Source organism: Pseudomonas sp. FP2309 (assembly GCF_030687575.1).
GTDB lineage: Bacteria > Pseudomonadota > Gammaproteobacteria > Pseudomonadales > Pseudomonadaceae > Aquipseudomonas.
This window is the reverse complement of record NZ_CP117439.1, coordinates 2152045-2267387: the sequence shown is the minus strand read 5'-3', so window position 1 is coordinate 2267387 and position 115343 is coordinate 2152045. Positions and strand designations below refer to the sequence as shown.

General features: G+C 62.4%; 94 protein-coding genes and 4 pseudogenes (2 of these 98 only partly in view). 50 read left to right on the top strand and 48 right to left on the bottom strand.

Annotated elements, in window-relative coordinates; translation table 11 throughout:
- Window positions 1–324 carry the final stretch of an undecaprenyl-diphosphate phosphatase gene (locus PSH59_RS10500; protein ID WP_305394979.1) on the top strand. It extends 552 nt beyond the left edge of the window, so 324 of the gene's 876 nt are visible here — the last part of the coding sequence; the start codon falls outside the window, past its left edge; the stop codon is at window positions 322–324.
- A 69-nt stretch (window positions 325–393) separates the two neighbouring features.
- Here the strand turns inward: PSH59_RS10500 and yghU are convergent, their stop codons facing one another.
- Both yghU and PSH59_RS10490 read right to left on the bottom strand, forming a co-directional pair.
- Window positions 394–1227, bottom strand: a complete 834-nt coding sequence (gene yghU, locus PSH59_RS10495) for a glutathione-dependent disulfide-bond oxidoreductase (RefSeq protein ID WP_248083547.1) — start codon at window positions 1225–1227, stop codon at window positions 394–396.
- 44 nt (window positions 1228–1271) lie between these two features.
- A complete protein-coding gene (locus PSH59_RS10490; protein WP_305394978.1) occupies window positions 1272–2507 on the bottom strand; it encodes an MFS transporter in 1236 nt (411 codons plus the stop codon).
- A 61-nt stretch (window positions 2508–2568) separates the two neighbouring features.
- Here PSH59_RS10490 and PSH59_RS10485 point away from each other — a divergent pair, with 61 nt between their 5' ends.
- On the top strand, window positions 2569–3570 hold the full coding sequence (locus PSH59_RS10485) for an AraC family transcriptional regulator (protein WP_305394977.1): 1002 nt from the start codon (window positions 2569–2571) through the stop codon (window positions 3568–3570).
- Window positions 3571–3650: 80 nt separating this feature from the next.
- Entirely contained in the window at window positions 3651–4253 is a 603-nt protein-coding gene (locus PSH59_RS10480; protein WP_305394976.1) for a glutathione S-transferase family protein, read from the top strand.
- A 63-nt stretch (window positions 4254–4316) separates the two neighbouring features.
- Here the strand turns inward: PSH59_RS10480 and PSH59_RS10475 are convergent, their stop codons facing one another.
- Window positions 4317–5084: an SDR family NAD(P)-dependent oxidoreductase gene (locus tag PSH59_RS10475; RefSeq protein WP_248083543.1), complete on the bottom strand. Its 768-nt coding sequence runs from the start codon at window positions 5082–5084 to the stop codon at window positions 4317–4319.
- 136 nt (window positions 5085–5220) lie between these two features.
- On the opposite strand from PSH59_RS10475, the gene PSH59_RS10470 reads away from it, so the two are divergent.
- Window positions 5221–6369: an aldose epimerase family protein gene (locus PSH59_RS10470; protein WP_248083542.1), complete on the top strand. Its 1149-nt coding sequence runs from the start codon at window positions 5221–5223 to the stop codon at window positions 6367–6369.
- 54 nt (window positions 6370–6423) lie between these two features.
- On the opposite strand, the gene araH is transcribed toward PSH59_RS10470, so the two are convergent.
- Genes araH through PSH59_RS10435 form a run of 7 tightly spaced genes read right to left on the bottom strand, consistent with a single transcriptional unit; the run spans window position 6424 to window position 14729 of the window.
- Window positions 6424–7392 carry an L-arabinose ABC transporter permease AraH gene (gene araH, locus PSH59_RS10465; protein ID WP_305393462.1) on the bottom strand — a complete coding sequence of 323 codons (969 nt, stop codon included), beginning with the start codon at window positions 7390–7392 and terminating at the stop codon, window positions 6424–6426.
- A gap of 9 nt (window positions 7393–7401) precedes the next feature.
- Entirely contained in the window at window positions 7402–8904 is a 1503-nt protein-coding gene (gene araG / locus PSH59_RS10460; RefSeq protein ID WP_248083946.1) for an L-arabinose ABC transporter ATP-binding protein AraG, read from the bottom strand.
- The gene (locus PSH59_RS10455) at window positions 8901–9887 is read right to left on the bottom strand and encodes a substrate-binding domain-containing protein (RefSeq protein ID WP_305394975.1); all 987 of its coding nucleotides are present in this window, start codon (window positions 9885–9887) and stop codon (window positions 8901–8903) included. The genes araG and PSH59_RS10455 overlap by 4 nt, the downstream gene beginning before the upstream one ends.
- Before the next feature lie 39 nt (window positions 9888–9926).
- Window positions 9927–10790 (bottom strand): SMP-30/gluconolactonase/LRE family protein, encoded by an 864-nt coding sequence (locus PSH59_RS10450; protein WP_305394974.1) that lies wholly within the window; start codon window positions 10788–10790, stop codon window positions 9927–9929.
- Window positions 10791–10806: 16 nt separating this feature from the next.
- The gene (locus PSH59_RS10445; protein WP_248081552.1) at window positions 10807–12387 is read right to left on the bottom strand and encodes an aldehyde dehydrogenase (NADP(+)); all 1581 of its coding nucleotides are present in this window, start codon (window positions 12385–12387) and stop codon (window positions 10807–10809) included.
- A 10-nt stretch (window positions 12388–12397) separates the two neighbouring features.
- Entirely contained in the window at window positions 12398–13390 is a 993-nt protein-coding gene (araD1, locus tag PSH59_RS10440) for an AraD1 family protein (RefSeq protein ID WP_248081550.1), read from the bottom strand.
- Window positions 13391–13406: 16 nt separating this feature from the next.
- Window positions 13407–14729 (bottom strand): MFS transporter, encoded by a 1323-nt coding sequence (locus PSH59_RS10435; RefSeq protein ID WP_305394973.1) that lies wholly within the window; start codon window positions 14727–14729, stop codon window positions 13407–13409.
- Window positions 14730–14921: 192 nt separating this feature from the next.
- On the opposite strand from PSH59_RS10435, the gene PSH59_RS10430 reads away from it, so the two are divergent.
- A complete protein-coding gene (locus PSH59_RS10430) occupies window positions 14922–16658 on the top strand; it encodes an IlvD/Edd family dehydratase (RefSeq protein ID WP_065877889.1) in 1737 nt (578 codons plus the stop codon).
- Between the two features lie 48 nt (window positions 16659–16706).
- A complete protein-coding gene (locus PSH59_RS10425; RefSeq protein WP_248081546.1) occupies window positions 16707–17429 on the top strand; it encodes a FadR/GntR family transcriptional regulator in 723 nt (240 codons plus the stop codon).
- Between the two features lie 33 nt (window positions 17430–17462).
- On the opposite strand, the gene PSH59_RS10420 is transcribed toward PSH59_RS10425, so the two are convergent.
- Complete coding sequence (locus tag PSH59_RS10420) at window positions 17463–17948, bottom strand: hypothetical protein (RefSeq protein ID WP_248081544.1); 486 nt, start codon at window positions 17946–17948, stop codon at window positions 17463–17465.
- A 161-nt stretch (window positions 17949–18109) separates the two neighbouring features.
- On the opposite strand from PSH59_RS10420, the gene PSH59_RS10415 reads away from it, so the two are divergent.
- On the top strand, window positions 18110–19150 hold the full coding sequence (locus PSH59_RS10415; RefSeq protein ID WP_305394972.1) for a hypothetical protein: 1041 nt from the start codon (window positions 18110–18112) through the stop codon (window positions 19148–19150).
- 66 nt (window positions 19151–19216) lie between these two features.
- Here PSH59_RS10415 and PSH59_RS10410 read toward each other — a convergent pair whose 3' ends face one another.
- Together PSH59_RS10410 and PSH59_RS10405 are read right to left on the bottom strand one after the other, a co-directional pair.
- Entirely contained in the window at window positions 19217–21352 is a 2136-nt protein-coding gene (locus tag PSH59_RS10410; protein WP_305394971.1) for a TonB-dependent siderophore receptor, read from the bottom strand.
- A gap of 199 nt (window positions 21353–21551) precedes the next feature.
- A complete protein-coding gene (locus PSH59_RS10405; protein WP_248081539.1) occupies window positions 21552–22643 on the bottom strand; it encodes an NADH:flavin oxidoreductase/NADH oxidase in 1092 nt (363 codons plus the stop codon).
- A 91-nt stretch (window positions 22644–22734) separates the two neighbouring features.
- On the opposite strand from PSH59_RS10405, the gene PSH59_RS10400 reads away from it, so the two are divergent.
- On the top strand, window positions 22735–23034 hold the full coding sequence (locus PSH59_RS10400) for a helix-turn-helix transcriptional regulator (RefSeq protein WP_305394970.1): 300 nt from the start codon (window positions 22735–22737) through the stop codon (window positions 23032–23034).
- Here the strand turns inward: PSH59_RS10400 and PSH59_RS10395 are convergent.
- Window positions 23021–24049 carry a GGDEF domain-containing protein gene (locus tag PSH59_RS10395; protein ID WP_305394969.1) on the bottom strand — a complete coding sequence of 343 codons (1029 nt, stop codon included), beginning with the start codon at window positions 24047–24049 and terminating at the stop codon, window positions 23021–23023. The genes PSH59_RS10400 and PSH59_RS10395 overlap by 14 nt on opposite strands.
- 26 nt (window positions 24050–24075) lie before the next feature.
- Entirely contained in the window at window positions 24076–24861 is a 786-nt protein-coding gene (locus tag PSH59_RS10390; protein WP_348983820.1) for a hypothetical protein, read from the bottom strand.
- 354 nt (window positions 24862–25215) lie between these two features.
- Between PSH59_RS10390 and PSH59_RS10385 the strand changes: the two genes are divergently transcribed.
- The 4 genes and pseudogenes from PSH59_RS10385 (at window position 25216) to PSH59_RS10375 (ending at window position 30807) form a co-directional block, all read left to right on the top strand.
- Window positions 25216–26106 carry a bestrophin family protein gene (locus tag PSH59_RS10385; protein WP_248081532.1) on the top strand — a complete coding sequence of 297 codons (891 nt, stop codon included), beginning with the start codon at window positions 25216–25218 and terminating at the stop codon, window positions 26104–26106.
- 143 nt (window positions 26107–26249) lie between these two features.
- Window positions 26250–27281 (top strand): annotated as a pseudogene (locus PSH59_RS26290) (cache domain-containing protein); the annotation flags it as partial.
- Between the two features lie 375 nt (window positions 27282–27656).
- Window positions 27657–28193, top strand: a pseudogene (locus tag PSH59_RS26285) (methyl-accepting chemotaxis protein); the annotation flags it as partial.
- Between the two features lie 196 nt (window positions 28194–28389).
- Window positions 28390–30807, top strand: a complete 2418-nt coding sequence (locus PSH59_RS10375) for a glucose/quinate/shikimate family membrane-bound PQQ-dependent dehydrogenase (protein ID WP_305394968.1) — start codon at window positions 28390–28392, stop codon at window positions 30805–30807.
- Window positions 30808–30843: 36 nt separating this feature from the next.
- On the opposite strand, the gene PSH59_RS10370 is transcribed toward PSH59_RS10375, so the two are convergent.
- On the bottom strand, window positions 30844–32025 hold the full coding sequence (locus PSH59_RS10370; RefSeq protein WP_248081526.1) for a XylR family transcriptional regulator: 1182 nt from the start codon (window positions 32023–32025) through the stop codon (window positions 30844–30846).
- 662 nt (window positions 32026–32687) lie between these two features.
- A complete protein-coding gene (locus PSH59_RS10365) occupies window positions 32688–32921 on the bottom strand; it encodes a hypothetical protein (RefSeq protein ID WP_248081524.1) in 234 nt (77 codons plus the stop codon).
- 217 nt (window positions 32922–33138) lie between these two features.
- On the opposite strand from PSH59_RS10365, the gene xylA reads away from it, so the two are divergent.
- The 5 genes and pseudogenes from xylA to PSH59_RS10340 all read left to right on the top strand — a co-directional run bounded on the left by xylA (window position 33139) and on the right by PSH59_RS10340 (window position 38951).
- Window positions 33139–34455, top strand: a complete 1317-nt coding sequence (gene xylA, locus PSH59_RS10360) for a xylose isomerase (protein ID WP_305394967.1) — start codon at window positions 33139–33141, stop codon at window positions 34453–34455.
- A gap of 103 nt (window positions 34456–34558) precedes the next feature.
- Window positions 34559–35560, top strand: a complete 1002-nt coding sequence (gene xylF, locus PSH59_RS10355; protein WP_248081520.1) for a D-xylose ABC transporter substrate-binding protein — start codon at window positions 34559–34561, stop codon at window positions 35558–35560.
- Between the two features lie 5 nt (window positions 35561–35565).
- Window positions 35566–37113: a D-xylose ABC transporter ATP-binding protein gene (gene xylG, locus PSH59_RS10350; protein WP_248081518.1), complete on the top strand. Its 1548-nt coding sequence runs from the start codon at window positions 35566–35568 to the stop codon at window positions 37111–37113.
- Window positions 37114–38250 (top strand): sugar ABC transporter permease, encoded by a 1137-nt coding sequence (locus tag PSH59_RS10345; RefSeq protein ID WP_305394966.1) that lies wholly within the window; start codon window positions 37114–37116, stop codon window positions 38248–38250. It begins immediately after the preceding gene.
- Between the two features lie 401 nt (window positions 38251–38651).
- Window positions 38652–38951: pseudogene (locus PSH59_RS10340) on the top strand (hypothetical protein).
- A 78-nt stretch (window positions 38952–39029) separates the two neighbouring features.
- Here the strand turns inward: PSH59_RS10340 and PSH59_RS10335 are convergent.
- The 5 genes and pseudogenes from PSH59_RS10335 to PSH59_RS10320 form a co-directional block, all read right to left on the bottom strand.
- On the bottom strand, window positions 39030–39950 hold the full coding sequence (locus PSH59_RS10335) for a substrate-binding domain-containing protein (protein ID WP_248081513.1): 921 nt from the start codon (window positions 39948–39950) through the stop codon (window positions 39030–39032).
- Between the two features lie 17 nt (window positions 39951–39967).
- Window positions 39968–40672, bottom strand: coding sequence for a methyl-accepting chemotaxis protein (locus tag PSH59_RS26280; RefSeq protein WP_370694417.1), 705 nt, complete (start codon window positions 40670–40672; stop codon window positions 39968–39970).
- Between the two features lie 201 nt (window positions 40673–40873).
- Window positions 40874–41245 (bottom strand): annotated as a pseudogene (locus PSH59_RS26275) (methyl-accepting chemotaxis protein); the annotation flags it as partial.
- Window positions 41246–42260: 1015 nt separating this feature from the next.
- Window positions 42261–43511 carry a glycoside hydrolase family 68 protein gene (locus PSH59_RS10325; RefSeq protein WP_248081509.1) on the bottom strand — a complete coding sequence of 417 codons (1251 nt, stop codon included), beginning with the start codon at window positions 43509–43511 and terminating at the stop codon, window positions 42261–42263.
- Between the two features lie 212 nt (window positions 43512–43723).
- Complete coding sequence (locus PSH59_RS10320) at window positions 43724–45223, bottom strand: CoA-acylating methylmalonate-semialdehyde dehydrogenase (RefSeq protein ID WP_248081507.1); 1500 nt, start codon at window positions 45221–45223, stop codon at window positions 43724–43726.
- Window positions 45224–45331: 108 nt separating this feature from the next.
- Here PSH59_RS10320 and PSH59_RS10315 point away from each other — a divergent pair, with 108 nt between their 5' ends.
- The 4 genes from PSH59_RS10315 (at window position 45332) to PSH59_RS10300 (ending at window position 52014) form a co-directional block, all read left to right on the top strand.
- Window positions 45332–46270, top strand: a complete 939-nt coding sequence (locus PSH59_RS10315; RefSeq protein ID WP_305394965.1) for a LysR family transcriptional regulator — start codon at window positions 45332–45334, stop codon at window positions 46268–46270.
- A gap of 206 nt (window positions 46271–46476) precedes the next feature.
- On the top strand, window positions 46477–48603 hold the full coding sequence (locus PSH59_RS10310) for a multicopper oxidase family protein (RefSeq protein ID WP_305394964.1): 2127 nt from the start codon (window positions 46477–46479) through the stop codon (window positions 48601–48603).
- 16 nt (window positions 48604–48619) lie between these two features.
- Window positions 48620–50140: a tyrosinase family protein gene (locus PSH59_RS10305; protein ID WP_305394963.1), complete on the top strand. Its 1521-nt coding sequence runs from the start codon at window positions 48620–48622 to the stop codon at window positions 50138–50140.
- Window positions 50141–50331: 191 nt separating this feature from the next.
- Window positions 50332–52014 carry an AMP-binding protein gene (locus PSH59_RS10300; RefSeq protein WP_248081500.1) on the top strand — a complete coding sequence of 561 codons (1683 nt, stop codon included), beginning with the start codon at window positions 50332–50334 and terminating at the stop codon, window positions 52012–52014.
- A 24-nt stretch (window positions 52015–52038) separates the two neighbouring features.
- Here PSH59_RS10300 and PSH59_RS10295 read toward each other — a convergent pair whose 3' ends face one another.
- From PSH59_RS10295 to PSH59_RS10275, 5 genes are all read right to left on the bottom strand, one after another.
- Window positions 52039–52401: a hypothetical protein gene (locus PSH59_RS10295; RefSeq protein ID WP_305394962.1), complete on the bottom strand. Its 363-nt coding sequence runs from the start codon at window positions 52399–52401 to the stop codon at window positions 52039–52041.
- 34 nt (window positions 52402–52435) lie between these two features.
- Window positions 52436–52798 (bottom strand): hypothetical protein, encoded by a 363-nt coding sequence (locus PSH59_RS10290; protein WP_248081498.1) that lies wholly within the window; start codon window positions 52796–52798, stop codon window positions 52436–52438.
- A 2-nt stretch (window positions 52799–52800) separates the two neighbouring features.
- A complete protein-coding gene (locus tag PSH59_RS10285) occupies window positions 52801–53790 on the bottom strand; it encodes a hypothetical protein (RefSeq protein ID WP_305394961.1) in 990 nt (329 codons plus the stop codon).
- 184 nt (window positions 53791–53974) lie between these two features.
- Window positions 53975–55249: a glucarate dehydratase family protein gene (locus PSH59_RS10280; protein WP_248081496.1), complete on the bottom strand. Its 1275-nt coding sequence runs from the start codon at window positions 55247–55249 to the stop codon at window positions 53975–53977.
- Window positions 55246–56613: an MFS transporter gene (locus PSH59_RS10275; RefSeq protein ID WP_248081495.1), complete on the bottom strand. Its 1368-nt coding sequence runs from the start codon at window positions 56611–56613 to the stop codon at window positions 55246–55248. The genes PSH59_RS10280 and PSH59_RS10275 overlap by 4 nt, the downstream gene beginning before the upstream one ends.
- A gap of 107 nt (window positions 56614–56720) precedes the next feature.
- Here PSH59_RS10275 and PSH59_RS10270 point away from each other — a divergent pair, with 107 nt between their 5' ends.
- The 5 genes from PSH59_RS10270 (at window position 56721) to PSH59_RS10250 (ending at window position 62679) form a co-directional block, all read left to right on the top strand.
- Window positions 56721–57620, top strand: a complete 900-nt coding sequence (locus tag PSH59_RS10270) for a LysR substrate-binding domain-containing protein (RefSeq protein ID WP_305394960.1) — start codon at window positions 56721–56723, stop codon at window positions 57618–57620.
- A gap of 357 nt (window positions 57621–57977) precedes the next feature.
- Entirely contained in the window at window positions 57978–58286 is a 309-nt protein-coding gene (locus PSH59_RS10265) for a hypothetical protein (protein ID WP_305394959.1), read from the top strand.
- A gap of 349 nt (window positions 58287–58635) precedes the next feature.
- Window positions 58636–59094: a (2Fe-2S)-binding protein gene (locus tag PSH59_RS10260; protein ID WP_248081489.1), complete on the top strand. Its 459-nt coding sequence runs from the start codon at window positions 58636–58638 to the stop codon at window positions 59092–59094.
- Complete coding sequence (locus PSH59_RS10255) at window positions 59094–61325, top strand: molybdopterin cofactor-binding domain-containing protein (protein WP_305394958.1); 2232 nt, start codon at window positions 59094–59096, stop codon at window positions 61323–61325. Before PSH59_RS10260 ends, PSH59_RS10255 begins: the two co-directional genes overlap by 1 nt.
- A gap of 16 nt (window positions 61326–61341) precedes the next feature.
- Window positions 61342–62679: a cytochrome c gene (locus tag PSH59_RS10250; RefSeq protein WP_305394957.1), complete on the top strand. Its 1338-nt coding sequence runs from the start codon at window positions 61342–61344 to the stop codon at window positions 62677–62679.
- Between the two features lie 3 nt (window positions 62680–62682).
- On the opposite strand, the gene PSH59_RS10245 is transcribed toward PSH59_RS10250, so the two are convergent.
- The gene (locus PSH59_RS10245) at window positions 62683–63252 is read right to left on the bottom strand and encodes a TetR/AcrR family transcriptional regulator (protein WP_305394956.1); all 570 of its coding nucleotides are present in this window, start codon (window positions 63250–63252) and stop codon (window positions 62683–62685) included.
- 165 nt (window positions 63253–63417) lie between these two features.
- Between PSH59_RS10245 and PSH59_RS10240 the strand changes: the two genes are divergently transcribed.
- The 4 genes from PSH59_RS10240 (at window position 63418) to PSH59_RS10225 (ending at window position 67918) form a co-directional block, all read left to right on the top strand.
- Window positions 63418–64206: an SDR family oxidoreductase gene (locus tag PSH59_RS10240; protein ID WP_305394955.1), complete on the top strand. Its 789-nt coding sequence runs from the start codon at window positions 63418–63420 to the stop codon at window positions 64204–64206.
- Window positions 64207–64248: 42 nt separating this feature from the next.
- Entirely contained in the window at window positions 64249–65247 is a 999-nt protein-coding gene (locus PSH59_RS10235; RefSeq protein ID WP_305394954.1) for an NADP-dependent oxidoreductase, read from the top strand.
- Window positions 65248–65385: 138 nt separating this feature from the next.
- Window positions 65386–65775, top strand: coding sequence for a DUF2946 family protein (locus PSH59_RS10230; protein ID WP_305394953.1), 390 nt, complete (start codon window positions 65386–65388; stop codon window positions 65773–65775).
- Window positions 65776–65860: 85 nt separating this feature from the next.
- The gene (locus PSH59_RS10225) at window positions 65861–67918 is read left to right on the top strand and encodes a TonB-dependent receptor (RefSeq protein ID WP_305394952.1); all 2058 of its coding nucleotides are present in this window, start codon (window positions 65861–65863) and stop codon (window positions 67916–67918) included.
- A 90-nt stretch (window positions 67919–68008) separates the two neighbouring features.
- Here the strand turns inward: PSH59_RS10225 and PSH59_RS10220 are convergent, their stop codons facing one another.
- Both PSH59_RS10220 and PSH59_RS10215 read right to left on the bottom strand, forming a co-directional pair.
- The gene (locus PSH59_RS10220) at window positions 68009–69292 is read right to left on the bottom strand and encodes a Zn-dependent hydrolase (protein WP_305394951.1); all 1284 of its coding nucleotides are present in this window, start codon (window positions 69290–69292) and stop codon (window positions 68009–68011) included.
- Window positions 69293–69316: 24 nt separating this feature from the next.
- A complete protein-coding gene (locus PSH59_RS10215; RefSeq protein WP_305394950.1) occupies window positions 69317–70804 on the bottom strand; it encodes an NCS1 family nucleobase:cation symporter-1 in 1488 nt (495 codons plus the stop codon).
- Between the two features lie 590 nt (window positions 70805–71394).
- Between PSH59_RS10215 and hydA the strand changes: the two genes are divergently transcribed.
- The 3 genes from hydA (at window position 71395) to preA (ending at window position 75550) form a co-directional block, all read left to right on the top strand.
- Window positions 71395–72834 carry a dihydropyrimidinase gene (gene hydA / locus PSH59_RS10210; RefSeq protein WP_248081465.1) on the top strand — a complete coding sequence of 480 codons (1440 nt, stop codon included), beginning with the start codon at window positions 71395–71397 and terminating at the stop codon, window positions 72832–72834.
- A 74-nt stretch (window positions 72835–72908) separates the two neighbouring features.
- Window positions 72909–74276 (top strand): NAD(P)-dependent oxidoreductase, encoded by a 1368-nt coding sequence (locus tag PSH59_RS10205; RefSeq protein WP_305394949.1) that lies wholly within the window; start codon window positions 72909–72911, stop codon window positions 74274–74276.
- A complete protein-coding gene (preA, locus tag PSH59_RS10200) occupies window positions 74276–75550 on the top strand; it encodes an NAD-dependent dihydropyrimidine dehydrogenase subunit PreA (RefSeq protein ID WP_248081459.1) in 1275 nt (424 codons plus the stop codon). Before PSH59_RS10205 ends, preA begins: the two co-directional genes overlap by 1 nt.
- A 42-nt stretch (window positions 75551–75592) precedes the next feature.
- On the opposite strand, the gene PSH59_RS10195 is transcribed toward preA, so the two are convergent.
- Complete coding sequence (locus PSH59_RS10195; protein WP_248081456.1) at window positions 75593–76213, bottom strand: TetR/AcrR family transcriptional regulator; 621 nt, start codon at window positions 76211–76213, stop codon at window positions 75593–75595.
- A gap of 116 nt (window positions 76214–76329) precedes the next feature.
- On the opposite strand from PSH59_RS10195, the gene copC reads away from it, so the two are divergent.
- The 9 genes from copC to PSH59_RS10150 all read left to right on the top strand — a co-directional run bounded on the left by copC (window position 76330) and on the right by PSH59_RS10150 (window position 84758).
- Window positions 76330–76695, top strand: coding sequence for a copper homeostasis periplasmic binding protein CopC (gene copC, locus PSH59_RS10190; RefSeq protein WP_248081454.1), 366 nt, complete (start codon window positions 76330–76332; stop codon window positions 76693–76695).
- A 3-nt stretch (window positions 76696–76698) separates the two neighbouring features.
- On the top strand, window positions 76699–77556 hold the full coding sequence (copD, locus tag PSH59_RS10185) for a copper homeostasis membrane protein CopD (protein WP_305394948.1): 858 nt from the start codon (window positions 76699–76701) through the stop codon (window positions 77554–77556).
- 187 nt (window positions 77557–77743) lie between these two features.
- Window positions 77744–79006: an OprD family porin gene (locus tag PSH59_RS10180; protein WP_248081451.1), complete on the top strand. Its 1263-nt coding sequence runs from the start codon at window positions 77744–77746 to the stop codon at window positions 79004–79006.
- Window positions 79007–79291: 285 nt separating this feature from the next.
- A complete protein-coding gene (locus tag PSH59_RS10175) occupies window positions 79292–80110 on the top strand; it encodes an NAD(P)-dependent oxidoreductase (protein ID WP_248081448.1) in 819 nt (272 codons plus the stop codon).
- A 24-nt stretch (window positions 80111–80134) separates the two neighbouring features.
- Window positions 80135–81010 carry an SMP-30/gluconolactonase/LRE family protein gene (locus PSH59_RS10170; RefSeq protein WP_248081446.1) on the top strand — a complete coding sequence of 292 codons (876 nt, stop codon included), beginning with the start codon at window positions 80135–80137 and terminating at the stop codon, window positions 81008–81010.
- Between the two features lie 51 nt (window positions 81011–81061).
- Window positions 81062–82033: a TRAP transporter substrate-binding protein gene (locus tag PSH59_RS10165; RefSeq protein ID WP_248081443.1), complete on the top strand. Its 972-nt coding sequence runs from the start codon at window positions 81062–81064 to the stop codon at window positions 82031–82033.
- Window positions 82034–82097: 64 nt separating this feature from the next.
- The gene (locus PSH59_RS10160) at window positions 82098–82625 is read left to right on the top strand and encodes a TRAP transporter small permease (RefSeq protein ID WP_248081441.1); all 528 of its coding nucleotides are present in this window, start codon (window positions 82098–82100) and stop codon (window positions 82623–82625) included.
- A 1-nt stretch (window position 82626) separates the two neighbouring features.
- Window positions 82627–83907, top strand: coding sequence for a TRAP transporter large permease (locus PSH59_RS10155; protein ID WP_248081439.1), 1281 nt, complete (start codon window positions 82627–82629; stop codon window positions 83905–83907).
- Window positions 83907–84758, top strand: coding sequence for an aldose 1-epimerase (locus tag PSH59_RS10150; protein ID WP_305394947.1), 852 nt, complete (start codon window positions 83907–83909; stop codon window positions 84756–84758). Before PSH59_RS10155 ends, PSH59_RS10150 begins: the two co-directional genes overlap by 1 nt.
- A 15-nt stretch (window positions 84759–84773) precedes the next feature.
- Here the strand turns inward: PSH59_RS10150 and PSH59_RS10145 are convergent, their stop codons facing one another.
- The 13 genes from PSH59_RS10145 to pedF form a co-directional block, all read right to left on the bottom strand.
- Window positions 84774–85919 carry an HlyD family secretion protein gene (locus PSH59_RS10145; RefSeq protein WP_305394946.1) on the bottom strand — a complete coding sequence of 382 codons (1146 nt, stop codon included), beginning with the start codon at window positions 85917–85919 and terminating at the stop codon, window positions 84774–84776.
- A complete protein-coding gene (locus PSH59_RS10140) occupies window positions 85916–87559 on the bottom strand; it encodes an MFS transporter (RefSeq protein ID WP_305394945.1) in 1644 nt (547 codons plus the stop codon). The genes PSH59_RS10145 and PSH59_RS10140 overlap by 4 nt, the downstream gene beginning before the upstream one ends.
- A 1493-nt stretch (window positions 87560–89052) precedes the next feature.
- Window positions 89053–90531 (bottom strand): DASS family sodium-coupled anion symporter, encoded by a 1479-nt coding sequence (locus PSH59_RS10135; RefSeq protein ID WP_305394944.1) that lies wholly within the window; start codon window positions 90529–90531, stop codon window positions 89053–89055.
- A gap of 69 nt (window positions 90532–90600) precedes the next feature.
- On the bottom strand, window positions 90601–91905 hold the full coding sequence (locus tag PSH59_RS10130; protein ID WP_305394943.1) for an amidase: 1305 nt from the start codon (window positions 91903–91905) through the stop codon (window positions 90601–90603).
- Between the two features lie 156 nt (window positions 91906–92061).
- Window positions 92062–93432: a hybrid sensor histidine kinase/response regulator gene (locus PSH59_RS10125; RefSeq protein ID WP_248081427.1), complete on the bottom strand. Its 1371-nt coding sequence runs from the start codon at window positions 93430–93432 to the stop codon at window positions 92062–92064.
- The gene (gene ercA, locus PSH59_RS10120; protein WP_248081424.1) at window positions 93416–94579 is read right to left on the bottom strand and encodes an alcohol dehydrogenase-like regulatory protein ErcA; all 1164 of its coding nucleotides are present in this window, start codon (window positions 94577–94579) and stop codon (window positions 93416–93418) included. The genes PSH59_RS10125 and ercA overlap by 17 nt, the downstream gene beginning before the upstream one ends.
- 126 nt (window positions 94580–94705) lie before the next feature.
- On the bottom strand, window positions 94706–94777 hold the full coding sequence (gene pqqA, locus PSH59_RS10115; RefSeq protein ID WP_010209364.1) for a pyrroloquinoline quinone precursor peptide PqqA: 72 nt from the start codon (window positions 94775–94777) through the stop codon (window positions 94706–94708).
- Window positions 94778–95000: 223 nt separating this feature from the next.
- Window positions 95001–96521 carry an aldehyde dehydrogenase family protein gene (locus PSH59_RS10110; RefSeq protein ID WP_305394942.1) on the bottom strand — a complete coding sequence of 507 codons (1521 nt, stop codon included), beginning with the start codon at window positions 96519–96521 and terminating at the stop codon, window positions 95001–95003.
- A gap of 121 nt (window positions 96522–96642) precedes the next feature.
- On the bottom strand, window positions 96643–98418 hold the full coding sequence (locus tag PSH59_RS10105) for a PQQ-dependent methanol/ethanol family dehydrogenase (protein WP_305394941.1): 1776 nt from the start codon (window positions 98416–98418) through the stop codon (window positions 96643–96645).
- Window positions 98419–98532: 114 nt separating this feature from the next.
- On the bottom strand, window positions 98533–99465 hold the full coding sequence (locus tag PSH59_RS10100; RefSeq protein WP_305394940.1) for a quinoprotein relay system zinc metallohydrolase 1: 933 nt from the start codon (window positions 99463–99465) through the stop codon (window positions 98533–98535).
- A 16-nt stretch (window positions 99466–99481) separates the two neighbouring features.
- On the bottom strand, window positions 99482–100243 hold the full coding sequence (locus PSH59_RS10095; RefSeq protein WP_305394939.1) for a quinoprotein dehydrogenase-associated SoxYZ-like carrier: 762 nt from the start codon (window positions 100241–100243) through the stop codon (window positions 99482–99484).
- Window positions 100244–100252: 9 nt separating this feature from the next.
- On the bottom strand, window positions 100253–101128 hold the full coding sequence (locus PSH59_RS10090) for an ABC transporter substrate-binding protein (RefSeq protein WP_305394938.1): 876 nt from the start codon (window positions 101126–101128) through the stop codon (window positions 100253–100255).
- A gap of 3 nt (window positions 101129–101131) precedes the next feature.
- The gene (gene pedF, locus PSH59_RS10085; protein WP_248081408.1) at window positions 101132–101593 is read right to left on the bottom strand and encodes a cytochrome c-550 PedF; all 462 of its coding nucleotides are present in this window, start codon (window positions 101591–101593) and stop codon (window positions 101132–101134) included.
- 255 nt (window positions 101594–101848) lie between these two features.
- On the opposite strand from pedF, the gene exaA reads away from it, so the two are divergent.
- Both exaA and PSH59_RS10075 read left to right on the top strand, forming a co-directional pair.
- Window positions 101849–103744: a quinoprotein ethanol dehydrogenase gene (exaA, locus tag PSH59_RS10080; protein ID WP_370694401.1), complete on the top strand. Its 1896-nt coding sequence runs from the start codon at window positions 101849–101851 to the stop codon at window positions 103742–103744.
- A gap of 172 nt (window positions 103745–103916) precedes the next feature.
- Window positions 103917–104564, top strand: coding sequence for a pentapeptide repeat-containing protein (locus PSH59_RS10075; RefSeq protein WP_305394937.1), 648 nt, complete (start codon window positions 103917–103919; stop codon window positions 104562–104564).
- A gap of 887 nt (window positions 104565–105451) precedes the next feature.
- Here PSH59_RS10075 and PSH59_RS10070 read toward each other — a convergent pair.
- Together PSH59_RS10070 and PSH59_RS10065 are read right to left on the bottom strand one after the other, a co-directional pair.
- Window positions 105452–106078 carry a response regulator transcription factor gene (locus PSH59_RS10070; RefSeq protein WP_305394936.1) on the bottom strand — a complete coding sequence of 209 codons (627 nt, stop codon included), beginning with the start codon at window positions 106076–106078 and terminating at the stop codon, window positions 105452–105454.
- Window positions 106075–107337, bottom strand: a complete 1263-nt coding sequence (locus tag PSH59_RS10065; protein WP_305395288.1) for a sensor histidine kinase — start codon at window positions 107335–107337, stop codon at window positions 106075–106077. Before PSH59_RS10065 ends, PSH59_RS10070 begins: the two co-directional genes overlap by 4 nt.
- A gap of 166 nt (window positions 107338–107503) precedes the next feature.
- On the opposite strand from PSH59_RS10065, the gene PSH59_RS10060 reads away from it, so the two are divergent.
- The 6 genes from PSH59_RS10060 (at window position 107504) to PSH59_RS10035 (ending at window position 112539) form a co-directional block, all read left to right on the top strand.
- Window positions 107504–108685 (top strand): ABC transporter substrate-binding protein, encoded by a 1182-nt coding sequence (locus PSH59_RS10060; protein WP_305394935.1) that lies wholly within the window; start codon window positions 107504–107506, stop codon window positions 108683–108685.
- A gap of 29 nt (window positions 108686–108714) precedes the next feature.
- Complete coding sequence (locus PSH59_RS10055) at window positions 108715–109674, top strand: YVTN family beta-propeller repeat protein (RefSeq protein ID WP_248081399.1); 960 nt, start codon at window positions 108715–108717, stop codon at window positions 109672–109674.
- Window positions 109671–110411, top strand: a complete 741-nt coding sequence (locus PSH59_RS10050) for an ABC transporter ATP-binding protein (RefSeq protein WP_248081396.1) — start codon at window positions 109671–109673, stop codon at window positions 110409–110411. The genes PSH59_RS10055 and PSH59_RS10050 overlap by 4 nt, the downstream gene beginning before the upstream one ends.
- Window positions 110408–111199 carry an ABC transporter permease gene (locus tag PSH59_RS10045; RefSeq protein ID WP_248081393.1) on the top strand — a complete coding sequence of 264 codons (792 nt, stop codon included), beginning with the start codon at window positions 110408–110410 and terminating at the stop codon, window positions 111197–111199. The genes PSH59_RS10050 and PSH59_RS10045 overlap by 4 nt, the downstream gene beginning before the upstream one ends.
- A 107-nt stretch (window positions 111200–111306) precedes the next feature.
- Window positions 111307–111846 carry a PQQ-dependent catabolism-associated CXXCW motif protein gene (locus PSH59_RS10040; RefSeq protein WP_305394934.1) on the top strand — a complete coding sequence of 180 codons (540 nt, stop codon included), beginning with the start codon at window positions 111307–111309 and terminating at the stop codon, window positions 111844–111846.
- A gap of 27 nt (window positions 111847–111873) precedes the next feature.
- Complete coding sequence (locus tag PSH59_RS10035; RefSeq protein ID WP_305394933.1) at window positions 111874–112539, top strand: response regulator transcription factor; 666 nt, start codon at window positions 111874–111876, stop codon at window positions 112537–112539.
- A gap of 89 nt (window positions 112540–112628) precedes the next feature.
- Here PSH59_RS10035 and PSH59_RS10030 read toward each other — a convergent pair whose 3' ends face one another.
- Both PSH59_RS10030 and nosP read right to left on the bottom strand, forming a co-directional pair.
- A complete protein-coding gene (locus PSH59_RS10030) occupies window positions 112629–114569 on the bottom strand; it encodes a NahK/ErcS family hybrid sensor histidine kinase/response regulator (RefSeq protein WP_370694400.1) in 1941 nt (646 codons plus the stop codon).
- Window positions 114511–115343, bottom strand: the 3' portion of a protein-coding gene (gene nosP, locus PSH59_RS10025; protein ID WP_248081385.1) for a nitric oxide-sensing protein NosP. 313 nt of this gene lie beyond the right edge of the window; only the last 833 of its 1146 coding nucleotides appear in the window; the start codon falls outside the window, past its right edge; it ends in the stop codon at window positions 114511–114513. The genes PSH59_RS10030 and nosP overlap by 59 nt, the downstream gene beginning before the upstream one ends.

Genomic DNA, 115343 nt, shown 5'->3' with positions numbered 1-115343 from the left:
CGCTCGGGCTCCACCCTCACCGCGGCGTTGTTCCTCAATTTCAAACGCGAAGAGGCTGCGCGCTTTTCCTTCCTCCTGGGCCTGCCGGCCATCGCCCTGGCCGGTTTGAAAGAGCTGTGGGTGTTACTGCGCGCCGACCTGCCGGCCCACGCCTGGCCGCACCTGCTGTTCGGCCTGGTGGTAGCGAGCATCTCGGCGTTCTTTGCGATCTGGGGCCTGATGAAGTTTCTGGAGCGATTCTCCACCTGGCCGTTCGTGATCTATCGTGCGCTGTTGGGGGTGTTCCTGATTGTGGCGGTCAGCAGCGGTTTGCTGCCTGGGTAGTGATTGGGATGAGGGATGGCCGCGCAGCGGCCCCCAACAGCCAGCACACATGTTGACCGCGCCAGACAGTCAATCCAGATCACTTGCGTCATGCCGCTCAGCCAACTGCTCATGAGGCTCGCCCGACACCCGATTCACCCGCCGCCCACGCTGCACCGCCGGCCGTGCGTCAATCGCCTCCGCCCAGCGCTGCACATGCTTGTACTCATGCACCGACAAAAACTCCGCCGCGCCGTACAAACGGCCTTTGACCAGGCCGCCATACCACGGCCAGATGGCGATATCGGCGATGGTGTATTCATCCCCGGCGATGTACTCGCTCACCGCCAGGCGCTTATCGAGCACGTCCAACTGCCGTTTGGTCTCCATGGCAAAGCGGTTGATCGGGTATTCCATCTTGCTCGGCGCATACGCATAGAAGTGCCCGAAACCGCCGCCCAGGTAAGGCGCGCTGCCCATCTGCCAGAACAACCACGACAGGCATTCGGCGCGGGCCGCAGGCTCGGTGGGGAAGAACGCGCCGAACTTCTCGGCCAGGTATTGCAGGATCGCGCCGGACTCGAACACACGAATCGGCGTGGCGCCGCTGTGGTCCATGAGGGCCGGGATCTTGGAGTTCGGGTTGACCTCGACAAAGCCGCTGCCGAACTGGTCGCCGTCGCCGATCTTGATCAGCCAGGCGTCGTACTCCGCGCCGCTGTGCCCCAGGGCCAGCAGTTCTTCGAGCAGGATGGTGACCTTCTGCCCGTTGGGCGTGGCCAGGGAATACAGCTGCAGCGGATGCTTGCCGACCGGCAACGCTTTATCGTGGGTGGCGCCGGCAATAGGTCGGTTGATGCTGGCGAAGGTGCCGCCGCTTTCGGCGTCCCAGGTCCAGACTTTCGGGGGTACGTAATCGGTCATGCTTATGGCTCCAGAGGCGTTTGCGATCAGCTGAGCGCTCGAGACTAAACCAAAGACGGGTGGTGCGTCACACTCCCTGCCTCGCTATTGCGGGGCACCTGCACACGCAGCGCGATCAACACTGCCGCCAACAGCATCAAGCAACCCGCGCCCAGAAAGACACCGTCGATGCCAGTGACACTGAACATCGCGCCCCCGCCAGCGGCACCCGCCGCAATTGCCGATTGCACTGAAGCCACCACCATGCCCCCGGCACTTTCCGCCTGATCCGGCACTGCACGGGCGACCCAGTTCGACCATGCCACCGGCACCCCGCCGAAAGCCATGCCCCATAGCGCCAGGAGCAACGCCTGGCCAGGCAGCGATGCCGGCAGCAGCACCAGTGCCAACGCGGCGACGCCCACCAAAGCCGGCATCAGCACCAGGGTTCCACGGGGGTTACGCACCAGCAACCATCCGGCCAGCAGCGTGCCGACAAAATTCGCCGCGCCAAACCCCAGCAGCATCAACGCCAACCCTTGGGTACCGACCCCGGTGCTGCTTTCCAGAAACGGGCGAATGTAGGTAAACAGCGCGAAGTGCCCGGTGTGCACCAGCACGCAGCCGAACATGCCGATGGCAATGCCGGGGCGCAGCAGTACATCCAGCACGGTGCGCAGGCGCGCAGTACCGCTGGGTGCCAGGCGCGGCAGCGTGAACAGCTGGAACGCCAGGGTCGCCCCGCCAACAGCGGCGGCCGCAACAAATGCACTGCGCCAACCGTACAGACCGCCGAGGTAGCTGCCCAATGGCACCGCGACGACCGTGCCCACCGCAATGCCACTGAAGATGATCGACAGCGCACGCGGCAGCGACGCCGCCGGTACCAGGCGCATCGCAACCGCCGCCGCCATGCTCCAGAAACCGCCGAGGGCAATGCCCAGCAGGATGCGCATCAACAACAGCACCAGGAGGCTGGACGAGAACGCCACCAGCAGGTTGGACGCAATCATCAGCGTGGAAAACCCCAACAACACAAGGCGCCGGTCGATGCCGCGCGTCAGGCCAGGCACCAGCAAACCGGCGAACAAGGCCACCACCGCGGTCACCGTTACGGCTTGCCCGGCCAACGCTTCCGACACGCCAAGGTCCAGGGCCATCGGCGTCAACAGGCTGGCCGGCAGGTACTCCGCCGTGAGCAGGCCGAACACGCCCATCGCCAGGGAAAACACCGCCATCCAGGCCGGCGCGGTCGGTTCTGCCCTGCCATCGACAGGGGCATGGGACACACAATCATTCATCACAAGACATCCTCAAGCATTAGCGTGACGGCCAGTCTAGGTTTCGTCGCCAGGATGATCTATGATTCAAAACCTTGATTTTTTGACCGAAACCCCGACGATGACAGCCCACAGCGCGTTCACCCTGTCCTCCGAGCTGATTAACGAGCTGCTGCGCAGCATGCGCCTGCGCGGTGTGCAGTACCGGCGCATCCAGGCCGGGCCGATATTCGGCATCAGCTTCGCGGCCAAGCCTGGCCATGCGTATTTCCATTTCCTGGCCGCCGGCTGCGCGACCCTGCGCCTGCACGACGGCAGCCTCTTTGAGCTGTCCGCCGGTAATGCGGTGTTTATCGCCCACGGTGGCGCCCATGCGCTGTTATCCCAACCGGACGCCCCCGTGCAGGACATCGCCCACTTCGAGGCCGCACCGCTGGGCGATACCGTGTGTGCCGTGAACGCCTCGCCCTGTGATGCTCCCAGCACCCTGCTGTTCAGCGCCTGCATGGAGTTCGAGCTCGACAGTATCCAGGGGCTCGGCAACCTGATGCCGGCCTTGATGCTGATCGACACCGGGGGCCAGCGTTACCCCGGCTTGATGCCGATCCTGGCGGTGATGGAGCGCGAAGTCTCCAGCGCCCGCATCGGTTATGCCGGCATCCTCGCGCGCCTGGCCGACGTGGTGGCGGCGATGATCGTGCGAGGCTGGGTCGAATGCGCCTGCGCCAACGCGTCAGGCCTGGCAGCCGCATTGCGCGATACCCGGCTGGCGGGCGCCCTGCTCGCCCTGCACCAGGAGCCGGGCCGCGACTGGAGCGTGGCCGAACTGGCGGCGCACTGTCATACCTCACGCTCGGTGTTCGCAGAGCGTTTCCAGGCCACCCTGGGGGTTGCGCCGCTGCGTTATGTGACCGAACTGCGCATGCGCCTGGCCAGCCAGTGGCTGACCCTGGAGCGCCTGCCCATCGAAGAGGTGGCGTACCGCCTCGGCTATACCTCTCAGGCAGCCTTCAGTCGCGCCTACAAACGCATCACCGGACAACCGCCGGGCGCCAGCCGCCAAGGCTTCAGGCCCCCGGCATAACGGGCGTCCCGGCAATTGCGCAGGTCGCCCGAGTGCCCTTAATCTCTTGAGCTCATCACCCTGATAGCAATGGAGGCTTCATGAAACTGATCGGCATGCTGGACTCGCCTTACGTGCGTCGCGTGGCAATTTCCCTGGATTTGTACGGGGTGGATTTTGTGCATGAGCCCTTGTCCGTGTTCCGCACCTTCACCGAGTTTTCGCGGATCAACCCGGTGGTCAAGGCCCCTACACTGGTGCTGGATGACGGCACGGTGCTGATGGATTCGAGCCTGATCCTCGATTACCTGGAAGCCCTGGCCCCCGCCGACAAAAAACTGTTGCCACAGGCATTAAACGCACGCGCACGCGACCTGCAACTGCTCGGACTGGCCCTGGCGGCCTGTGAGAAAAGCGTGCAGATCGTCTATGAGCACAACCTGCGCCCGGCCGAAAAACTGCATGCACCGTGGCTCGAGCGCGTCACCGGCCAGTTGCTGGCGGCCTTCTCGCGGCTCGATGAACAGCTCGCCCGTGGCGATGACGCCGACTTGAACCAAGCCTCACTGACGGCAGCGGTGGCCTGGTCGTTCAGCCAGTTCACGGTCGCATCCGTGGTAAAGGCGGCCGACTTCCCGCACCTGCAACGCCTCGCCGAACGCCTGGAACAGCACCCGGCCTTCAAGAAATACCCCATCGAATAAGGTCGCTGTTCACGTGTGGGAGCAGGGATTTTCCCTGCCCCACATGGGCCTGCGCAGACCGACTCAGACCCAGCCACCGTCCACGATAAAGTTCTGCGCCGAACACATCGCCGAGGCATCCGAGGCCAGGAACAACGCCATGTTGGCGATATGCTCCGGCATCACACTGCCGGGCATGCATTGGCTGCGGGCGATCAGGTCCCTGGCCGCATCGTCGACCCACATGGCCAGTTGTTTTTCGGTCATCACCCAACCGGGCACGAGCGTATTGACGCGGATATGGTGAGGCCCCAGCTCCCGTGCCAGGCCGCGGGTCATACCGTGCGCGGCGGCCTTACTGGCGGCGTACACCGGGTAACCGGCGGAGGCCATCATCCAGCCGACCGAACCGAGGTTGATGATCGAGCCGCCGCCGGCGCCTTTCATCATGGGCACTACTGCCTTGGCGGCGAAAAACGCGTGTTTGAGGTTGACCGCGATCAACCGGTCGAACATCTCCGAGTCGATTTCTTCCAGGGTATGGCGTACGTCGTTGGCGGCGTTGTTCACCAGCACCGTAATCGGCCCCAGCGACTGCTCAAACCGCGTGATTGCCGCCCGAAAGCCGATCTCGTCGGTAATGTCGCAACACACGAACTCCACCGTATGCCCCTGGGAGCTCAACAGCGCCGCCAAGCGTTCACCCTGGCTTTGTGCACGATCCACAAAAGCCACCTTGGCGCCTTGCGCGGCAAAGGCGCGCACCATGAATTCGCCGATACCCGAGGCGCCCCCGGAGATCAGTACGGTCTTGCCTTCAAGGTCGGGATAAACAGCCTGTGCAGTACTCATATAACGGTGCCTCGATCAATTAGTCTTATTTTATTTTACGAAATAGGCTTTAAAGGCTATAAATTCGCTGTCACACCAACAAAATATCGCTATTAGTAGAACTATTCCACTCAAAACAACAAAAGGAAGTTCGACCATGAAGCACCCTCGATACCTGCTCTCGGGCCTCGCCATGTCCATGCTGGTCGCCAGCGGCGGCGCCCAGGCGGCGGGGCTCACCAGCGAGCACAAAGCTTTCGGTAAAACCAATGACGGCACCGCCGTCGAACAGTACATCCTGCGCAACAGCCATGGCATGCAAGCCACGGTCATCACCTACGGCGGTGTCTTGCAGTCGCTCAAAGTGCCGGACAAACACGGCAAGGTCGAGGACGTGGTGCTTGGCTTTGACGATGTGCAGGGCTACCAGGCCGGTACGGCGTTTTTCGGCGCGACCATCGGGCGCTTCGGCAATCGCCTGGCTGGCGGCGCCTTTGAGCTCGACGGCAAACGCTTCCAGGTGCCGCTCAACGACGGCCCCAACGCATTGCATGGCGGCGCGCAGGGCTTCGACAAGCATGTATGGAAAGCCGAGCCGGTCAAGGGCAAGGACTCGGTTGGGGTCACCCTCACCTACCTGTCCAAGGACGGTGAGATGGGCTTCCCCGGCAACTTGAAAACCGAGGTCACCTACAGCCTCAACGACAAGAACGAACTGCACATCGACTACAAGGCCACCACCGACAAACCCACGGTGCTCAACCTGACCAACCACAGCTACTTCAACCTGGCCGGCGCGGGCAATGGCGACATCCTCAAACAGGTCGCCACTTTGCATGCCAGCCACTACACGCCGGTCAATGCGACGCTGATTCCTACCGGCGAACTCGCCCCAGTCAAGGGCACGCCGATGGACTTCCTCAAGCCCACGCCGATCGGCCAGCACATCAAGGACGATCATCCGCAGCTCAAATTCGCCGAACCGAAGCAAGGCGGGTTTGACTTCAACTGGGCGCTGGACACCAAGGGCGACGTGAAAAAGCTGGCCGCCGAAGTGCATGACCCGGAGTCTGGCCGGCGCTTGCAGCTCTACACCAGCGAACCGGGGGTGCAGTTCTATACCAGCAACTTCCTCGATGGTTCGGTGAAGGGCAAAGCAGGCAAGACTTACCTGCACTGGAGTGGGTTTACGCTGGAGACCCAGCACTATCCGGATGCGCCTAACCAGCCCAGCTTTGCATCAACTCGTTTGAACCCAGGGCAGACCTACACGCAGAACACCGTCTTCAAGTTCAGCGCCGAGTAAAACGGTGGGAGGGGGCTTGCTCCCTCCCACCGTTGCCCCTCCCAGGGCTTTTGATCAGCGTTGCTTCATACGGTCGATGACCACCGCCAGCAGCAGGATCGAGCCGCGGATCACGTATTGGTAAAACGTGTCGATGTTCTTCAGGTTCATCGCATTCTCGATGATCGCCAGAATCAGCACCCCGGCAATCACATGGCGGATCATGCCGATCCCGCCGCTCAACGACACCCCACCCAGTACGCACGCCGAGATCACCGTCAGCTCGAAGCCCTGGCCGATCATCGGCTGGCCCGAGGTCATGCGCGAGGCAAGGATCACCCCGGCCAGTGCGCCGATCAAACCGTGCACGGCGAAGATCAGGATCTTGGTGCGGTCCACGTTCACACCTGCCAGCAGCGCCGCTTCCGGGTTGCCGCCGATGGCCATGGTGTTGCGCCCGTAGGTGGTGTAGTTGAGCAGCCAGCCGAAGAACAGGAAGCACACAATGGTGATCAGGATCGGCACCGGTACGCCGAACAACTGGCCGTTGCCGAAGACAAAAAACTGCTCCTGGGACACGCCCACCGCCTTGCCGTCGGCAAAGATGTAGGCCAGACCGCGCACGATCTGCATGGTCGCCAGGGTGGTGATCAGCGCGTTGACCCGCAACTTGGCGATGACGATGCCGTTGATCAATCCGACGATCAGCCCCATCCCCAGCGCCGCGCCGATGCCCAGCATGACGCTGTCGGTGTCGCGCATCACAATCGCCGCGACCACGCCGGCGCAGGCGATGACCGAGCCCACCGACAAGTCAAAATGCCCCGACGCCAGGCAGAACAGCATGGTGCACGCGGCGATGCCCACCGTGGAAATCGCCAGGCCCAGGCCGCGCATGTTCAGCGGCGAGAGGAAGTTATCGATCAGCAAGGCACACAGGACAAAAATCCCCACCGCCGCCAGCAGCATCGCCCAGTTGTCGAGCAGCGCACGGATATCGAGGGGTTTGCGTGCAGTGGGCAACGCGTTGTTTTGAGTGGTCATGGTTTTCTCTCAGTTCGTCACGCGGCGCGGCAAGGCCAGCTGCAGCAGGTTGGATTCAGTCGCGTGTTCACGGGTTTGTTCGCCGCGCAGGGCGCCTTCGCACAGCACCAGGATGCGGTCGGAAATGCCCATGACTTCCATCAGGTCGCTGGACACCACGATCACCGCAATGCCCTGGGCCGCAAGGTTGTGGATGATCTGGTAGATCTCCGACTTGGCGCCGATGTCGATGCCTCGGGTCGGCTCGTCCAGCAGCAACACCTTCATCGGCATCGACAGCCAGCGGCCGAGAATGGCTTTTTGCTGATTGCCGCCGGACAGGTAGAGGATTTTCTGTTCGGCGTTGGGCGTCTTCACCTTCATCGCCTGGATCTGCCGGTCGGCGTTGCCTTTCTCCCATTTGTCGCGCAACAGCCAGCCAAACGCGGAATGGGCGCCACGGGCACTGATGTTGATGTTCTCGGCCACGCTCGACAGTGGAATGATGCCCTCCTTCTTGCGGTCCTCGGGGCACAGCAACACGCCGGCGGCGATGGCGTCGCGCGGCGAGCGCAAGGGCAGCGGCGCGCCGCACAGTTCCAGGCTGCCGGCGCTGGCGCGTTCCAGGCCGCTGAGCAGGCGCAACAGCTCGGTGCGCCCGGCCCCCACCAGCCCGAACAGGCCCAGGATCTCGCCCTTGCGCACCTTGAAGCTGAGCGGCTCGCGCAGGCCCGGCCCCAGCAGGCCATCGACCTTGAGCGCCACCTCGCCGTGTTCGCGCGGGCGGTAGTCGTAGATGTCCTGGATGTCGCGACCGACCATGCAGGTCACCAACTGGTCGTGGCTCAGCGTGCTCATGTCGTCAAAGGTGCGCACGTAGCGGCCGTCCTTGAACACGGTGACGGCGTCGCAGATGCGGAACACCTCCTCCATGCGGTGCGACACGTAGAGCACCACTTTGCCCTCCTCGCGCAGGCGCGCAATGATCGCCATCAAGCGGTCGATCTCCCGCGCCGAAAGGCTGCTGGTCGGCTCGTCGAAGGCAATCACATGGGCGCCACGGGACAACGCCTTGGCGATTTCCACCAGTTGGCGCTGGCCCAGGGACAGGCGCCCGAGCTTTTCGTCCGGGTCGATTTCATCGGCCAGGCCCTTGAGGCAGGCCAGGGCCTGCTTGCGCAGCAGGCCCCGGTTGACCACGCCGAAACGCGTCGGCAAATGCCCCAAAAACAGGTTTTCGGCGACGCTCATTTCCGGCACCAGGTGCAGCTCCTGGTGGATCACCGCGACGCCGCTGGCAATGCTGTCGGCCGCGCATTTGAAGGCCATGGTCTGCTCGCCGATCTGCACCGTGCCGCTGCTGGGAATATAGGCACCGCCCAGAATCTTCAGCAGCGTCGACTTGCCGGCGCCGTTCTCGCCCATCAAGGCGTGCACTTGCCCCGGGTGGGCGGTGAAGCAGATGCCGTCCAGCGCCTTGACCCCGGGAAAGGTTTTGCCGATACCGTCAAACCGCAGGGCCGCAGCGGTCATTTCCACAGCCCGATTTTGGTCAGCTCTTCCTTGAAGTTCTCGCGGGTGATCAGGGTCACTTCGTCCATCGCGGTGTACTTGGGCGGCTCGGTGCCTTTGGTCACCCACTCGTACATCATCAGGGCGGTGTTGTAGCCCTCGATGTGCGGGCTGGGCAGCATGGAACCGAAGAAGCCGCTGTTGGCCTTTTTCAGCTCGCCAATGGCGTCGGTGCCGTTGATGCCGATCCCGATCACGTTGGCCGCGGCAAAGCCGGCGCTTTCGGTGGCGCGCACGCCGCCGAGCACGGTGTTGTCGTTCATGCCGCCGATGATCAGGTTTTTCGCGCCGCTGGGCAGCTTGACCAGCGCCGAGTTGGTGGCGTCCATGCTGCCGGGCACGTCGAGGGTTTTCAGCGCGGCGGTGAGGATATGGTCCTTGGGAATCCCGGCTTCTTCGAGGGATTTGATTGAGCCGTCGGTGCGTTTTTTACCGGTGTCGAGTTCGTTGAAGGTGTTGATCACCGCGTAGGTGTCCTTCCAGTCCCAACCGCGTTTTTTCGCTTCGGCAGCCATGGCCGCGCCCTGCTTCTGGCCCACTTCAAACGCGGCCATGCCCAGGTACGGCACGTCCTCCATAAAGGCGCCCTTGGCGTCGACGAAACGGTCATCCACCGCCATAACCTTCAAGTCATTGACCTTGGCCTTGGCCACGATGGCCGGGCCCAGGGACACGTCCGGCGGGCAGATCACAAAGCCCTTGGCGCCGTTGGCCGCCAGGCTGTCGATGGCCGAGAGGGTCTTCTCGCCGTCGGGCACGGCGATCTTGATCACGGTGAAGCCATGTTCCTTGCCGGCTTTTTCGGCAAAGGCCCATTCGGTCTGGAACCAGGGTTCTTCGGCCTGTTTGACCAGAAAGCCGATTTTGACTTCTTCAGCAGAGACCAAGCCGCTGAGGCTGCTTAACGCAACGGCGGCAGCGAGGACGCGGAGAGTCTTTTTCATGAACGACACCTCTTGTTGTTGTTTTTAAGTTTTGGGGTTTTAACCGGCAAAGCGATGGCAGGGTCTGCCAGGTACGTCGACTTCGATAGCCAGCACGGCGCCGTCCAAGGGATGATCCAAGGGGCTGGCCGCGCTGGTGATAAACAGGGTGGTGAGGTCGGGTCCGCCGAATACGCAACTGGTGGGGCGACTGATCGGCAGCTCAATGATGCGATCCACCTGACCATCGGGCGTCAGGCGCAGCAGGCAACTGCCGTCCCAGCGGGCGTTCCAGAGATAGCCGTCAACGTCCATCGCCGACCCGTCCGGCCCGCCGCGCGCGTGCGGGCCAAACCACACGTGCGGCGGCGCGAGCCGGCCATCGGCGTGGATCGCATACTGATAGAGCGTGCCGTCCAGGCTGTCGCCAAAGTGCACCTGGCTGCCCTCCTCGTTCCAGAGCAACGTGTTGGGAATGCCCAGGCCGTCCAGCAATGGCGTGACCTGCCCGTCGGCCTCGATGCGAAACAGGCCACCGGAGCGCCGCGTGATCGGCAGGTCTTCGCCCTGTTCACCGATGTTGTTCTGCATGGTGCCCAGCCACAGGCGCCCCTGAGCATCGCAGCGTGCTTCATTGCCACGGTTGCCCGGTTGCGGGTCGGCCACGCACAGCAGGGTCAGGGCTTCGGTGGCCAGGTCGAGGCGGTACACGCCGCTGCTCAGGGTCACCAGCGCATCGCCGCTTTCACACGGGATAAACGCCGAGACATGCTCGGGCAACTGCCAGATCTGCAGGTGCCCGCCCATCAGGCGCAAGGCCTGTTTGCCGGCGATATTGACCCAATACAGCGCCTGGGTCGGCACGTCCCAGAACGGTCCTTCGCCCAATTGTGCACGGTGTGCAGTGACCGCATTCCACAACATGAAACCTCCGGGTTCCTTAGAGCGACTCGCGCGATGGCGTGCCATCCACCAGGCGCTGGATCCGCAACGGGTTGGCGTTTTTCAACGCATCGGGCAGCAGGCTATCAGGGTAGTTCTGGAAGCACACCGGGCGCAGGAAACGGTCAATGGCCAAGGTGCCGACCGACGTGCCACGGGCGTCGGACGTGGCCGGGTACGGGCCGCCGTGCACCATCGAATCGCAGACTTCGACGCCGGTCGGGTAGCCGTTGAGCAGGATGCGCCCGACTTTCTGTTCCAGCAGCGGCGTGAGCTCAGGGAACTGTTGAAAGTCCGCCGGCTCGCCAATGATCGTCGCGGTCAACTGGCCGTGCAGGCCCTGCAAGGCGGCGCTGAGCTGGGCCTGGTCGGCGACTTCGACAAACACCGTGGTGGGGCCGAAGACTTCTTCCTGCAACGCTTCGTCGCCATTGATCAGCAAGCTGGCATCGGCCTTGAACAGCTGTGGCTGCGCCTGATTGCCGGACTGGGCATTGCCCGCCAGGTGCTGGATGCCAGGGTGCGCCAGCAGTTTTTCCAGGCCCTTGCCGTAGCTGCTCAGGGTCCCGGCATTGAGCATGGTTTGCGCGGGCTGCTCGCCGATCAGTTGCGCGACTTGCTGGGTGAATGCGGTGAATGCCGGCGAGGCAATGCCGATCACCAGGCCGGGGTTGGTGCAGAATTGGCCGCAGCCTTGCACGACCGAGGCGGTAAGGTCGCGGGCAACGGTTTCGGAGCGGGCTTGCAGGGCCTGGGGCAACACGATCACCGGGTTGATGCTCGACATCTCGGCAAACACCGGGATCGGCTGCGGGCGTGCCGCGGCCATATCGCACAGCGCACGGCCGCCTTTGAGCGAACCGGTAAAGCCCACCGCCTGGATCGCCGGGTGCTTGACCAGCGCCTCACCGACACCGCCGCCGAAGATCATATTGAACACGCCCGCGGGCATTTCGGTGGCTTCGGCCGCACGGATGATCGCATTGGCCACCTGCTCAGCCGTGGCCATATGCCCGCTGTGGGCCTTGAACACCACCGGGCAGCCGGCCGCCAGCGCGGCGGCGGTGTCGCCGCCAGCGGTCGAAAACGCCAGGGGGAAGTTACTCGCGCCGAACACTGCCACCGGGCCCAGGCCGATGCGGTATTGGCGCAAGTCGGGGCGTGGCAGTGGCTGGCGATCCGGCAGGGCTTTGTCGATACGCGCACCGTAGAAATCGCCGCGACGCAGCACCGTGGCGAACAGGCGCATCTGGCCGCTGGTGCGCCCGCGCTCGCCTTTGATGCGCGCGGCGGGCAATGCGGTTTCGCGGCACACCAACTCGACGAAGTTGTCGCTCAGCGCATCCAACTCATCGGCGATCGCATCCAAAAACTGCGCGCGGCGCGCCGCACTCAAGGCGCGGTACGCGGGGTATGCCTGCGCGGCGGCGTTGGCGGCGGCGTCGACTTCCTGCGGGGTGGCCTGGTAGAAGTCCTGGGGCAAGGCCTCGCCGGTGCTGGCGTCCACGCTGTGCAGTTTGACGCTGCCATTGGCGCTGCGCTGACCGCCGATGTAGTTGTGGCCGAGATACTGGGTCATGGGGAACTCCTTAAAGAGGGGTGACTTGGCCGGGTTCAAATACCGCGTCGACCTTGCCGACGGTGTTGATCAGCGGCGCGCCGAACTCGGCCTGGCTGATCTCGAACACATCGCCCGGTTGGGTACGTATACCGTCGGCGAATGACAACGTGGCGGTGCCGAAGAAGTGAATATGCACGTCGCCTGGCTTGAGGAACTGGCTGTATTTGAAGTGGTGGTATTCGAGATTTTCCAGGCTGTGGCACATATTGGCCTCGCCGCTGAGGAATTCGTTCCGCCAGATTTCCTCGCCGTTACGCAGGATGCGGCTGGTGCCGGCCAGGTGCTGGGGCAACTCGCCCACTCGCAGTTCCGGACCGTAGCTGCAACTGCGCAGCTTGGAATGGGCCAGGTACAGGTAGTTCTTGCGCTCCATGATGTGGTCGGAGAATTCATTGCCCACCGCGAAGCCCAGGCGATAAGGCTTGCCGTCATGACCGATCACGTAGAGGCCGCCGATTTCCGGCTCTTCGCCGGCGTCTTCGGCAAACGGCGGCACCGGGAAGGCCTGGCCGGGGCGTACCACGATGCTGCCGTCGCCTTTATAAAACCACTCCGGTTGCACACCGGCCTGGCCAGCGGCGGGCTTGCCGCCCTCCACGCCCCATTTGAAGATGCGCATGGTGTCGGTCATGGCGCTGTCGTCGCCAGCCTGCTGGTGCATTTTGTCCCGCGCCGAGGCGCTGCCCAGGTGGGTCAGCCCGGTGCCGCTGATGAGCATATGGGCCGGGTCCGGGTGGTCCAGCGGCGGCAGGACTTTGTGTTCGGCCAGCAACGCCGAGTAATCATGGCTGTCGCCCAGGCCGAGGCTTTCGACCTGCTGTTGCAGCTTGATGCCCGCCTCGATGGCGGCCAGCGCCAGTTCGCGCACGCTGCGTGCGCTGCGCACTTCGCGCAGTTGATCGCCGTCTACGATACCCACGCGACGCTCGCCATTATTGAGTTCGAACTGCACTAAACGCATAACGCTTCTCCAGGATTTAAGTACGTGTGGCGCCACGGGCGCTGGCGGCAAACTGATCGGCCGGCAGCACGTGCCTGCGCTCCAGCACGCGATACACCACACCGGTCAGCACCAGGCCGAACACCATCACTGCGGACAAGAAGTACAAGCCCGACGCCAGGTTGCCGGTGTATTCCTTGAGCGCACCAATCACGAACGGGCCGATATAGCCGCCGAGGTTGCCCACCGAATTGATCAACGCAATGCCCGCCGCCGCACTGGCGCCGGCGAAGAAGCGCCCCGGCAAGGTCCAGAACACGGCGGTGCAGGAAAACAGCGCGAACGCCGCCAGGCACAACGCGGCCATCTGCAGCACCGGCGCGCTCAGCCAGGCACTGCTGAACAGACCGATGGCGCCCAGCACATAAAGCACGGCGAGGTGGCCGTAACGGTCATTCAAACGGTCGGAACTGCGCGGGATGATCAGCAGCCCGATGATGCCGAAGATATACGGCACGGCAGAGATGAAGCCGGTGGTGAGGTCGCTGCCGCCGAACTGTTTGATCAGGGTCGGCAGCCACAGGCCCAGGCCGTAGATGCTCAGGGTCACCGGCAGGTAGAACAGCGCCAGCAGCAACACGCGCGTGTCTTTGAGCGCATGCAGCGGGTTGCCGTGGCGGGTCTGGCCGTAGGCTTGCAGGTCTTTGTTCAGCTCACCGGTCAACCAGGTCTTTTCGGCGTCGGTCATCCACGTGACCTGTTTCGGGCCATCCGGCAGGTACCGCAGCACCGGCCAGGTAAGCAGGATCGCCGGGGTGCCGATCACGATGAACAGCCATTGCCAGCCATGCAGGCCGAGGATGCCATCCATGCCCAGCAGGCCACCGGACACGGGGCCGGTGATCATCATGGCGATGGGTTGAGAGAGGATAAACAGCCCAAGGATCTTGCCGCGGTGGCGCACCGGGAACCATTGGGTGATGTAGTACAGCACGCCGGGGAAAAAGCCGGCTTCGGCCGCACCGAGCAGAAAGCGCATCACGTAGAAACTGTGCGGGCCCTGCACGAACGCCATGCCGATGGTGATGGCGCCCCAGGTAATCATGATGCGCGCGAACCAGCGCCGCGCGCCGAAGCGGTCGAGCATCAGGTTGCTGGGGATCTCAAACAGGAAGTAGCCAATGAAGAACAACCCCGCGCCCAGGCCATAGGCCGCATCACCAATGCCGACATCCGCGCCCATGTGCAACTTGGCAAAGCCCACGGCGGAGCGGTCCACGTAGGCGATCAGGTACAGCAGGATCAGGAAGGGAATCAGTTTCAGCGTGATGCGCCGGATAAGCCGCAATTCCTCGCTCATGGGGTCGATCTCCGATTGTTGTTCTTATAGGTATCGGGGATGCCTCTCGCGGAAAAATCCGCCAGGGTCATACCTCAGTTGAGACTGACTATATAGTAGGACTATTTGCAAAACAACACTTCCAAATGGAAGATTTTGCGCTTATGTTTAGCCGCAGAGAGAACATATAGTCATACAATAAGAGAATCGATCATGTCTGATAAAAAGCCCGGCCTACGCTCTGCCCAGTGGTTTGGTACCGCCGACAAGAACGGCTTCATGTACCGCAGCTGGATGAAGAACCAGGGCATCGCCGACCACCAGTTCCACGGCAAGCCGATCATCGGTATCTGCAACACTTGGTCGGAGCTGACCCCGTGCAACGCGCATTTCCGCCAGATCGCCGAGCACGTCAAACGCGGCGTGATCGAAGCCGGGGGCTTCCCGGTGGAATTCCCGGTGTTCTCCAACGGCGAATCGAACCTGCGCCCCACGGCCATGCTGACGCGCAACCTGGCGAGCATGGACGTGGAGGAAGCCATTCGCGGCAACCCCATTGATGGTGTGGTGTTGCTCACCGGGTGCGACAAGACCACCCCTGCCCTGCTGATGGGCGCCGCCAGTTGCGACGTGCCGGCGATCGTGGTCACCGGCGGCCCGATGCTCAACGGTAAGCACAAAGGCCAGGACATCGGCTCGGGCACGGTGGTGTGGCAGCTGAGCGAGCAGGTCAAGGCCGGCACCATTACCCTGGATGATTTCCTCGCGGCCGAAGGCGGCATGTCGCGCTCGGCGGGCACCTGCAACACCATGGGCACCGCGTCGACCATGGCCTGCATGGCTGAAGCGCTCGGCACCTCGCTGCCGCACAACGCGGCGATCCCGGCAGTGGATGCGCGGCGCTATGTGCTGGCGCATATGTCCGGCATGCGCGCGGTGGAGATGGTGCGCGAAGACTTGAAGCTGTCGAAGATCCTCACCAAGGAGGCATTTGAAAATGCCATTCGCGTGAACGCCGCCATCGGTGGCTCGACCAACGCGGTGATCCACCTCAAGGCCATCGCCGGCCGCATCGGCGTGGAGTTGGACCTGGACGACTGGACCCGCATCGGCCGGGGCATGCCGACCATCGTCGACCTGCAACCGTCGGGCCGCTTCCTGATGGAAGAGTTCTACTACGCCGGCGGCCTGCCGGCCGTGCTGCGTCGCCTGGGCGAAGCCAACCTGATCCCGCACCCCAACGCCTTGACCGTCAACGGCAAGACCCTGGGCGAAAATACCAAGGACTCGCCGATCTATGGCCAGGACGAAGTGATCCGCACCCTCGACAACCCGATCCGCGCCGACGGCGGCATTTGTGTGCTGCGCGGCAACCTGGCACCGCTGGGTGCGGTACTCAAGCCTTCGGCGGCCAGCCCCGAGTTGATGCAGCATCGCGGCCGCGCGGTGGTGTTCGAGAACTTCGACATGTACAAGGCACGCATCAACGACCCGGAGCTGGACGTGGACGCCAACTCGATTCTGGTCATGAAGAACTGCGGGCCCAAGGGTTACCCAGGCATGGCCGAAGTCGGCAACATGGGCCTGCCGGCCAAGCTGCTGGCCCAGGGCGTGACTGATATGGTGCGGATTTCCGATGCGCGCATGAGCGGCACGGCATACGGCACGGTGGTGCTGCACGTGGCACCGGAAGCCGCGGCGGGCGGGCCGTTGGCCACGGTGAAGGAAGGTGACTGGATCGAACTGGACTGCGCCAACGGCCGTTTGCACCTGGACATCCCCGACGCAGAACTGGCGGCGCGCATGGCTGACCTGGCGCCACCGCAGAACCTGATCGTCGGCGGCTACCGCCAGCTGTACATCGACCATGTGTTGCAGGCTGACCAGGGTTGCGACTTTGACTTCCTGGTAGGGTGCCGTGGGGCGGAAGTCCCCCGTCATTCCCACTAATTGGGATGCTATGATGCCGCGAATTTAAGCCAGAGCATCCCGCACGTTATGGATCACCAGCCGCCCAAGCCGCGCAAGAGCATGCATGCCCAGATCGTTCAGGACTTGGGCATGCACATCGTTTCCGGTCGCTTCAAGCCCGAAGAACGGCTGCCCATGGAGGCCACGCTCTGCGAGGAGTACAAGGTCAGCCGCTCGGTGCTGCGCGAGGCCACACGGGTGCTCAGCGCCAAGGGCCTGGTGTATTCCAAGCCACGGGTGGGTGCGGTGGTGCGGCCGCGCTTGAAGTGGCACCTGCTCGACCCGGACGTACTGTCCTGGTTGATGCAGTCCACGCCCCACAGCGAGTTCTTCAATACCCTGGCCGGCGTGCGGCGCATTCTGGAACCGGAGATCGCCGCCATGGCCGCGACCACCGCCACCGATGAAGACATCGCGATCATCGAAAAAGCCTACCAAGGCATGGAAACCGCCAAGACCCACGAGGACTTGCTGCAGGCCGACCTGGACTTCCACCGCGCCATCGCCGACGCCACGCGCAACGATCTGCTCGCCTATATGTGCAACATGCTGTCGTTGCCATTGCGCGAATCGATCAACATCACCAACCGCCGCCCGGATATCCAGGGCCTGAGCCTGCCCCGGCACAAGGCGATCCTCACCGCGATCCAGAACCGCGATGCCCTGGGCGCGCGGCATGCCTCGCTGGTGCAGTTGGATGACACGCGCGTGGCACTGGATACGGTGATGAATGTGTTGACGCCGCTTTAAGCGGTGTCGGCGCTCAGCCCGGCCATCGCGCCTTCAACGCGTCGACATGACGGCCGACTTGACCGGAAGTTTGGAAAATTGCGGGTGCTGCTTGACGAAGGTGCGCACTGACTGTTCCTGACGGTCCACCACGCAGATGCCAATGCTGGGGTAATCCACCGTGCAGGTCGCGAGCGCCAGGATCCCGCAGTTTTTCACGCCATAAATCGCGGCCGGGCGTGCCACGAGCGGGCAACCGTAGGTCATTTCGCCCAGGTAGTTGAGTTGACCGTTAGTCACAGTAAAGCGCAGGGGTTTTGAATAAGGCCCCATCACACCGCGGCGCGAGCCCAGGTCACTGACTTCATAGGTGCCCGCCGGCAGCCAGGCCGAGTAGTAATCCTTGGGTCCCCAGCCGTAGTCTTTGCCGGTGTCCACGTTGCGAAAATTCATCCAGGTGCCGTAGGGGCCGCCCTCGATCAGCGCGCCGAGGACAAGCCCCGCGTTTTCCGCGGAATAGACTTTTGAGTCCAATGCCATGTCAGGCGGCAACGTCGAGCAGGCGCTTGTCAATGCCGCGACCCCAATCACAAACCACTGATTTATTTTGTGCATTCAATCCTCGGTCCATCGAAAAAAAATCGATATTGCCCGTATGATGCGCAATTTCCCACCTTTGGCGTTAAGGATGACCCCTTTCCATGAGTAATTTTTTTGCCGGCCGTACGCTCGGCGCGACGTGCCTGGCGGTGATGTTGAGCGGTTGCAGTGTGACGGGCACGTACCCGGATGCCACCGAACCGGATGCCGCCAAGCTGCGGTTTATCAGCGACATGAGCAGTTCCACGCTGAGCGTGATGGATGCGCAGCATTGTGACGGGCAAACCACCGGCATTCTCAACAACCTGTTTCTGGCCAACACCCGCAGGCGGGCGGGCATGTCGATGCCGCCGGTCTCCGAAAAAACGCCGTATCTGGAGATCCGGCTGGCCCCGGATAAACAGGTACTCCTGCACTTGAACACCCAGGGCACCGGCTCGGTGTGTGGCATGGCGTTCACCCTCACCCCGCAACCTGGCGCGGAATACGAAGTGACGTTCGATCGCGCCGGCAGCCAGTGCGTGACCATGCTTAAACGCCTGCACACGGTACAGGGCCAAGTGGTGCGGTCACCGGTCCCGCTGATCAACAAAGGCCTGCCCAGTTGCGCGGGTGCCAACGCGCTGTTTCCCGTAGCGCCCAAAGGTCTCCCGGCCACCCCGGAGCGTGATGCGTTGGCCGAGCAGATTATCGCGCCGAGCATCATCGCGGAAATGAAACCCCAAACCTCCCCGTTCAACGACAGCGCGCGGGCCCAGGCCGTTGAGCTGGCGGTCAACAAGCGCAAGGGCGAGATGAATCTTGACTTGCCGGATGCCTATTGGACTCAGTATCGCCAGAACGTCACCAATTATCTGGTTCAAGCGTATGGCGTAAAGGCCACGGCGCTCGAACGGTACAAAGCTGAGTACCGCGCGCGGCTCTCGCGGCTGGACACGCCAACGTTGAAAACGCTGGTGCCCGATACCCCAGCCACCGACGTGACCCAGGCATTGGCCGTCAACGGCGCGATGCTGCAGTACTACCGGCAGTTGAATGGGTTGCTGGAGAAAGAAGTCATGGCCGACAACTGGGTGAAGATGGCCGAACTGGATAAGCAGTTTGGCGTGTGCGAACGCTACGCCAAATGCTGGCAGAACTGATAACCGCCAGCGGAAGGCGCATCGCGGCGCGCGCGGGTTCGCCCGCACACGCCGCCCATTGCCAGGTCAGAGGGTGTAGGAAATGCCCACCTGCACCGTGCGCGGCGCACCCGGATAGGCGTAGATATTGCCGAAGGCGCCCTCTTCGTACTCGCGATTGAACAGGTTCTTCACATCCAGATTCACGCGCACCTGTTCGTTGACCTTGTAGTAGCCGAGCAGGTCGACGACGGTGTAGGCGTCCATTGAGAACGCGGTATTGGCGGTCTGGCCGGCGCGCTGGTCAACGTATTTGCCGCCGGCACCAAGGCCCAGGCCCTTGAGGGCTCCGTCCTGAAACTCATACACGTTGAGCAGGCTGAAGCTGTTGCGCGGTATGTTCAGCAGACGAGTACCGGCACTGATCGTGTTGTCCTTGGTGACCTGCGCATCCACGTAGGCATAGCCGCCAATCACGCGCCACTGCGGCGTAAGGTTGCCCGCCACGTTCAGGTCAAACCCACGGCTGCGCACTTGGCCGGCAGCGACACTGAAGGTGTTGACCACCGGATCGGTGGTCAGGACGTTCTTCTTCTCGATCTGATAGATCGCCGCGTCGACGCTCAGTTGGCGATCCAGGGCCTCCCACTTGATACCCATTTCGTACGACTTGCCCTTTTCCGGCTCAAAGGCACCGCCTTCGCGCGCGGCGCCGGGGTTCGGCTTGAACGAGCGCGCGGCGTCGGCATAGACCGCGACCGTATCGGTAAGGTCGTAGATCACACCCACGCGTGGGGTGACCGCGTTGTCGGCGGCCTGAAACGGGCTGACGCCGGGCACATAGCTTTCGTACTCATGTTCAAAACGCTCGAAACGCGCACCGGCCAGCACTTTCAGGCGCTCTGTCAGGGCCACCTGGTCCTGCACGAAGGCGGCGTAGGTTTTGAGATTTTCCTTGTCGTGGGTGGGCGTACGGGTCAGCGGCGGACGCGTCTGGCCGTAGACCGGGTTGAAGATATCGATTGGGTAAGTGCCCGCAGCAGCGCTGGAGCGCTGGATGATCGACTTGTAGTCGTAGTCTTCGTACTCAATGCCGGTCAGCAACGTGTGTTCGAAGCTGCCAGTGGAAAAATGCCCGGTCAGGTTGAGTTGGTAGTCCTTGTCGGTCCACTCCAGCTTGCGGTAGTTGAAGTTGCGTTGCAGCGTACGCCCATCGGCGCCCAGGCTTCCCGGACCGTTAGCCTCGATGGCATTGCCCGCCAACGTCCCATCCAACCACTGAAACCCACCGCCCAGTGTCCAACTGTCGTTGAGCATATGCTCGAAACGCAGCTGTGCCATGTTGTTGTCGTTGTGCAGCTTGCCCGCATCCTTGTCACCCCAGAACGTATCGCGCGAAGGCGTGCCGCTCTGGTTGGGAAAGCGCGTCAGGCCGCGGTCCAGCGGGTGATTGTTGCGCATGAAATCGCCTTCGAAGATCACCTTGGTCTCATCGGTGGCTTGCCAGGTGAGCACCGGTGTCACGCCGTAGCGTTCGGTCTCGACATGGTCGCGGAAGGTATCGCCGCCCTCGCCCACCACATTGAGGCGATAGGCCAGACGGCCCTCCTCGTCCAACGGGCCGGAGGCATCCAGGGTGCCGCGCTTCATGCCCTGGTCATTCAACTGGCTGCCCAGGGTCACGGTACGTTCAGCCAGCGGCTGCTTGGACACCACGTTGAAGGTGCCGCCTGGATCGCCACGGCCATAGAGCATGGTGGCCGGGCCGCGCAGCACTTCGAGGCGTTCGATGGTGTTGGCGTCCGGCATGTTCGGGTAGCCACGGTTGATCGGGAAACCGTTGCGGTAGAACTCGCCGGTGGTAAAGCCGCGCACAGTGAACGTGGTCAGGCCCTGGCCACCGAAGTTGTTCGCCCGGCCCACGCCGCCGGCGTAGTCGAGCGCATCTTGCAGACGGGTTGCGCCGATGTCCTCGACCACATCTTTGGACACCACGCTGATGGACTGCGGGGTTTCATGGATCGAGGTGTCGGTACGCGTCGCACTCGCTGAACGTGTGGCATGGTATCCCTTGACCGGCCCCTGAGCCGTCTCGTATTCAGCCGTGCCGGTGACGTTGGTTGCCTGCAACTCAATCGCGTCTTTTTCAACCGGTTCGACTTCAGCCCAGGTGAAAGGGGAAAACGCCTGAAGCACGCAGATGGAAATCAGGGTACGACGCATGGATGATGGACCTAGTGAATGAGCCAGATGGGACGGCAAACCTGCCAAGAATTCGCGGCGAATGGTATACCAACGCATTATTGTTTGATATCTATTCTCATTCGTTATTTTTTATGTATCCAGCTGGTATTAGATTCGGTACTTAAAAATCGTCAAAAAAAAGCCACTCGATCGAGTGGCTCATGGTTCGGCATTCGCCTCAGCGATAGCGTTCCAACCAATGCGCATACGGTGCGGGCAAGGTCCAGGAGGACTTCTCCACGCCCAGTTCCTTGGCGGCAAAGTAGGCCCAATGCGGGTCAGCCAGATGCGCACGCCCCACCGAGACCAAGTCCAGATGGCCAGCTTGCAACGCACCTTCGGCCAGTTGCGGCGTACCAAACCCCCACGCCGAGGTCACCGGGATACCGGCTTCACGGCGCACACGTTCGGCGATAGGCCCCATGAAGGCAGGAGCCCATGGGATGTTGGTGTCGGGAATGGTGAAACCGACGCTGACGCTTAACAGGTCGAGGCCACCGGCCTTGAAGTTACGCGCCAGCTCGATGGATTCGGTGAGGGTCTGCTCGTCGCGGCCGTCGTACTCGATCACACCGAAACGCGCCGTCAGCGGCAGGTTTTCCGGCCAGACTTCACGCACGGCGGCCAGGGTTTCCAGGAGGAAACGGCTGCGGTTGTCGAAGCTGCCGCCGTAGGCGTCGGTGCGCTGGTTGGAATGCTCGGAGAAGAACGTCTGCGCCAGGTAGCCGTGGGCGAAGTGCAGTTCGATCCACTCAAAGCCGGCCTCACGGGCGCGACGGGCGGCATCGACAAAGTCTTGTTTGACCCGCGCGATGTCGTCCAGGGTCATGGCGCGCGGCACATTGGGCAGGTTCGCACCGAAGGCGATGGCCGAGGGCGCGATGGTTTCCCAGTGGCGCGCATCGGAGGCCGGGATGTGGTCGTCGCCTTCCCACGGACGGTTGGCACTGGCTTTACGCCCGGCGTGGGCGATCTGGATGCCGGGGACCGAGCCTGCGGCCTTGATGGCCTGAACCATCGGCACGAAGGCCTGGGCGTGGGCATCGCTCCAGATCCCGGCGCAGCCAGGCGTGATACGGCCTTCAGGCGCGACGGCGGTGGCCTCGACCACCAGCAAACCGGCGCCGCCACGGGCCATGCTCGCCAGGTGCACGTGGTGCCAGTCGTTGACGATCCCGTCGTCGGCCAGGTACTGGCACATCGGCGGAATGGCGATGCGATTGCGCAAGGTGACATCTTTGAGTTTGAACGGTTCGAACAAGGCGGCCATGGAAGACTCCGGGGGCGAGTGGTTGATTCGATAGTTCGATGGTAATCGAACAATGGTATTCAGCGATACCCCCCTGTTATGATCCGCCTCCATGCGAGCCTTCAAACACCCAGCCCTTCAAGACCTGACCCTCGAGCGTGTGCTTTACGCCCTGAGCGATCCGGTGCGCCTGGACATCGTCCGCTGCCTGGCCGGCGTGCCGGAAGCCAGCTGCGGCGAACTGGACGGCGGCCGGCCCAAGTCGAGCATGTCCCACCACTTCCGGGTATTGCGCGACGCCGGGCTGGTGCACACCCGAAGCGTGGGCACCACCCATATGAACTCATTGCGCAGGGAAGAGCTGGAGCGCCGATTTCCGGGTCTGCTGGCCAGCGTTCTCAGCCAACACTGACGCCCACCGAGTCACCGTCCAGGTACACACAATCCTTGCCATTGTGCTTGGCCCGATACAAATTGCTGTCGGCGCACTTGAGTACTGTCGACATGTCCGCCTGCGCCCCAAAACGCGCCATGCCTGCACTGCAGGTGTAGTGGTGCGGCGGCGCGACACTTTCACGAATCGCCTGCAACAGGCCCATCGCGTAGTCCGCCGCGACCGCGGGATCATCGCCCAACAGCAATACGCCGAACTCTTCACCGCCGATGCGGCCGACACTGTGGCTGCCGTGGGTGTTTTTCAGGCACATCGCCATTGCACACAAGATCTTGTCGCCCACGTCATGGCCGAACTGATCGTTCTTGAGCTTGAAACTGTCGATATCCAACATGATGAAGTAGCCGCTCTCGCCCGCCGCAATCAACTTGGCAAAGCTTTCCATAAAGGCGCGCCGGTTGAGGATAGAGGTCAGGTAATCGGTCTGGGCCAACTCGCGAAACTCGCTTTCCACCAACAGCACGGAGCGCAGGTTTTTCAAACAGGAAAAATTCAGTACAAAACCGATCGCCACTGACGAGGCGCAAAAGATGAACAGGTAGATATCGACCCCCATGTAAAGGTCTGCCTGAATCGTTGGCCACATCACTAACCACACCAATACCGCGGACACCAAAAAGTCCTGGGCCACGATGAACAGCAGTGCACTGCTGAGCACTAACGTTACCGCCAACGGCAAGGCAAACACCTGCAAATGCGGGTTGGCCTGAATGATGTAGGCGAAGCCCGCGGACAGCAGCAGCATGTAGACGATACCCAGCGCGCGCCACACGAAATAATCGGGCACCCGGCGGTGAATTCGGTACGTGGCGAACAAGCCGAGGGTGAACAACACCCTCGGCAGATCAAATATCATCGCGCAATCGGTGAGCAACACCGCAAGCCAAGCACCAATCCCGATCAGTTCGGCCTGGGCGACCGCAGGCGACAACAGTCTTTGCATCCGTGGCCTGAGTTTCAAATTAGCCGGCATCCCTTCGCTCCTTGATCGTGAGTCGCCTACTCCCTGCCGGCGTGGCCCAGTTGGAGACAGTGCAGGCCCGTGGCAAAAGAGTAAGCCATGAATCGTCTGACCAGCAGCACAAACGGCGGTAGCACTTCGAGCAGTGTTTTGGAGTGAATCTTGAAATACCCCCTGTTCGCACCTTCCTGGGCCAGCCGAATCACATGGGTCTTGGACACGGCTAATTGCGCGGCCAACGCAACGTAAGAAGATGACCTGAAACTTGCGCCCTCTTTACCCGGCGAACACGCATCGTTATAAATCGCCAACATCAACATATGACCGGCATCGCGTTTTACCAGCCAATAACACTCAGGTAACAATAGATCAATGGTCAGGTTATGCGTCAGCAGTGTGGAAAAACCTTTGAAATAAACGGCCAGGAACGCTCTATCATCCAACTGGTTCAGTTGTTCAACAACGACCGTCTCAGGGCACATCACGCCCAGCGGCTCCACGATTGAAGCGAGCATCGACCTGACTTCCCGGCACGCCTGGGACGAGGGGCCGAACACCCGGAACCGACTGTCCTCCGTGTACCCGGCCACTTTCATGAACCCCAGCGCTCTGAACAACAGGAAGATCGATTCAAGGCTGTTCTTGGAACAATACCGCCGCCCGACGCAAAAGGTTTTTACGTCGGACAGCAAGGGCACCGGCCGTGAAAAGTAGTGGCTTAACAACGTAAAAGACACCATCAAGCGACTGAACTTCAGCGTCGTCTTATAGAAAAAAGGCCTCTTCGAATAGGGTTCCAGTAAAAGGGTGTAATGGGTGCGCATACAGGTCTCAAAATCCACATGCCGTTCAAACACCCGTGCCGACTGATCCAACCTTAACTTCAACGAACTGCCGTACATGAGAAAGAGCCCTGATCAAACAACTAAAATCCACTGATCTCGATTGCAGTGCTTCTGCAACCTGCTCTCACAACCACTCACGTCACTGTCAGTACCACTAATGGCGTTTTGCCTTGGGCGCAATCTATCGCGATTAGGCAAGAGGACATCGTCGTTACCAAAATTGTTCCAACGCAACCGGGGGGCTTAACCGTTTCAGTTCGCAGGCGAACCTTCCCCGAAACCGGACGTCCGAGCTAGGGCACTGTTGCTTACCGTTCGCCACGAGGTTGTCGTTTGAAAGCCGCCATCGTCAAAAAATACCGCCTGATCATCAAGACCATGGGCTACGTCGGCTGGTCGCTGTTCTGGCTGTTACTGTGGGACATCGCCGTCACCGTCGATTTCATGCTGTTTCTCAACGCCAAGGTCAACCTGCCGCTGATGCCCCTCACCCTGCTGGGTTCGGCGCTGATCGTGCTGATCAGCTTTCGCAACAGCAGCGCCTACAACCGCTGGTGGGAAGCGCGCACGCTGTGGGGCGCCATGGTCAACAACTCGCGCAGCTTTGCGCGCCAGGTGCTGACCCTGCTGGACGACCCCGGCAGCGAAGTGAACCCGGTCAAATCCACCCTGCTGCGTCGCCATGTGGCCTATGTAAACTGCCTGGCCGCCCACCTCAAGGGTGAGCCGTGTCCGGACGAGGTGCGCGCGTTTATCCCCACCGAGGAGTTCGCACGCAATGGCGCCACCAACAACTTTGCCAACGATATCCTCACTGGTTCTGCGGCGTTGCTGGCCAGGGAATACAAGGCCGGGCACCTGGACAGCATCCGCCTGGCGCGGCTGGAGTCGACGCTGGTGGACCTGTCCAACGCCCAGGGCGGCATGGAGCGCATCGCCAACACGCCGCTGCCCTACCCTTACGTGTATTTCCCACGGCTATTTATCTCGCTGTTCTGCCTGATCGTGCCTGTGGGCTTGGTGGAATCTCTGGGCTGGTTTACCCCGCTGGCCTCGACGGTGGTGGGTTTTATGCTGCTGGCCATCGAACGCATCGGCACCGACTTGCAGAGCCCGTTCCGCTCCAGCGAACACCAGATCCAGATGGAAGCTATCTGCGAAACCATCGAAAAGAACCTGCAGTCGATGCGCCGCGACGCCCTGGCCGACGACCAAATCGGCTGATCACCCGCCTCGCCCTCAAGTGCGTGCCGCTTCGGTCGATAAACCAAGGGTACGCATGGGCAATCTCCCCTCATAACAACACATGCGGCATTCAGCACTCGCGTTTCTCCTTGCCAAAACTATAAATACCCGCAGGTGAAGTTATGAATATCAAGCAGAAGTTGACCTGGGCGTTCGCGGCTATCGCGTGCCTCCCGGTCATCCTGGTGGCCGTGTTGGTAGTGCTGAATCTGCGCGAGGGGGCCCTGGCCAATTTCCTCGACAGCAGCGGTCGCGAAATACGCCAGATCGACAATGGCATGAAGCAGTTTTTCGACGGCATCAGCCAGAACGTCGACTTCGTGGCCAAGGACCCGCGCGTTGTCGCGGCCAAGGACCTCAAGAGCTATGCAGGGGCCGATGCGGCGCAAATCCCCCTGACCCAGACCAACAAAGAGCTGCTGGCGATTTTCGACCAGTTCGCCAAAAGCCATCCGAGCACCGCTTACCTGTCCCTGGGCTTGAGCGACGGCGGCTACGCCAGTTGGCCGGACGACACCAAACTCAACAACTACGACCCCCGCGTGCGCCCTTGGTACAAGGCCGCCATCGCCGCGCCAGGTGCCACCGTGCGCACTGGCGCTTACTACTGGGCACCGGACGATGTGGTGCTGATCGGCACCGTGCACACCGTCGCCGATGCCAGCGGCAACATCCTCGGCGTGATCGGGCTGGACGTGTCGCTCAAGCAGCTCACCGAGTTGGTGCGCAACATCAAGCTGGGCGACAGCGGTTACCTGATGCTGGTGGAAGGCAATGGCAACGTGCTGGTCGACCCCAGCGATGCCACGCACAACTTCAAGCCCCTGGCCGACCTGGGACCCAACTACGCCGAACTGGCCAAGCGCGGCGACGGCGTGACCCAGATCGACATCGACGGCGTGGCCTACATGGCCAACGTGGTCAGCTCCAAAGACTTGGGCTGGCGCTTTATCGGCCTGATCAAACGCGATGAAGTGATGGCCGGCGCCACCAGCCTCACTTGGCTGATCGCCGCCATCGCCGCGGCCCTGGCCGTGGTCTTCGCCATCGTCGGCGCCAGCTTCGCCAGTGTCATCGTGCGGCCGATCCGTGGCGTGGCCGACGGCCTGCAGGAAATCGCCGAAGGTGAAGGCGACCTCACACGCCAGCTCAAGGTACAGGGCAAAGACGAAACCGCCAGCCTGGCAGGTTGGTTCAACCAGTTCCTGAGCATGATCGCGCAGTTGGTACAGCGCATCGGCAACGCATCATCCGATCTGCAAAGCGCCGCCGCCGACACCAGCGAGGTGGCCAACAACATGAACCAGGCCGCCGGTCGCCAGCGTGAAGCCGTGGAACTGGTCAGCACTGCGTTCAACGAAATGGTGGCCACCGCCAACGAAGTCGCCCGCTCGTGCAGCGCCGCCGCCTCGAGTGCCGACGCAGGCTACCGTGATGTCCACGACGGCCAGCAGCATATCGGCGAAGCCACCGGCAGCGTGCTCAAGCTCAGCGAAGACCTGCAGAAGTCGACCCAGACCATGCAGTTGCTGGAGCAGGACAGCCAGAACATCAACACCATCCTCGACACCATCCGCTCGATTGCCGAGCAGACCAACCTGCTGGCGCTCAACGCGGCGATTGAAGCCGCCCGCGCCGGTGATCAGGGCCGTGGCTTTGCCGTGGTCGCCGACGAAGTCCGCGCCCTGGCGCGCCGCACTGCCGACTCCACCGGTGAAATCGACAGCCTGCTCGGCAACCTCGCCCGCCGTACCCAGGAAGTCACGCAGCAGATGCAAGGCAGCCTGTTGGTATCGCAAACCAGCGTGGAACGCATCCAGCAGGCCCGCGACAGCTTCGATAAGATCCAAGGCTCGGTGGACTCGATCCGCGACCAGAACACCCAGATCGCCACCGCTGCCGAAGAACAGCATCAGGTGGCCGAGGAGATCAACCGGCACATCGCGCAGATCCATGCCGATGCGCAACTGGTCGAAGGTTTTGCCCATTCGGCACAGACCGGTTCAGGCCGCTTGACCGATATTTCCGGTCAGCTCAAGGGGTTGGTGGGTCGCTTTAAGTTCTAGCACAGCGTCAGCTTCAACCTCAGGCCCTCGACCTCCGCGTCGGGGGCCTTTGCATTTCTGGAGTCTTCACGCCCGCGTGACCTCAGCGCATCATCGCAGTCGCTGCAATAATCTATTACCGGGCCACAATGTACTAACTGGTTACTTATATTGCTAACATGGCGTCTTTGCCCTCTATCACTCGAGTCCTTTCGACATGAAACGAGCATCGCGCGCCGCTGGCGTCTCTAGATTCTTACTGCTGGGCCTGGGCGTTGTCATCGCCCTGCTCGGCCTTGCGCTGGCCGTCGGCGGCGCCAAACTGGTCAGTCTTGGAGGTTCCTGGTACTTCCTGATCGGCGGCGTGGCCATGGCGGTTTCCGGCCTGCTGATTGCCCGACGCAAACCCGCCGGTGCCTGGCTGTTCGCCGCGTTCCTGATCGGCACGGCCATTTGGGCGGTGGCCGATGTGGGTCTAGTGTTCTGGCCGCTGTTCTCGCGGCTATTCATGTTTGCCGTGATTGGCCTGGTGGTGGCGATGGTGTACCCGCTGCTGGCGGGTAAACCGGCACGCGGGGCCTATGGGGTGGCCGCCGTATTGGCGGTGGGCGTGGCGGTGGCGGCAGGCAATATGTTTGTCGCCCACCCAAGCGTTGCCCCGACCGGCGCCGGCCCTGGGGTGACCCCGGTGGCCCCGGTGGCCCCGGCCTACGCGCAGAAAGACTGGGCGCACTACGGTAATACCGAAGGCGGAAGCCGCTTCGCCGCCCTCGACCAGATCAACCGCGACACCGTGAACTCACTCAAAGTCGCCTGGACCTACCGCACCGGCGACGTGGCAATCAGCGACGGCAACGGTGCCGAAGACCAACTGACGCCCCTGCAGATTGGCAACAAAGTGTTCATCTGCACCCCGCACAACAACCTGATCGCCCTCGACGCCGACACCGGCAAAGAGCTGTGGAAAAACGAGGTCAACGCCAAGTCGGCGGTCTGGCAGCGTTGCCGGGGCATGGCGTACTTCGACGCGACCGCACCGATCGCCCAGCCGACCCGGCCGAACAGCTCGCCAATCATTGCCGCCAGCGTTGCGCCCGGTGCGCAATGCCAGCGTCGCTTGCTGACGAATACGATTGACGCGCGGCTGATTGCAGTCGATGCCGACACCGGCCAATTCTGCGAAGACTTCGGCACCCACGGCCAGGTGGATTTGAAAGCCGGCCTGGGCAATGTGCCGGACAGCTACTACCAACTGTCCTCCGCGCCACTGATCGCCGGCACTACCGTGGTAGTGGGCGGCCGCGTCGCGGATAACGTGCAAACCGACATGCCGGGCGGCGTGATTCGTGGTTTTGACGTGATCAGCGGCAAAATGCGCTGGGCCTTTGACCCGGGCAACCCTGAAGACAAGCAGGCCCCGGCCGGTGACCGCAGTTATGTGCGCAGCACGCCGAACAGCTGGGCGCCGATGTCCTACGATCCGCTGATGAACACGGTGTTCCTGCCGATGGGCAGCTCGTCCACCGACATCTACGGTGTGGAACGCACCGCACTCGACCACAAGTACGGCGCCTCGGTGCTGGCGCTGGACGCCTCCACCGGCGCCGAAAAATGGGTGTACCAGACCGTCCACAACGACCTGTGGGACTTCGATCTGCCGATGCAACCGAGCCTGATCGACTTCACCCCGCCGGGCAGCGACAGCGCCGTACCGGCAGTGGTGATCGGCACCAAGGCCGGGCAGATCTATGTGCTCGACCGTGCCACCGGCAAGCCGCTGACTGACGTCAAGGACGTCCCGGTCAAGGCCGCCAACATTCCCAACGAACCTTACTCACCCACCCAGCCAAAATCGGTGGGCATGCCACAGATCGGCGCGCAAACCTTGAGCGAGTCGGACATGTGGGGCGCCACGCCGTACGACCAGCTGCTATGCCGTATCGACTTCAAAGGTATGCGCTACGACGGCCTGTACACCGCGCCGGGCACCGATAAGTCCCTGAGCTTCCCCGGTTCCCTGGGTGGCATGAACTGGGGCAGCCTCTCCACCGACCCGGTGCACGGCTTTATCTTCGTCAACGACATGCGCCTGGGCCTGTGGATCCAGATGATCCCTTCGCAGAACAAGGCCCTGGCGGCGTCCGGTGGTGAGGCGCTGAACACCGGCATGGGCGCCGTACCGCTCAAGGGCACGCCGTATGCGGTGAACAAAAACCGCTTCCTGTCGGTAGCCGGCATCCCGTGCCAGGCGCCGCCGTTCGGCACCCTGACCGCCATCGACATGAAGACCCAAAAGATCGCCTGGCAAGTACCGGTCGGCACCGTCGAAGACACCGGCCCCCTTGGCATCCGCATGCACCTGCCGATCAAGATTGGCCTGCCTACGCTTGGCGGCACCCTGTCGACCCAGGGCGGCCTGATTTTCATCGCCGGCACCCAGGACTTCTACCTGCGCGCTTTCAACAGCGGCAACGGTGAAGAAATCTGGAAAGCCCGCCTGCCGGTCGGCAGCCAAGGTGGCCCGATGACCTACGTGTCGCCGAAAACCGGCAAACAATATGTAGTGGTCACCGCCGGCGGTGCCCGCCAATCCACCGACCGTGGCGACTACGTGATCGCCTACGCCCTGCCTTGACCTGGGTCGGCGCGATGCTTCGGCATCGCGCCGCCCTCACTCACACGCCACGCCCTGCTGATACTCCCTTGGCGTGCAGCCAAACTCGCGACGAAACACCGTGTGCAGGTACTGCGCCGACTTGAAGCCGCACTTGGCCGCAATCTCGGCAATCGCCAGGCCCCGGCTTTCCAGGCCCTTGGCTGCAGCGGCGAGTTTGAAGCGCAGAATCTCGTCGTGCACGCTGCAACCGCGTACCTTGCGAAAATGCGCTTCCAGGGATGAACGCGACACCCCGACATACGCCGCCACCTGCGCGGTCTTGATGCCCTGGCAGGCGTATTGGCGGATAAACAGCAGGGCCTGCATCACATACGGGTTGCCCAACGGCTGATGCAAGCTGGAAGCCTGCACATTGATGGCCTCTGGCGGCACCAGGATCTGCGTGCCCGCGCAGGGCTTGCCGTGCAGCATCTGATGCAACAGCGCGGCGGCGGTGCGGCCCATGGTTTCGGTGCCCTGGATCACCGAGCTGAGCGGCACGCGCGTGAGGGTGCGGGTCAGCGGATCGTTGTCGATGCCGATCAACGCCACCTGCTCCGGCACCGCGATACCAGCGGTAAGGCAGGCTTGCAGCAACTGCCGGGCGCGGGCGTCGGTGACGGCGATGATGCCGATCGGTTTGGGCAGACTTTCCAGCCAGGCGATCTGCTGCTCCACCGCGCTGTCCCACATCGGCGCGCTGGTGCCCAGGCCGCGATAGATCTGCACCTGCAGGCCATCGCGCTGCATCAGGCGGCGAAAGGCTTTTTCGCGCTCCTGGGCCCAGCGATTGGCCTGGGCTTCGGGCAGGCTGAAACAGGCAAAACGCGTCAGCCCGGCCTCGATCAGGTGCTCGTAGGCCAGCTGCATCAACCCGTAATTGTCGGTCGCCACGTAGGGAATGCCCTTGGGATAGGCGCGCACATCGTCATAGGAGCCGCCCACCGCCACCACCGGCAAGTGGCTGCCGGCCAGCGCCTCGCCGATCAACGGGTCGTCGAAGTCGGCAATGATGCCGTCGCCCTGCCAGCGCTCGATCCCCCGAAGGCGGCACAGAAAATCTTCCTCCAGAAACAAGTCCCACGAGGCGCGGGTACTGCTCAGGTAATTGCCGATACCGGCGATGATGCCGCGGTCGTAGATTTTGCTGCCGTTGAAGAGCAAGGCGATGCGGTGCACGGGCGGTAGGGTTTTCATTGTTTTTGTCCTGGGGCCGGTGGGTGCAGGTTAGCATGCAGGGCGTGATTCTTGAGGAAAGCGGGCCTCGAGTGAGGCCCGCCCGAATTATCTGAACTCCAATAGCATTGCTATAACTATCATCCAAATAAAGGCGATAACCTTCACCGTCAAGTTGATGATCAAGCGACGTTTCAGGTGGGGTGGGAAGTTCTCAAGATCAAGCGGATCCAGTTCTCCGATTTGGACCGAAGCCCTTGGCCACGCGGTTGAGTAACTTCGTAAAGTTTCTCACCGATAGTTTCGCCAGCCTTTCCTCCGACAGTCGTGCCCGCCCATGCACCAGTTCCCACTCTGGCCGCGACACAGACAACACTTCCGAGACCTCCTGTAACTGCACCAATTTCCACGCAGACTGGGCCACTGGCAGAACCGGCTATCGCACCACCTAGCGTTCCAGCGAAGGTAGACCCAGTGAACTTTCCGCCTTCAGTAAACTTGATCTTCTCACAGGCCGCTCCCGGGTCATCGCTGCACACCTGCTCGATAGCCAACAACGAAGACACCCCACCAAGACCAATCCCAATATAACCGCCCGCTTTCATATATTTGGTAGCCCGACTCACCGCCCCCTTATCTGTTTGCAGTCTGCAATGGACTTACGGTCCGAGAACGTTCACACGTCACTGCACGGGGTCATGCAGCGCCGCGCCTGTTGTTTCGTCGTTCATTGGGCGGGAGAAAGTCCTCCACCAAGCGAGATGAGCGTTCTGATAGGCCCGCTGTTCTTTGAACCGCGCCAAAGCGCGCTCATTAAAGTTGGATAATTGCTGTTCGGTGAAGGGCGATTTATTTAATTGATTAAGAAACTCCGCGGATACGTCATTGGTATATCGCAACGGGAGCGATGCACTCATATCTCTTTCCTTAATTCGGGTTTAGTTGGCTGGCACACAAAACTCTGAGGAGGCATTTACTCACCGTAAAGTCAGACGTTTCCCTAAATCATGTACTCCTTGAGCCGTTCTGAGCGCGCCACTCAAAATCGCACCCTCCTTTGGTGATTTTCATAATCAGCCCCTCCAACGCCGTTGCTAGTATCCAGACACCGCCAAGAACAATAAGGAAAACGCCATGCCGTACTTCCCAGGTGTCGAGAAGGTTCGCTTCGAAGGCCCCGGCAGCGACGCCCCCCTCGCCTTTCGCCATTACGATGCCGACAAGCTGATCCTCGGCAAACCCATGCGCGAGCACCTGCGCATGGCGGTCTGTTACTGGCACACCTTCGTGTGGCCAGGGGCGGATGTGTTTGGTTCGGGCACCTTCAAGCGGCCCTGGCAGCGCAGCGGCGACCCTATGGAGCTGGCAATCGGCAAGGCAGACGCGGCCTTTGAGTTTTTTTCCAAGCTGGGCATCGACTACTACAGTTTTCACGACACCGACGTCGCCCCCGAAGGCAGCTCGCTCAAGGAGTACCGCAACCACTTTGCGCAGATGGTCGACCACCTGGAGCGCCATCAGGAACAGACCGGCATCAAGCTGTTGTGGGGCACCGCCAACTGCTTCAGCAACCCGCGCTTTGCCGCCGGCGCCGCGAGCAACCCGGACCCGGAGGTGTTTGCCTACGCCGCCGCCCAGGTGTTCAGCGCGATGAACGCCACCCTGCGACTCAAGGGTTCCAACTACGTGCTATGGGGCGGTCGCGAAGGGTATGAAACCCTGCTCAATACCGACCTCAAGCGCGAGCGCGAACAGCTTGGGCGCTTTATGCGCATGGTGGTGGAGCACAAGCACAACATCGGCTTTAAGGGTGACCTGCTGATCGAACCCAAGCCCCAGGAGCCGACCAAGCACCAATACGATTACGACAGCGCCACGGTGTTCGGCTTCCTGCATGAGTACGGCCTGGAACACGAGATCAAGGTGAATATCGAGGCCAACCACGCCACCCTGGCCGGGCACAGTTTTCAGCATGAGATTGCCACCGCTGTGTCCCTGGGGATCTTCGGCAGCATTGACGCCAACCGCGGCGACCCGCAGAACGGCTGGGACACCGACCAGTTCCCCAACAGCGTCGAAGAGATGACCCTGGCCACCTATGAAATCCTCAAGGCTGGCGGCTTCAAGAATGGCGGCTATAACTTCGACTCCAAGGTGCGCCGCCAGAGCCTGGACGAGATCGACCTGTTCTACGGTCACGTCGCCGCCATGGACACCCTGGCCCTGGCCCTGGAACGCGCGGCAGCCATGGTACAAAACGACCAGTTGCAGCAATTCAAGGACCAGCGTTATGCCGGCTGGCAGCAGCCGCTGGGCAAGGCGGTGCTGGCGGGCGAGTTCAGCCTGGCGTCGCTGGCCGAGCACGCGTTTGCCCATGAGCTGAACCCGCAGGCCGTGAGTGGGCGGCAGGAGATGCTTGAAGGGGTGGTCAATCGGTTCATCTATCGGTGACATTTGCACGACAAAAACCATGCACAGAGCGTCGAGGGACGCTCTACAGTTCTACCCGCATCACGCTGTGTCTTTTCCAACAACAATAAAAGGACGCGCCACCATGAAGTCATTCAAACGTACCCTGCTCGCCACCACCCTGGCCCTGCTGACCCTGCCGGTCATGGCCGACCCCGCCCACCCGAAAATCGGCTTTTCCATCGACGACCTGCGTCTGGAGCGCTGGTCGCGCGACCGCGATTACTTCGTGGCGGCCGCTGAAAAACTCGACGCCAAGGTCTTCGTGCAATCGGCCGACGCCAATGAGCAAAAGCAGATCTCCCAGATCGAAAACCTGATCTCCCGCGGTGTCGATGTGATCGTGATCGTGCCGTTCAACGCCACGGTGCTGACCAACGCGGTGGCCGAAGCCAAGAAAGCCGGGATCAAGGTGGTGTCCTATGACCGGCTGATCCTCAATGCCGACATCGACGCCTACATCTCCTTCGATAACGAAAAAGTCGGCGAAATGCAGGCCAGTGGTGTGCTGCAAGCCGCGCCCAAGGGCAATTATTTCCTGCTCGGCGGCGCGCCCACCGACAACAATGCCAAGGTGCTGCGCGAAGGCCAGATGAAAGTGCTGCAACCGGCCATCGACAAGGGCGACATCAAGGTGGTCGGCCAGCAGTGGGTCAAGGAATGGAACCCTACCGAAGCGCTGAGCATCGTCGAAAACGCCCTGACCCGTAACAACAACAAGATCGACGCCATCGTCGCCTCCAACGACGCCACCGCCGGCGGTGCGATCCAGGCCCTGGCCGCGCAGAAACTGGCGGGCAAGGTGCCGATCTCCGGGCAAGACGCCGACCTGGCAGCCGTCAAGCGCGTGATCGACGGCACCCAGACCATGACCGTGTACAAGCCCCTCAAGCTGATCGCGACCGAAGCCGCCAAGCTGTCGGTACAGTTGGCGCGTAACGAAAAGCCCACCTACAGCTCGCAATACGACAACGGCAGCAAAAAAGTCGACACCATCCTGCTCACCCCGACGCCGCTGACCAAAGCCAACATCGACCTGTTGGAAAAGGACGGGTTTTATACCAAAGAGCAGATCGGCGGGCAGTGAGCGCCATGACCGCAGACTATCTGTTGCAAATGAACGGCATCGTCAAAACCTTTGGCGGTGTCAATGCGCTGAACGGCATCGATATCAAGGTGCGGCCGGGGGAATGCGTCGGCCTGTGCGGTGAAAACGGTGCCGGTAAATCCACCCTGATGAAGGTGCTGTCGGCGGTGTATCCGTACGGCACCTGGGAGGGCGAGATCCTCTGGGACGGGCAGCCGCTCAAGGCGCAGTCGATCAGCGAAACCGAGGCCGCTGGCATCGTTATCATCCACCAGGAACTGACCCTGGTGCCCGACCTGTCGGTGGCCGAAAACATCTTTATGGGCCACGAACTGACCCTGCCCGGTGGACGCATGAATTACCCGGCGATGATCCACCGTGCCGAAGCGCTGATGCGTGAACTCAAGGTGCCGGACATGAACGTCGCGTTGCCGGTGTCGCAGTACGGCGGGGGCTACCAGCAATTGGTGGAAATCGCCAAGGCCCTCAACAAACACGCGCGCCTGTTGATCCTCGACGAACCCTCCTCGGCCCTGACCCGCTCGGAAATCGAGGTGCTGCTGGACATCATCCGTGACCTCAAAGCCAAGGGCGTGGCCTGCGTGTACATCTCCCACAAGCTCGATGAAGTGGCGGCGGTGTGCGACACCATTGCGGTGATCCGCGACGGCAAGCACATCGCGACCACGGCCATGGCCGACATGGACATCCCCCGCATCATCACGCAAATGGTGGGCCGCGAGATGAGTAACCTCTACCCCACCGAACCCCATGCGGTGGGCGAGGTGATTTTCGAGGCGCGCAACGTCACCTGCTATGACGTCGACAACCCCCGGCGCAAGCGCGTCGACGATATTTCGTTTGTGCTCAAGCGCGGTGAGATCCTCGGTATTGCCGGGCTGGTGGGCGCCGGGCGCACGGAGCTGGTCTCGGCGCTGTTCGGTGCCTACCCCGGTCGCTACAGCGCCGAGGTGTGGCTGGACGGCCAAGTGATCGACACCCGCACGCCGCTCAAATCGATCCGCGCCGGGTTGTGCATGGTGCCCGAAGACCGCAAGCGCCAGGGCATCATCCCCGACCTGGGCGTCGGCCATAACATCACTCTGACAGTGCTGGAGAGCTATGCACACCTGAGCCGCATCGATGCAGAAGCCGAATTGGGCAGCATCGACCAGCAGATCGCGCGCATGCACCTGAAGACCTCCAGCCCGTTTTTACCGATCACCAGCCTGTCCGGCGGCAATCAGCAAAAGGCCGTGCTGGCGAAAATGCTCATGGCCAGGCCCAAGGTATTGATCCTCGACGAACCCACGCGCGGGGTGGACGTAGGCGCCAAGTACGAGATCTACAAACTGATGGGCGCGCTGGCGGCCGAGGGTGTGTCGATCATCATGGTGTCCTCGGAACTGGCCGAAGTGCTCGGCGTGTCCAACCGCGTGCTGGTGATCGGTGACGGCCAGTTGCGCGGCGACTTTATCAACGAGGGCCTCACCCAGGAACAGGTGCTCGCCGCCGCGCTCAGCCAAAACAATAACGATCGGAAGACCGCGTAGATGACTCAGCTCAAACAGCTGTTTACCCGCTACAAAATGCTCGCCCTGGTGATCGCCGTGGCGGTGATCTGGCTGTTTTTCAGCTGGCAAACCGAAGGCGGTTTTCTCACGCCGCGTAACCTGTCGAACCTGCTGCGGCAGATGTCGATCACCGGGATTCTGGCGTGCGGCATGGTGCTGGTGATCATCAGCGGCGAGATCGATTTGTCGGTCGGCTCGTTGCTGGGCTTACTGGGTGGCCTGGCGGCGATTCTGGATGTGGTCTATCACATCCCGCTGCTGGCCAACCTCAGCCTGGTGGCGCTGTGCGGGCTGATGATCGGCCTGGCCAACGGCTACATGACCGCCTATCTGCGCATTCCGTCGTTCATCGTCGGCCTGGGCGGCATGTTGGCGTTTCGCGGGATTCTGCTTGGGATCACCGGCGGCACGACCATTGCGCCGGTATCGCCGTCGCTGGTGTACGTGGGTCAGGGGTATTTGCCGCACACGGTGGGCGTCGGCCTGGGGCTGCTGCTGTTTGCGCTGACGCTGTTCCTCACCTGGAAACAGCGGCGCAACCGCGCCTTGCATGGCTTATCGGCGCACTCCCTGGTGCGCGACGTGGTGCGGGTGGCAGTGATCGGCGCGGTGCTCGCCGGGTTCGTCACCACCCTCAACAGCTACGACGGCATCCCCGTGCCCGTGCTGCTGTTGCTGGTGCTGCTCGGCGTGTTCAGCTACGTCACCAGCCAGACCGTGTTCGGCCGCCGCGTGTACGCAGTGGGCAGCAACATGGAAGCCACGCGCTTGTCGGGTATCAACGTGCAGGCGGTAAAACTGTGGATCTTCGGCATCATGGGCGTGATGTGCGCCCTCGCCGGCCTGGTCAACACCGCGCGCCTGGCGGCCGGCTCACCGTCGGCTGGCAACATGGGCGAGCTGGATGCCATTGCCGCGTGCTTTATCGGCGGGACGTCGATGCGCGGCGGCTCGGGCACGGTGTATGGCGCGTTGCTGGGGGCGTTGGTGATCACCAGTCTGGACAACGGCATGTCAATGCTGGACGTGGACAGCTACTGGCAGATGATCGTGAAGGGCAGCATTCTGGTGCTGGCGGTGTGGGTGGATGTGAGTACGCGGGCGGGCCGGCGGTAAACCCCATTCTCACTTACACCACATAACCCTGTGGGAGGAGCTTGCTCCCCCCACATTGACCGCACTCCACTGTTGGTTAGTGGCATTTGGTCATGGTTTGTAAAGGGCCAGCAAGGCGCATCCCTTTTAATTGCAGGACGTTTCCTAGACAATCCCTGCCGCCTTGTGCCTCTTGGAATCGGTGGCGAGTCTGCGGTCCGTCACTGCCAATTCAGTGATCGGGTTTAGTCGCCCGGAATGTCACAAGGCGCATGGTCCATCAAGTTTTATGGTGGCTGTGCGCAGGGCACCTTCGGGTGCGCCGGATTCTCCTTGTGGCCGGTCGACTAACCTGCGTACAGCCGCCACCCATCGTTTAGTCGCGACGGGAGTCGGTACCTAATCACACAAGGAATTGCACCATGAATAAAGTCCTGCCAGATCCCCCGTTTGCCCACGCCAAGGACCGCGCCGCCTTCAACCGCGTCATCGACCATTAGTTGCCTACCCAAGGTTTCCACTCGATCAACGAAGACCTGAGCTTCGAAGACGCCCTGCTCTACACCGCCAGTTTGCTGGACAGCGCGTCGGCGACTGCGCTTGATTGTGGGGAGCAACTGGAAAGCCCGGAACGGGCGAAGATTCTGGCGGTGTGGCATTTGCTGGAGATGGCCAAGAGCACGGCGGATCGCTCCATAGAGTGCATGAAGCCCTCGCCCTAAACGCGGTTAGAAATGTGTGAGGGGCCTTGCCCCTCCCACAGCTGATTGCATTCCAACGTTGGATCGAGGTGGCCAGGCTTATTCAAACGCCTGGCGATTCTCCGGCGTGATCAGCTTGAACGGCACCCACACCACCGTCGACTCCAGCGCTTCGCCACGCACAAGACGCAGCGCGGTGTCCACGGCGCCGCTGGCCTGGCCGGCGGCATCCTGGAACACGCTGACCGCCATCTTGCCCTCCGCCATCAATTTCAAACCGTCCGGTGTGCCGTCGATGCCGCCAACCCAATAGTCCTTGGCCTGCTTGCCGGCCTTTTCCAGCCCCATGATCGCGCCGATCGCCATCTCGTCGTTATTGGCGGCGATGATCGAAAAATCCACGCCCTGCTTGACCCAGTCAATGACAATCGTGGCGGCCTGGCTTCGCTCCCAGTTCCCGACCTTTTTCTGTACGACTTTCATATCCGGGTACTTGGCGACCACTTTTTCCACGTCCTCGGTGCGCATCAAAGAGGAAGCGTTAGCCGGGTCACCCACCAGAATCACCACGTTGCCTTTATAACCGGCACGCCGCGCCAGTTCTTCCATCTGCAACGTACCGGACTCCAGCTCATTGGAGCCGACAAACGCGGTCTGCGCCGGCCAGGTTTGCGGGTTCGGGTTACGGTTGACGAACACCAGCGGGATCTTGGCCTGCGAGGCCAGTTGTATCATTTGCGCCGCACTCTTGCCGTCCACCATCGCGACAATAATCGCGTCCACCTTGGAATTGACCAGGTTGCGGAACTGACGCATCTGCAAATCGACGCTGTCCTTGCCGTTTTCCATAAAAATGTCGGCGTTCATGACGCCGGCCTGCTGCTGCACGCCATTGCGCAGCAGGGTCTGGAAATTATCGTCGTACTTTGCCATCGCCACCCCCAGCAAGGGCGTGGCGGCCTGGGTGGGGCCCGGAACGAACAGCGTCGCCCCCAGCGCGAGCATTAACCATGCTTTCATGTTCTGACTCCTGCGGCTCAAACGCTGAAATGATGGAGCAGCTCACGCTGCACTTTGGCCATGTCCGACAGCGCCTGGCTGCTGACGGCGGACTGCTCGGCGCCGTTTGCCGTCAGTTGCGCCGAATCGTTGATCTGGATGACCATCCGACTGGTTTCCTGCACCGTGGCGCTTTGCTGTTCGGTGGCGGCGGCGATCTGGATATTCATGTCGCGGATACTGTCGACCGCGCCACTCATGGACAGCAACAGATCACCGGCGCCCGAGGCCAGCGACACACATTGGCTGGACTGCGCCTGGCTTTCGTTCATGACGTGCACCACCGAATGAATTTTTTCCTGCATGAGCCCGATCATGTCCTGGATTTCGCTGGTGGAGGCCTGGGTACGGCTGGCCAGGGAGCGCACTTCATCGGCCACGACGGCAAAGCCGCGTCCTTGCTCGCCGGCACGGGCCGCTTCGATCGCCGCATTCAGGGCCAGCAGGTTGGTCTGTTCGGCAATGGTGCGAATGGCGACCACAATGCCCTCGATGTTCTGTCCGTATTTCTGCAGCTCGTCGGTGACTTGCGTGGCTTTGTTCACCTGGTCGGCCTGCTGGCGGATATTGACGATGGTCTCGGCCACGCGCTCCTGCACCTTGTGCGTGAGCTCACTGGTATCGTCCACCGCCTGGCGCGTGTCCTGCGCGCGCCGCGCCACCTCTTCGACCGTGCTTTCCATCTGCGTCATGGCCGAGGCCGCCGATTGCAGGCGGTCCTTCTGCTCATCAACCACGCGGGTGGTCTGCTCGCTGTTCAAGGCGTTGCTCCCCGCGGTCACGGCAAGCGCATCGGCAGAGCTGATTAATTCACGGAAGGTTGTCTGCAGGGCCTTGGTCAATTCGTTCAGGTAACCGCCCAACTCCCCGAACTCATCTTTGCGGCTGACATCGAAACTGACCCGCATGTCCCCGGCGGTGAGCGTTTTGAGCACTTCGCGAAATGCCGCCAACGGACGTCGCAGGCTGAAGGCGACCCATGTGCCAATCGCCACCGCCGCCAGTACCGCCAGCACGCACGCGATCAACAGCAGGCTGCGGCTGGTGCCGATGGTGGCATTGGCCGAGTGACTGGCCTGGTTGGCGACCTCCAGGGACTGGCTGCCAAACTCGCCAATCCGCGCCAGGGTGGCTTTGAGCGTCGCGTCAACCGCATCGCGTTGTTGCTGCACCTGTGCGGCGAGTTTCGCCTCGGCCTGGTAGGCCTGGAACAGACCGTCAGGCGCGGTCAGGTCGGTGAGCAGGCGGTTGACCATAATGCCGGCGATCCGCCCGACCCTCGGGTCAATCTCCGTCAGGGCCTGGGCGCGCGTGCTGATCACTTCGTCCTGAAGGTTAAGCACACGCTGCAATTTATCAATGGCCGGCGTGACGGCATGGGCCGCGAAGCCATCGTAGGATTTGTTGACTTCCAACAGCAGTTTTTCGGCGGCGGCCACCTGCTGCGGCTCGCCGGCACTGCGGGCCTGCGCGACGTAATCACGCAAATAGCTGGTCAGTTGCATCGCCTGCGCGCTGCTGTAGCCTTGCAGTTTGCGCGTCAGCACCACTTGCTGCACATGCTGCAAGTGAGAGGTCATCAACGCTTGCGCCTGTTCGGCGTAGGCCGCGACCTGTTGACGCTGCTGCGCCAGGTTCGCCCGCAGCGCGTCATGCTCGCCGGTGTAGGCAAGGGTGCTGTCGAGCAATTGATTGAACTGGGCGATGCTCTCGGTGAACGGGCGTTTACCGTCCTCGATCTGCTTGGGGTCGGTGCTGATCTGAATGGCCAGCAACGCCTGGTTGGCGCGCAGCAAGTGCACGTACAACTCACTGGCGGCCCGGCTCAAGGGCGCCGACTGACCGGTGATAATGGCCAGGCGACCGCTGATGGACTGGGTGTTCTGATAGCTGATCCCGGCCATGATCAGCAGCAACAGCACCAACACCGCAAATCCGCCGATCACACGCTGCAATATGGTCATGGCGACCCCTTTTGATTTTTATTCGTTGACCTGAGCGACGACCAGGCGTGCACGTCCGAGCTCGGGAGCGCTTGGGGTGCTAGTGCCTGTATCGGCTCGCGGGGCGGGGACTTGAGGGCGCGCAGCGCACTGCGTCAACGAACGCCTGCGCGTTGGAGATGGCCTCAAACGCGGCTGATAAAACGCGAAGGGGCTTGCCCCGATAACGGCGGGTCAGTCGCTATTTACAGTGACTGACCCGCCGCCATCGGGAGCAAGCCCCCTCCCACAGTGGGATCGGTTTACGCCGGATGAATCAGGCTGACAGTCACTGACTCAACACCACATCGCGCATCGCCGGGATGTAACCGTAGTCATAAGACTCCTGCACAAACGAGCGATCACCCTTCAATACAATCCTGACCGTGGGCGCTTCGGTACCGCCGATGCGGTAGTCATCACCCTGGGTGGGCACGCTGTCGATAAAGGACGTTACCAGGCCATTGGGCATCACGCAGTGCGAATAGGTCTGGAACGGCTGCGAAGGCGGATTGCCGAGTACCAGCCCGGAGGCGTTCATCGGGGTGTAAGGGCCAAACAGACGGTCGCCGACAAAACCGTAAACACCATCAGGGCCGGTCACCCTATCGGCGTAGGTGAATTTATGACTGATGGTGAACAGGTAATACTTGCCGTCCTGGAACACATAATGCGGCCGCTCGGTTTGATCGTTCACCCCCACGGCAGTGACCAGCGGCGGGAGGATTTCCCACTCGTCACCCTCAAGGTCCTTGGCGACGGCGATGCCGATGCAACCGACCTGATAGCGCGCACCGCCCACGTCTTCATGCCCCGGCGGCACCAGCCCCAGCTCATTCGGACCCACTTCGTGAGTGCCGCGCTCGCCGGCCACGTTGCCTTCAAACACCATGTACAACTTGCCATCCACCGGGTCGATGAACGGGCTGGGATCACGAAAATTCCAGGTCGCGTTCTGCGCTTCGGTTTGGTAATAGGTGCCGTCGGCTTCGAAAAGCGCCTTGACCTGGGTAAAGCCGTGCAGCTCGACACCGCTGTCGGACGTAACCACCTGGCCTCTGACCTTGGCGATCGTCGCACCCGGGGTGACGCAGGTGTAATACAGGTCGATGTCGCCGTTGTTATTGAGCAGGATCGGCGTGCCGGCCCATTCACGGGTGGTCGGTGAAACCCCTTCGGCCATGACCCGGCCGCCGAAGATCCAGTCCTTGCCGGTGCGCGAGTACCAGTAGCAGATGCGCGCATGGCCATGGCGATCTTCCCAATCGCGCTTGATGTCGTAACGGCCATCGGCATTGATGAACTGTGGATCGTGGGGGCGACGGTCAGCCGTGAGGGTGAAGATGACGGACCAGCCGTTGACCGAAACCACCGTGCCATCGAGCGTACGCAACGGCATGGTGTCCCAGATAAACAGTGTGTCGCTCATCACTGGAAAGTCAGCAGGCACCAAAGGCTGGGTCGTGGTCGGGTCGTTTTCATTCACTTTGAGCGCATCAGCGCGCGTCCAGCGAGTGGGGATAATCGTGGCGTGTTTCATAATTAAGTCCTTTTAATAATACCGGTGAGTCAATTCATTACCTGTACACAGTGGCTGGTGTGACTGACGTGACCCATCCTGGGTGACCGTCACTTAAACACTGTGTTTATATACAGTATTCGGCATTCGCTTTGCCGTCAACCCTCATGAAAAAAAGGCCCACGGCGGGCGGGGCTCTCCCCCTTCCACCGTGGGCCTTCTGCCGTCGTGCGTTATTTGGAGACCGGCATCGCAAACTCTGCGCCCTGCTCGATGCTCTCCGACCAGCGCTGCATGATCGACTTCTGCTTGGTGTAGAACCGCACACCCTCAGTGCCGTACGCGTGCATGTCGCCGAACAGGCTCTTCTTCCAGCCGCCAAACCCGTGCCAGGCCATCGGCACCGGGATCGGCACGTTGATGCCGACCATGCCCACCTGGATACGCCGGGCAAATTCACGGGCAATGTTGCCGTCGCGGGTGAAGCAACTGACGCCGTTGCCGAACTCATGCTCGTTGACCAGTTTTATCGCCTCGCCGAAGTCGTTCACCCGCACGCATGCCAGCACCGGGCCGAAGATTTCTTCGCGGTAGATGCTCATCTCTTGGGTCACGTGGTCGAACAACGTCGCGCCGAGCCAGAAGCCGTTCTCCAGGCCCGCTTCCGAAGGCACGTAGTCACGGCCATCGAGCAGCAGGTGCGCGCCGGCCTGCACGCCTTGTTCGATGTAGCCGCTGATGCGCTCCAGCGCGGCGCGGGACACAATCGGGCCCATTTCGGCTTTCAGATCGCGGCCGTCGGTGATGCGCAGGTGCTTGGCGCGTTCGGTCAACGCAGCGATGACTTTGTCACCCACGTCGCCCACCAGTACTGCCACCGAGATGGCCATGCAGCGCTCGCCGGCGCTGCCGTACGCGGCGCCCATCAGCGCGTCGACGGTCTTCTCGATATCCGCGTCGGGCATCACCACCATGTGGTTTTTTGCGCCGCCCAGGCCTTGCACGCGCTTGCCGTGACGGGCACCGGTTTCGTAGATGTATTGGGCAATCGGCGTCGAGCCGACAAAGCTCACGGCCTTGACGTCCGGGTGTTCGATCAGTGCGTCCACCGACTCCTTATCGCCCTGCACCACGTTGAACACGCCTTTGGGCAGGCCGGCTTCACGCAGCAGCTCGGCCATGAACAGCGAAGCGCTCGGGTCGGTGGGGCTTGGTTTGAGGATGAAGGTGTTGCCCGCCGCGATGGCGATCGGGTACATCCACATCGGCACCATCACCGGGAAGTTGAACGGGGTCACGCCGGCCACCACGCCCAGGGGCTGGCGCAGGGTCCAGTTGTCCATGCCACGGGAAACCTGGTCGGAGTGCTCGCCCTTGAGCAGGTTGGGAATGCCGCAGGCGAACTCGAGAATGTCGATGCCTCGGTCGACTTCGCCCTGGGCATCGGTGAATACCTTGCCGTGCTCGGCGACGATGATGCGCGCCAGGTCATCCTTGCGCTCGCGCAGCAGGTGCAGGTATTGGAACAGCACGCGGGCGCGGCGGATCGGCGGCGTGTCGGCCCAATCGGCGAACGCGGCCTGGGCGGCGGCGACGGCTTCGGCCACGGTCTGGCGGCTGGCCAGCGCGACGCGCGCGGTTTTTTCGCCGGTGGCCGGGTTGTAGACGTCCTGATAGCGATCATCGCGGGACACGCGCTGGTCGTTGATGTAGTGCTCGATTGTTGTCGTCATGGCAGTCGATCCAGGTGGGTAGCGTTGGGACCCACGATAGGCTTTCGCTTTGTTCCAAACCAGAGCAGAATCCTGAACTTATTGTCCATAACAGCGAACAATCGGCACATGGAAAAATCTGAGATCGAAAGCCTGTGGACCCATATCCACTGGCTTTCAGTGCTGGAAGAACACGGCACCTACACCGCCGCCGCCGCGCGCCTTGGGGTGAGCAAATCGGCGGTGAGCCAGCGTATCTCTGATCTGGAGAAGGCCACCGGCACGCAGTTGGTCACCCGCACCACGCGCAGTGTGCGGCTGACGGACGCCGGGCTGTCGTTGACCCGTGAAGTGCGCAGCGCCTACGCGCAGATCGCCCGCAGCTTCTCGTCGGTGCGTGATGCGGTCGGTGAGATTCGCGGGCTGGTGCGCCTGACCGCGCCGGTGGCGTTCGCCAGGCAGCAACTGGTGCCGCACCTGTCGGCGTTTTTGCAGCAGTACCCCCAGGTGCGGATCCAACTTGATGTGTCGGATGCCTTGAGTTCGCTGGCCGCCGAGGGCTATGACCTGGCGGTGCGCCACGGCTTCCAGGTGCCGGAAACCCACGTGGCCTGGAAGCTGTGCGACACCGGCTCAGTGCTGGTGGCCACCCGCGATTACCTGCAACGCCACGGCGACCCCCGCGAACCGGCGGACCTGTCGGCGCACAACTGCCTGTTCTACCCACGGGGCACCGATCAACCCGCCTGGACCTTCGAGCGCGGCGGCAAACAGGTAGAGCACCTCACCGTGCCCATCGCCGGCAGCTTCGCCACCAACAACAGCGAAGCCCTGCGCGACGCGGCGCTCAACCACTTGGGCATCGCCCTGCTCCCGGACTTCAGCGCCCATGCCGCGCTGGCCAGCGGCACGCTGGTGCAGGTGCTCAAGGGCTGGACGCTCAAGGGCGCGTTTGCCGATGAGATCTACCTGATCCGGCCGTATTCGCCCCATGTGCCGAAGTCGGTGAGTGTGTTGGTGGGGTATTTGAAGGACGCGCTGTCGGGAGGTTTCAGGTTCACCGGATGACTGGCGTACCCCGCTCTTTATAAAAGCACCTTGCAGAACGCCAAACGCCAACTACGCTCCCAGCACCTGGCAGGCAGGCACTTTGCCAGCAGCGCAGGGTCTGGCTGACCCGCAGGCGTTACCACCGTCACTCGATGTTGCTGATCAAAGGACACGCGGCCGTCCGGCTGCGGGCAGTATTTGCGCAATGGCGCAGGGAGAGCACCATGACTTCGTTTCGTATCGTCCTGGCCGGGCTGATGGCCTGCACGACGGTTCCGGCCGCCTTCGCCGAGCTCACGGCCCAGCCGTTCCTGGCACCGCCCAGGCTCACGGAGAAAGCCCCGCCCGGCACCTTGAAATCCACCGCCCTCGCCGTCCCCGAAACCGGCTGCAACCCTGCCGGTGACATCACGCGTGACGGCCAGACCGTGGAACTCAATCTGCAAGTGCAGCAGCGCGACAATGAGATCGCCAACCCTGGCAACGCCGACGGTGCCAAGGACAAGGTCCGCCTGCGCGCCTATGGCGGTTGCCTGTCGGGGCCGCTTATCGATGTGAAACCGGGCAATACCCTGCGCGTGCACCTGGACAACCAACTGGATAAAAACGATCCGAGCTGCCCGGGCGGCACCGACCCGGCCGGTGGCAAGCCGGGCTGCTTCAACACGATCAACCTGCACTACCACGGCCTGCACGTTTCGCCTTCGGGCAATAGCGACAACGTGCTGTTGAACATCGCGCCGCAGACGAAATTCGAGTACGAGGTGAACATCCCCACCGATCACCCGTCGGGCACCTTCTGGTACCACGCACACCGCCATGGCTCCACCGCATTGCAGGTGGCCAGCGGCGCAGCCGGTGCGTTGATCGTACGCGGCGACCGCCCCTATACCGGCGGTAAGCCTGGCGACATTGACACCGTTCTCAAGACCGCCACCGGCACGCCGCTGACCGAGCAAGTGTTTTTGTTCCAGCAGATCCCTTATGCATGCTTTGACGACCAGGGCGCCATCATCAAACAACCGGACGGCACCTGGACCTGCCCCACGGGCAAGACCGGTGTCGTGGAGGACTTCAGCAAACAGCTTGCCTCAGCCACGGTATGGGACGAGAGCGGTCGCTTCACCAGCATCAACGGGGCGGTGCAACCGACCTTGCAGGGCATCGCCGCCGGCGAGATTCAGCGCTGGCGCTTTATTCACGGCGGTATCCACGACACCGTCAACTTGCAGATCGTGCCGATGAACACCCAGAGCCCCAAGGCGCTCCAGGCCCTCAAAGGCGTGCTCGGCGGCACGCCTAAACAACAAGCCGCCACGCTGACTGAGCTGTGCCCGAGCACCCTGCCCGACTCCACTGAACCGGTTGAGCTGGTACCACAATTCGAAATCGCCGCCGATGGCCTCACACGCACGGCCATCCGTCCTATTGGCCTGAATAAAAAGAGTGTCAGCGGCGGTATCGGCAGCAACTTCCTGCAGCCCGGCTATCGCAGCGACGTCCTGCTGATGTTCCCGCGCGACGGCACCTATTGCATCCTCAACCAGGCCGCGACCCCGGCCGAACGCGCCAACGCGGGCGGCGGCGGCCAGGGCCCGAATGAAACCCAATTGCTCGCCACCGTGATCGTCTCGGGCGGCAACGTGGTTACCGACGACCCGCAACAGTACATCCAACAAGCCCTCTACGACGCGAACAAAGCCAACCCGGCACTGCCCGCCGCCGCCCTCGAAGGCCTGCGCACCGGTGACCTGACGCCCTGGCGCGGGATGGACACCCTGCAAGACGCCGTGGTCAACAGCGACATCCAGAAAGCCGACTTCTTCATCGGCAATGCACCGCCGACGGCGGGCGGCAAGTTTGGCTTCTATATCAACTACAAGGTCTACGACCCGGACCGCATCGACTTTACCCGCCAGGTCAACACGACGGACGACTGGGTGCTGACCTCACAAGTCGAACCTCATATTTTTCATATCCACGTCAACCCGTTCCAGATCATGGATGTGCTCTACACCAAGCCTGGCGAACCTGCCAAAAGTATCTTCGGCCCCAATGGCGAATGCCTGGTGCCGCCCGACGAACGTGGGCTGCAGAACCAGTATTGCGGGATGTGGCACCAGTTCAAGGACACCGTCTTCGTGCAGAACGACTACCAGGTGCTGGTACGTACCCACTACGACCGCTACATCGGCGAGTTTGTCATTCACTGCCACATCCTCGACCACGAGGACGCCGGCATGATGACCAATATCCAGATCGTCCCCGACCTGACGGCCAAGGGCGGCGGGATTGGCATGGCCGGCATGAAACACACAGCCGATGAGCCGGCGGACAGCCACACACACTGACGACAAGGAGTCGGACATGACCACCCCCACCGCCGTGACCCAGCCAACCTGGTATGGACACATCCGCGACATGTTCAGCACCCCGGACCGTCAGTGCATGGCCGCCCAGGGCCTTGACCTTGCCAGCTACGAAACCGTGATGAACCACGCTGGCAACATCTACCAACAGGTCGCGGCGGGCAACATGCCGATGGGGCGGCCCTGGGCGCCCGACTGGGTTGCCACCTTTCTCAACTGGATGAACGCCGGCTACCCAAAGGGCGTGCCGGCCAGCGGCGCGCTCGAGTTCAGCGCGCGCACCCTGCTCACCGCAAACGTGCCCGCCTCCCGGCTGCGCAAGGACATCACCACCTTGTCCGATCAAGAACTGGCGCTGCTCAAGCACGCGTTCGCGACGATCATGGCCATGGACCCGAGCGAGCCCAACAGCTTTTTCGTGCAGGCGGGGTATCACTGGTTTCCCGCGCCAAACACCTACTGCATGCACCATGTGCCCGGCTACAACCCTTGGCACCGCGCCTACCTGGTCAGCTTTGAAAATGCCTTGCGCGCGGTACCCGGCTGCGAAAACGTGACCCTGCCCTACTGGGACCTTACCGCGCCGTTTCCCGAAGTGCTCAAAAGCGCGCCTTTCGATCACTACACGCTGCCCCACGCCGTCGGACCGGGTTATCCGCAGGGCTACACGACCACGCGCTTTCCCTATGAGCAGATCGCCCAAAACCTGCTCGATAACGATGTGACAGGCGACATCAACCGCGCCATGGGCAAAACCGACTGGGAAGATTTTCATGGCTGGTGGTCCGGCGCTGCCCATAACACCATCATCAGCGCCCACGATGGCGGCCACAACTCGATCGGCACGACCATGCAGGCCCAGGAAGTGGCTGCGTTCGACCCGGTGTTCTGGTTCTTCCATTGCAATTGGGACCGATTGTTCTGGGAATGGCAGAAGAGCATGCAGGCCACCGACCTGCACGGTTTGCTCACCACCATCAATGAGGTCAGCGACTCGTTCAGCTACCAGCTCTTTAACGACCCTGCGTTGCAGGCCCTGAACCCCTTCACCCGCAACCCGCCTGAGCTGGACACCCTGGGGGTCATCAACTCGGTGACCCAGCTCGACGTCGACTATGCCCCCCCTGCCGCCGCTGCGCGTGTCGCCTTCACGGTCAAGACCTCGCGCACGCTCGCCGCTTCCAAAGCGTTTACGGTGGCGGCCGACCGCGTCAACGTGCGGGTCAGTGGTATCAATCGGTTGAAAATCCCGGGGACCTTTTCGGTGCACTTGCAAAAGGACGGCAAGACCATCGCCACCCGCGCGCTGTTTCAACCCGTGGAAGTCCAGACCTGCGCCAACTGCGTCAGCAATGCCATGACCCAGTTCGATTTCGAACTGACCCTGGCCGACGTACTCGGCGGCCCGTTGAGCGTGTGGGTGGAGCCGGCCAACAAAGACGTGATCGGCGAACGCGTCCCGCTGAAGCTGATGGGCGACCCCGTCATTGAGGTGCATTTGTTGCTGCAGACCGAATAGCCCGGCGAGCAAGCGTGAAGAAAAAATGCAGCACGCTTCTCGTGCTTATCATCAAGCCAACGGCTCACCCCTGACTTTTTTGCACAACGTACCGGTGTTTTTGAGCGTTCATCTTCAGATTTATGCGTGCCTATACTCGGCCCATACCGAAGACAACACTGTCCCTACAACAATAATCAAGGACACCGACCATGACGCATCCCTTCCTGGCCGCCCGGGATTTTCTCCTCACACACCGTACCGACTACACCACCGCCGTTCGCGACTTCCGCTGGCCACAGCTGGAGACGTTCAACTGGGCGCTGGACTATTTCGATGTGATGGCCGAGGGCAATTCGGCCAACGCGTTGTGGATCGTCGAAGAGGACGGCAGCGAGCAGCGCTACAGCTTCCAGCAACTGGCGGCGCGCTCCAATCAGGTGGCCAACCATCTGCGCGCCCTTGGGGTACGCCGTGGCGAACGGGTGTTGTTGATGCTCGGCAACGATGTGGCACTGTGGGAAACCATGCTCGCCGCGTTCAAGCTGGGGGCGGTGGTGATTCCCGCCACGGCGCTGCTCAACCCGGATGATTTGCGCGACCGTATCGAGCGCGGCCAGGTGCGCCATCTGGTGGTCGGCGCGGCGCATGTCGACAAGTTCGCCGGCCTGGGCGATGGCTGCACGCGCGTCTGCGTGGGCGCGGCGCCTGCCGGTTGGGTCGCGCACCACGCCGCCTTCGAACACCCCCAGCAGTTCGAGGCCGATGGCCGCACCCTGGCCACCGACCCGATGCTGCTGTACTTCACCTCCGGCACCACCTCCAAACCAAAAATGGTCTTGCACAGCCACCAGAGCTACCCGGTGGGGCATCTGTCGACGATGTACTGGATCGGCCTGCAGCCCGGCGATCTGCACCTCAATATTTCCTCTCCCGGCTGGGCCAAGCATGCCTGGAGCTGCCTGTTCGCGCCGTGGAATGCCGGTGCGTGCATCTTTATCCATAACGTCGCGCGGTTCAGCGCGCCGGCACTGCTCGGCGCGCTGGCGCGTTACGGCGTGACCAGCCTGTGCGCCCCGCCTACCGTGTGGCGCATGCTGATCCAGGAAGACCTGGGCAGCCACAAGGCGCGCCTGAGCCTGCGCGAGCTGGTGGGGGCCGGCGAGCCGCTGAACCCGGAAATCATCGAGCAGATCCAGCAGGCCTGGGGCTTGCCGCTGCGCGATGGCTTCGGCCAATCGGAAACCACCGCGCTGGTCGGCAACACCCCCGGCCAGTGGCTCAAGCCGGGCTCCATGGGCCGTCCGCTGCCGGGCTACCAGGTCGCGCTGCTCGACCCCGACGGCCTGCCCGCCAGCGAAGGCGAAGTGGCCCTGCCCCTGGAGGTGCGTCCGCTTGGCCTGATGCTGTGCTACGAAGACAGCCCGGAAAAAACCGCCGAAGTAATGCGCGACGGCTATTACCGCACCGGCGATACCGCGCAGATCGACAGCGACGGCTACATCACCTTTGTTGGCCGTGCCGATGATGTGTTCAAGGCCTCCGACTACCGCATCAGCCCGTTCGAACTGGAGAGCGCGCTGATCGAACACCCGGCGGTGATGGAAGTGGCCGTGGTGCCCAGCCCGGATCCGCTGCGTCTGGCGGTGCCGAAAGCATTCCTGATCCTGGCCCACGACGCCCCCGGCAGTGCGGAGCTGGCCGCGCACATCCTCGCCTTTGCCCGTGAGCATCTGGCGCCATACAAACGGGTGCGGCGCATCGAGTTTGTGAGTGAACTGCCCAAGACCATTTCCGGGAAGATCCGCCGGGTGGAGCTGCGGCAGATGGAGGTGCTGCGGCGCCAGGGGCAGGCGCGCGGTGAGCACGAGCATTTCGAGGAGGATTTTTCCTGAGGGCAAAGCCGGTGCTGCGGCAGGCTACCAGTGGTACCAAATGCTCCAGATCATTAAGCCGACAAGCCATATGATGCCGAAGCTAGTCGGCCACAACGCCCAACGCCTAAGGGACAGGGGAATGGCGGCCAGTTCGGCTTCGGTCACCTCCCCCCGCTTGATATGCGTTTTGGGCATCGCCAGCAACTGATTGATCAGGCTCATGCGGTGAAACCTGTCGATATGGGTATTTCTGCCCCAAAAACGTTTGTTATCGCAGACCACCTTGTTCTCGCTGAAGTAGCTTTCCAATGCTTCGAGCTTGGCGTATTCGGCGTAGAAAGAGAGCCCCGCAAAAACCAGGCCCCCTGCAAATACAAAAATTGTAAAGATGAGAAAAAAATCCACGGTCAGGCGCCTTCTGGTGGGTGGAATTGAATGGCTACCAGTGGTACCAGATGCTCCAGATAATTGAGGCGCAGAACCATATCGCTCCAAAACTATAGGGCCACAACGCCCAACGCCTAAGGGACAGGGGAATGGCGGCCAGTTCGGCTTCGGTCACCTCCCCCCGCTTGATATGCGTTTTGGGCATCGCCAGCAACTGATTGATCAGGCACATGCGGTGAAACCTGTCGATATGGGTATTTCTGCCCCAAAACCGTTTGTTATCGCAGACCACCTTGTTCTCGCTGAAGTAGCTTTCCAACGCTTCGAGCTTTGTGTATTCGGCGTAGAAAGACAGCCCCGAGCCAATCAGCGCCCCTGCACATATAAAGATCGTAAAGATGAGAAAGAAATCCACGGTCAGGCGCCTTCTGGTTGAAAGACCAAATCACCCTCGATCTCCAAGATTTGCCCTCCCAGAAACGCAACGCCAGCGCCGGCTGTGTTACCTCCTGCATACCCTCCCGCAGAGCCGCCAATAACTGCGCAGGCAAGCGCACCGTTTCCTTTAGCCGCAACCCCCAAAAAAATCGAACAGGCGCTACGTGCCAGCTTTGCCCCCACCTTCCCTCCCCAATACGCCCCCGCCACGCCACCCACCAACTTCCCGGTCTCCACATACTTGGCCCGCCGACACTGGGCCTCGCGCCCGTCGACACACGCCTCCTTGATCTCCAACCCCGCCACGCCCACATCCAGCGCCGATCCCACGTAGGTTCCCGCCCCCAACCACTTCGACGTCTGCGCAATCGCGCGCATCCGCTGCGCATACCCGGCAATCTCGCCCTTGTGCAGATAGCTTTTGGTGGAAATCCCCAGCATCTTCTTCAACGCTTGGTTGCCCCTCAACCCCGTGCCGAATCGCGCCGCGCCTTGCAGCTGGGTTTCCAGCAGCTCGAACAGCACCTGGCGCTGGCGAAAAAACGCTTCTCGATCCAAACCACCCTCCCTCAGGCGCTGATGCAATCGCTCGATCTCCTCCAGCGTATGCGCCACCTCATTGAGATGCCGCGACCACGCCGATGTAGTGCTGCCTATGCCCAGCGAGCTGTACCCCAACAGGCTTTGCAGCAGGTCGTAGTCATTGACCACCTGGGCTGCAACCGCATTATCCAGTTGCCGGCGAATCGCCTGCGCGTGACGCATCAGCCAGGCCTCCTCCATCGAACAGGTGGCGCTATAGGCATCGGGAATAACCACCAACTGGCCAGGCGTCACCAGCCCAGGGCGCAGATGACGGTTCAACACATCGAAATGATCCGAACGTTGCCGGCTGGAATCGCCGCCCATCAAGCGGGATTTCAAGCTGTGATAATCCGTGGTGCGGTCGTTGATATAGCTTTGCGCCATGCCTCACATCCTTGGATGCAATGAAGATGGCGTCGGACTATAAGCACGCGAGCCGGCCCCGGACACAAGCCCGGGTGGCCTGAATTACATTTGGGAAGTTGCCTACATCGCGAGGAATTAAGACCTACAAAAAAAACCCGGTGCGCACACCTGTGCGCCACCGGGCAAAACGAAGCACCTCGCTTCAGAAACGCGGTTTGACGGTTTTCCAGTCCGGTTGATAGCGCTGCATTTGTTTTACGTCGTCGCGCTGGCGAATGCCGCAACTGAGGTATTGATCGTGCAGCTTGCCCAGTTGGTCATGGTCCAGCTCCAGGCCCAGGCCTGGCGCGCGGGTAATCTGCACGCAGCCGTCGACGATCGGTAACTTGCCGCCCTTGATCACTTCTTCATCCGGTTCTTGCCACGGGTAGTGGGTGTCGCAGGCGTAGTCGAGGTTGGGCACCGAGGCGGCCACATGGGCCATGGCCATCAGGCTGATGCCCAAGTGTGAGTTGGAGTGCATCGACACGCCCAGGCCAAAGGTCTGGCACATTTTCGCCAGCACCTGGGTGTCACGCAGGCCGCCCCAGTAATGGTGGTCGGCGAGCACGATCTGCACGCTGTTCAAGGCCACGCTGCGACGAAACTCGTCAAAATCGGTGACGACCATATTGGTTGCCAGGGGCAAGCCGGTGCGTGTGTGCAGCTCGGCCATGCCGGCCAGGCCAGGGGTCGGGTCTTCGTAGTATTGCAGGTCATCGCCGAGCAATTCGGCCATGCGGATCGAGGTTTCCAAGGACCAGTTACCGTTCGGATCGATGCGCAGCGGCACGTCGGGGAAGGCTTTTTTCAAGGCTTTGATGCACGCCACCTCATGTTCGGGTTGCAGCGCACCGGCCTTGAGCTTGATGCTTTTGAAACCGTAGGTCTCGAGCATCCGCCGGGCCTGGGCGACGATCTGTTCTTCGTTGAGGGCTTCGCCCCAGCTGTCGGGCTTATAGGGTGAATCGATGTGCTCGGCGTATTTGAAAAACAAGTAGGCGCTGAACGGGATCCGGTCGCGGACCGCGCCGCCGAGCAGGTCCACCAGCGGCACATTCAACGCATGTGCCTGCAGGTCAAGAAACGCCACTTCGAACGCCGAATAGGCGTTGCTCACCGCTTTACTGGCGTGGGAGCCCGGCGCCAGTTCCGCGCCGGCAATGCTCGCCGGTTTATGGGCGGCAACCGTGGCTTGCACAATGGCGCGCAATTGGTTGAGGTTGAACGGATCAAGCCCGATCAGTTGTGACTGCACCTGCTGCTGGATCGCCAGCGCCGGGGCATCGCCGTAGCTTTCGCCGAGGCCGATGTAGCCGGTGTCGCTTTCGATCTCGATGATCGAGCGCAGTGCAAAAGGCTCATGGATGCCGCTGGCGTTGAGCAACGGCGGATCACGGAAGGCAATCGGGGTGACGGTGACGCGGACGATTTTCAAGAGGCGGCTCCTTGTGGACCTGGACGCAAGGTGGGTTGATGAGTGGAAGGTGTCGAGGTGGGCGGCACACCGCCTCGTGGTGCGGTGCGGGCAAAAAACACCACCACCGCCGCGACTAACGAAGTCGCGGCCAGGCCGTACAACCCGCCCTCGATGGAGCCGGTGCTCTGTTCCAGCAGCCCAAAGGTGGTGGGCGCGACGAAACCGCCCAGGTTGCCCACCGAATTGATCAACGCAATCACCGCCGCCGCAATCCGCGCATCCAGGTAACCCTGGGGGATCGGCCAGAACAGCGCCGAGGCCGCCTTGAAGCCGATCGCGGCAAAGCAAATGGCGACGAAGGCAAACACCGGCCCGCCGGTGGTGGACATGAACATGCCGAATGCGGCGATCACCAGCATCAGCGAGACCCACGCCTGCTGGTGTTTCCACTTGCTGGCCAGGGACGCAAAGCCGTACATGGCCACGATGGAAATCAACCACGGAATGGAGTTGAACAAGCCCACCTGGAAATCGCCCAGATTGCCCATCTTCTTGATCATGCTCGGCAGCCAGAACGTGGCGCCATAAATGGTCAGCGCGATCGAGAAGTAGATAAAGCAGAACAGCGCGATCTGTTTGTCGGCGAGCAATTTGAACATTGACGGCCGCACGCTCTGGCTCGCCTCGCGCGCCTGCTGCTCAAGCGCAATGGCACTGACTAGCGCGTGTTTTTCCTCCTCGCTGAGCCATGCGGCCTGGCGCGGATGGGACTGCAACCAGAACCACACGAACCCGCAGAGCACGATGGAGGCAAAGCCTTCGATCAGGAACATCCACTGCCAGCCATGCAGGCTCAACCCGCTGACATTGAGCAACGCGCCCGACACCGGCCCGGAGATCACCGAGGCGATGGCCGAACCGCTGAGGAAAATCGCCATGGCCTTGCCGCGCTCGCTGGCCGGCAACCATTGGGTGAAGTAGTAAATGATGCCGGGGAAAAACCCGGCTTCGGCGGCACCGAGGATAAAGCGCAGCACGTAGAAGCTGGTTTCACCCTGCACAAAGGCCATGGCCATCGCCGCCGTGCCCCAGGTGAACATGATGCGCGTCAGCCAGGCCCGCGCGCCGTAGCGCTGCAGCAGCAGGTTGGAGGGCACTTCGAAGATCGCATAGCCGATAAAGAACAGCCCGGCGCCCAAGCCATAGGCCGCCGCGCCGATGCCCAGATCGGTTTCCAAATGGCTGCGTACAAAGCCGATATTGACCCGGTCGATGTAGTTGACGATGAACATCACCACAAACAGCGGCAGGACATGGCGCTTGACCTTGGCCGCTGCGCGAGCGAGCACAGTCGGGTCTGGCGGACTCTGGAGGGTATCCACGGGCAACTCCCATTGATTGTTTTTTTAAGGGACTGACCGATGATGGACGCCGTGTATTGTTCCCGTCTAATCTAACTAGGCATTCGATTGATACCTGGATTAGATCAATGTTCGAACTCACCCAACTGCGTTGCTTTACCACCGTGGCCACCGAGCTGAATTTTCGTCGCGCCGCCGAACGTTTGAACATGACCCAGCCACCGCTGAGTCGGCAGATCCAGTTGCTCGAGCATCACTTGGGGGTGGAGCTGTTTACGCGCACCACCCGCAGCGTCGCGCTCACCGCCGCCGGGCGCGCCTTTTTCATCGAAGCCCAGAACCTGCTGGAGCGCGCCCAGCAAGCGGCCGTCACTGCGAGGCGCTTTGCCGAAGGCGATATCGGCACGGTCAATATCAGCTTCGTCGGCAGCGCGGTGTATGAGTTCTTGCCCAAGGTCATCGCCGAGGCACGGCTCAAACAACCCCACGTCAAGATCGACCTGTCAGAGATGAACACCTACCAGCAATACGAAGCCCTGCGCGCCCGGCGCATCGACCTCGGCATCGTCCGCGCGCCGCTGCTGGAACCGGGTTACGCCACCGAATGCCTGGTGCGCGAGCCGTTTGTGCTGGCGGTGCCGAGCGGGCATCGACTGGCCCATGCACAAACGGTCAGCGTGCAAGACCTGGATGCCCAGCCCTTCCTGATGTACGCCCACGCCGCCTACCCGCCGTTCAATGAGCTGCTCACCGGCCTGCTGCGCTCAGCCCGCGTAGCCCCGGAATACGTGCAGTGGCTGGGTTCGTCTCTGACCATCCTGGCGCTGGTCAACGCCGGCATGGGCCTGGCCCTGGTGCCCCGCTGCGCCAGCAGTGTGGTGTTCAAGAACGTGGTGTTCCGCGACATCGACCTGGGCGAAGGCGCGCAGAGCGAGTTGCACCTGATCTGGCGCGAAGACAATGACAATCCGGCGTTTGGGATGTTGCTGGAGGGGATTCGCAATGCGGTGCGCGAGGGATGGGGTTGAGTGGCGATGACCGACACGCCATGGCGATCATTGCTGGCACTTGGTCATGATTTGTAAAGGGCCAGCAAGGCGCGTCCCTTTTAATTGCAGGACGTTTCCGAGACAATCCCCGCCGCCTTGCGCCTGCTGAAATCGGTGGCTAGTCTGCGGCCCGTCACTGCTTATCGGTGATCGGGTTTAGTCGCCCGTATTCTGAACAGGCGCATGCTCCCATGAGGCTTTATGGTAGCTGTGCGCAGGGCGCCCTCGGGCGCGCCGGGTTCCTGTTCTGACCGGTCGACTAACCTGCGTACAGCCGCCACCTTCGTTTAGTCGCGAAAAGTGTCGGCTCCTTGATATTCAGACAGGAGCTACACCATGAACAAAGTCCTACCCGACCCACCTATCGATCCCGCCAAAGACCGCGCCGCCTTCAACCGCGCCATCGACCATTACCTGCCCACCCAAGGCTTTCACACCGTCAACGAAGACCTGAGCTTCGAAGACGCGCTGCTCTACACCGCCAGCTTGCTGGAAAGCGCTTCGGCCACCGCGCTCGATTGCGGTGAGCACTTGGCAAGCCCCGAGCGGGCGAAGATCCTGGCGGTGTGGCATTTGCTGGAAATCGCCAAGACCACGGTGGATCGCTCCATCGAGTGTATGAACACCTCAAACGTCACTGCCTGAACGAGCTCAAACGGTGGGAGGGGCTTGTTCCCGAGGGGGGTCAGTTAATAGCTCTGTGGCTGCCCCATCGGGGGCAAGTCGAATCGTCGCACCGCCCCTCCCACATTTGGATCGCGAGCCATCAGCCAGATACGCGCAAGCAAGCCCGCCCACCACACCGGCAGCGGAGCACCAAAGCCCCGATGCAGTCACCCAATCCTGTCGAATCCTTGCCTGATCCTCTGGACTTGAGGCCAATCGGATAGATACCCCTTGCGCGGTGGTCTAGAGTTCGACGATGGGCGACCTGCGGTCGCACCCCCTATAAGAAACGTGCACCACCCACCGATGATCAGCAGGTAAGCCTCCCATGGAATTACGTATCAACAATAAGGCCTATCAGGTCGATGCCGACGCGGACACGCCCTTGCTGTGGGTGATTCGCGATGATCTGGGCCTGACCGGCACCAAGTACGGCTGTGGCCTGGCCCAGTGCGGCGCGTGTTCCGTGCTCGTGGACGGCAATGTGGTGCGTTCGTGCGTGACCCCGGTAGCCGGCGTGGTCGGGCGCGAAATCACCACCATTGAAGCCATCGAGGCCGATGAGGTGGGCAAACGCGTGGTCAGCGCCTGGGTCGAGCACCAAGTGGCGCAATGCGGTTATTGCCAGTCCGGGCAGGTGATGGCGGCCACCGCGCTGCTCAAGCACACCCCCGCCCCCACCAAGGACCAGATCGACGCGGCGATGGTCAACCTGTGCCGTTGCGGCACCTACAACGCCATCCATACCGCCATGTATGACCTGGCAGCCGGGAAGGAGACCGCCTGATGAACACGCCTGAACTCATCCCTGGCGTGCCGTTGGGCGAGCCGATCAACCTGTCCCGTCGACGTTTCCTGGCCAGCACCGCCGTGGGTGCGCTGGTCATCGGTTTTGGTCTGCCGCTCGGCTCCGGCCGGGTACAGGCGGCCACCACCGCAGAGCGCGGCACCCAAGTGCCGGCATTTTTGGAGATCCGCCCCGACGGCACCGTACGCCTGCTCAGCCCCTTCATGGAAGGCGGCCAGGGCACCCACACCGCCATGGCGCAGATCGTCGGCGAAGAGCTGGATGCCGACCCCGCCACGTTTATCGTCGAAGCCGCGCCGCCGGGTGATGCCTACGTGGTGATGGACAACGGCATGCGCATCACCGGCGGCAGCATGTCGGTGCGCATGAGCTACCCGACCATGCGCCGCCTGGGCGCCCTCGCCCGCGCCATGTTGCTGCAGGCCGGTGCCGAACAGCTCGGTGTGCCAGTGAGCGAACTGACCACCCAACCGGGTCGCGTGGTGCACACCGCGTCCGGGCGTTCCCTGGGGTATGGCGAGCTGGCCGGCCGCGCCCTGGACATGCCGGTGCCGGATGCCGCGAGCATTACCCTGCGCGACCCGAGCCAGTTCCGCTGGATCGGCAAGCCGGTCAAACGCGTGGACGCTTACGACAAATCCACCGGCAAGGCGCTGTACAGCATCGACCTGAAAGTCGACGACATGCTCCACGCCGCCGTGCAGCACGCGCCGCGCCTGGGCATGACCGTGGGCAGCCTGCGCAATCAGGCCCAGGTCGAAGCCATGAAAGGCGTGCATTCGGTGCATACATTGCCCGGCGCAGTGGCCGTGGTGGCCGAACGCTGGTGGCATGCCAAGCGCGCGGTAGAGGCGATCCAGGTCGACTGGCAGGAGCCCAGCGCCGATTCGAACGTACGCGTCATGCCCGCTGACTTTTCCAGCGATGGCTTTCGCGACTTTCTCGCGGCCCAGCAAGGCCCGGCCCGTGACGACGAAAACGAAGGCGATGTGGCGGCCGCGCTCAAAGGCGCCAAAACCCAGGTCGAAGCCAGCTACCACAACCAATACGTCAACCATGCACAACTGGAGCCGCCGTCGGCCCTGGCGCGCTTCAACCCTGACGGCACACTGGACATCTGGTTACCCAACCAGGCCCCGGACATGTTCCGCGCCGACATCGCCAAACGCACCGGCCTGGCCCTTGAGCGCATCAACCTGCACTCGCCGTTGCTCGGCGGTTTTTTCGGCCGGCATTTCCTGTACGACTCGGCCAGTCCGTACCCGCAGGCCATCGCGCTGGCCAAGGCAGTGGGGCGTCCGGTCAAGTTGATCTGGAGCCGTGAAGAAGAGTTCCTGCGCGACGTGCTGCGCCCGGTAGCCGTGGTGAAGTTCCGCGCGGCACTGGATGCCGACGGCCTGCCGGTGGCCATCGAAGCGGTGAGCGCCACCGAAGGCCCCACCGAAGCCATCGCCGGTAAACAGGGCGATAAAATCGACCCGACCGCCCTTGAAGGGTTGTCAGGCAAGAGCTACGCGATCCCCAACAAACGCATCGCGCAGATCTACGTCAAAGGCCCGGCCATGCTCGGTTACTGGCGTTCGGTGGGCAATTCGCTCAATGACTTTTTCTATGAAGCGTTCCTCGACGAGTTGGCGGACAAGGGCGGTCGCGATCCCTACGAGCTGCGCCTGCACCTGCTGCGCGACAACCCGCGCCTGAGCACCTTGCTCAAGGCGGTGGGCGAGTTGTCCGGCGGCTGGAAGCGTGGCCCCTATACCGCCGAAGACGGCACACGGCGCGCCCGGGGCGTGGCCATGGCCTCGCCGTTCGGCTCCCACGCGGCGGTGATCGCCGAAGTGTCGATTGAACACGGCCAGGTCAAGGTGCATCACATCTGGGAGGCCATCGACCCCGGCAGCATCGTCAACCCGGCGATTGTCGAGGCGCAGGTCAATGGCGCCGTGGCCTTGGGCTTATCGCAAACCTTGTTGGAAGAAGCGGTGTACGTGGACGGCAAACCACGGGCGCGCAACTACGACCTTTACCCGATCCTGCCGCCGTCACGCATGGCACAGGTGCACGTAAAAATCGTCGAGAGTGGCGAAAAAATGGGCGGTATTGGTGAGCCGCCGCTGCCCGCCGTGGCGCCGGCGGTGGTCAATGCGGTGGCGCAGTTGACCGGCCAGCGTATTCGTAGCCTGCCCCTGAGCCGACACACTTTCAGCTAACCGAGCGAGACCGCCCATGAACACCCGTCGATTCGCAAGAACCGCAGGCTGGCTCGCGCTGCCCTGCGTGGTCGCCGCAGGCCTGCTGGCCTGGTACGTCACCCGTCAACCCGGCACACCGTTCGAACAGCAACAGGCCGCTTTCGACCCGGCCCTGGTCAGTCGCGGCGAATACGTCGCGCGCCTCAGCGACTGCGTGGCCTGTCACAGCCTGCCAGGCAAGGCACCGTTTGCCGGCGGGCTGGAGATGGCCACGCCGCTGGGGGCGATCCACGCCACCAACGTCACCCCGGACCACAGCACCGGCATCGGCGCCTACAGCCTGGCCGACTTTGACCGCGCGGTGCGCCATGGCGTGGCACCGGGCGGACGCCGGCTCTACCCGGCCATGCCCTACCCGTCCTACGCCAAGCTCAGCGATGACGATATACGGGCGATGTACGCGTTTTTCATGAAAGGCGTGCAACCGGCCAACCAGCCCAACATCCCCAGCGACATCCCGTGGCCGTTGAATATGCGCTGGCCCATCGCGCTGTGGAACGGCGTGTTCGCGCCGACCACCACTTACGCCGCCGACCCCAACAGAGATGCGCTGTGGAACCGTGGTGCCTACATCGTCCAAGGCCCCGGCCACTGCGGCAGTTGCCATACGCCGCGCGGCCTGGCGTTCAACGAGAAAGCCCTGGATGAATCCGGCAAGCCGTTCCTCGCCGGCGCCCTGCTCGACGGTTGGTATGCACCCAGCCTGCGCCAGGACCCCAACACTGGCCTGGGTCGCTGGAGCGAGCCGGAGATTGCGCAGTTCCTCAAGACCGGGCGTAACAAACACGCGGTGGTCTACGGCTCGATGACCGAGGCGTTCAACAACTCCACCCAGTTCATGGCCGACGACGATCTGGCTGCCATCGCCCGCTACCTCAAGTCACTGCCCGGCGACCCGCAGCGTGACGGTACCCCCTGGCAATACGTGAGCGCCGAGGTGCGCCAGGACAGCCCCGGCGCCCACACCTACGCCACCCGCTGCGCCTCTTGCCATGGCGCGGACGGCAAGGGTCAGCCCGAATGGATGCCACCGCTGGCCGGCGCCACCTCGGCCCTGGCCAAGGAAACCGCGTCGGCGATCAACATCACCCTCAACGGCTCCCAGCGCGTGGTGGCGGCGGGTGTGCCCGACGCGTATCGCATGCCGGCGTTCCGTGAGCAACTGTCCGACCGGGAGATCGCCGAGGTGCTGACGTTTGTGCGCAGCACCTGGGGCAATCAAGCTGGCGCGGTGGACGCGAAGGCGGTGGGCACGTTGCGTGGGCACACCGACCCGGCCAGCAGCAGCCCGATCATCCTGCATATGCGCTGACCCCTAGCCGCGCAGGGCGGTCAGGATCTCTGCGCGGCACACGTCAAGGATTTCGTCGGCCAACGGCGAATCGTCCGGGCAGGCCCGCGACAGCATGATCGCGCCGACGGCATGCGCCAGGGTGTCGAGCATTTTGGCGCGCACGTCTTGCGCGGACTCATCGGCACTCGCCGGGCAGTTCGCCACAAGCTTGGCCAGCGTGCCTTCCACGCCGTCGGCAAAGGTCGCCTTCAACGCATCGGACTGGCGCGCCGCGTCGGCGCACAACGCGGCCAGGGTGCAACCGTTGCCCCTGTCGTCGCGGTGTTCCCTGGACACATACCGGGTGATGAACTGCTCCGCGTCGACCCCTTCGGCAAGCGTCTGGGAGTGCGCCAGGCTGTTTTGCGCCGCCTCCGCCATCAAATCCGCCTTGGACCCGAAGTGCTTGTAAAAGCCGCCCTGGGTGAAACCGGCGGTGGCCATCAGCTCGGCTACCCCCACCCCGTCATAGCCTCGCTCGCGAAACAGCTCGGCCGCCGTGTGCACGATATGCGCGCGGTTGGCAGCCGATTGCGCCTTGGTGATTTTCATGGACTGTCCCTCTGCCGCTTGAAACAAAGGCCTGAGCATACTCTGATTACGATCATAATCATAACCGTTGACAGTTTTGATTATGACCGACATCATAAAACCGTCGACGCAAATCATTTGCCGGCACGGCGCAGATCGCCCGCATCCCTAACGAGGTTTACTTCTATGAGCAGCTCCAAGACCGTTCTTATCACTGGTGCCTCCACCGGCATCGGCGCCACCTACGCCGCGCGGTTTGCCCAGCGTGGCCACAACCTGGTGCTGGTGGCTCGCGACAAAGGTCGGCTCGACGCATTGGCCACCCGGTTACGCGAGCAACACAACGTCAACGTCGATGTGATCCAGGCCGACCTGACCCAAACCCGCGACCTGAACACCGTGGAAACCCGCCTGCGCGATGACGCCGCCATCGGCATCCTGATCAACAACGCAGGCGCCGCGCAGTCCGGCAGCTTTGTCGAGCAATCCACCGACAGCGTGGCGCAGTTGGTCGCGCTCAACACCACCGCCCTGGTGCGCCTGGCCAGCGCCATTGCCCCACGTCTGGCCCAGGCCGGCGACGGCGCGATTATCAACATCGGCTCGGTGGTGGGCCTGGCGCCGGAGTTCGGCATGACCGTCTACGGCGCGACCAAGGCATTTGTGCTGTTCCTGTCCCAGGGCTTGAGCCTGGAACTGGCGCCCAAAGGCGTCTATGTGCAAGCCGTGCTGCCGGCCGCCACGCGCACCGAGATCTGGGACCGCGCGGGCATCGACATCAATACCCTCAGTGACGTCATGGAAGTGGGCGACCTGGTCGACGCGGCACTGGTCGGCTTCGACCGTCGCGAGCCGGTGACCATTCCACCACTGCAGGACGGCGCCCGTTGGGATGCCCTGCAGGGCGCGCGCCAGGGCCTGCTTTCGCAGATCAAGCAATCCGACGTGGCCGAGCGTTATCTGGTCAACGTGTAATCCCCACCGCCCTCACCGCGACGTCCTGAGAGTTGAATCACCATGAAGGCATTTTTGATCGACCGTTACGGCAAGCACCCCGGACGCATTGGCGAGGTTCCCGCGCCGTTGGTGGGTGAGCGTGATGTACTGGTCCAGGTGCAGGCCGCCAGCGTCAACCTGCTCGATGCGAAAATCCGCAGCGGCGCGTTCAAGCTGATCTTGCCGTACACCTTCCCACTGGTATTGGGCAATGACCTGGCCGGCGTGGTGGTACAGGTGGGCGCTGCGGTAAGCGGCTTCAAACCCGGTGACGAGGTGTACGCCCGCGTGCCCGATAACCGCATCGGCACTTTCGCCGAGCGGATCGCGGTGCGGGAAGACGCGCTGGCGTTGAAACCCGAGAACCTCAGCCAGGAACAAGCCGCCGCCCTGCCCTTGGTCGCACTGACGGCCTGGCAGGTGCTGGTGGACACCGCCAAGCTGAAAAAAGGCCAGAAGGTGTTTATCCAGGCCGGCTCCGGTGGCGTCGGCAGCATCGCTATCCAGCTTGCCAAACACCTGGGGGCTTTCGTCGCCACCAGCACCAGCACCGCCAATGTGCAATGGGTCAAGGCGTTGGGCGCGGACGTGGTCATCGACTACACACAGCAGGACGTCTACCGCGTTCTGCAGGACTACGACGTGGTCCTGAACAGCCTGGGCGCCGATGAACTGGAAAAATCCCTGGGCATTCTCAAACCGGGGGGCCGCCTCATTTCCATCTCGGGCCCACCGACGCCGCAGTTTGCCCACACGCAAAAGCTGCCTTGGGTGCTCGGCATGCTCATGCGCCTGCTGAGCAGTGGAATCCGCCGCAAGGCGCGTAGAAAATCGGTCGAGTATGACTTCGTGTTCATGCGTGACAGCGGTGCTCAACTGAGCCAGATCAAAACGCTGGTGGAAGCCGGCGTCATCACCCCGGTAATCGACCGCGTGTTTGCCTTCGACGCGACCGCCGATGCGTTGAGCTATGTCGAACAGGGGCGATCGAAGGGCAAGGTGATCGTCCGGCTGAGCTGATCACGTCTCACGTTGCGAGGTTTATTCGGATAGCGGGCCACGCCCATTCAGCGCTGCGGCGAAATGGCGCACACCGGCGGTTTTACTCCGCGCCCCGATTGCGGCTAAATGTGCGCCCCCTTCGCGTCGGCGTCCGTCATGGCTTCGTTCAAACGCATCAGCCCCTGGGTCGCCTGCCTGGCCCTGCTGCTGAACATGCTGGCAATGCCGCTGAGCCGCGCCATGCAGACGCCGGACATCAGCTTGATGCTGTGGGGCGGCTTTTGCTCCGGGGGCACGTCACAGACACTGCCGCCCGGCTTCGACAAGCTGATCGACCCGCTCAAATCCGGCCCGTCCAGCTCCGCGATGAAACATGGCGATTGCTGCTGCGGCCATGGGGGGCTGGCGGCGCTGCCGTCCGACCATTACCGGCACTTCCTGCCGCGCTACACCGCCGATACCGCCTTCGACAACCCTGTGTTGCCCACGCTGCACCCCAGGGTTCGCTGGCCCAGCCTCAGCCCGCGCGCCTCCCCTGTCGCCTGATCGCCTCTAAACCCTGTGTTTTCGCCATTCCGTCGAGGATGGCTAAACGTCGTTGAAGTTTTTTGGTCATCAGGAAACGTGTCCTATGCCTGCTCCATTTACGCTGCCTCGCGCAAAGCGCGCGGCTGTGTCCTGCTCATTGTTATCGCTGCTGTGGGTGTTCAACCCGCTGGCCCATGGGGCCGAAGACTCGGCCCTGACCCTCGGTACCGTGTCCGTCAGCGGCAGCTCCGACGCCAGCGGCCCCTTGAGCACCAGCGCCGTGCTCAGTTCGGTGGATATCCTTGGTGCCGACATCCTCGAAAAGATGCCGGTCAACTACAGCTGGGAGCTGTTCAGCCGTGCGCCGGGGGTAATGCTCACCGAGTTCAACCAAGGCACCACCTCCGGCAAGATCTCCTTTCGCGGCTTCAACGGCGAAGGCGAAGTCAATGCGGTGAAACTGCTGATCGACGGCATCCCCAGCAACAGCAACGACGGCAACATGCCGTTCATGGACATGATTTTCCCCCTGGAACTGGACAGCATCGAAGTGGTGCGCGGCACCAGCGATGCGCGCTACGGCCTGAACAATATCGCCGGCAACGTCAATATGCTCACGCGCACCGGCGGCGAGTACACCAAGGCGCGGGTGCGTTACGGCAGCTACAGCACTCAGGAGACGCAACTGGCCAAAGGCATCGAGGGCAGCAACTGGACGCAGAACTACTTCTTCGCTTACCAGAAGTCCGACGGCTACCGCGATCACGCCACGGCTGACAAATTCTCGATGTCCGGCAAGTGGTTCTACACCCCGGACGACAATCGCTACCGCATCGGCCTGATCGCCCGCCACTACGAAACCGAGGCTCAGGAGCCCGGCTACCTGAGTGAAGACGACGCACGCCACCACCCCACCCTGACCAACCGCTACAACGCCACCGACAAAGGCACGCGGCGCATGAATCAGGTCAGCCTACACCTGGACACCGACGTGACCGAGACCCTGGCGTGGTCGGCCAAAACCTACGTCAACACCTTCGACGATCGCCGCTGGACCCAGTACTGGCGCACCAGCGCCCAGCAGGAACGCGATGCCTATGAAACCCAGTACGGCGCCCTCACCTCCCTGACCTGGCGCCCGCAAGTCAGCTGGCTGTATGACTTCGCCCTGGAAGGCGGCACGGACATGCAGCAGCAGCAAAACAACAGCGAGCGTTACCGCACGCAGCAGCGCGCGCGCCTGGCGCAAACCCGCGACCAGCGCTTTGACTTCGACACGTACGGCGCCTACGTCCAGGCCGAAATCAAACCGTTTGAAACCTTGAAGATCATCCCGGCGTACCGGGTGGACAAAATCCAGGGCGACTTCACCAACCAAATGACCGGCCAGGATTACGCCATCAACGACTATGGGCTGATCAAACAACCCAAGCTCAGCGTGGTGTATTCACCCTGGACGGTCGCCAGTGTCTATGCCAACTGGGGCCGCACCTTTCAGGTTGGCACAGGCGCTGCGGCCTATAAGGTTCCACCCCGGGACACCGACCTGGCCCCCTCACTCAACGAAGGCTGGGAAACCGGCATCAAGTTCACCCCCGCCGAGTGGCTCGACGGCCGGGTGGCCTACTGGCAACAGGAAGCCAGCGGCGAAGTCAGCCGTCGACTCAACGACCCGAGCGGCGAGTCGGATAACGTCGGCCAGACCCGGCGCTGGGGCTATGACGCACAACTGAACCTGCACCCCAATGAACGCACCGAGATCTGGATGGCCTACGCCTGGCAATACTCGAAAATCCTCGCGCCCAGCTCAACCCTGCCCAACAGCAAAGGCCAGGAAATCGACCACATTCCCCATCACCTCTACAACGCCGGCGTGAGCTACCAGGCCACGCCCGCCCTGCAAGTGACGGCCTGGATGAACGGCCAGACGAACTACTACCTGGAGCGCGAGAACACCAAGGGCACTTACGGCGGCTACGTGTTGATGAACCTCGGCGCGACGTATCAAGTGACCGAGTCCGTCAGTGTCGACGTGCAACTGAAGAACCTCACCAACCGCTACTACGAGTACGTCTGGTACGACCCGGACGGTGCCAAGGCCTCGTTGCATGCACCGGGTGATGGTCGAGCGTTGTATACGGGGGTGACGCTGGATTTCTAAGCCCGATAGCCGCTCAAGCGCAAGGGCTTGAGCGGCACCACGACCAAATGACAATCCTCACGCTATACACACCAGCGCATCGAGCAACACTCAGGCTGCACGTGCTCTGCCGGCAACGGCTGCCGACGCGGCCACCATCGCCCGCAACAACACGGCACACCCCGCCGCCAGGTCATCCGGGGCGGCGTTTTCGATTTCGTTGTGGCTGATGCCGCCTTCGCAGGGCACGAAAATCATCCCCGCCGGGCCCAGCTCAGCGACGAAGATCGCGTCGTGCCCCGCCCCGCTGACGATATCCATGTTCGACAGGCCCAAACCATTCGCCGCGTCGCGCACCGACTCCACACAGACTTTGTCGAAATACAGCGGCGGAAAATCAGCAGTGGGTTGCATCTCAACGCTCAAGCCATGCTTGGCGCAGGTGTCATCGATCACCTTTCGCACCTGGGCGATCATCGAATCCAAGCGAGCCGGCTCCAAATGACGGAAATCCAGCGTCATGCGCACCTCGCCTGGAATGACGTTGCGCGAACCGGGATACGCCTGCAGGCAACCGACCGTGCCACACGCATGGGGTTGATGCCCCAACGCCGCCGCATTCACCGCCGCCACCACCGCCGCCGCGCCCACCAGGGCGTCCTTGCGCAGGTGCATCGGCGTGGGCCCGGCATGGGCTTCGACGCCGCGCAGGGTCAGGTCGAACCATTTTTGCCCCAGGGCGCCGAGGACCACGCCGATGGTTTTCTTCTCATCCTCAAGAATCGGGCCTTGCTCGATGTGTGCCTCGAAATAGGCGCCGACCTTGTGCCCGCTCTCGGCACGGGTGCCCGCGTACCCAATGGCATTGAGTGCTTCACCAACGCTGACGCCATCGGCATCGACCTTGGCCAGGGTATCGGCCAGGGTGAATTTCTCGGCGAACACCCCTGAGCCCATCATGCAGGGCGGAAAACGCGAGCCCTCTTCGTTGGTCCACACCACCACCTCCAACGGCGCCTCGGTTTCGATGTTCAAGTCATTGAGTGTGCGCAGCACCTCCACACCGGCCAATACGCCGAAGCAACCGTCGAACTTGCCGCCCGTGGGCTGAGTGTCGATATGGCTGCCGGTCATCACCGGCGGCAGGTCGGGGTTGCGCCCTGGGCGGCGCGCGAAGATGTTGCCAATGCCGTCGACGGTCACGCTGCAGCCGGCGGCCTCGCACCATTGCACAAACAGGTCACGCGCCTTGCGGTCGAGGTCGGTAAGGGCCAGGCGGCACACACCGCCCTTGGGCGTGGCGCCGAGTTTGGCCAGGTCCATCAGCGACTGCCACAGGCGGTCGCGGTTGATGTGCTGATGGGTCGATTGCAGAACGTCGAGGGCAGCGTTCATGGAGTTCTCCTCAGGCAATGTTTCTTATGAATTGACTTTGACGACCACCGGGCTGGCCCCGTGCCTGGCGCTCAGGCCGTAATAAAGCACGCCACCCAGGGCCGAACCGGTAAACCAGCCATAGCTGTAGAACCAGCTGAACGCATCACTGCCCAGGGACAACAAGGTCAGCACCACCGGCACACCGAAGGCAAGAAACCCCGTCCAGTTCCATGCCGGGTACACGTCATCGCGGTACAGACCGGCGAGGTCCAGTTGCTGTTTGCGGGTGATGAAGTAGTCCACCACCATGATCCCGGCGATGGGCCCCAGCAGGCTTGAATAGCCCAGCAGCCAGTTGGAATACACCGTTTCCAGGCTCACGTCCGAGACGATCAGCCCAAGTTTTTTCAGCAACTCGTGCCCCATCAACAGCAGCCCCACAAGGCCGGTGAGGATCACTGCGGTGGTGCGGTTGATCAGCTTGGGCGCAATGTTCTGGAAATCGTTGGTGGGCGAGACGATGTTCGCCGCCGTATTGGTCGACAGGGTGGCGATGATGATCAGCGCCATGGCGACGGCCACCCACACCGGGCTCTGGATATGGCCGATCAGAGTCACCGGGTCGGACACACTCACGCCCACCAGTTTCACCGACGCGGCGGTCATGATCACGCCGAGGGCGGCGAACAGGAACATGGTCAGCGGCAGGCCGAAAATCTGCCCGAGAATCTGATCCTTCTGGCTTTTGGCGTAACGGCTGAAGTCAGGAATGTTCAGCGACAATGTGGCCCAGAACCCCACCATCGCCGTGAGGCCGGCCATGAAGTAGCCGGTGAGGCTCGCACCTTCGGGACGCTTGGGCGGGATCGCCATCAGTTCGCTGATCGACACATTGGGCATCGCCCACACCAGCAGACCGATCCCGACCGCCACCAGCAACGGTGCCGACAGGGTTTCCAGGCGCTTGATCGACTCGGCACCCCGCAACACCACCCACAGATTGAGGGTCCAGAACAGCATGAACCCGATGACTTCACCGGTGCCGCCGAGGGCCTTCCACCCTTCAAAAATCGAGCCCAGGAACAGGTGAATCGCCAGCCCGCCAAACATCGTCTGAATACCAAACCAGCCGCACGCCACCAGAGCGCGAATCAGGCACGGTACGTTGGAGCCAAGAATGCCGAACGACGAACGCAGCAACACCGGAAACGGAATACCGTACTTGGTGCCGGGGAAAGCGTTGAGGGTCAACGGGATCAGCACCACGATATTGGCCAGCAGAATCGCCACCAGCGCTTCGCCCACCGACAATCCAAAGTAGGCGGTCAGCACCCCGCCCAGCGTGTAGGTGGGCACGCAAATCGACATGCCGACCCACAGTGCGGTGATATGCCATTTGTTCCAGGTCCGTTCATGCACCTTGGTCGGTGCCATGTCGTGGTTGTAGCGAGGGCTGTCGAGGACGTCGGGGCCGGCGTCGAGTTCGTACAGGCCGTTGCGTTCAATGACTTGCGATCTGTTCTGTTGCATGGCCGCTCCACGGTTTTTCGAGTTATTTTTGCTCACCTGCAGGGTTGATGCAGGTGGCCGGAGTACCTCGTAAACAACATGACATCACGGGCCCGGCCAGCCGTCACTGCACTCAATAACCGTGCCGAAAACTGCCGCCACACCCAAACCGCTTATATAACGTGCTGATGTTAATCAGCTTTCCGACTGACCCTGCGGTACTTGCCACGCGACTCAGGCTGGATAACGCGGAAGTTGCCCGAACTGTCAGGACTCAATCTGGTGCAACACCATTATTTTTATTTAGCCGGCGCGTCAAGGGGCATATCTCAAGCGCCTGATTTGCAATAAGAAATGTTGCTCATATTGGGAACCTGTCAAGTGCGTCAAAATGGTGAGCGCTCGCTACATTTTGGTGATTTTTATGTTTTATCCTTATAAATCAATAAGATATAAACACTATAAGCTTATAAAAAATCTACTTGCCCAATCGAAAAACTCGGGCTAGTTTCTATTCCTGTCACCGATGACAGGAATTAACCACGCCTCGGTGAGCCGCATTACAACACTTAGAACTGGCACCAGCCGGTCAAGCCTGTGAGGAACTCGACATGTCGCTGTTGATCCGTGGCGCCACCGTTATTACCCATGATGAAAGTTACCTGGCCGATGTGTTTTGCGCAGACGGTCTGATCCGCGCTATTGGCACCGACCTGGATATTCCCGCCGGTACCGAGATACTCGATGGCAGCGGCCAATACCTGATGCCCGGCGGCATCGACCCCCATACCCACATGCAATTGCCCTTCATGGGCACCGTGGCCAGTGAAGACTTTTTCAGTGGCACGGCGGCGGGCTTGGCGGGCGGCACCACGTCGATCATCGACTTTGTGATTCCCAACCCGCAGCAGTCGTTGATGGAAGCGTTCCACCAGTGGCGTGGCTGGGCCGAAAAATCGGCGTCCGACTATGGTTTTCACGTGGCGATCACCTGGTGGAGCGAGCAGGTGCGCGAGGAAATGGCCGAGCTGGTCAGCCATCACGGCATCAACAGCTTCAAGCATTTCATGGCCTACAAGAACGCGATCATGGCGGCGGACGACACCCTGGTCGCCAGCTTCGAGCGCTGCCTGGAACTGGGCGCGGTGCCCACCGTGCATGCGGAAAACGGCGAGTTGGTGTACCACTTGCAGCGCAAACTCATGGCCCAGGGCCTCACCGGGCCGGAAGCGCACCCGCTGTCACGCCCCTCCCAAGTGGAAGGTGAAGCGGCCAGCCGCGCGATCCGTATCGCCGAAACCATCGGCACGCCGTTGTACCTGGTGCACGTGTCTACCAAAGAGGCGCTGGATGAAATCACCTATGCCCGCGGCAAAGGCCAGCCGGTGTACGGCGAAGTGCTCGCCGGTCATCTGTTGCTCGACGACAGCGTTTATCAACACCCGGACTGGCAGACCGCCGCCGGCTACGTGATGAGCCCGCCGTTTCGCCCGCTTGGCCACCAGCAAGCCCTGTGGCACGGCCTGCAATCGGGCAACCTGCACACCACCGCCACCGACCACTGCTGCTTCTGCGCCGATCAAAAAGCCGCCGGCCGTGACGACTTCAGCAAGATCCCCAACGGCACCGCCGGGATCGAAGACCGTATGGCGCTGTTGTGGCACGAAGGCGTCAACAGTGGGCGCCTGTCGATGCAGGCATTCGTCGCGCTGACCTCCACCAACACCGCCAAAATTTTCAACCTCTACCCACGCAAAGGCGCGATCCGCGTCGGTGCCGACGCCGACTTGGTGCTGTGGGACCCGCAGGGTACGCGGACCATTTCCGCGGCGACGCACCACCAGCAGGTCGACTTCAACATCTTCGAAGGCAAGACCGTACGTGGCGTGCCGAGCCATACCATCAGCCAGGGCAAGCTGGTCTGGGCCGATGGCGACCTGCGCGCCGAGCGCGGTGCAGGGCGCTATGTGCAGCGGCCGGCGTACCCGTCGGTGTTTGAGCAGTTGAGCAAGCGGGCCGAGCATTCCCGGCCGGTTGCTGTGAAGCGCTGAAGCAGCCGAAGAGGCCAGCCCAGGCCACAAAAAACCAATGCCCGCCAGAGGCAAAAAACCGTGAGGCCACCACCGTGATCCAGACCCTGACCCACCTCCCCCATCCGCGCGAGGATGGCGCCACCCTCGCCAGCCATTTCACCGACCTGGCGCCGCCCCTCAACGCTCGCCAGGCCATACTGGAAGCCTCGCGCTGCCTGTATTGCTACGACGCGCCGTGTGTGAACGCGTGCCCCAGCGAGATCGATATCCCGTCGTTCATCCGCAATATCCACACCGAAAACGTGCAAGGCGCGGCGCAAAAAATCCTTTCGGCCAACATCCTCGGCGGCAGTTGCGCGCGGGTCTGCCCCACAGAAATCCTTTGCCAGCAGGCGTGCGTGCGCAACAACGCCGAAGAGTGCGCGCCAGTGCTGATCGGCCTGCTGCAACGCTACGCCGTGGACAATGCGCACTTCACTGAACACCCGTTCCAGCGTGCCGCGCCGACCGGCAAACGCATCGCGGTCGTGGGCGCCGGGCCTGCGGGTTTGGCCTGCGCCCATAGGAGCGCGCTGCACGGCCACGACGTGGTGATCTTCGAAGCGCGGGAAAAGGCTGGCGGTCTCAATGAATACGGGATCGCCAAGTACAAACTGGTGGATGACTTCGCCCAGAAGGAGCTGGATTTCCTCCTGCAAATCGGTGGCATCGAGATCCGTCACGGCCAGCGCCTGGGTGACAACCTCACCCTGAGCGAGCTGCACCAGCAATTCGATGCGGTATTCCTTGGCCTCGGCCTCGCCGCGAGCAAACAGCTGGGGCTGCCCCACGAAGATGCCCCCGGCCTGCTCGCCGCCACCGACTACATCCGCGAACTGCGCCAGGCCGAGGACTTGACCCAACTGCCGCTGGCCGACCGCTGCATCGTGCTCGGCGCGGGCAATACCGCCATCGACATGGCTGTGCAAATGGCCCGTCTCGGCGCGCGTGACGTGAACCTGGTGTACCGCCGCGGCCTGGCGGACATGGGCGCCACCCAGCATGAACAGGACATCGCCAAGGCCAATCAGGTGCGCCTGCTGACGTGGGCACAACCGGAGGCCGTCCTGCTTGACGACCAAGGTCACGTGCGCGGCATGCGCTTTGCCCGCACCCATCTGCAAAATGGCCGCCTGCTGCCCACCGGCGAAACGTTCGAACTGGCCGCCGATGCGATCTTCAAGGCCATCGGCCAAGGCTTTGACGGCGCGGCGCTGCACGACCCTCTGGCCGCGCAACTGGCGCGCGTGGGCGAGCGGATTTTCGTCGACGAACAGCTGCGCACCAGCATTCCCGGGGTCTACGCCGGCGGTGATTGCGTCAGCCTCGGCCAGGACCTCACCGTGCAAGCGGTGCAACACGGCAAGCTGGCGGCCGAAGCCATGCACGCCCAACTCATGCTGAATGTGGAGGCTGCGTAATGGCCGATCTCTCGATTGTCTTCGCCGGTATCAAAGCCCCCAACCCTTTCTGGCTGGCCTCCGCGCCCCCCACCGACAAGGCCTACAACGTGGTCCGCGCGTTTGAAGCCGGCTGGGGCGGCGTGGTGTGGAAGACCCTGGGTGAAGACCCGGCGGCGGTCAACGTGTCATCGCGTTACTCGGCGCACTACGGCGCCAACCGCGAAGTGCTGGGCATCAACAACATTGAGCTGATCACCGACCGCTCCCTGGAGATCAACCTGCGGGAAATCACCCAGGTCAAAAAGGACTGGCCCGACCGTGCGCTGATCGTGTCGCTGATGGTGCCGTGCGTGGAGGACGCCTGGAAAAACATTCTGCCCCTGGTCGAGGCTACCGGCTGCGACGGCATCGAGCTCAACTTCGGCTGCCCCCACGGCATGCCCGAGCGCGGCATGGGGGCGGCGGTGGGCCAGGTGCCGGAGTATGTGGAACAGGTGACGCGCTGGTGCAAGACCTATTGCTCGCTGCCGGTGATCGTCAAGCTCACGCCGAACATCACCGACATCCGCGTGGCGGCACGCGCGGCGTATCGCGGCGGTGCGGATGCGGTGTCGCTGATCAACACCATCAACTCCATCACCAGCGTGGACCTGGAGCGCATGGTCGCCCTGCCCACGGTCGGCAGCCAAAGCACCCACGGTGGTTACTGCGGCTCGGCGGTCAAGCCGATTGCGTTGAATATGGTCGCGGAAATTGCCCGCGACCCGCAGACCCACGGCCTACCGATCTGCGGCATCGGCGGCATCGGCAACTGGCGCGACGCTGCGGAATTCGTCGCCCTGGGCTGCGGTGCGGTGCAGGTGTGTACGGCAGCGATGCTGCATGGGTTTCGCATCGTAGAAGAAATGAAGGACGGGCTGTCGCGCTGGATGGACAGTCAGGGTTACACCAGCCTGCAGGACTTTTCCGGGCGCGCGGTGGGCAACACCACGGACTGGAAATACCTGGACATCAACTACCAGGTGATCGCCAGGATCGATCAAGCGGCGTGCATTGGCTGTGGCCGTTGCCATATCGCCTGTGAGGACACCTCGCACCAGGCCATCGCCAGCTTGAAGCAGGCGGACGGCACGCATAAGTACGAGGTGATCGATGACGAGTGCGTGGGCTGCAACCTGTGTCAGATCACCTGCCCGGTGGCCGATTGCATCGAGATGGTGCCCATTGATACAGGCAAGCCGTTTTTGAATTGGACGCAGGATCCGCGCAACCCCTACCGGGAGGCGGTGTAGGTCGGCAGACCGCGAGCGGGGCCCTGAGCCTCACCACGACACTCAGGGTTCCAATCCAATCCCGCGCAAAATCACTGCCGTCACGGTCTGGATCGCCTTCTCGAACTGCATGTCCGACAACGGCTGGTGATCGTTCAGGATCTTCACCTGATGATCAAAGTCGGCGTAGTGCTGGGTCGACGCCCAGATCATGTACAGCAGGCTCGACGGCTCCACCGGCAAGATGCGTTTGTCTTCCACCCATTGACGAATTTTCGCTTCTTTCATCTTGGCCCAGTCGTACAGGCTTTCATCCAGCGCCTCACCCAGGGTGGGCGCGCCGTGGATGATTTCGTTAGCCCAGACCTTCGAGCCATACGGCCGCGTGCGCGAGCGCTGCATCTTGGCGCGGATGTAGCTGCTGAGCACCACCCGCGGATCATCGAAGGTTTCGAAACTCAGGGCGTCCTGCTTCCACACCTCCAACAGGTCGAACAGCACTGCGCTGTACAGCTCGCTCTTGGTGGTGAAGTAGTAATGCAGGTTGGAACGCGGCAGTTGCGCCTGTTCGGCGATGTCGGCCATGGCGGTGCTGCCATAGCCTTTTTCGGCGAAGACTTTCTCCGCCGCCAGCAGGATTTTTTCGACGTTGACCCGACGAATTCCGATCTTGTGATTGCCCATAAGGGCTCCCTGACAACTACTTGGCTCGAAGACTACCACCCGCTCTAGATCGGGGCGACAGGCGCAGTCGAAACTTCGTACACTGCCCGCCCCACATCGTTGATTGGTATTGAACAATGTTGATCAAAAAATCCCTCACCACCGTTGCCCTGCTCGTTTCCCTGCTGGGGGCCTCGGCAGCGTTTGCTCATGCTCACCTCAAAAACTCGGAACCGGCCGCCGACAGCAGCGTCGCGGCGCCCAAAGACCTGCGCCTGACCTTCAGCGAAGGCATCGAAGCCACGTTCACCAAGGTTTCCCTGAGCAAGGACGGCACCGAAATCGCCATCAAGGGCCTGGAAACCCAGGGCGCCGACAAGAAGGTGCTGATCGTCACCCCGGCCGCACCGTTGGCCGCCGGCAATTACAAAGTGGTGTGGAACGCAGTGTCGGTCGACACCCATAAGAGCAACGGCGAATACAGCTTCAAGGTCGGCCAATAAACGATGGCGACACTGTTGGTGCTGTGCCGCTTCGTGCATTTCAGCGTGGTGTTACTGATGTTCGGGGCCTGTGTCTTCAGGCCCTGGCTGTTGGGCACAACGCCGCAGCCACGGCTCGACCGCAGCCTGCTGCGCGTAACCCGCGTACTGGCCTGGACGGGCCTGGTTTCCGGGGTGGCGTGGTTGCTGCTGATCACCGCGAGCATGGCCGGCAGTTGGGAGGCCGCGCTGCAACCGGCCACGGTGCAGCTGGTGCTCGGCAAGACGTTCTTTGGCCAGGTATGGCGCTGGCATGTGCTGCTGAACCTGCTGCTGGTGATCGCACTGATCAGACCCTGGCCCGCCTTGCGCTTGCCAATGCTCGGGCTGTTGCTGGCGACCTTGGCCCCGGTCGGCCATGGCGCCATGCTCGATGGGCTCAGCGGGCGCTTGTTGATCCTCAACCAAGTGGTGCATCTGGCGTGCGTCGGCGCGTGGCTGGGGGGATTGTTGTTGCTGATGTTGATTCTGCGGCAAACGCCGGGGCCTGCGCTGGAGCCGATCCTGCGGCGCTTCAGTGGAGTGGGCTATGGCTTGGTCGCGGGCCTGCTGATCAGCGGCATGATCAACGTGCGCGTACTCACCGGGCAGTTGTGGCCCACGCCTTTGTTCAGCGGGTTTGCGCTGGTTCTGTTGATCAAGGTGATGCTGGTGCTGGGCATGCTGGCCTTGGCACTCCTGAACCGATTGCGCCTTGATAGCTGCGAACAGCGCCTGGGCAGCTTGAAGGCCAGCGTGATACTCGAATGGTCACTGGGTGTTTGCGCAGTCGCCGCCGTTTCGCTCCTGGGCACCTTGCCTCCCATGGTTGTTGCCGGCTAATCCTGGCGATCTCAAGTTCGAATGCGAGCCACTGTAGGACGGGCCGTGGCCACTTTTGAGCGTTGATCATCAAGTCATCGTATAACTTCTGCTTGACACTCCCCGAAAACCCCGCAAATATCGCCTCAAATGTTGTACGACGACGTATAACAAACAATAAAAACAACAAAAGAAAGGGAGCATCACTGTGCGTCAATTCGTCCGCAATTCCTCCGCGCGTCTCGGTCTTGTCAGCCTCGGCAGCCTGGCCTTCACCCTGCCCCTCAGCGCCCACGCCGACGGTTTTGTCGACGACGCCAAGGCCACGCTGAACCTGCGCAACGCCTACTTCAATCGCAACTTCACCAACCCGGCCAACGCCCAGGGCAAGGCCGAAGAGTGGACGCAGAGTTTCATTCTCGATGCCAAGTCCGGCTTCACCCAAGGCACCGTGGGCTTCGGGCTTGACGTGCTGGGCCTGTATTCGCAGAAGCTCGACGGCGGCAAAGGCACCGGCGGCACGCAGTTGCTGCCGATCCACGACGACGGCCGCCCCGCCGATAACTTCGGGCGTCTGGGCGTGGCGCTGAAGACCAAGCTGTCGAAGACCGAATTGAAAGTCGGCGAATGGATGCCGGTGCTGCCGATCCTGCGTTCCGACGATGGCCGCTCCCTGCCCCAGACCTTCCGCGGGGGTCAGGTGACTTCCAACGAAATCGCCGGCCTGACCCTCTACGGCGGCCAGTTCCGTGGCAACAGCCCGCGCAACGACGCGAGCATGGAAGACATGTTCATGAACGGCAAAGCGGCGTTCACCTCCGACCGTTTCAACTTCGGCGGCGGCGAATACACCTTCAACGACAAGCGCACCCAGGTGGGCCTGTGGTACGCCGAGTTGACCGACATTTACCAGCAACAGTACGTCAACTTCACCCACAGCCAGCCAGTGGGCGACTGGACCCTGGGCGCCAACCTGGGCTTCTTCAACGGCAAGGAAGACGGCAGCGCCCTGGCCGGCGACCTCGATAACAAGACCACCTTCGCCCTGCTCTCGGCCAAATACGGCGGCAACACCTTCTACGTGGGCCTGCAAAAACTCACCGGCGACAGCGTGTGGATGCGGGTCAACGGCACCAGCGGCGGCACCCTGGCCAACGACAGCTACAACTCCAGCTATGACAACGCCAAGGAAAAATCCTGGCAGTTGCGCCATGACTTCAACTTCGCGGTGCTCGGCGTGCCGGGGCTGACCCTGATGAACCGCTATATCAGCGGCAGCAATGTGCACACCGGGGCCATCACCGATGGCAAGGAATGGGGCCGCGAGTCGGAGCTGGCCTATACCGTGCAGAGCGGTGCGCTGAAGAACCTCAACGTGAAGTGGCGCAACGCGACCATGCGTCGGGACTTCAGCACCAATGAGTTCGATGAAAACCGGATCTTCATCAGCTACCCGCTTTCACTGCTTTAACCGGGGGGAGAAAGCACCCTGGCCTCCCTTTGTGGCGAGCGGGCTTGCCTGCGTCGGGGCGCGGCGTGTTGGGGCTGCTGCGCAGCCCAGCGCGGGGCAAGCCCGCTCACCACAAAAAGTCTGTTCACCACATAGAGCCTGCTCACCACGACCACCAGAGGCTCACCGGGGACTCCGTCCATCGCACGCCGCATTTTTGAACAATCGCGCGTTGACAACCTGAGGCGCCCTAACAATACTTCGGCATAGTCATACGACAACCTACAACAAAAAATTGGAATCTCCATGACCACCATCGCCCCAGTTCCCTTCAACCGCCTCCTCCTCACCGGCGCCGCCGGCGGCCTCGGCAAAGTGCTGCGTGAGCGTCTGCGCCCTTATGCTCAGGTACTGCGCCTGTCGGACATCGCCGACATGGCCCCGGCGACCGACGCCCGCGAAGAAGTGCAGCCCTGCGACCTCGCCGACAAACAAGCGGTGCACCACCTGGTCGAAGGCGTCGATGCCATCCTGCACTTTGGCGGTGTGTCCGTAGAGCGTTCCTTCGAAGAAGTGCTGGGCGCCAATATCAGCGGCACCTTCCATATCTACGAAGCCGCGCGGCGCCATGGGGTCAAACGCGTGATTTTCGCCAGTTCCAACCATGTGATCGGCTTTTATAAGCAAACCGAAACACTCGATGCCCATTCGCCTCGCCGCCCGGACAGCTACTACGGCCTGTCCAAGTCCTACGGCGAAGACATGGCCAGTTTCTACTTCGATCGCTACGGCATCGAGACCGTGAGTATCCGCATCGGCTCCTCGTTCCCGCAGCCGCAGAACCGCCGAATGATGCACACCTGGCTGAGCTTCGACGACCTCACCCAACTGCTCGAACGCGCGCTATACACGCCGGACGTCGGCCACACCGTGGTCTACGGCGTGTCGGACAACCTCGACACCTGGTGGGACAACCGCTACGCCGCGCACCTGGGTTTCGCGCCCAAGGACAGCTCGGAGGTGTTCCGCGCCCAGGTCGAAGCCCAGCCTCCCGTGGCCGCCGATGACCCCGCAGCGGTCTATCAAGGCGGCGCGTTCTGCGCGGCCGGGCCGTTCGGTGACTGACATCACACCAGGGAGTGAGTGGCCATGAACGCCGAACTGATCGTCGACGCCCGCAATACCGTGGGCGAATGCCCGGTATGGGTGCCTGAAGAAAATGCGCTGTATTGGGTGGATATCCCCAACGGCGGGCTGCAACGCTGGAACGCCGGCAGCGGCCACGTCGCCGCCTGGAAAGCCCCGCAGATGCTCGCTTGCATCGCTCGCACCGATGCGGGTAATTGGGTTGCCGGCATGGAAACCGGCTTTTTCCAACTCACCGCACACAACGACGGCAGCCTCGACAGCACGCTGCTGGCCGGCGTGCAGCACCCGCGCCCGGATATGCGCCTCAACGACGGCCGCTGTGATCGCCAGGGCCGCTTCTGGGCCGGCAGCATGGTGCTGAACATGGGCCTGAATGCGGCCGAGGGCACGCTCTACCGCTATGCATCCGGCGCCCTTCCCCATGCGCAGTTGGACGGGTTCATCACCCTTAATGGCCTGGCCTTTAGCCCCGATGGCCGCACGATGTACGCCTCGGACTCGCACCCGTTGGTGCAGCAGATCTGGGCGTTCGATTACGACATCGACACCGGCACCCCGTCCAACCGCCGCGTATTTGTCGACATGCAGCCGTTCCCGGGCCGCCCCGACGGTGCCGCCGTTGACGCCGACGGCTGCTACTGGATCTGCGCCAACGACGCCGGTCTGATTCACCGTTTCACCCCCGATGGCCGCCTGGACCGGTCAATTGCCGTGCCGGTGAAAAAACCCACCATGTGCGCCTTTGGCGGCAGCCGCCTGGACACCTTGTTCGTCACCTCCATCCGTGACGACCAAAGCGACCAGTCCATCGCCGGCGGCGTGTTCGCCCTCAACCCCGGCGTCAAAGGACTACCCGAACCCTGTTTCACCCTCTAGCTGCACCGCTGCGCCTTGAATACAACAATAAAAACTCAGGAATGACATCCCATGGACTTCAAACGCACCTTGCTCGCCGCTGCATTTCCACTCGTCGCCACCCTCAGCAGCGCCGCCCACGCGCTGGAAATCAAATTCGCCGACATCCACCCCGCCGGCTACCCCACCGTCGTCGCCGAAGAAAACATGGGCAAGGCCCTGACCAAAGCCAGCAACGGCGAACTCACCTTCAAGTACTTCCCCGGCGGTGTGTTGGGCTCCGAGAAAGAGGTCGTCGAACAGGCCCAGGTCGGCGCGGTGCAGATGACCCGCGTCAGCCTGGGCATCGTCGGGCCGGTGGTGCCGGATGTGAACGTGTTCAACCTGCCGTTTGTGTTCCGCGACCAGGCGCATATGCGCAAGATCATCGACGGCGAAATCGGCGATGAGATCCTCGCCAAAATCACCGACTCCGAGTTCGGCCTGGTGGCCCTGGCCTGGATGGACGGCGGCACACGCAACCTCTACACCAAAAAGCCCGTGCGCAAGATCGAAGACCTCAAGGGCATGAAGATCCGCGTGCAAGGCAACCCGATTTTCATCGAAGCCTTCAACGCAATGGGCGCCAATGGAATCGCCATGGACACCGGCGAAATCTTCAGCGCCTTGCAGACCGGCGTCATTGACGGCGCGGAGAACAACCCGCCGACGATGCTCGAGCACAACCACTACCAGAACGCCAAGTACTACACCCTCACCGAGCACCTGATCCTGCCCGAGCCCATCGTGATGTCGAAAATCACCTGGAACAAACTCACGCCTGACCAGCAGGACATGGTGAAAAAAGCGGCCAAGGCCGCCCAGGCCGATGAGCGCGTGCTGTGGGACGCCAAGTCCGCCAGCAGTGAGGAAAAACTCAAGAAAGCCGGCGTCGAGTTCATCAGCGTCGACAAAAAACCTTTCTATGACGCCACCGCCCCCGTGCGTGCCAAGTACGGCGCGCCCTACGCCGACCTGATCAAGCGTATCGACGCCGTTCAGTAACGCCCTCCCCTCCTGCAAAGGCCCGGCGCGTTTGGTACTCACGCGCCGGGTTACGGTGAACGCCATGAAGAATTTACTGCTGCGCATCAACGACCGCATCTACATGACCTGCATCTGGGTCGCCGGCCTCTCGGTTCTCGGCGTCGCACTGATCATTCCCTGGGGCATCTTTGCCCGTTACATCCTCGGCACCGGCGCCAGCTGGCCGGAGCCCACCGCAATTCTGCTGATGCTGGTGTTCACCTTTATCGGCGCGGCCGCCAGCTATCGCGCCGGCGCGCATATGTCGGTCGCGATGGTCGTTGACCGTCTGCCGGCCACCCAGCGCCGCCTCGTCGGCATCTTCTCGCAACTGTTGATGGCGACCATCTGCCTGTTCATGGCCATTTGGGGCACCAAGCTGTGCCTGTCCACCTGGAACCAGTTCATGAGCGCTATCCCTACCCTGCGCGTGGGCATCACCTATATGCCGATCCCGATTGGCGGCGTACTGACGCTGATCTTCGTGGTGGAAAAACTCCTGCTCGGTGACCAGAGCAACCGGCGCGTGGTGCGCTTTGACCTGGTGGAAGAAAGCGAAGGGGCTGCCTGATATGGACGCATTGATTTTGTTGGGCAGCTTTATCGCCTTGATCGTGATCGGCATGCCGGTGGCCTATGCCCTTGGGCTGTCGGCACTGATTGGCGCGTGGTGGATCGACATTCCGTTTCAGGCCCTGATGATTCAGGTGGCCGGCGGGGTGAACAAGTTTTCGCTGATGGCGATTCCGTTCTTTGTCCTGGCCGGGGCGATCATGGCCGAGGGCGGCATGTCGCGGCGGCTGGTGGCGTTTGCCGGGGTGCTGGTGGGCTTCGTGCGCGGCGGCCTGTCGTTGGTGAACATCGTAGCCTCGACGTTTTTTGGCGCGATTTCCGGCTCGTCGGTGGCCGATACCGCGTCGGTCGGCTCGGTGCTGATTCCGGAAATGGAACGTCGCGGCTACCCGCGGGAATTCGCCACAGCGGTGACCGTCAGCGGCTCGGTGCAGGCGCTGTTGACGCCGCCCAGCCACAACTCGGTGCTCTACTCCCTGGCGGCCGGCGGCACGGTGTCCATCGCCTCGCTGTTCATGGCCGGCGTAGTGCCGGGGCTGTTAATGAGCGCGTGCCTGATGGTGCTGTGCCTGATCTTCGCCAAGAAACGCGACTACCCCAAGGGCGAAGTCATCCCCCTCAAGCAGGCGTTGAAGATTGCCGCCGATGCGCTGTGGGGCTTGATGGCCATGGTGATCATCCTTGGCGGCATCCTGTCGGGCATCTTCACTGCGACTGAATCTGCCGCGATCGCCGTGTTGTGGGCGTTCTTCGTGACCATGTTCATCTACCGCGACTACAAGTGGAACGAGCTGCCCAAGCTGATGCACCGCACGGTGCGCACGATTTCCATCGTGATGATCCTGATCGCCTTCGCCGCCAGCTTCGGCTACATCATGACCCTGATGCAGATCCCGGCGAAGATCACCACGCTGTTCCTGACGCTGTCGGACAACCGCTACGTGATCCTGATGTGCATCAACGTCATGCTGCTGTTGCTCGGCACAGTGATGGACATGGCCCCGCTGATTTTGATCCTCACCCCGATTCTGCTGCCGGTGGTGCTGGGTATCGGCGTCGACCCTGTGCACTTCGGCATGATCATGCTGGTGAACCTCGGCATCGGCCTGATTACGCCGCCGGTGGGGGCGGTGCTGTTTGTCGGCGCGGCGGTGGGCAAGACTACCATCGAGAAAACCGTCAAGGCGCTGCTGCCGTTCTACGGTGTGCTGTTCCTGATCTTGATAGCCGTGACCTACATCCCCGCCCTGTCGCTGTGGCTGCCGAGTGTGGTGCTGTGATGATTGAGCTGGAAGATAACCTGACCCACCTGAGCCTTAACCCGGCCGTGGGTGGGAGCCTGGTCAACTGGACCGTGCGCGCCAGCGGGCAACCGCTGTTGCGGCATAACGACCCGCACAGCGAACTGCCGGGCAAGCTGGGCTGCTATCCCTTGGCGCCCTGGTCCAACCGCATTGCCGAAGGGGGGTTCGCCAACCCCGACGGCTGGCTGGCCCTGACGCCTAATAGCCCCACCGACCCCTTTGCGATCCATGGTTCAGCCTGGCAACAGGCATGGACGGTGGTCAGCCAGACAACGGATGAAGTGGTGCTGCAGGTGCTGTGCGCGACGCCGTTTGCCTATCGGGCCGAGCAGCGGATTCGGTTGAACAATGGCGAACTGAGTATCGCGTTGCGCGTGACCCATCTGGCCGAAAAAGCCGCGTGGCACGGACTTGGCCTGCACCCCTACTTCCCGCGCCAACCGGGGACGCGGTTGCAGGCCAGGGCCGCGCAGGTGTGGATGAGTGAGGCGAGCAAGTTACCTACGGAGTTGGCGGCGATTCCGGATGCCTGGGATTTCCAGGCGCTGAAAAACCTGCCCGAGGGCCTGGTGGACAACGGCTTTTGCCAGTGGGACGGGCGTTGCCGGATCGAACAGCCCGAACTGGGCTATGCCCTGGACTGCCAGGCCAGCGGCGCCGATTACTTCCTGCTGTACTGCCCGCCAGGGTTGGGGTTCTTTTGCATCGAGCCGGTGAGTCATCCGGTGAATGCCCATCACCTGCCAGGCAGGCCAGGCCTGGCGTTGCTGGAGTACGGCCAATCCGCGCAGCTGGATTTCACCTTGAAATACAGCCGCCTCCCCTAATCGCTCGCCGGTCTGTCAGGGAGGGCTGTTTTTCAGGCGCCCGGCGGTGTCGATGCTCACCACCACCGACAGCCCCGGCCGCAACCGCTCGCTCTCGGCCTGATTCGGGTCCACCGTAATGCGCACCGGCACCCGCTGGGCAATCTTCACAAAGTTGCCGGTGGCATTGTCCGCCTGCAACAGGCTGAACTCCGAACCGGTGGCCGGAGAAATATGCTGCACCGTGCCATGAAACGTGCGGTGGTTCAGCGCATCCACGGTGAACGTCACCGGCTGGCCGACCTGCACGTTGTGCATCTGGGTTTCTTTCATATTGGCGATCACCCACAGCTGCTTCGGCACCAGGGCCATCAACTGTGCGCCGGAGTTGACGTAGGCGCCCAGGCGCACACCAATCTGCCCCAACTGACCGTCACGCGGCGCGGTGATGCGCGTGTTGGACAGGTCAATGCGCGCCAGCTCCACCGCCGCATCGGCACTGGCTACCGCCGCTTCCAGGGAGCCACGATTGACGATCACCGTCTGCAGGTCCTGCCGGGCGATTTCCAGGCTGGCCTGGGCCTGTGCCACAGCGGCGATGGTCTGGGCATTGGCGGCACGGGTCACGTCCAACTCACGCTTGGACACCGAGCCGTCGCTGATCAGCGCTTCGTTACGGCGCAGGTCGGCGGTGCTTTTACGCGCCTGGGCCTGGCTGTCGACCAACGCGGCCTGGCGCAGTTTGATGGTGGCTTCGGCACTGTTGCGCTGCTGCACCACATTCGCCAAGGCGGCCTTCTGCACCGCCAGTTGCGCCAGCGCCTGGTCGAGGCGCTGTTTGTAGATGCGATCATCCAGGCGCACCAGCAAATCGCCGGCCTTGACGTACTGGAAGTCCTGCACCGGCACTTCAAACACATAACCGCTGAGCTGCGGGCCAATGATCGTCACCTGGCCGCGCACCAGGGCGTTTTCGGTGGTTTCCACCGCACTGCTGAACGGCGGCAATTGCCAGGCATACAGCACGATCAACACGCCGACGATGGCAATCGCGGCAAAGCCCAGGGACGACAGAATGCGCACCCGCAGCGAGCGCGGTTGCGTCACCGTAGCGCCGGGCGGCGTGCTGCCTTCGGGGGTGGATGCGATGGCGGTGGTGGTGGTCGTTGAAGGTTCGGTCATGAAGAGGCGCCGCTGGGTTGAACGGGAGGGGCTGCTTTGGTTGTGCTGATCAGCCACAGACTGCGGATAAAAATCCAGGTCATGGTCAGCATCGCGATAATCGCAATCAGCATGAAGACATCGTTGTACGCCATCACGTTCGCCTCACGGGTCGCCGCGGTGGCCAGGCTGCGAATGCCCATGAGGTTGCGCAGCTCCGGGTCGGCGACGAGCCCGCCATAGGCCGAACCGCCGCTCTGCACCCGCGCGGCCACACGTGGGTCAAGCAGGGTCAGGTGTTCGACGATCATGCTGGAGTGATACTTCTCACGCACGACCTGGAACGTACCGAGCAACGCTGCGCCAATCAGGCCGCCGAGGTTCTGGCAAATGCCGAACATCACCGAAAAGCTCACCAGATTGCGCGGGTTGGTCAGCACGTTTTTCGTGCCCAACACCATGGTCGGCCCCAGAAAAAACGTGCCGCCGAAGCCTAGCAGGAACTGGCTGATGTACAGGTTCTGCGGACGCGTGAGGTTGCTGGAGAAACTGTCCATCACCGAGCCCACCGCCATCAGCGCCAGGGAAATCACCAACGGCATCAGCAGGTGCGCCGGGTTGATGGTCAATGCGCTGACCAGCAGCCCGCTGATCGCGCCGGCCAGCATCACCACGTAGAGGGTGTGCATCTGCTCATAGCTCATGTTGAGCATCTGCATGAACCCCACCGCCCCGGTGGACTGCTCGGACAGCACCATACGGATCAAAATCACCGCCAGGGCCAGGCGGATCATGGTGCCGCTGCCCAGCCAGCGGGTCATCAACATCGGGTTGGCGCGGTTATGCTCGATGGCCAGACCGGCCATGATCAACACCAGGGAACAGGCCGACGCGACGCCGATCCACGGCGCCTCCAGCCACCAGTCGATACGCCCCAGGGACAGCACCGCACACAACAGCGCGACGCCACTGGCCAGGATGCCGAAGGTGAGGAAGTCGAGTTTTTCAAACGTCTTGAAACGGTCGCCCGGCGGCAGCTTGAGCAAAAACACGCAACCCAGGCAGATCAGCGCCATGCCCAGTTCGAACAAGTACAAGCCTCGCCATTCGGCGATTTGCAGCAAGTCTTCAGAGAACAGACGCGCCAGCGGCAACGCCAACTGCGCCGTACCCAACCCCAGCACCAGCGATTTGAGCCGCCACTTGGCCGGGAACGCCTGGATCATGTAGTACAAACCCAACGAACTGAGCGCCGCGCCGACCATCCCGTGAGCGGCCCGCACGGCAATGGCCGAGTTGAGGTCGTTGACGAACAAATGGCCGAAGGTCACCAGCGCGTACAGCACCAGGAACACTTCGGTAAACGCACGCAGGCCGAATTGCTGGCGGAACTTCACCAGTAGCAGGTTCATGCACACGTTGGTCATTACATAGGCGGCGGGCAGCCAGGCCATTTCGGCGGTGGTCGCGCCGAGGGCGCCTTGCAGGTATTGCAGGTTGGCGATGACCAGCGCGTTACCCAGGCCACCGGTGATGGCGACCAGCACACCGACGAGCGCATACAGCCAGCGCTTGTGCGTGGGGTGCCACGGCGTTGACGGCGAGCCGGGCAGGCTCGGGCGTTCGTGGGGTTCCCAGGTGTGGGGGGTGTATTTGTTCATTCGATGACCTGGATGGGCCGACGGGTGCGGTCGGTGAAATCATTATTCAGAGTAGTAAAGCTGAGGGGGGTTCATCTTGTCATGTCTGGGGGGATGGGGGGTGGGATGGGGGGCATATCCGTTATTTGTGTGATGGCGGCTTAGGGTTTCGCTCTTACAGCGGGTCACTTTGGAAAAGCCCCAAAGTAACCAAAGGGAGTACATATCCGTTGCTGCGGTCACGGCCACTTAGGGTTCCGCTTTTACAGCGGGTCACTTTTGGAGAGAGCCCAAAAGTAACCAAAAGGCTCTTGCCCCAACACTCGGCACCTCGCCTGGGCTCGGTGTGCCCTCACTCCGGTTTGAATCCGTGGGCCGCCGCCACGCGCCATCCATGGCGCGGGGCGGCTAACCCGGCGTCCTGCCGGGTTACCCACGGATTCAAACCTGCGTTCGGCCAGCGTGTTTGATGGGGCGCCTGAGATCACAAGCAAGATCAAGATCAAGAGCGGCCCGCTTCGCATCGTGGGGTGGGGGGTGATGGGGGGTGATGGGGCATATCCGTTATTTGTGTGATGGCTACTTAGGGTTCCGCTCTTACAGCGGGTCACTTTTGGAAAGAGCCCAAAAGTAACCAAAAGGCTCTTGCCCCAACACTCGGCACCTCGCCTGGGCTCGGTGTGCCCTCACTCCGGTTTGAATCCGTGGGCCGCCGCCACGCGCCATCCATGGCGCGGGGCGGCTAACCCGGCGTCCTGCCGGGTTACCCACGGATTCAAACCTGCGTTCGGCCAGCGTGTTTGACGGGGCGCCTGAGATCAAAAGCAAGATCAAGAGCAGAAGCAAAGCAAAGCAAAGCAAAGCAAAGCAAAGCAAAGCAAAGCAAAGGCAGACCGGGGGCAGCTGATACACCCGCCCCCACAACCGGTCGGCTCTAAGGCCGCCGCGCTCTTGCTTTTGATCTCGGATCGCCCCGTTAAACACGCTGGCCTCACGCAGGGTTTGGCGCGTGGGTAACCCGGCAGGACGCCGGGTTAGCCGCACTGGGCCATGGATGGCCCATTGCGGCGGCCCACGCGCCAAAGCCTGCGGGAGGGCATGCCGAGCCCAGGCGAGGCACCGAGTGTTGGGGCGAAGGCCTTTTGGTTACTTTTGGGCCTTTCCAAAAGTGACCCGCTGTAAGAGCGGAACCCTAAGCAGCCGTGACCGCAGCAACGGATATGTACACATTCCAACCCACGACCTGGTCGGCCCAGAGGCCGCCGCGCTTTTGCTTTTGATCTCGGATCGCCCCGTCAAACCTGCGTAAGGGCATGCAGAGCCCAGGCGAGGCACCGAGTGTTGGGGCGAAGGCCTTTTGGTTACTTTTGGGCCTTTCCAAAAGTGACCCGCTGTAAGAGCGGAACCCCAAGCAGCCGTGACCGCAGCAACGGATATGTACACATTCCACCCCATGATCTGGTCGGCCCAGAGGCCGCCATCGAGCACAATTGGATCGTCGCCCCCCTTCCAAATCAGATCCAACCCAGCCAACTCCAATAGGTCGCCGCAAACACCAACATCAACCCATACCCCACCAGCGTCACCAACACCCCCACCTTGGCAAACTGCCGCGCCGTAAACGTCCCGGTCCCCAGGCACACCATATTCTGCGGCGCATTGATCGGCAGGATAAACCCATAGCTCATCACAAACCCCAACAGCATCGTCATGCCCAACCGACTGAACTCCCCCGGCAAGGTCTGCAGCACCGCAATCAAGATCGGCAATAACGCCGAGGTCAACGCCGTGGCGCTGGCAAACCCCAAGTGGATCACGATCAAAAACGCCCCAAGGATCGCAAACACCCCCAACGGCCCCACCTGATCCAGCCCCGTGTGCGCCACGACAGCAGCGCCCAGCCACTGCCCGGCCTGGGTGGTCAACAACGCGGTCCCCAGGCTGATGCCCACACCGAACACAATCACCGTGCCCCACGGAATCCGCGATTGCACATCTTTCCAGGTCATCACGCCAATGCCCGGCAACAACAAACACACCAAGCCTGCGTAGGTAGTCGAGGTGGTGTCGAAGTTGTGCAGGCGCCCCTCCGTCGCCCAGGCCAGCAGCAGTAACAACGACACGCTGAGCAGGCGTTTCTGCGGTCCGGTCATCGGGCCGATGTCCAGCAACGATTGCGCCACTGCCTCCTTGCCACCAGGGATGCTATCGGTTTCCGGCGGCAGTAGTTTGAGCACCAGAAACAGCAGCACCGCCGACATGATCAGCGCCCACGGTGCGCCGGCAATCAGCCAGTCGATCCACGACACGCGCTGGCCGAGCATTTTGTCCATAAAGCCCACGGTGAGCAGGTTCTGCGCGGCGGCGGTCTGGATGCCGACGTTCCAGATGCTGGTGCCCTGGGCCACCACGATCATGATCCCGGCGGCGATGTTCGAACGTTTGTCGACGCCAAAAGCGGCGATCACGCCCATCATGATCGGCACCACGCAGGCACTGCGCGCGGTGGCGCTGGGCACCACCAGGCTGAGCAGGATGGTCACCGCAATCGCTCCCAGCAGGATTCGGCGAGTGCTGGTGCCGACGCGGCTCAAGGTGACCAGGGCGATGCGCCGGTCCAGGCCGGTGTGGGTCATGGCCGCCGCGATGAACAGCGCGCCCGCCACCAACGCCAACGCCGGGTTGGAGAACCCGGTGAGGGCCATGCTGATGGCCGGGCTGGTGCCGATCAGGTGCGTGGGGTCCTGCAGGGACGGCGCGGTGCCGAGCAAAAACGCCATGAGCGAGGTGATCATGATCGCGCTGGCCTCGTAGGACACCGCCTCGGAGATCCACACCACCACCGCAAATGCCAGGATCGCCAGCATCCGCTGGCCTGCCACCGGCAAGTCAGCAGGCAGCGGCAACAACAGCACACCGGCCATCACCAGCACGGCGACCACCAGGCCCAGGGGCAACTTGAATGATTCAGTGGTTGTTGCGGGGGCGTTCATGGATGCTCCGGCGCTTTGAATTGAGGCCGACAGCATGCGGCAACGCATTTCAAGGCGTGTTGACGGGTATCAACGCACCCGCCCCATCGGTCGGCAGACCCGCCTCAGCACCGCATCCACCTGTTCGGCAACGCTCAGTAAACGGCTGTCGCGCCTGAACCCTCCAATCAGTTGCAACCCCGCCGGCAGCCCGGCGTTTGGGCACACCAACGGGATGTTCAGTTGCGGCAAGCCGAACGCCATCCAGCACTTGATGAAATCCGACGGTCCGGTGGCACCAAGGCCCAGCGGGGCGACGATGCCACAGCTTGCGCCCAGCACCGCGTCAAACGGTTTGAACAGCGCTTCGAGCATGGGCGCCAGCGTTGCCAGGCGGTTCTTGGCCGCTGACTCTTGCTCCCAACGGGTCGAGCGCGCCCGCGCAAACATCTCCAGCACTTCGGGGCTGAGTTTGTCCGGATCCATCGCCATCTCGGCGGACAATGACCGGGCGCCCTCGCAATCATTGATTAACTGATGATCATCAAACACGCCAGCGAACGCTTGCGGCAACACGACGTCGGTCACCCGATGACCTGCCGAGCGCAGCGCGTCCACGGCGGCTTCCAGTGCGTCAGCCACGTCGCTGTCAACCTGATCCCAGCGGGCGGTACGACAAAACCCCAACGACAGTGGATGAGCGACCGGAACCTGTGCCGGCAAACCCGGAATCAGTACGTCGGCCAGCAGGCGAAGGTCTCTGACCGAACGTCCATACCAACCGGCCGTGTCGAAACTGGGCGCCAGGGGTTTCACCCCTTCCAGGGACACCAAACCGTAGGAGGGTTTGAAGGCGTATACCCCGCAGTAGGCCGCAGGCTTGATCAACGAGCCGGCCGTCTGGGTGCCCAAGGCGATGGGGAAAAAACCGGCGGCCATCCCCGCGGCCGAGCCGGCACTGGAGCTTCCCGGCGTTCTGCGCGGGTCATGGGGATTGCAGGTGGGGCCGGTGTGCATGTAGGCAAATTCGGTGGTGTGGGTTTTGCCCATGACGACGGCACCGGCCTGGCGCAGCAGCGAGACGACCTGTGCATCACGCGATGGGCGGTTGCCGGCATGGATCGGGGAGTGGAAACAGGTGGGGTGATCCGCGGTGTCGTAGTTGTCCTTGACCCCCACCGGGATCCCGGCCAGACGGCCCTTGGCAGGTGCTGCGCCGCAGTGGCGTGCCTGGGCACGCAAAGTGCCGGGGTCAAGCGCTACAAAGGCTTGTATCGTCGGTTCCAACCGCTCGACACGTTCAAGAAAATGCTCAAGCAGCGCCTCTTCGCTCACAGCCCCCGAACGTACCTCCTCTGAAAGGCCGGTAGCGTCTGAATGATTAAAGTTGTCCATACCGCTCCTGTTTTTATCGATCTCTTGCGGGAAAATTCCACATCGCACACAGCAATACGCAAGAAGCCTGGATGGCTTTTATCGAGAAAAACAGCGGGTAATTTTTGTGCCGAGCCCAAGCGATTTTGATCAATCGAGGCTCAAGAAACGGCTGTGCTAGCCCAGCAACTGACTCAGCACCGCCCGCAACTTCCCAGGCTTGACCGGTTTGTTCAACAGCGGCGCGTCCAAGCGGCGCAACGCGCGACGGCATTGGTCGGTGCGGTCGGCAGTGATGATCACGGCGGGGATTTTCTGGTCAAAGTGCTCGCGCAACCTCCTGACCACTTCGCAGCCCACCACCCCGTGATCCAAGTGATAGTCCGCCAGGATCAGCTCCGGCGCCCTGCCCTGCAACGCCAGCAACGCGCCGGCCTGGTCGGTGGCCGTGACGACTTCACAGCCCCACTGGCCGAGCAGTGCGTGCATGCTCTCAAGGATGCTGACTTCGTTGTCGATCACCAGCAGACGCCGGCCCGGCAACGGGTTGCCCGTGGTCGGTTGCACCGGCAGTTGGCTGATCGCCGGGGGCATCTCGGCGCTCAGGGGCACTTCGATGCTGAACATCGAGCCGCGCCCCGGCCAGGAGCGCACGGCGATCGGGTAGCCCAGCACCTCGGCGATGCGCTCGACAATCGCCAGGCCCAGCCCCACGCCCTTACGGTCAGACGCGCGGCCCACATCCAGCTGATTGAACTCGAGGAAAATCGCTTGCAAACGGTCGGCCGCAATACCGCGTCCGGTGTCCCACACTTCCAGGCGCAGGCAGTCACCACGCCGGCGCGCGCCGAGCAAAATGCAGCCTTCCTCGGTGTAGCGGCAGGCGTTGCTGAGGAAGTTACGCAAAATCCGTGTAAGCAGGCGCAGGTCGGTTCGCACCGCATAGCCCGCCATGCGCACACGCAGGTTGAGGCCGGCGGCCTGAGCCACCGATTGAAACTCCGAGACCAGCGGCGCAAACACCTCATCCAACCGATACAGGGCCACGTCCGGCTTGACCGCCGCCTGGTCCAGGCGCGAGATGTCGAGCAAATCGGTGAGCAGATCCTCAGCGCCTTCAAGAGCCTGGTGAGTGCGCTCCACCAGCACCTGCTCAACGCTGGGCAGGGTGCGCTCGCGCAGGGTGGCGATCAGCAGCCTCGCGGCGTTCAGCGGTTGCAGCAGGTCGTGACTGGCGGCGGCGAGGTACTTGTCTTTGCTGCGGTTGGCGGCCTGGGCGGCGTCGCGGGCATCGCGCAAGGCTCGCTCAACCTGCTCGCGCTGAGTGATCTGCTGTTGCAGGTTGCGGTTGGCTTCCAACAGTTCGTCGGTACGCGCAGCAACGCGCAGTTCCAGTTCATCGTTAAGGCGAATGTAGCGGTTGCGCTCGGCTTCCAGTTCGTCCAGCCGCGCGGTCAGTTCCGGGTAATGGCTCTTGCGCGCCGAGTGGTTGCCCAGTCCCAGTAACCCGGCAAGGGCACGTTGCTGGTCGTCAGAGCGCTTCGCCATACACGACCTCGACGTCACGCTGGCTGGACTCACGGGGGTTGGTGAGGATGCACGGATCGTCCATCGCATGCTGGGACAGAAACGGAATATCCGCCACCCGCACCCCATGCAGGCCCAGGGTTTCATGGAAGCCAATCGCGTGTTTCAGCGCGATCAGGTGGTCCACCAGTCGCCCCCGGATCTGCCGGTGGCTAAGGCCCCGGCAGTCGATGCCGAAGGTCTCGGCAATGACCTTGAAACGCTCCGGCGCCGAGTTGTAGTTGAAGGCCACCACATGCTCCACCAACACCGCGTTGCATAACCCATGGGGTAAGTCGAGAAACCCGCCCAGGCTGTGGGACATGGCGTGCACGGCACCAAGGATCGCGTTGGAAAACGCAAGGCCCGCCTGCATGCTGCCGAGCATGATTTTTTCGCGCAGGGCGATGTCGGCGGGGTTGGCGATCATCTGCACCAGGTTACCGTTGATCAGGCGCATGGCCTCCAGGGCGTGCGGATCGGTCAACGGACCGTGGCCGGTGGACACGAACGCCTCGATGGCATGCACCAGCGCATCGATGCCGGTACAGGCCGACAGGAACGGGTCCATGCTGGCGGTGGTTTCCGGGTCGATCAGCGACACATCCGGCACCACTGCCTTGCTGACGATGGAGAACTTCATGCGTTCCTGCTGGTTGGAGATGATCACGAACTGCGACACATCCGCCGAGGTGCCGGCGGTGGTGGGAATCAGGATCAACGGCGGGCTGGGCACGCGAATGGTGTCCACCCCTTCGAACTCAAGAATGCTACGCCCATGGGCGACCACAATGCCGATGGCCTTGCCGCAGTCCATGGGGCTGCCGCCACCGATGGCCACGATCACATCGCAATGGTTCTCGCGGTACACCTCGGCGCCGAGCATGACCTCTTCGACACGAGGGTTGGGCGACACGGCGCTGTACAGGCAGTAGTCGATGCCGATGGCTTGCAGACTGGCTTCCACATCCGCCACCCAACCGGCGGCGATCACACCGGGGTCGCTGACCACCAGGACCTTGCGCGCACCGAAGGTCTTGGCGTAATTGCCCACGTTATGCCGGCAGCCGGCGCCAAAGATGATTTCAGGCGAGACGAATTTACGCAGGAGGCTCAGATTGGGGCTCATTGGAAAGCCTGTTTTTATTATTTTGGAAGATGCGCTCCACACTAACCCATCCGGGGGCGAATGCAATCAGACCAAAGGGTCATTCCCAAAACGGCCCCGGCCAGCACGCGGCTGGCCGGAGATGGATCAACGGCTGGCGAAGTACATGGTCACTTCAAAGCCGATACGCAGGTCGGTAAACGCGGGTTTAGTCCACATGGGGCATGTCCTCTTGTTGTGCCGGAAGATTCCGGTAGAGGCATTAATGCATGGGGAGATGGGTGTGCGAATGCTACTTTCGAAGGAGTGACTGCACTGCATTGGTCGCGGATATCCGGGAACAAAATGTGGGGCGTGCTCGCGAATGCGCTGGTCAGTTGACGGTTGCATCAACTGACACGCCCTCTTCGCGAGCAAGCCCCACAGGTGTAACCGCGTCGGGTTAGAAGAAGCCCAGCGGATTGATGTCGTAGCTCACCAGCAGGTTCTTGGTCTGCTGGTAATGATCCAGCATCATCTTGTGGTTCTCACGCCCCACGCCCGACTTCTTGTAGCCGCCGAACGCCGCGTGCGCCGGGTAAAGGTGATAGCAGTTGGTCCACACACGCCCGGCCTTGATCGCCCGGCCCATGCGGTAGGCGCGGTTGATGTCGCGGGTCCACAGGCCGGCGCCCAGGCCGAACTCGCTGTCGTTGGCAATCGCCAGGGCCTCGGCCTCGTCCTTGAAGGTGGTCACACCCACCACCGGACCGAAGATTTCTTCCTGGAACACGCGCATTTTGTTGTGGCCCTTGAGCAGGGTCGGCTGGATGTAATAACCGCTGGACAAGTCGCCTTCCAGGCGCTCGGCCGCGCCGCCGGTGAGCAGCACTGCGCCCTCTTCCTGGGCGATTTTGAGGTAGGACAGGATCTTGTCGTATTGCTGCTCGGACGCCTGGGCGCCGACCATGGTCTCGGTGTCCAGCGGGTTGCCGCGCTTGATCTTGACGATTTTTTTCATCACTTCGGCCATGAAGGCGTCGTAGATCGACTCCTGCACCAGCGCCCGCGACGGGCAGGTGCACACTTCGCCCTGGTTAAAGAACGCCAGTACCAGGCCTTCGGCGGCTTTTTCGATGAACGCAGGTTCGGCCTGCATGATGTCTTCGAAGAAGATGTTCGGCGACTTGCCGCCCAGCTCCACGGTGGACGGAATGATGTTCTCGGCGGCGCAATGCATGATGTGCGCGCCGATCGGCGTGGAGCCGGTAAAGGCGATCTTGGCGATGCGCTTGCTGGTGGCCAGCGCTTCCCCGGCTTCCCGGCCAAAGCCCTGGACGATATTGAGCACGCCCGGCGGCAGCAGGTCGTTGATCAACTCGGCAAACACCATGATCGACAGCGGCGTCTGCTCGGCCGGCTTGAGCACGATGCAGTTGCCGGCGGCCAGGGCCGGGGCGAGTTTCCAGGCGGCCATCAGCAGCGGGAAGTTCCACGGAATGATCTGTCCGACCACGCCCAGGGGCTCGTGGAAGTGATAGGCCGCGGTGTGTTCGTTGATCTCGGCGGCGCCGCCTTCCTGGGCGCGGATGCAGCCGGCGAAGTAACGGAAGTGGTCAGCGGCCAGAGGCACGTCGGCGTTGAGGGTTTCGCGCACGGCCTTGCCGTTGTCCCAAGTCTCGGCCACTGCGAGCACTTCAAGGTGCTGCTCGATGCGGTCGGCGATTTTCAGCAGCACCAGGGAGCGGTCCTGCGGCGAGGTCTTGCCCCAGGCGTCGGCGGCGGCATGCGCGGCGTCGAGCGCCTTGTCGATGTCGGCGGCGTTGGAGCGCGGGAACTCGGCGATCACTTCACCGGTGACCGGCGAGGTGTTGGTGAAGTACTCACCGCTGAGCGGCGCAACGAACTCGCCGCCGATGTAATTGCCGTAGCGCGCTTTGAAGCTGACGATAGCGCCAGGGGTGCCAGGTTGTGCGTAGATCATGCTGAAGCCTCTGTCTGGGTCCGGGCCTGTCGGTCAACAGGCGATGACCCGATAGTAAAGAGCCCCCGCTGCCGGGCGAATGCGCCGTTGGCAGGGGGGCTCTTGTCATTTGGTCGTAGGTTTAGTGCTTGGCGACCAGTTCTTTGGGCAATTTGAAGGTCCAGAGCATGCCGCCCTGGTTGAAATCCTTGATGCGCTTGGCCACTTCACCGCCCCACAACGGCACCGCGCCGCCCCAGCCGGAGAGCACCGACACGTACTGTTCGCCGTCCATCTCCCAGGTCACAGGCGAGCCGAGGACGCCGGAGCCGGTCTGGAATTCCCAGACCTTCTCGCCGGTCTTGGCGTTGAATGCCTGCAGGAAACCTTCCGGCGTACCGGTGAACACCAGGTTGCCCTTGGTGGTCAGCACCCCGCCCCACAGCGGCGCGAAGTTCTTGTGGCGCCAGACTTCCTTGCCGGTCTTAGGGTCGATGGCACGCAGTACGCCGATGTAGTCTTCGTTCAGCGGCTTGATGGTGAAGCCCGCACCGAGGAACGCCGCGCCTTTTTTGTAGGCGATGCCTTCGTTCCAGATGTCCATGCCCCATTCGTTGGACGGCACGTAGAACAGACCGGTGTCGCGGTTATAGGCCATCGGCATCCAGTTCTTGGCACCGAGGAACGCCGGCGCGACGAACACCGAGGTGCCCTTGGTTTCGCTGCCCGGCGCGCCTGGGCGGCTGGCTTCGTTGTAGATCGGCCGGCCGTTCTTATCCAGGCCGGTGGCCCAGGTGATCTTGTCGACAAACGGGAAGCCACGGATGAACTTGCCGTTGGTGCGGTCCAGCACATAAAAGAAACCGTTCCGGTCGGCGGTGGCCGCGGCTTTGATCTCTTTGCCGCCTTCGGTGTAATTGAACGACACCAGTTCGTTCACGCCGTCATAGTCCCAACCGTCGTGGGGCGTGCTCTGGAAGTGCCACTTGATGGTGCCGTCGTCCGGGTTCAGCGCCAGGCGCGACGACGAATAGAGGTTGTCGCCAGGGCGCAGGTGCGAGTTCCACGGCGCCGGGTTGCCGGTGCCGAACAGCAACAGGTTGGTTTCCGGGTCGTAGTAACCGCCCAGCCATGGCGCGGCACCGCCGGTCTTCCACAGGTCGCCGGGCCAGGTCTTGCCCGCCTCGCCGCCGGAAATGCCGTTTTCCACGGCTTTGCCGTCCTTGTACACGTAGCCCATATGGCCCTCCACCGTCGGGCGGCTCCACAGCAGGTCACCGTTTTTCGGGTCATAGGCTTCGATCTTGCCCACCACACCGAACTCACCACCGGCGACACCGGTGATCAGTTTGCCGTTGATCACCAGGGGCGCGGCGCTGATGGAGTAGCCTTCCTTGTGGTCTGCGACCTTCTTGCTCCACACCACTTTGCCGGTGTCTTTGTTCAGGCCCACCAGCTTGGCGTCGAGGGTGCCGAAGAACACTAGGTCGCCATACAGCGCCACGCCACGGTTGATCACGTCACAGCAGGGGCGGATGTCATCGGGAAGACGCGCATCGTACTGCCAGAGTTTCTTGCCGGTGCGGGCATCCACCGCGAACACCCGCGAGTAGGAACCGGTGAGGTACATCACCCCGTCCTTGATCATCGGCTGCGCCTGCTGGCCGCGCTGTTTCTCGCCGCCAAACGAGAATGCCCAGACCGGGCGCAGGTCCTTGACGTTGTCCACGTTCAGCGTATCGAGGGGGCTGTAGCGCTGGCCCTGCACGCCGAGGCCGTTGGTGACGATCTGCTCGGGGTTTTTCGGGTCCTGGAGGATGTCCTGGTCGGTGACGGCGGCCGTGGCCTGGCCGGACAACAGGATGGCACCGAGCAACACACTCAAGGCGAAGGGTTGGCGACGTGCGGGTTGGGTCATGACGGCTACCTCTGCGGTTTTTGTTATACCCGGGAAATTTTCCCGGTCTGGTGCAGATTCTTGGGCGCAGGGGCGGTTGTCACAATTGACCGCTGTATCGAGATTGCTAGTTCCTTAGTAGCGGGTGTCGACCCGCTGCATCTGCTCACGCTCGTAGCGCGGGTACAGGTGGCTGACGCTGCGGATCAATTCATAGCGGCTCAGGCTGATCGCGGCGAAGCGCTCGGGGATGGGACTGCGGATCATCTCGGCCATGTCGCTGCCATGGGCGGCACCGTCGCGCAGCAATTGATCGAGCCAGCTGAGGTAGTCGCGCATCTGTGCGAAGGGTTGCGCATCGCCTGCCACGGGGCCGTGGCCGGGCACGACCAGCGTCCAGGGCAAGGCTTGCAGGGTGTCGATATCCGCCTGCCACGCTGCCAGCCCGGGGCTGTTGGGGGTGGTGAGCGCGCGCTGGTAAAACACCAGGTCGCCGGCAAACAACACGCCGGTACGCTGGTCGAGAATCGCCAGGTCCGCGCCGGTGTGGCCGGTCAGTGCCAGCAGGCGCAGGTCGTGCTGCCCGATGCTGAGCACGCCGGGCGCCAGCACCTGGGTGGGCAACACCACCTCGGTGCCGCGCATCCAGTCACCGACCATGCGATAGAGGTTCTCCGCCATGCTGTCGCCCTGTTCGTGCAGCAGCCGCGTGGTGTCGGCCAGGGCGCCAATCGGCACATCCTTGAACGCCTGATTGCCCAACGCGTGGTCGGGATGATGATGGGTAATCAACACCTGCACCACCGGCCTTGGGGTGACCCGCGCGATGGCCTGGCGCATGGCCTCGCCGTAGCGCCGCGACGGCCCGGTGTCGATCACCACCACGCCGGCCTCGGTGACGATGAACGCCGTGTTGACGATATTGCCGCCATTGGCCTTGGCAAAATTGTCGGTGCTGCCTTCGAACAGCCAGGTGTCATCGGCGATCAGCCGGGGTGTGAGGGCGTAGTCCAGGTCCGCCAGGGCGGGCAGGCTCACGCTCAGGCACAACAAGAGAATCCAGCGCATGCCGCGCTCCTTCTGGTCAGGGGATGGCCGCGTCGAACTCGTTGCCGCTGTTGTCACGCAGCACCAGGCGGGTGGGGCCCGGCGCGTCGATGTCGAAGGCCAGAGTGGGGTTTTCGCTGACCGCCGGGAACAGTTCCAGCTCGGCCAGCACCTGATCGTCCCTGCCACGCAGTTGCGCGTGGTTGATGAAAAACTCCGGGATGCCGCTGACCATGCCGTTGTCCATCGGGTGCGCCACCTGCACGCGCACCCGGCTGAATTCACCACGGGGGTAGCGCCCACCGAGCACCTCGCCGATGTGCTCTTCCCAACCCGGCTGGGTGCGCACCACGCTCGGCGCCGTGCAGCCACCGCCGGCGGCGTCGATCAGGGTCGAGCCGACGTGCCACACGCCGTCGTCCGTGAGCACCGCCGCGCGCAGGGGCGTGGCCTGCTCGATGCGGATACGCAGCGACAGCCAGGGCAGCACGCCGGCTTTGGGCTGAAAATCGACAATTTTCGGTAACGGGTTGAGCTCGGCCCAGGCGAGAATTCTGACCACCTGGCCCTTAAAGGCACGGGCATCGATTTCCAGCGGCACCTGGCGCGCATCTTCGGCGAACGGCGGCGCCAGCAGCTTCACTCGTTCGTCGAACACAAACGGGGCATCGGCCAGAAACTGCTTGTGGTAGAACGCCCACATCACCGAAGGCACCGGGTCCTTGCCGGGATCAATGTCCACGGCGTGGGCCGCCAGCGGCAACAGACAGACCAACGCACACCACAGTCGCCACTTCATCGCCTGCTCCTATTGATACATCTCGGGCACTTCGTACTGCAGGCCGTAATCGCGGTAGATGCGTTGCACCGCGCCCTCGCGAATCAAGGCTTCGAGCGCCTCTTCCACGGCGTAGGCCAACTGGCGATTGCTTTCGTGCACCGCCATGCCGATCTCCCAGCGCTGCTTGCCCATATTGGGGTAGGCGTTTTGCGCCAGGGCCAGTTGCGGGTCGTGGGCCTCGTGCACCTGCCAGTCGATTTCGCCACGCATGGCCATCACCGCGTCGACTTCGCCGGCCTTCATCGCCGCGAATGCCTGGGGCACGTCGGGGTAGTGACGAGTCTTGCCGGCGAGCATGCCGTTGAACACGGAGGTGAGGTAGAACGACGGCACGCTGTCGACCTCGACGCCAATCGGGTGCTGCTCGAACACCGCCACGCTGGCCACCTTGTCCAGGCGGCGGTGGTCGTAGGCCACCTGCCATTGTTCGTTCTGGTACGGCCCGAACATCACCACATGGCCATTTTCCAGCTCGCCCTGGTCGTTGCGTTTTTGCGCGTAGGCGTGATCGTAGGGCGCGCGCATCATCAGGTCGGCCAGTTGCTGGTTATGCAACGGGCTGCCGCGCCAGATGTAGTCGCGCAGGTCGTCGTCGAGTTTCTCGCCGGCCGGCGCCCAGATCAGCGCCAACCGCACCCCCAGCGCCTTGGCCAGGGCCTGGGCCAGTTCCACGTCCACCCCCCGTGGCGTGCTGCCGTCCAGGAAGCTGTAGGGGGCGAAGTCTTTGTACACCGCCACTTTGATCTCGCCGGCGGCAATCATCTGGTCATAGCTGCGCACCTGTGCCTGTGCCGTCTGGCAACACAGCAGGGCCAGGCCAAGCACATAAGCGAACAGGCGCATGGCTTACTCCTCGACGCGCACGGAGTCCAGGTAGGTACGCACGGCCCACAGCGCTTCCTGGCTCAGGTAATCGGCCATTTTTGGCATATACACCCGGCCGTCGCGCACCGCGCCATGGCGCACGCGCTCGACAAACCACTCATCACCGGCCTCGCCCGCATCCAGCATGCGCAGGTCAGGGGCGATACCGCCGGACTTGGCTTCCAGGCCGTGGCAGGCGGCGCAGTTCTGGTTGTAGGCCGACGAGCCGATTTCCACCGCCTTGTCATGTTCCGGCGAGGTGCGATACGGATTCACCGCCGCCCAGCCGTCGGCATCGACCGGCACACCGGCGTCCTTGATCGATGTCAGGCCCTTGGTTTCCACCGCTTGCGGCACCACGTTGCCATGCGCCCAGGCGGAGCTGGCGCCGAATACACTGACCAACAGGCCGGCCACGAGCCAGGCATTGTGTTTTGTTGTCATTATTTTTGCCCTCAGGATTGCACGCAAAACCTCATTGCAGAGGCTATGGCAACCATCTTAGAAACCCCCATGCATGGGCCGTATGCTGCTTTGGTGGCCGCCCTCTCCTCCCTTGGTAGTAGGGCTTGTGGGGCACGCCTAAAACAGCGGCGGCGCGGGAAGTCTTCCCGGCCACGGCGGGACTTTTTCCGTATCCGCGCACCACCCGGACGCACCACCCTGTGCAGGCCAAAACCTCCACTGGGAACTGCAACCATGACAACAACAAGATCGCTACCCGCCCGTTCACCGTTGAGCCTTGCCATGCAGGCGATCCTGCTGGTCGGCAGCCTGTCCTTGAGTGCCTCCGGCTTCGCCGCCGCCGAGCCTGCCAAGCCGACGCGCAACGTCACTTGGGAAGACATCGCCAACGACCACCTGACCACCAAGGACGTGCTGCAATACGGCCTGGGCACCAACGCCCAACGCTGGAGCCCGCTGGCCCAGGTCAACGACAAGAACGTATTCAAGCTCACGCCGGCCTGGTCCTATTCGTTCGGCGATGAGAAGCAACGTGGCCAGGAATCCCAGGCCATCGTCAGCGACGGCGTGGTGTACGTCACCGGTTCCTATTCCCGCGTGTTTGCCCTTGATGCCAAGACCGGCAAGCGCCTGTGGACCTACAACCACCGCCTGCCCGACAACATTCGTCCGTGCTGCGACGTGGTCAACCGGGGCGCGGCGATCTTCGGCGACAAGATCTACTTCGGCACCCTCGACGCGCGCCTGATCGCCCTGGACAAAAACACCGGCAAAGTGGTGTGGAACAAAAAATTCGGTGACCACGCCGCCGGCTACACCATGACCGGCGCCCCGGTGCTGATCAAAGACAAAGTCAGCGGCAAAGTGCTGCTGATCCACGGCAGCTCCGGCGATGAATTCGGCGTGGTCGGCCAGCTGTATGCGCGCGACCCGGACACCGGCGAAGAAGTGTGGATGCGTCCGTTCGTGGAGGGCCATATGGGCCGCCTCAACGGCAAGGACAGCACGCCGACCGGCGACGTCAAAGCGCCGTCGTGGCCGGATGACCCGACCACCGAAACCGGCAAGGTCGAGGCCTGGAGCCACGGCGGCGGCGCGCCCTGGCAGAGCGCGAGCTTTGATGCCGAAACCAACACCATCATCGTCGGCGCCGGCAACCCCGGCCCGTGGAACACCTGGGCGCGCACCTCAAAAGACGGCGACCCCCACGACTTCGACAGCCTCTACACCTCCGGCCAGGTCGGCGTCGACCCGAGCACCGGCGAAGTGAAGTGGTTCTACCAGCACACCCCGAACGATGCCTGGGACTTCTCAGGCAACAACGAGCTGGTGCTGTTCGACTACAAGGACAAGGACGGCAAAGTGGTCAAGGCCACCGGCCACGCCGACCGCAACGGCTTTTTCTACGTGGTGGACCGCAACAACGGCAAGCTGCAGAACGCCTTTCCGTTTGTCGACAACATCACCTGGGCCAGCCATATCGACCTGAAAACCGGCCGCCCCGTGGAAAACCCAGGCCAGCGCCCGGCCAAACCCTTGCCGGGTGAAACCAAGGGCAAACCGGTGGAAGTCTCGCCGCCGTTCCTCGGCGGCAAGAACTGGAACCCCATGGCCTACAGCCAGGACACCGGCCTGTTCTACATCCCGGGCAACCAGTGGAAAGAGGAATACTGGACCGAAGAGGTCAACTACAAAAAAGGTTCGGCGTACCTGGGCATGGGCTTCCGCATCAAGCGCATGTATGACGACCACGTCGGCACCTTGCGCGCAATGAACCCTACCACCGGCAAGGTGGTGTGGGAGCACAAGGAACACCTGCCGTTGTGGGCCGGCGTATTGGCCACCAAGGGCAACCTGGTGTTCACCGGCACCGGCGACGGTTTCTTCAAGGCCTTCGACGCCAAGACCGGCAAGGAACTGTGGAAATTCCAGACCGGCAGCGGCATCGTCTCGCCGCCGATCACCTGGGAACAGGATGGCGAACAGTACATCGGCGTCACCGTCGGCTACGGCGGCGCGGTGCCATTGTGGGGCGGCGACATGGCCGAGCTGACCAAGCCGGTGGCACAGGGCGGCTCGTTCTGGGTGTTCAAGATCCCGAGTTGGGATAACAAGACAGCCCAGAAGTAACCCATCAGCAAATGCCGGGCCGCGCTTTTTGTGGTGAGCGGGGCTGCGAAGCGGCCCCGGCATTCTTCCAGCACCACCCTGCGCTCAGGTTTTACGACTGCTGCGCAGCCGAGCGCGGGCGGTGCGACGATTCGACAAGCCCGCTCACTACAGGATCTCCAGAGGTCTCACGATGAACTACCTGCCCTTGTTACTCCTGCTCACCCTGCCCCTGGCCCACGCCGACGACGGCGAAGACGTCCCGCTGATCATCAACGGCTGCATCCTCGCCGAACACAGCCAGTGCCCCGGCGCCAACCTCAAGGGCGCGAACCTGCGCAATCAAAACTTGAGCAAAATGAACCTGGCCGGCGCCGACCTGCGCGATGCGGATCTGCGCCACGCCAACCTCGACCTGGCCAACCTGGAAAAAGCCCAACTGCAAGGCGCCAACCTCACCCGCGCCAGCCTGCAACAAAGCAACCTGCGCCTGGCGGACTTCACCGGCGCCACCTTAATGGCCGTGCAAGGCTGGGGGCTGTTCGCCCAGGGCGCGCAGTTCAAAAACGCCAACCTCAGCGCCGCCTACCTGCAATTCGCGCGGCTCTCGGGAGCAAAACTGCACAACGCCAACCTGCGCGCGGCCGACCTGGAAATGACCTGGCTGAGCAAAGCCGACCTGCAAGGCGCCGACCTCAGCGACGCGAACCTGCAGGAAGCCAAGTTCGGTGAAAGCAACCTGGAACAAGCGACCCTCACGGGCAGTCGCCAGCACTACGCGAACTTCCAGGACGCCAATATGCAAGGCTGCAAGGACTGCCCCACCACCTGGGACCGCTGACACATCGACGTTGCGTCAGTCCGTTAAACGCTGGAAAGGCCAAAAAATAGGTGTGCTGAGCGGGCTTACCCTGCGCTGGGCAGGCCCGCTCACCACCACAGCAACCCAAGTTGAACCCACCCCGTAACCACGATGCGAAGCGAGCCGCTCTTGCTCTTGCTCTTGCTCTTGCTTGTGATCTCAGGCGCCCCATCAAACACGCTGGCCGAACGCAGGTTTGAATCCGTGGGCAACCCGGAAGGACGCCGGGTTAGCCGCCCCACCCCACGATGCGAAGCGAGCCGCTCTTGATCTTGATCTTGCTTGTGATCTCAGGCGCCCCGTCAAACACGCTGGCCGAACGCAGGTTTGAATCCGTGGGCAACCCGGCAGGACGCCGGGTTAGCCGCCCCGCGCCATGGATGGCGCGTGGCGGCGGCCCACGGATTCAAACCGGAGTGAGGGCACACCGAGCCCAGGCGAGGTGCCGAGTGTTGGGGCAAGAGCCTTTTGGTTACTTTTGGGCTCTTTCCAAAAGTGACCCGCTGTAAAAGCGGAACCCTAAGCCGCCCTCACACAAATAACGGATATGCCCCCATCAGCCGCAACCCCACCCCCACCCCACGATGCGAAGCGAGCCGCTCTTGCTCTTGATCTTGCTTGTGATCTCAGGCGCCCCATCAAACACGCTGGCCGAACGCAGGTTTGAATCCGTGGGCAACCCGGCAGGACGCCGGGTTAGCCGCCCCGCGCCCAGGCGAGGTGCCGAGTGTTGGGGCAAGAGCCTTTTGGTTACTTTTGGGCTCTTTCCAAAAGTGACCCGCTGTAAAAGCGGAACCCTAAGCCGCCCTCACACAAATAACGGATATGCCCCCATCAGCCGCAACCCCACCCGCCCCAACCCCCGCTCACCCCGCCACCCGCACCACCCCCATATCAATCCCCAAATGCACCAGCTCAGCATGGGAACTCACCTGCAACTTGCTCTTAAGCAACGTCAGATGATTGGACACCGTCTTACTGCTGATATTGAGCTGCTCAGCAATCGAGCGAGTCGGCGTCCCCTTGGCCAACATCAGAAAAATCTCCAACTCCCGCGGCGTCATGCCCTGCAAACGCTGATCGCTGGCGGTGTAGGCCAGCTCAGTCGCCAGCGCCTGCTCAATATAAGCGTGCCCCTCGAGAATCCGCCGCACCGCCTCGATCAACACCTCAGGCGCCGAGCTTTTGGTCAGGTAGCCGGCAGCCCCCGCGTCCAGGGCCTGGCGCACCAGCGGCAACTCGTCGTGCATGCTGAAAAACAGCACACGCAACTGCGGCAGACGCTGGCGCAAACGGCGCGTAGTTTCCAGACCGCTGATGCCCGGCAGGCCGAAGTCCATGATCACCAGGTGCGGCACCGCCTCCTGCACCCGGCTCAAGGCTTCTTCGCCACTGGCCGCTTCGCGCACCTCGATGGTCGGCAACAACGCCCGCAACAGGCTGGCATAGCCCTGGCGCACCACCGCATGGTCATCCACCAACAAGATATTCATGTGGCCTCCAATGGCATGTTCAACGCCAGCGCCCAACCGGCGCCGGGGTGGCTGAGGATCTTCAGTTCGCCGCCCAGGCAACGCGCGCGCTCGGCCATGGAATACAAGCCCACGCCAGGACGTTGGGGCGTCTGCGCACCGCGCCCGTTGTCGCGCACCCACAGACGCAGGCGCGAGCCGCGATGCTGCAGGCGCACGTGCACCTGGCTGGCGTCGGCGTGACGCAGGATGTTGGTCAGGGCTTCCTGGAGCAGGCGGTAAAGATGGGTCTTGTTGGCGCCGGACAGCGCCGGCAGATCGGCACTGACCTGCAAGTGGCACGGGATGCCATGGCTGGCCTGCCACTGCGTCACCAGCATTGAAAACGCCTGCGCCATGGGCAGGTGTTGCAGGGCCACCGGGTAGAGGTCGTGGACCAACGCGCGAAAACCCTGCTGCAAGTGCTCGCAGTGCGTCTCCAGCAACCCCACCGTGCGCATGAGCGCCTCGGGCCGATCAGCCACCAGGCGCAACAGGCACGCCTGGGCGCGGATACCCGCCAGGTACTGGCCAAGGTCGTCGTGCAGGGTCTGGGCCAGGTGGGTGCGCTCCTGCTCCTGCACCGCGAGCAGGGTCTGGGTGAGCTGGGTGTTGTCGGTGCGCGCCTGCTCCAGGGCGTCGGTCATGCGGTTAAAGTGCAGTGCCAATTGCCGCGCTTCCGGTGAGCCGCTGCTGCGCAGGCGCACATTGAGCTGGCCGGCGCACACCTGTTGCAGGGCGCACAGCAGTTCATCGAGCACGCCCATGCCGCGGCGCACCGCCCAACGGATGGTCAACAGGCTCAGGGCCAGCGCCAGGGCGCACAGGCCCAGCAATTGCTGCAGGGAGTCCCAGACCTCATCGATCTCATCCCGAGGGTCGACCGCGATGGACACCCGGCGCCCATCCGGCAAATCCAGCACCTGAGCTCTGCGCCGTGCCTCGGTAAACAACAGGCGTCCGAGCCAGGCATCCAGGCCATCCGGCGTGGCGGCCTGCACGGTTTCACCGGGCTTGAGCCAGTGCACGCGCACATGGCGCAGGCTGGCGGTGAGCTTGGGTTGCAGGCTGGCGGGGTCGCGCTCGGCGGTCTCGCTCAGGTAATGCACCACCGCTTCGGCCGATTGCAACTCACGCTCCACGTCCGCCAGGGCCTGGTGCAGCAACAGCGCCGTACAGGCGCAGGTGACCAGGGCGAAGAAGCCGCACACCCACAGGTTGATCCGCGACAAGGCCGACAAGACGCGCATGCTGGTGTAGCTCCTGAAGAGGTCCGGTGGTGATCCATGCTAAGACCGCATACCCTGCGCGGGGCTACTACCTTGGTACTGGCTCAGCGGTACTTTCTGCATATTTGCAGAGCCCTTGAGGGTTCCTATGCTGGTGCTACCTGTCATGGAGTGCCTTATGCGCCAGCTCGCCCCTTACGCCGTGATCTATCTGCTGGCGATTGCTTGCGCCGCCGGGGTAGCCACCGCCAGCCAGGCCGCCGAGCCCTTGCAGGTGCAGATCGGCTACCTGGGCTATCGCCCGGATCCGGGACCATTGCTCTCCAATGTGATTGCCGAACCCGTCGATGCCGGCCAACGCGGCGCCGAACTGGCGGTCATCGACAGCAACAGCACCGGGGCGTTTCTCAACCAACGCTACAGCCTGGTCAGTGCCACGGTCGACACACCGGACGCCCTGCTCAGCGCAGCACAGGCCCAGCACGCCCAGGGCCTGCGCCTGTTCGTGGTGAACGCACCCGCCGCCAGCCTGCGCCAGCTCAGCGCCGCCCTGCCCGACAGCCTGCTGTTCAACGCCGGCAGCCCCGATGACAGTCTGCGCAGCACCGACTGCCTGGGCAACGTGCTGCACACCTTGCCCAACCGCGCCATGCTCGCCGACGCCCTGGCGCAGTTTCTGGTGCTGCGCAAATGGCAAAAGGCGTTGCTGATCGTCGGCCCCACCGATGACGACCAGGCCTACGCCGCCGCCCTGCGCCGCGCCGCCAAGCGCTTCGGCGTGCAACTGGTGGCGGAAAAAGCCTGGCGTTTCGATAACGACCAACGCCGCAGTGCCCAGGCGGATATGCCGCTGTTCACCCAGACTGCCGAATACGATGTGGTGCTGGTGGCCGACGAGCGCGGCGACTTCGGCGAGTACGTGCCCTATCAAACCTGGTACCCGCGCCCCGTCGCCGGCACCCAGGGCCTCACACCCACCGGCTGGCACAAAACCGTCGAGACCTACGGCGCCGCCCAATTGCAAAAACGCTTCGAAGCCCTGGCCGGGCGCTGGATGAACGACCGCGACTTCGCCGCCTGGATGGCCGTGCGCAGCCTCGCCAGTGCGGTGAGCAAGCTGCGCCAGGTCGAGCCCATGGCGATCCGCCAACTGGAAATCAGCGAGCAATTGCCCCTGGATGGCTTCAAGGGCCGCAAGCTCAGCTACCGCCCGTGGAATGGCCAGTTGCGCCAACCGATTCCCATCGTGCAACCGCGCGCCCTGGTGAGCACCTCACCCCAGGACGGCTTCCTGCACCCCACCAATGAAATGGACAGCCTGGGCTATGACAAGCCTGAGGTGACCTGCCGCTATCCCTGATCGCTGCCAACAATAATAAGGAATCCGCCATGCGCCGCACCCTGCTCTCATGCGCCCTGCTGCTTGCCGCCGGGCACGCCGCGGCCAGCACCGCCTGGGTCTCCAACGAGAAAGACAACAGCCTGAGCCTGATCGACATGCAGACCCTGCAAGTCACCGACACGCTCAAGGTCGGCCAGCGCCCACGGGGCCTGTTGCTGTCCCATGACAACAAGCTGCTGTACATCTGCGCCAGCGACTCGGACCGCGTGCAAGTGATGGACGTGGCCACGCGCAAGATCATCAAGGAACTGCCCTCGGGCAAAGACCCCGAGCAATTTGCCCTGCACCCCAATAACCGCTGGCTGTATGTGTCCAACGAGGATGATGCGTTGGTCACGGTGATCGACACAGAGACCGCCAAGGTGCTCGGCCAGATCAACGTAGGCGTGGAGCCCGAGGGCATGGCTGTCAGCCCGGATGGCAAATGGGCGGTGAACACCAGTGAAACCACGAACATGCTGCACTGGATCGACACCAGCACCCAGACCCTGGCCGACAGTACTCTGGTGGACCAGCGCCCACGCTTTGTCGAGTTCAACAGCGATGGCTCGCAGCTGTGGGCCTCGGCGGAAATCGGCGGCACCGTGACCATTCTCGACGTGGCCAGCCGCGCGATCCTCAAGACCCTGACGTTCAAGATCAAAGGCGTGCACCCGGACAAGGTGCAACCGGTGGGGATCAAACTCAGTGCCGACGGCAAATACGCCTTTGTCGCTTTGGGCCCGGCCAACCATGTGGCGGTGATTGATGCCAAGACCTTCGAGGTCCTCGACTACCTGCTGGTGGGCCGTCGCGTGTGGCAAATGGCGTTCACCCCGGACCAGAAGCAATTGCTGGCCACCAATGGCGTGAGCGGCGATGTGTCGGTGATCGATGTGGACAGCCTCAAGGTGGTCAAGTCGGTGAAAGTCGGGCGCTACCCCTGGGGTGTGGTGGTGACGCCATGAGCGCCCTGGAGGTCAGCGCGTTGAGTTTCGCCTATGGCCCGCGCCAGGCTCTGAGCGAGGTGAGTTTCAGCCTTGCGGCGGGGCAATTTGCGGCGCTGCTGGGGCCTAATGGCGCCGGCAAATCGACGTTGATCGCCCTGCTGACCCGGCTGTATGACCTGCAATCGGGGGACATCCGCGTGGGCGGGCATTCCCTGCGCGAGGCGCCGCGCGCGGCCCTCAAACAGCTGGGCGTGGTGTTCCAGCAAAGCACCCTGGACCTGGACTTGAGCGTGGAGCAGAACCTGCGTTACCACGCCGCGCTGCATGGTTTGTCGCGGCGCCAGACCGACACGCGGGTGGAGGCCGAACTGGCGCGCCAGGCCCTCACCGAGCGCCGCCGCGAAAAAGTCCGCGAACTCAACGGTGGGCACCGCCGTCGGGTGGAAATCGCCCGGGCCTTGCTGCATGAACCGCGCGTGTTGTTGCTCGACGAAGCCAGCGTCGGCCTCGACCCCGCCAGCCGTCTGGCCCTCAACCGCCATGTGCGCAGCCTGTGCGCCGAACACGCCATGAGCGTGCTGTGGACCACCCACCTGCTCGATGAAGTGCAGGGCGACGATGCGCTGATGATCTTGCATCAGGGCCGTCTGGTGGCCAGCGGGCAAGTCGATGCGCTCACCCAGCAACAGGGCGGCGACTTGGGCAGCCTGTTCGCCCGACTGACCCGCCCCACGCCGACGGAGGCCGCGGCATGAACGCGTACTGGCAATGCCTGCGCGGCATCGTGCTGCGCGAGTGGCTGCGCTTTGTGTTGCAGCGCACGCGGTTTCTCAGTGCCCTGGTGCGCCCATTATTGTGGCTGGTGGTGTTCGCCGCCGGGTTCCGCGCGGCCTTGGGCATTTCGGTGATCGAGCCCTACGACACCTACATCCCCTACGAGGTCTACATCATTCCCGGACTGGCCTGCATGATCCTGCTGTTCAACGGCATGCAAGGCTCGCTGTCGATGGTCTACGACCGCGAGATGGGCAGCATGCGCGTGCTGCTGACCAGTCCGCTGCCGCGCACGTTTTTGCTGTGCAGCAAACTGTTGGCCACGGCATTGATTTCACTGTTGCAGGTGTACGGGTTCCTGGCGATCGCCTGGGTCTATGGTGTGCAACCGCCGGCCATGGGGTTGTTGATCGCCCTGCCCGCGCTGCTGCTGGTGGCGTTGATGCTCAGTGCCCTGGGCCTGCTGCTGTCCAACGCGATTCGCCAATTGGAGAACTTTGCCGGGGTGATGAACTTCGTGATCTTCCCGCTGTTTTTCCTGTCGTCGGCGCTGTATCCGCTGTGGAAGATGCGCGACTCCAGCGAGTGGTTGTACTGGCTGTGCGCGATCAACCCGTTCACACACGCCGTGGAGCTGGTGCGCTTTGCTCTGTACGAACGCTTCGCCGGGCTCGCGCTGGCGGTGTGCCTGGGTTTGACATTGCTGTTCACACTGTTGGCGGTGCTGACCTTCAACCCCCAGCATGCGGCGTTGCGCAAAAAGGGCTGAGGGCGGCAAAACTACTACCTTAGTACTGGTTTTGCTGTCTATCGTCGCATTCCCAAGGCGGCGGGACTCACGTGTAATGGTGGCATAACGATAAGGATTGCCCTGCCATGCCTCCTGCCCGACTGCCCCTGTTGGCGTTGCTGTGCCTGCTGTGCTTCAACGCCCAGGCCGACACCCCCTTATTTTCCGCCGAAGGCTATCGCATCAGCCTGTACCGCAGCCCCACCCCCGAGCAATTACCAGGCGCGACCATCGTCGATACCCCGACCCTGCAAGCGCTGCTGAACCAGACGCCGGCACCGGTGCTGATCGACGTGTACCGCCGCCAGTGGCTGCAAGGCCGTTTCATTGAAGACCAACCCCACGCCAACCTCCCCGGCAGCCATTGGCTGGCCAATACCGGCGACGGCGACCTCTCGCCGGAATGGCAAGGTTACTTCGTGCGCCACCTGTACACGTTCACCGACGGCGACCTGACACGCCCGCTGGTGTTCTACTGCCGCTCCGATTGCTGGCTGAGTTGGAACGCGGTAAAACGTGCCGCCAACCTGGGCTATACCTCTGTGTACTGGTATCGCGACGGCTTGGATGCGTGGGAAGCGGCAAAACTGCCAGTGACGGCTGCGACACCCGAACCGTTTCAATAAAAAACCACAACAAGAAGGTGAACGGCCATGTACAAAATCCTGATAGCCGACGATCACCCGCTGTTTCGCGAGGCGATCCACAACGTCATCAGCGACGGTTTTCCCGGCAGCGAAGTCATGGAAACCGCCGACCTGGACAGCGCCCTGGCCCTGACCCAGGAACACGACGACCTCGACCTGATCCTGCTGGACCTGAACATGCCCGGCATGCACGGCCTCAACGGCCTGATCAACCTGCGCAACGAATCGCCGACCATCCCGGTGGTGATCGTCTCGGCCGAACAGGACAAACAGATCGTGCTGCAAGCCATCACCTATGGCGCCGTAGGTTTCATCACCAAGTCCTCGCCCCGTCTGCAAATGACCGAGGCGATCCAGCAGATTCTCAACGGCAACGTGTACCTGCCGCCGGACATCATCCGCACCCAGAAACCCGGCACTCACCGGCGCCTCAACGAAAACCCGGGCTTTGCCCCGGAGCTGTTGCAGGCCCTGACGCGCAAGCAGTTGCTGGTGCTGGAACGCATGACCAAAGGTGAATCGAACAAGCAGATCGCATACACCCTGGAGATTGCCGAAACCACGGTGAAGGCCCATGTGTCGGCGATCTTGCGCAAGTTGAATGTGCATAACCGGGTGCAGGCGATCTTGAGTGCCGGGGATATCGATTTCGGGTCTTATCTGCGTCGCTGACCCCAGACAACCGATGAGCGAAATGTGGGAGGGGCGTGCCCTCCCCCATCTGATCTGCAGTGGCGCTTGAGTGAATGGGCCTGCACGGTTCACTTGCCCAACAAGTGACTCATGGCGGTCTTGAGCTTCATCGGCCGCACTGGCTTGTGCATCAAGGTGTGCCCCAGCTCGCGGATCTGCTGCTTGAGCTCATTGCTGTAGTTGGCGGTGATCATCATCGCCGGGATCGCACTGGCGCGCCGGGCATTGATGCGCGCCACCGCGTCCACGCCGTTCTGGTCATCGTCCAGATGGTAGTCGGCGATCAGCAGGTCGGCTTCGGCATGGTAGTTGTCCACCTGCCGCGCCAGGTCTTGCTCCGACAAGGCGGTGACCACCCGACAGCCCCAGCCTTCGAGCAAGGTGCGCATGCCGGCGCAGATCGCCGCGTCATTATCCAGCACCCACACCCGCGCCCCTTGCAGGCGTTCGAGCATGGGTTCGCTCATGGCCGGCATCGGCAACGACTTGGGCGCGGTGGCGCTCAACGGCACTTCCACCGAGAACATCGAGCCCTTGCCCGGCCAGGATTTGACGCCGATACGGTGGCCGAGAATGCCGGCGATTTTCTCGACGATCGCCAGTCCCAGGCCCAAACCGCGGTCCTGGTCCGGCCGCTGCACATCGCCGCGCTTGAACTCCTGGAAAATTTCCTCCAGTCGCTCCTCGGCGATGCCCATGCCGCTGTCCCACACCTGAATCGACAAACGCTGATGCTGGCGCCGGCACCCCAGCACGATGCGCCCCTGATAGGTGTAGCGAATCGCATTACTCAGCAGGTTGCGCAGGATCCGCGCCAACAACTGGATGTCGCTGCGCACCAGTGCCGAGCAGCCGATAAAGTGCAGTTCCAGGCCTTCGCTGCGGGCCAGTTCGGTGTACTCCACGGCCAGGTTGTCGAGCAGTTCGCTCAAGGCAAACGGCGCGATGTCGGCCTTGATCACCCCGGCATCCAGCTTGGAAATATCCACCAGAGTGCCCAACAGGTTTTCCACGTCTTCCAGGGAATTGCTCACGTTGCGCACCAGCTTTTCGCTGGGGCGCTCCAGCAACGCACTGGTGAACAGGCGCGCGGCGTTCAACGGTTGCAGCAGGTCATGGCTGACGGCCGCGAGGAATTTGGTTTTGGACAGGTTGGCCTGCTCGGCCTCCAGCTTGGCGTCGCGCAGGCGCGTTTCCATGCGGCGGCGCTCGTCGATCTCCTGCAATAGCTGGTCGTTGAGCGCGGTGAGTTCCGAGGTGCGCTGGGCCACCCGCTGCTCCAGGTGCAGATACGCCTGGTGCAGCGCTTCGGCGGTGCGGCGGCGCTCGGTGATGTCGCGGATCAGCACAAAAATGCCCACCACTTCGCCACTGGCCAGCATATTCGGCACGTAGGAGCGCAGCATGTAGCGCTCCTGGTTGTTGATGTTGGTCTCGGCAAACTCAAAGGTCACGCTCTCGCCGGCCAGGGCCCGCGCGACATAGGCGTCCAGGCGCTGGCAATGCTGCTCGCTGTGCACTTCGCGCAGGCTCTGACCGAGCATCATGCCGCGCGGCCAGCAGTACCATTCCTCATAGACTTTATTGGTGAACTCGTAGACCAGGTCGGCGTTCAGGTAGCCGATCAGGGCCGGCACGTTGTCGGTGATCAGGCGAATCCAGCGCTCGCTTTCCTGGGCTTTCTGCGCGGCCACCTGTTCGCCGCGCAGGGTTTCGGCGCGCAGCCGGGCATTGATCAGCAAGTGGTTGCTGGCCTTGAGTTCGGCCATCGCCTGGTTCAGCGCATCGGTGCGTTCACGCACTTGCTCAGCCAGCACCACCGAATGCTGGAAGGTGGTGTACGGGTTATTGCCCTGACTCATGCCGGACTCGATGCGCTCGATCAGCGCCGCGTTGATCCGTGCCAGCTTGTGGTTGTCCTGTTGCAGTTGGGCGACCTGAGCGAGCAGCTCAGCGGCGGCCTCGGGCAATGGCGACCCCGGTAAAGGTTTGGTTGATATGCATGCCATTGAACTGTTCTCCGTAGGTGTTGAAACCCAGCACCCGTTTGGCTTGCAGGAAGCTGCCGATCTGCTCCAGGTTGCCCGCGTCTTCCAGTTCCAGGCGGCGCAGGAAGCAGTCGCAGCCGATGGTCAGCAACAGCTCGCCGAGGCGTGACTGCAGGCCCTCGAACAGGTTTTCCAGGTTGGGCAGGATCGGTCCGGGCTTCATCACGGTCAGCACGATGCCGTTTTCCACGGCGCAGTAGAAACTCAGGCTCAGGTCTTCGTGCACCTGTTGGATCGCGCGTACGTAGTACTGGTCATGGATACGCACTGCCAATGGGTGGGCGGCGAACGTGCGGTGGTCGAGCTCGGCCACGGGTACGCCGATGTGCCGGGCGTACTCCTCGGCGGCGGGTTCGGCATTGAGTTCGTACACGCGGCGCGAGGGGCTGTCGGCCCCGGTCACCACCAGCTTCTCCGCACGCGGCAGGATGTGGTGGGTGGTGAACACTTCGAAGTCCAGCCAGGTATTGACCAGCACCACCACCGCCGCGCCGCTGTGGAACGCGCCGTTGAAGTACACATGGGTGTGCGTGAGAAAGTTGTCGTCACCGGCCGAACCGCCGAAGTGCGGGATGTCCCCAAGCGCGGCGCTCAGGGCGGCGAGCACCATCTCTTCGCGGCTGGACAGGCCGTCGAGTAAGGTCAGGGCGAAGGTGTTGCCCTTGATCGGCGCGAGCGTATTGCTGCGACAACCGCCGACCAGGCGTTCGACCATGTGCTGGGCATCGATCAGGC

Bases quoted from the DNA above. Each gene is read 5' to 3' on its own strand.
- yghU (WP_248083547.1), bottom strand. From the start codon at position 1,227: ATGACCGATTACGTACCCCCGAAAGTCTGGACCTGGGACGCCGAAAGC.
- PSH59_RS10490 (WP_305394978.1), bottom strand. From the start codon at position 2,507: ATGAATGATTGTGTGTCCCATGCCCCTGTCGATGGCAGGGCAGAACCG.
- PSH59_RS10485 (WP_305394977.1), top strand. From the start codon at position 2,569: ATGATTCAAAACCTTGATTTTTTGACCGAAACCCCGACGATGACAGCC.
- PSH59_RS10480 (WP_305394976.1), top strand. From the start codon at position 3,651: ATGAAACTGATCGGCATGCTGGACTCGCCTTACGTGCGTCGCGTGGCA.
- PSH59_RS10475 (WP_248083543.1), bottom strand. From the start codon at position 5,084: ATGAGTACTGCACAGGCTGTTTATCCCGACCTTGAAGGCAAGACCGTA.
- PSH59_RS10470 (WP_248083542.1), top strand. From the start codon at position 5,221: ATGAAGCACCCTCGATACCTGCTCTCGGGCCTCGCCATGTCCATGCTG.
- araH (WP_305393462.1), bottom strand. From the start codon at position 7,392: ATGACCACTCAAAACAACGCGTTGCCCACTGCACGCAAACCCCTCGAT.
- araG (WP_248083946.1), bottom strand. From the start codon at position 8,904: ATGACCGCTGCGGCCCTGCGGTTTGACGGTATCGGCAAAACCTTTCCC.
- PSH59_RS10455 (WP_305394975.1), bottom strand. From the start codon at position 9,887: ATGAAAAAGACTCTCCGCGTCCTCGCTGCCGCCGTTGCGTTAAGCAGC.
- PSH59_RS10450 (WP_305394974.1), bottom strand. From the start codon at position 10,790: ATGTTGTGGAATGCGGTCACTGCACACCGTGCACAATTGGGCGAAGGA.
- PSH59_RS10445 (WP_248081552.1), bottom strand. From the start codon at position 12,387: ATGACCCAGTATCTCGGCCACAACTACATCGGCGGTCAGCGCAGCGCC.
- araD1 (WP_248081550.1), bottom strand. From the start codon at position 13,390: ATGCGTTTAGTGCAGTTCGAACTCAATAATGGCGAGCGTCGCGTGGGT.
- PSH59_RS10435 (WP_305394973.1), bottom strand. From the start codon at position 14,729: ATGAGCGAGGAATTGCGGCTTATCCGGCGCATCACGCTGAAACTGATT.
- PSH59_RS10430 (WP_065877889.1), top strand. From the start codon at position 14,922: ATGTCTGATAAAAAGCCCGGCCTACGCTCTGCCCAGTGGTTTGGTACC.
- PSH59_RS10425 (WP_248081546.1), top strand. From the start codon at position 16,707: ATGGATCACCAGCCGCCCAAGCCGCGCAAGAGCATGCATGCCCAGATC.
- PSH59_RS10420 (WP_248081544.1), bottom strand. From the start codon at position 17,948: ATGGCATTGGACTCAAAAGTCTATTCCGCGGAAAACGCGGGGCTTGTC.
- PSH59_RS10415 (WP_305394972.1), top strand. From the start codon at position 18,110: ATGAGTAATTTTTTTGCCGGCCGTACGCTCGGCGCGACGTGCCTGGCG.
- PSH59_RS10410 (WP_305394971.1), bottom strand. From the start codon at position 21,352: ATGCGTCGTACCCTGATTTCCATCTGCGTGCTTCAGGCGTTTTCCCCT.
- PSH59_RS10405 (WP_248081539.1), bottom strand. From the start codon at position 22,643: ATGGCCGCCTTGTTCGAACCGTTCAAACTCAAAGATGTCACCTTGCGC.
- PSH59_RS10400 (WP_305394970.1), top strand. From the start codon at position 22,735: ATGCGAGCCTTCAAACACCCAGCCCTTCAAGACCTGACCCTCGAGCGT.
- PSH59_RS10395 (WP_305394969.1), bottom strand. From the start codon at position 24,049: ATGCCGGCTAATTTGAAACTCAGGCCACGGATGCAAAGACTGTTGTCG.
- PSH59_RS10390 (WP_348983820.1), bottom strand. From the start codon at position 24,861: ATGCGCACCCATTACACCCTTTTACTGGAACCCTATTCGAAGAGGCCT.
- PSH59_RS10375 (WP_305394968.1), top strand. From the start codon at position 28,390: ATGAAACGAGCATCGCGCGCCGCTGGCGTCTCTAGATTCTTACTGCTG.
- PSH59_RS10370 (WP_248081526.1), bottom strand. From the start codon at position 32,025: ATGAAAACCCTACCGCCCGTGCACCGCATCGCCTTGCTCTTCAACGGC.
- PSH59_RS10365 (WP_248081524.1), bottom strand. From the start codon at position 32,921: ATGAGTGCATCGCTCCCGTTGCGATATACCAATGACGTATCCGCGGAG.
- xylA (WP_305394967.1), top strand. From the start codon at position 33,139: ATGCCGTACTTCCCAGGTGTCGAGAAGGTTCGCTTCGAAGGCCCCGGC.
- xylF (WP_248081520.1), top strand. From the start codon at position 34,559: ATGAAGTCATTCAAACGTACCCTGCTCGCCACCACCCTGGCCCTGCTG.
- xylG (WP_248081518.1), top strand. From the start codon at position 35,566: ATGACCGCAGACTATCTGTTGCAAATGAACGGCATCGTCAAAACCTTT.
- PSH59_RS10345 (WP_305394966.1), top strand. From the start codon at position 37,114: ATGACTCAGCTCAAACAGCTGTTTACCCGCTACAAAATGCTCGCCCTG.
- PSH59_RS10335 (WP_248081513.1), bottom strand. From the start codon at position 39,950: ATGAAAGCATGGTTAATGCTCGCGCTGGGGGCGACGCTGTTCGTTCCG.
- PSH59_RS26280 (WP_370694417.1), bottom strand. From the start codon at position 40,672: ATGGAAAGCACGGTCGAAGAGGTGGCGCGGCGCGCGCAGGACACGCGC.
- PSH59_RS10325 (WP_248081509.1), bottom strand. From the start codon at position 43,511: ATGAAACACGCCACGATTATCCCCACTCGCTGGACGCGCGCTGATGCG.
- PSH59_RS10320 (WP_248081507.1), bottom strand. From the start codon at position 45,223: ATGACGACAACAATCGAGCACTACATCAACGACCAGCGCGTGTCCCGC.
- PSH59_RS10315 (WP_305394965.1), top strand. From the start codon at position 45,332: ATGGAAAAATCTGAGATCGAAAGCCTGTGGACCCATATCCACTGGCTT.
- PSH59_RS10310 (WP_305394964.1), top strand. From the start codon at position 46,477: ATGACTTCGTTTCGTATCGTCCTGGCCGGGCTGATGGCCTGCACGACG.
- PSH59_RS10305 (WP_305394963.1), top strand. From the start codon at position 48,620: ATGACCACCCCCACCGCCGTGACCCAGCCAACCTGGTATGGACACATC.
- PSH59_RS10300 (WP_248081500.1), top strand. From the start codon at position 50,332: ATGACGCATCCCTTCCTGGCCGCCCGGGATTTTCTCCTCACACACCGT.
- PSH59_RS10285 (WP_305394961.1), bottom strand. From the start codon at position 53,790: ATGGCGCAAAGCTATATCAACGACCGCACCACGGATTATCACAGCTTG.
- PSH59_RS10270 (WP_305394960.1), top strand. From the start codon at position 56,721: ATGTTCGAACTCACCCAACTGCGTTGCTTTACCACCGTGGCCACCGAG.
- PSH59_RS10265 (WP_305394959.1), top strand. From the start codon at position 57,978: ATGAACAAAGTCCTACCCGACCCACCTATCGATCCCGCCAAAGACCGC.
- PSH59_RS10260 (WP_248081489.1), top strand. From the start codon at position 58,636: ATGGAATTACGTATCAACAATAAGGCCTATCAGGTCGATGCCGACGCG.
- PSH59_RS10255 (WP_305394958.1), top strand. From the start codon at position 59,094: ATGAACACGCCTGAACTCATCCCTGGCGTGCCGTTGGGCGAGCCGATC.
- PSH59_RS10250 (WP_305394957.1), top strand. From the start codon at position 61,342: ATGAACACCCGTCGATTCGCAAGAACCGCAGGCTGGCTCGCGCTGCCC.
- PSH59_RS10245 (WP_305394956.1), bottom strand. From the start codon at position 63,252: ATGAAAATCACCAAGGCGCAATCGGCTGCCAACCGCGCGCATATCGTG.
- PSH59_RS10240 (WP_305394955.1), top strand. From the start codon at position 63,418: ATGAGCAGCTCCAAGACCGTTCTTATCACTGGTGCCTCCACCGGCATC.
- PSH59_RS10235 (WP_305394954.1), top strand. From the start codon at position 64,249: ATGAAGGCATTTTTGATCGACCGTTACGGCAAGCACCCCGGACGCATT.
- PSH59_RS10230 (WP_305394953.1), top strand. From the start codon at position 65,386: ATGGCTTCGTTCAAACGCATCAGCCCCTGGGTCGCCTGCCTGGCCCTG.
- PSH59_RS10225 (WP_305394952.1), top strand. From the start codon at position 65,861: ATGCCTGCTCCATTTACGCTGCCTCGCGCAAAGCGCGCGGCTGTGTCC.
- PSH59_RS10220 (WP_305394951.1), bottom strand. From the start codon at position 69,292: ATGAACGCTGCCCTCGACGTTCTGCAATCGACCCATCAGCACATCAAC.
- PSH59_RS10215 (WP_305394950.1), bottom strand. From the start codon at position 70,804: ATGCAACAGAACAGATCGCAAGTCATTGAACGCAACGGCCTGTACGAA.
- hydA (WP_248081465.1), top strand. From the start codon at position 71,395: ATGTCGCTGTTGATCCGTGGCGCCACCGTTATTACCCATGATGAAAGT.
- preA (WP_248081459.1), top strand. From the start codon at position 74,276: ATGGCCGATCTCTCGATTGTCTTCGCCGGTATCAAAGCCCCCAACCCT.
- PSH59_RS10195 (WP_248081456.1), bottom strand. From the start codon at position 76,213: ATGGGCAATCACAAGATCGGAATTCGTCGGGTCAACGTCGAAAAAATC.
- copC (WP_248081454.1), top strand. From the start codon at position 76,330: ATGTTGATCAAAAAATCCCTCACCACCGTTGCCCTGCTCGTTTCCCTG.
- copD (WP_305394948.1), top strand. From the start codon at position 76,699: ATGGCGACACTGTTGGTGCTGTGCCGCTTCGTGCATTTCAGCGTGGTG.
- PSH59_RS10175 (WP_248081448.1), top strand. From the start codon at position 79,292: ATGACCACCATCGCCCCAGTTCCCTTCAACCGCCTCCTCCTCACCGGC.
- PSH59_RS10170 (WP_248081446.1), top strand. From the start codon at position 80,135: ATGAACGCCGAACTGATCGTCGACGCCCGCAATACCGTGGGCGAATGC.
- PSH59_RS10165 (WP_248081443.1), top strand. From the start codon at position 81,062: ATGGACTTCAAACGCACCTTGCTCGCCGCTGCATTTCCACTCGTCGCC.
- PSH59_RS10160 (WP_248081441.1), top strand. From the start codon at position 82,098: ATGAAGAATTTACTGCTGCGCATCAACGACCGCATCTACATGACCTGC.
- PSH59_RS10155 (WP_248081439.1), top strand. From the start codon at position 82,627: ATGGACGCATTGATTTTGTTGGGCAGCTTTATCGCCTTGATCGTGATC.
- PSH59_RS10150 (WP_305394947.1), top strand. From the start codon at position 83,907: ATGATTGAGCTGGAAGATAACCTGACCCACCTGAGCCTTAACCCGGCC.
- PSH59_RS10145 (WP_305394946.1), bottom strand. From the start codon at position 85,919: ATGACCGAACCTTCAACGACCACCACCACCGCCATCGCATCCACCCCC.
- PSH59_RS10140 (WP_305394945.1), bottom strand. From the start codon at position 87,559: ATGAACAAATACACCCCCCACACCTGGGAACCCCACGAACGCCCGAGC.
- PSH59_RS10135 (WP_305394944.1), bottom strand. From the start codon at position 90,531: ATGAACGCCCCCGCAACAACCACTGAATCATTCAAGTTGCCCCTGGGC.
- PSH59_RS10130 (WP_305394943.1), bottom strand. From the start codon at position 91,905: ATGGACAACTTTAATCATTCAGACGCTACCGGCCTTTCAGAGGAGGTA.
- PSH59_RS10125 (WP_248081427.1), bottom strand. From the start codon at position 93,432: ATGGCGAAGCGCTCTGACGACCAGCAACGTGCCCTTGCCGGGTTACTG.
- ercA (WP_248081424.1), bottom strand. From the start codon at position 94,579: ATGAGCCCCAATCTGAGCCTCCTGCGTAAATTCGTCTCGCCTGAAATC.
- PSH59_RS10110 (WP_305394942.1), bottom strand. From the start codon at position 96,521: ATGATCTACGCACAACCTGGCACCCCTGGCGCTATCGTCAGCTTCAAA.
- PSH59_RS10105 (WP_305394941.1), bottom strand. From the start codon at position 98,418: ATGACCCAACCCGCACGTCGCCAACCCTTCGCCTTGAGTGTGTTGCTC.
- PSH59_RS10100 (WP_305394940.1), bottom strand. From the start codon at position 99,465: ATGCGCTGGATTCTCTTGTTGTGCCTGAGCGTGAGCCTGCCCGCCCTG.
- PSH59_RS10095 (WP_305394939.1), bottom strand. From the start codon at position 100,243: ATGAAGTGGCGACTGTGGTGTGCGTTGGTCTGTCTGTTGCCGCTGGCG.
- PSH59_RS10090 (WP_305394938.1), bottom strand. From the start codon at position 101,128: ATGCGCCTGTTCGCTTATGTGCTTGGCCTGGCCCTGCTGTGTTGCCAG.
- pedF (WP_248081408.1), bottom strand. From the start codon at position 101,593: ATGACAACAAAACACAATGCCTGGCTCGTGGCCGGCCTGTTGGTCAGT.
- exaA (WP_370694401.1), top strand. From the start codon at position 101,849: ATGACAACAACAAGATCGCTACCCGCCCGTTCACCGTTGAGCCTTGCC.
- PSH59_RS10075 (WP_305394937.1), top strand. From the start codon at position 103,917: ATGAACTACCTGCCCTTGTTACTCCTGCTCACCCTGCCCCTGGCCCAC.
- PSH59_RS10070 (WP_305394936.1), bottom strand. From the start codon at position 106,078: ATGAATATCTTGTTGGTGGATGACCATGCGGTGGTGCGCCAGGGCTAT.
- PSH59_RS10060 (WP_305394935.1), top strand. From the start codon at position 107,504: ATGCGCCAGCTCGCCCCTTACGCCGTGATCTATCTGCTGGCGATTGCT.
- PSH59_RS10055 (WP_248081399.1), top strand. From the start codon at position 108,715: ATGCGCCGCACCCTGCTCTCATGCGCCCTGCTGCTTGCCGCCGGGCAC.
- PSH59_RS10050 (WP_248081396.1), top strand. From the start codon at position 109,671: ATGAGCGCCCTGGAGGTCAGCGCGTTGAGTTTCGCCTATGGCCCGCGC.
- PSH59_RS10045 (WP_248081393.1), top strand. From the start codon at position 110,408: ATGAACGCGTACTGGCAATGCCTGCGCGGCATCGTGCTGCGCGAGTGG.
- PSH59_RS10040 (WP_305394934.1), top strand. From the start codon at position 111,307: ATGCCTCCTGCCCGACTGCCCCTGTTGGCGTTGCTGTGCCTGCTGTGC.
- PSH59_RS10035 (WP_305394933.1), top strand. From the start codon at position 111,874: ATGTACAAAATCCTGATAGCCGACGATCACCCGCTGTTTCGCGAGGCG.
- PSH59_RS10030 (WP_370694400.1), bottom strand. From the start codon at position 114,569: ATGGCATGCATATCAACCAAACCTTTACCGGGGTCGCCATTGCCCGAG.